The organism is Gammaproteobacteria bacterium, assembly GCA_016199745.1.
Taxonomy (GTDB): domain Bacteria; phylum Pseudomonadota; class Gammaproteobacteria; order Acidiferrobacterales; family Sulfurifustaceae; genus JACQFZ01.
In genome coordinates this window covers 1-103,277 of record JACQFZ010000068.1, presented here as the reverse complement: position 1 = coordinate 103,277, position 103,277 = coordinate 1, and the positions used below count along the sequence as shown (strand labels likewise).

The 103,277-nt window shown below is 58.9% G+C and carries 77 protein-coding genes; 23 read left to right on the top strand and 54 right to left on the bottom strand.

Going from position 1 to position 103,277, the window contains the following annotated elements:
- Positions 1-323: 323 nt before the first annotated feature.
- Positions 324-1,583: an inner membrane CreD family protein gene (locus HY308_17645; protein MBI3900096.1), complete on the top strand. Its 1,260-nt coding sequence runs from the start codon at positions 324-326 to the stop codon at positions 1,581-1,583.
- A gap of 96 nt (positions 1,584-1,679) precedes the next feature.
- Positions 1,680-6,491 (top strand): alpha-2-macroglobulin family protein, encoded by a 4,812-nt coding sequence (locus tag HY308_17640; GenBank protein ID MBI3900095.1) that lies wholly within the window; start codon positions 1,680-1,682, stop codon positions 6,489-6,491.
- A 187-nt stretch (positions 6,492-6,678) separates the two neighbouring features.
- Here HY308_17640 and HY308_17635 read toward each other — a convergent pair whose 3' ends face one another.
- Positions 6,679-8,262 carry an ABC transporter substrate-binding protein gene (locus tag HY308_17635; protein ID MBI3900094.1) on the bottom strand — a complete coding sequence of 528 codons (1,584 nt, stop codon included), beginning with the start codon at positions 8,260-8,262 and terminating at the stop codon, positions 6,679-6,681.
- Positions 8,263-8,494: 232 nt separating this feature from the next.
- On the opposite strand from HY308_17635, the gene pbpC reads away from it, so the two are divergent.
- Positions 8,495-10,831: a penicillin-binding protein 1C gene (gene pbpC / locus HY308_17630; GenBank protein MBI3900093.1), complete on the top strand. Its 2,337-nt coding sequence runs from the start codon at positions 8,495-8,497 to the stop codon at positions 10,829-10,831.
- On the opposite strand, the gene HY308_17625 is transcribed toward pbpC, so the two are convergent.
- The 9 genes from HY308_17625 to HY308_17585 all read right to left on the bottom strand — a co-directional run bounded on the left by HY308_17625 (position 10,825) and on the right by HY308_17585 (position 23,534).
- Positions 10,825-12,972 carry an EAL domain-containing protein gene (locus HY308_17625; protein ID MBI3900092.1) on the bottom strand — a complete coding sequence of 716 codons (2,148 nt, stop codon included), beginning with the start codon at positions 12,970-12,972 and terminating at the stop codon, positions 10,825-10,827. The two genes, pbpC and HY308_17625, sit on opposite strands and share 7 nt — an antisense overlap.
- Positions 12,973-13,537: 565 nt before the next feature.
- Complete coding sequence (locus HY308_17620) at positions 13,538-14,368, bottom strand: OmpA family protein (GenBank protein MBI3900091.1); 831 nt, start codon at positions 14,366-14,368, stop codon at positions 13,538-13,540.
- 123 nt (positions 14,369-14,491) lie between these two features.
- Entirely contained in the window at positions 14,492-15,664 is a 1,173-nt protein-coding gene (locus HY308_17615; protein MBI3900090.1) for an acyltransferase, read from the bottom strand.
- A 51-nt stretch (positions 15,665-15,715) separates the two neighbouring features.
- Positions 15,716-17,566: an alpha/beta fold hydrolase gene (locus HY308_17610; GenBank protein ID MBI3900089.1), complete on the bottom strand. Its 1,851-nt coding sequence runs from the start codon at positions 17,564-17,566 to the stop codon at positions 15,716-15,718.
- Positions 17,563-20,028, bottom strand: coding sequence for a glycoside hydrolase family 2 protein (locus tag HY308_17605; GenBank protein MBI3900088.1), 2,466 nt, complete (start codon positions 20,026-20,028; stop codon positions 17,563-17,565). Before HY308_17605 ends, HY308_17610 begins: the two co-directional genes overlap by 4 nt.
- A 96-nt stretch (positions 20,029-20,124) precedes the next feature.
- Entirely contained in the window at positions 20,125-21,099 is a 975-nt protein-coding gene (locus HY308_17600) for a DUF1839 family protein (GenBank protein ID MBI3900087.1), read from the bottom strand.
- Positions 21,096-22,019 carry an amino acid--[acyl-carrier-protein] ligase gene (locus HY308_17595; GenBank protein MBI3900086.1) on the bottom strand — a complete coding sequence of 308 codons (924 nt, stop codon included), beginning with the start codon at positions 22,017-22,019 and terminating at the stop codon, positions 21,096-21,098. Before HY308_17595 ends, HY308_17600 begins: the two co-directional genes overlap by 4 nt.
- A 7-nt stretch (positions 22,020-22,026) precedes the next feature.
- Positions 22,027-23,220 carry an acyl-CoA/acyl-ACP dehydrogenase gene (locus HY308_17590; protein ID MBI3900085.1) on the bottom strand — a complete coding sequence of 398 codons (1,194 nt, stop codon included), beginning with the start codon at positions 23,218-23,220 and terminating at the stop codon, positions 22,027-22,029.
- 71 nt (positions 23,221-23,291) lie between these two features.
- The gene (locus tag HY308_17585) at positions 23,292-23,534 is read right to left on the bottom strand and encodes an acyl carrier protein (protein ID MBI3900084.1); all 243 of its coding nucleotides are present in this window, start codon (positions 23,532-23,534) and stop codon (positions 23,292-23,294) included.
- Positions 23,535-23,981: 447 nt separating this feature from the next.
- Here HY308_17585 and HY308_17580 point away from each other — a divergent pair, with 447 nt between their 5' ends.
- Positions 23,982-25,223, top strand: coding sequence for a hypothetical protein (locus HY308_17580; protein ID MBI3900083.1), 1,242 nt, complete (start codon positions 23,982-23,984; stop codon positions 25,221-25,223).
- Positions 25,224-25,277: 54 nt separating this feature from the next.
- On the opposite strand, the gene HY308_17575 is transcribed toward HY308_17580, so the two are convergent.
- From HY308_17575 to HY308_17425, 31 genes are all read right to left on the bottom strand, one after another.
- On the bottom strand, positions 25,278-25,520 hold the full coding sequence (locus tag HY308_17575) for a hypothetical protein (protein ID MBI3900082.1): 243 nt from the start codon (positions 25,518-25,520) through the stop codon (positions 25,278-25,280).
- Between the two features lie 177 nt (positions 25,521-25,697).
- Positions 25,698-27,353: a hypothetical protein gene (locus tag HY308_17570; GenBank protein MBI3900081.1), complete on the bottom strand. Its 1,656-nt coding sequence runs from the start codon at positions 27,351-27,353 to the stop codon at positions 25,698-25,700.
- A 5-nt stretch (positions 27,354-27,358) separates the two neighbouring features.
- Positions 27,359-29,767 carry a hypothetical protein gene (locus tag HY308_17565; protein ID MBI3900080.1) on the bottom strand — a complete coding sequence of 803 codons (2,409 nt, stop codon included), beginning with the start codon at positions 29,765-29,767 and terminating at the stop codon, positions 27,359-27,361.
- 173 nt (positions 29,768-29,940) lie between these two features.
- Positions 29,941-30,831, bottom strand: a complete 891-nt coding sequence (locus tag HY308_17560; GenBank protein MBI3900079.1) for a hypothetical protein — start codon at positions 30,829-30,831, stop codon at positions 29,941-29,943.
- Positions 30,832-30,922: 91 nt separating this feature from the next.
- Positions 30,923-32,695 (bottom strand): hypothetical protein, encoded by a 1,773-nt coding sequence (locus tag HY308_17555; protein ID MBI3900078.1) that lies wholly within the window; start codon positions 32,693-32,695, stop codon positions 30,923-30,925.
- Between the two features lie 9 nt (positions 32,696-32,704).
- On the bottom strand, positions 32,705-34,894 hold the full coding sequence (locus tag HY308_17550) for a hypothetical protein (GenBank protein ID MBI3900077.1): 2,190 nt from the start codon (positions 34,892-34,894) through the stop codon (positions 32,705-32,707).
- A gap of 57 nt (positions 34,895-34,951) precedes the next feature.
- The gene (locus HY308_17545) at positions 34,952-38,599 is read right to left on the bottom strand and encodes a putative baseplate assembly protein (GenBank protein ID MBI3900076.1); all 3,648 of its coding nucleotides are present in this window, start codon (positions 38,597-38,599) and stop codon (positions 34,952-34,954) included.
- On the bottom strand, positions 38,596-41,442 hold the full coding sequence (locus HY308_17540) for a putative baseplate assembly protein (protein MBI3900075.1): 2,847 nt from the start codon (positions 41,440-41,442) through the stop codon (positions 38,596-38,598). The genes HY308_17545 and HY308_17540 overlap by 4 nt, the downstream gene beginning before the upstream one ends.
- Before the next feature lie 131 nt (positions 41,443-41,573).
- Entirely contained in the window at positions 41,574-41,933 is a 360-nt protein-coding gene (locus HY308_17535) for a GPW/gp25 family protein (protein MBI3900074.1), read from the bottom strand.
- Positions 41,934-41,949: 16 nt separating this feature from the next.
- Positions 41,950-42,273, bottom strand: coding sequence for a hypothetical protein (locus HY308_17530; protein MBI3900073.1), 324 nt, complete (start codon positions 42,271-42,273; stop codon positions 41,950-41,952).
- Positions 42,274-42,504: 231 nt separating this feature from the next.
- A complete protein-coding gene (locus HY308_17525; protein ID MBI3900072.1) occupies positions 42,505-43,023 on the bottom strand; it encodes a baseplate assembly protein in 519 nt (172 codons plus the stop codon).
- The gene (locus tag HY308_17520; GenBank protein ID MBI3900071.1) at positions 43,020-44,147 is read right to left on the bottom strand and encodes a hypothetical protein; all 1,128 of its coding nucleotides are present in this window, start codon (positions 44,145-44,147) and stop codon (positions 43,020-43,022) included. The genes HY308_17525 and HY308_17520 overlap by 4 nt, the downstream gene beginning before the upstream one ends.
- Positions 44,144-44,518 carry a LysM peptidoglycan-binding domain-containing protein gene (locus HY308_17515; protein MBI3900070.1) on the bottom strand — a complete coding sequence of 125 codons (375 nt, stop codon included), beginning with the start codon at positions 44,516-44,518 and terminating at the stop codon, positions 44,144-44,146. The genes HY308_17520 and HY308_17515 overlap by 4 nt, the downstream gene beginning before the upstream one ends.
- A gap of 184 nt (positions 44,519-44,702) precedes the next feature.
- A complete protein-coding gene (locus tag HY308_17510) occupies positions 44,703-45,365 on the bottom strand; it encodes a hypothetical protein (GenBank protein MBI3900069.1) in 663 nt (220 codons plus the stop codon).
- On the bottom strand, positions 45,362-46,753 hold the full coding sequence (locus tag HY308_17505) for a DUF4157 domain-containing protein (GenBank protein MBI3900068.1): 1,392 nt from the start codon (positions 46,751-46,753) through the stop codon (positions 45,362-45,364). The genes HY308_17510 and HY308_17505 overlap by 4 nt, the downstream gene beginning before the upstream one ends.
- Before the next feature lie 4 nt (positions 46,754-46,757).
- A complete protein-coding gene (locus HY308_17500; GenBank protein ID MBI3900067.1) occupies positions 46,758-48,251 on the bottom strand; it encodes a DUF4157 domain-containing protein in 1,494 nt (497 codons plus the stop codon).
- Positions 48,252-48,502: 251 nt separating this feature from the next.
- The gene (locus tag HY308_17495) at positions 48,503-50,725 is read right to left on the bottom strand and encodes a DUF4157 domain-containing protein (protein ID MBI3900066.1); all 2,223 of its coding nucleotides are present in this window, start codon (positions 50,723-50,725) and stop codon (positions 48,503-48,505) included.
- A gap of 191 nt (positions 50,726-50,916) precedes the next feature.
- Positions 50,917-52,419 (bottom strand): DUF4157 domain-containing protein, encoded by a 1,503-nt coding sequence (locus HY308_17490; GenBank protein ID MBI3900065.1) that lies wholly within the window; start codon positions 52,417-52,419, stop codon positions 50,917-50,919.
- 164 nt (positions 52,420-52,583) lie between these two features.
- Entirely contained in the window at positions 52,584-52,847 is a 264-nt protein-coding gene (locus HY308_17485; protein MBI3900064.1) for a hypothetical protein, read from the bottom strand.
- Positions 52,844-54,997, bottom strand: a complete 2,154-nt coding sequence (locus HY308_17480; GenBank protein MBI3900063.1) for an ATP-binding protein — start codon at positions 54,995-54,997, stop codon at positions 52,844-52,846. The genes HY308_17485 and HY308_17480 overlap by 4 nt, the downstream gene beginning before the upstream one ends.
- Complete coding sequence (locus HY308_17475; protein ID MBI3900062.1) at positions 54,994-56,244, bottom strand: DUF4255 domain-containing protein; 1,251 nt, start codon at positions 56,242-56,244, stop codon at positions 54,994-54,996. The genes HY308_17480 and HY308_17475 overlap by 4 nt, the downstream gene beginning before the upstream one ends.
- Positions 56,241-57,062 (bottom strand): hypothetical protein, encoded by an 822-nt coding sequence (locus tag HY308_17470; GenBank protein MBI3900061.1) that lies wholly within the window; start codon positions 57,060-57,062, stop codon positions 56,241-56,243. The genes HY308_17475 and HY308_17470 overlap by 4 nt, the downstream gene beginning before the upstream one ends.
- A complete protein-coding gene (locus tag HY308_17465) occupies positions 57,059-57,796 on the bottom strand; it encodes a phage baseplate protein (protein ID MBI3900060.1) in 738 nt (245 codons plus the stop codon). The genes HY308_17470 and HY308_17465 overlap by 4 nt, the downstream gene beginning before the upstream one ends.
- A gap of 34 nt (positions 57,797-57,830) precedes the next feature.
- A complete protein-coding gene (locus HY308_17460) occupies positions 57,831-58,358 on the bottom strand; it encodes a phage tail protein (GenBank protein MBI3900059.1) in 528 nt (175 codons plus the stop codon).
- Between the two features lie 62 nt (positions 58,359-58,420).
- Positions 58,421-59,995 (bottom strand): phage tail sheath family protein, encoded by a 1,575-nt coding sequence (locus tag HY308_17455; protein ID MBI3900058.1) that lies wholly within the window; start codon positions 59,993-59,995, stop codon positions 58,421-58,423.
- Positions 59,996-60,240: 245 nt separating this feature from the next.
- Positions 60,241-60,498, bottom strand: a complete 258-nt coding sequence (locus HY308_17450; GenBank protein MBI3900057.1) for a hypothetical protein — start codon at positions 60,496-60,498, stop codon at positions 60,241-60,243.
- A 242-nt stretch (positions 60,499-60,740) separates the two neighbouring features.
- A complete protein-coding gene (locus HY308_17445; GenBank protein ID MBI3900056.1) occupies positions 60,741-61,706 on the bottom strand; it encodes a sigma-54-dependent Fis family transcriptional regulator in 966 nt (321 codons plus the stop codon).
- Between the two features lie 393 nt (positions 61,707-62,099).
- A complete protein-coding gene (locus HY308_17440; protein ID MBI3900055.1) occupies positions 62,100-62,663 on the bottom strand; it encodes a hypothetical protein in 564 nt (187 codons plus the stop codon).
- Entirely contained in the window at positions 62,656-65,607 is a 2,952-nt protein-coding gene (locus HY308_17435; protein MBI3900054.1) for a sarcosine oxidase subunit alpha family protein, read from the bottom strand. Before HY308_17435 ends, HY308_17440 begins: the two co-directional genes overlap by 8 nt.
- Complete coding sequence (locus HY308_17430) at positions 65,604-65,879, bottom strand: sarcosine oxidase subunit delta (protein MBI3900053.1); 276 nt, start codon at positions 65,877-65,879, stop codon at positions 65,604-65,606. Before HY308_17430 ends, HY308_17435 begins: the two co-directional genes overlap by 4 nt.
- An 8-nt stretch (positions 65,880-65,887) precedes the next feature.
- Complete coding sequence (locus HY308_17425) at positions 65,888-67,141, bottom strand: sarcosine oxidase subunit beta family protein (protein ID MBI3900052.1); 1,254 nt, start codon at positions 67,139-67,141, stop codon at positions 65,888-65,890.
- A gap of 294 nt (positions 67,142-67,435) precedes the next feature.
- Between HY308_17425 and HY308_17420 the strand changes: the two genes are divergently transcribed.
- The 4 genes from HY308_17420 to HY308_17405 all read left to right on the top strand — a co-directional run bounded on the left by HY308_17420 (position 67,436) and on the right by HY308_17405 (position 73,083).
- The gene (locus HY308_17420) at positions 67,436-69,079 is read left to right on the top strand and encodes an ABC transporter substrate-binding protein (protein MBI3900051.1); all 1,644 of its coding nucleotides are present in this window, start codon (positions 67,436-67,438) and stop codon (positions 69,077-69,079) included.
- 121 nt (positions 69,080-69,200) lie between these two features.
- A complete protein-coding gene (locus HY308_17415; GenBank protein MBI3900050.1) occupies positions 69,201-70,160 on the top strand; it encodes an ABC transporter permease in 960 nt (319 codons plus the stop codon).
- A complete protein-coding gene (locus tag HY308_17410; GenBank protein MBI3900049.1) occupies positions 70,157-71,026 on the top strand; it encodes an ABC transporter permease in 870 nt (289 codons plus the stop codon). The genes HY308_17415 and HY308_17410 overlap by 4 nt, the downstream gene beginning before the upstream one ends.
- Complete coding sequence (locus tag HY308_17405) at positions 71,023-73,083, top strand: ABC transporter ATP-binding protein (protein MBI3900048.1); 2,061 nt, start codon at positions 71,023-71,025, stop codon at positions 73,081-73,083. Before HY308_17410 ends, HY308_17405 begins: the two co-directional genes overlap by 4 nt.
- Before the next feature lie 61 nt (positions 73,084-73,144).
- Here HY308_17405 and HY308_17400 read toward each other — a convergent pair whose 3' ends face one another.
- A complete protein-coding gene (locus HY308_17400; GenBank protein ID MBI3900047.1) occupies positions 73,145-73,303 on the bottom strand; it encodes a hypothetical protein in 159 nt (52 codons plus the stop codon).
- Between the two features lie 58 nt (positions 73,304-73,361).
- Here HY308_17400 and HY308_17395 point away from each other — a divergent pair, with 58 nt between their 5' ends.
- From HY308_17395 to tdh, 6 genes are all read left to right on the top strand, one after another.
- Positions 73,362-74,921 (top strand): trimethylamine methyltransferase family protein, encoded by a 1,560-nt coding sequence (locus HY308_17395; GenBank protein MBI3900046.1) that lies wholly within the window; start codon positions 73,362-73,364, stop codon positions 74,919-74,921.
- Between the two features lie 112 nt (positions 74,922-75,033).
- A complete protein-coding gene (locus HY308_17390; GenBank protein ID MBI3900045.1) occupies positions 75,034-77,466 on the top strand; it encodes a GcvT family protein in 2,433 nt (810 codons plus the stop codon).
- A 34-nt stretch (positions 77,467-77,500) separates the two neighbouring features.
- Positions 77,501-77,905, top strand: coding sequence for a cupin domain-containing protein (locus tag HY308_17385; GenBank protein ID MBI3900044.1), 405 nt, complete (start codon positions 77,501-77,503; stop codon positions 77,903-77,905).
- A gap of 151 nt (positions 77,906-78,056) precedes the next feature.
- Entirely contained in the window at positions 78,057-79,490 is a 1,434-nt protein-coding gene (locus HY308_17380) for a threonine synthase (protein MBI3900043.1), read from the top strand.
- A complete protein-coding gene (locus tag HY308_17375) occupies positions 79,483-80,682 on the top strand; it encodes a glycine C-acetyltransferase (GenBank protein MBI3900042.1) in 1,200 nt (399 codons plus the stop codon). The genes HY308_17380 and HY308_17375 overlap by 8 nt, the downstream gene beginning before the upstream one ends.
- Positions 80,683-80,723: 41 nt before the next feature.
- The gene (gene tdh, locus HY308_17370; GenBank protein ID MBI3900041.1) at positions 80,724-81,752 is read left to right on the top strand and encodes an L-threonine 3-dehydrogenase; all 1,029 of its coding nucleotides are present in this window, start codon (positions 80,724-80,726) and stop codon (positions 81,750-81,752) included.
- 88 nt (positions 81,753-81,840) lie between these two features.
- Here tdh and HY308_17365 read toward each other — a convergent pair whose 3' ends face one another.
- A complete protein-coding gene (locus HY308_17365) occupies positions 81,841-82,917 on the bottom strand; it encodes a porin (protein MBI3900040.1) in 1,077 nt (358 codons plus the stop codon).
- A 322-nt stretch (positions 82,918-83,239) separates the two neighbouring features.
- Between HY308_17365 and HY308_17360 the strand changes: the two genes are divergently transcribed.
- Genes HY308_17360 through HY308_17345 form a run of 4 tightly spaced genes read left to right on the top strand, consistent with a single transcriptional unit; the run spans position 83,240 to position 87,967 of the window.
- Positions 83,240-84,406 (top strand): iron-containing alcohol dehydrogenase, encoded by a 1,167-nt coding sequence (locus HY308_17360; GenBank protein ID MBI3900039.1) that lies wholly within the window; start codon positions 83,240-83,242, stop codon positions 84,404-84,406.
- Positions 84,407-84,409: 3 nt separating this feature from the next.
- Positions 84,410-85,912, top strand: coding sequence for an aldehyde dehydrogenase (locus tag HY308_17355; protein ID MBI3900038.1), 1,503 nt, complete (start codon positions 84,410-84,412; stop codon positions 85,910-85,912).
- 17 nt (positions 85,913-85,929) lie between these two features.
- A complete protein-coding gene (locus tag HY308_17350) occupies positions 85,930-87,042 on the top strand; it encodes a mandelate racemase/muconate lactonizing enzyme family protein (protein MBI3900037.1) in 1,113 nt (370 codons plus the stop codon).
- Between the two features lie 13 nt (positions 87,043-87,055).
- Positions 87,056-87,967, top strand: a complete 912-nt coding sequence (locus tag HY308_17345; protein ID MBI3900036.1) for a LysR family transcriptional regulator — start codon at positions 87,056-87,058, stop codon at positions 87,965-87,967.
- Between the two features lie 158 nt (positions 87,968-88,125).
- Here HY308_17345 and HY308_17340 read toward each other — a convergent pair whose 3' ends face one another.
- The 6 genes from HY308_17340 to HY308_17315 form a co-directional block, all read right to left on the bottom strand.
- A complete protein-coding gene (locus tag HY308_17340; protein ID MBI3900035.1) occupies positions 88,126-89,223 on the bottom strand; it encodes a branched-chain amino acid ABC transporter substrate-binding protein in 1,098 nt (365 codons plus the stop codon).
- Positions 89,224-89,312: 89 nt separating this feature from the next.
- Positions 89,313-90,056 (bottom strand): ABC transporter ATP-binding protein, encoded by a 744-nt coding sequence (locus HY308_17335; GenBank protein ID MBI3900034.1) that lies wholly within the window; start codon positions 90,054-90,056, stop codon positions 89,313-89,315.
- Positions 90,053-90,895 (bottom strand): ABC transporter ATP-binding protein, encoded by an 843-nt coding sequence (locus tag HY308_17330; protein ID MBI3900033.1) that lies wholly within the window; start codon positions 90,893-90,895, stop codon positions 90,053-90,055. Before HY308_17330 ends, HY308_17335 begins: the two co-directional genes overlap by 4 nt.
- The gene (gene livM, locus HY308_17325) at positions 90,892-92,181 is read right to left on the bottom strand and encodes a high-affinity branched-chain amino acid ABC transporter permease LivM (protein ID MBI3900032.1); all 1,290 of its coding nucleotides are present in this window, start codon (positions 92,179-92,181) and stop codon (positions 90,892-90,894) included. Before livM ends, HY308_17330 begins: the two co-directional genes overlap by 4 nt.
- A complete protein-coding gene (locus HY308_17320; GenBank protein MBI3900031.1) occupies positions 92,181-93,095 on the bottom strand; it encodes a branched-chain amino acid ABC transporter permease LivH in 915 nt (304 codons plus the stop codon). The genes livM and HY308_17320 overlap by 1 nt, the downstream gene beginning before the upstream one ends.
- Positions 93,096-93,306: 211 nt before the next feature.
- The gene (locus HY308_17315; protein ID MBI3900030.1) at positions 93,307-93,546 is read right to left on the bottom strand and encodes a hypothetical protein; all 240 of its coding nucleotides are present in this window, start codon (positions 93,544-93,546) and stop codon (positions 93,307-93,309) included.
- 128 nt (positions 93,547-93,674) lie between these two features.
- On the opposite strand from HY308_17315, the gene HY308_17310 reads away from it, so the two are divergent.
- The gene (locus HY308_17310; GenBank protein MBI3900029.1) at positions 93,675-93,851 is read left to right on the top strand and encodes a helix-turn-helix domain-containing protein; all 177 of its coding nucleotides are present in this window, start codon (positions 93,675-93,677) and stop codon (positions 93,849-93,851) included.
- A 157-nt stretch (positions 93,852-94,008) separates the two neighbouring features.
- Here the strand turns inward: HY308_17310 and HY308_17305 are convergent, their stop codons facing one another.
- From HY308_17305 to HY308_17295, 3 genes are read right to left on the bottom strand one after another with little or no spacing between them, the layout of a single operon-like run.
- Positions 94,009-94,869, bottom strand: a complete 861-nt coding sequence (locus HY308_17305; GenBank protein MBI3900028.1) for an enoyl-CoA hydratase/isomerase family protein — start codon at positions 94,867-94,869, stop codon at positions 94,009-94,011.
- Between the two features lie 46 nt (positions 94,870-94,915).
- On the bottom strand, positions 94,916-96,208 hold the full coding sequence (locus HY308_17300; protein MBI3900027.1) for a beta-ketoacyl-[acyl-carrier-protein] synthase family protein: 1,293 nt from the start codon (positions 96,206-96,208) through the stop codon (positions 94,916-94,918).
- Between the two features lie 14 nt (positions 96,209-96,222).
- Positions 96,223-96,474: an acyl carrier protein gene (locus HY308_17295; protein ID MBI3900026.1), complete on the bottom strand. Its 252-nt coding sequence runs from the start codon at positions 96,472-96,474 to the stop codon at positions 96,223-96,225.
- 469 nt (positions 96,475-96,943) lie between these two features.
- On the opposite strand from HY308_17295, the gene HY308_17290 reads away from it, so the two are divergent.
- Both HY308_17290 and HY308_17285 read left to right on the top strand, forming a co-directional pair.
- Positions 96,944-97,417: a hypothetical protein gene (locus HY308_17290; protein ID MBI3900025.1), complete on the top strand. Its 474-nt coding sequence runs from the start codon at positions 96,944-96,946 to the stop codon at positions 97,415-97,417.
- A gap of 5 nt (positions 97,418-97,422) precedes the next feature.
- Positions 97,423-99,225 carry a hypothetical protein gene (locus HY308_17285; GenBank protein ID MBI3900024.1) on the top strand — a complete coding sequence of 601 codons (1,803 nt, stop codon included), beginning with the start codon at positions 97,423-97,425 and terminating at the stop codon, positions 99,223-99,225.
- 108 nt (positions 99,226-99,333) lie between these two features.
- Here the strand turns inward: HY308_17285 and HY308_17280 are convergent, their stop codons facing one another.
- On the bottom strand, positions 99,334-99,747 hold the full coding sequence (locus tag HY308_17280; protein ID MBI3900023.1) for a hypothetical protein: 414 nt from the start codon (positions 99,745-99,747) through the stop codon (positions 99,334-99,336).
- Between HY308_17280 and HY308_17275 the strand changes: the two genes are divergently transcribed.
- Positions 99,731-101,746, top strand: coding sequence for a hypothetical protein (locus HY308_17275; GenBank protein MBI3900022.1), 2,016 nt, complete (start codon positions 99,731-99,733; stop codon positions 101,744-101,746). The two genes, HY308_17280 and HY308_17275, sit on opposite strands and share 17 nt — an antisense overlap.
- A 175-nt stretch (positions 101,747-101,921) precedes the next feature.
- Positions 101,922-102,140: a hypothetical protein gene (locus tag HY308_17270; GenBank protein MBI3900021.1), complete on the top strand. Its 219-nt coding sequence runs from the start codon at positions 101,922-101,924 to the stop codon at positions 102,138-102,140.
- Between the two features lie 74 nt (positions 102,141-102,214).
- On the opposite strand, the gene HY308_17265 is transcribed toward HY308_17270, so the two are convergent.
- Positions 102,215-103,123 carry a sterol desaturase family protein gene (locus HY308_17265; GenBank protein ID MBI3900020.1) on the bottom strand — a complete coding sequence of 303 codons (909 nt, stop codon included), beginning with the start codon at positions 103,121-103,123 and terminating at the stop codon, positions 102,215-102,217.
- Positions 103,124-103,277: the final 154 nt, after the last annotated feature.

Genomic DNA, 103,277 nt, shown 5'->3' with positions numbered 1-103,277 from the left:
GTCTGGCTCAGCCCAGGGAGGGGCTGTGCCAGACATAGTTGGTCGCCAAAAGTGAGAAGCGGAGGATGTCTTTGCGCCACCCCGGGGGGTGCTTCTCTTTGGTTACTTTCTCTTGCACCAGCAAGAGAAAGTAACCCTGGGCTGCGGGGCGGAGCATCCCGCTGATTATATTTATTACACTCGACCAGCATCGCCCCAACGGGGCGATTCCACCCCCCTGCACAACTTCTGCACCAACATTCCCCCACTCCTGCACAGTTCCATCACCACCCCTGCACACCACCCCACCATGCTTACCCCATCGCCATATCCAAGGGGGACCCGTGATCAAACGACTGATTGCCATCGGCTTCATCTTCGCCTGCACCGCCATCGCCTGGGGAATCCTCGGCGGAACCATTTTTACCCGCACCTACAGCTCCGACTCCGACCTAAAATCCCGCGTCGAACGCATCTGGGGCACACCGCAGGCGCAGCACGTACCGACCGCAAGCTACACCGTCGAACGCACCGAGAAAGAAGAATCGCTGGTCGACGGCAAAAAAGTCGTAACGACCAAAAAAGTGTACGACGCCTATTCCCTGCCGCTCATGGGTAGCGACGTGCTGGTAAAACTAGGACTCGACTACCGGCAAAAGGGATTGCTCTGGTATTCCACCTACATCACCGACTTCGCCGCCAGTTATCGCTTCCGTAACGACACTAACGAGCACCGAGCCACACACATCAGTTTCCCGTTCCCGGCGCAAGGCGCCAACTATGACGACTTCAAGTTTTCCCTCAGAGATGGCAGCTGGACCAATCGACCGGAAGCCCGCGACGGTGCTATCGACGGCATTATCACGCTCGATGCCGGACAAGAAGTGGTCATCGACGTCACCTACAAAAGCCAAGGACTGGACCAGTGGCGCTACCTCTTCGGCGACAACGCGCCCGACAATACCGCTAACAACAGCGTGACCGCCGTGCGCGATTTTCGCTTGGTCATGGAAACTGATTTCAACGATATCGACTTCCCGGACGATTCGATCGCACCGACCTTCAAAGAGCGCACCGAGGACGGCGGCTGGCGCCTCGTCTGGCAATACGAAAATCTCATCGCCGGCGTCAACATCGGCATGCTCATGCCGCAAAAGCTGCAACCGGGGCCACTCGCCGGCCAGATCAGCTTGTTCGCGCCGGTGTCGCTATTCTTCTTTATCGTCGTCATGTTGGTGTTGAGCATCATGCAGCGCATCGACCTCCACCCGATGCACTTCTTCTTCCTATCGGCGGCATTCTTCGCTTTCCATCTGCTACTGGCGTATCTCGTCGATCATTTGCCGATCCACGCCGCCTTCGCACTGGCGTCGGTCGTGTCGTTAGCGTTGGTCGCAAGCTACTTGCACGCTGTGATTAGCGCGCGCTTCGCCTTATTAGCCGCCGCCGCGCAATGGGTGTACTTGGTGTTGTTCTCGTATGCGTTCTTTTTTAAAGGATTCACCGGCATCGCCGTCACCGTTGGCGCCGTCCTTACGTTGTTCGTCATGATGCAACTGACCGCGCGGACCAACTGGACCGAGGTGTTCGGTAAAAATTCTTAGTATGATGAGGAACAACAACAATTTTTTTAGGGCGGAACCTTCGCCCTGTTTTTTTAATCCGTCCCAGTCCAACAATAGCTATATATGAGGGAGTTCATGCCTTACCGCGTCCGGATCACCTTGCTGACCGCTGTTCTCTTATTAGTAAGCATCGCCTTCCCACTGCTCGCACAGGCACAGTCGTTCGAGGTGCTCGATGTCTCCGAGCGCACGCTCGACGATGCGCCGGCGCTGGGAATTCTATTCGGCGGCGTGCTGGATGGGCGCAAGCGGTATGACAGTTATCTCACCGTAACCGATGACGCCGGCGCGGCCGTCAACGGCGCTTGGGTGCTGAGCAGCGACAAACGCATGCTCTACTTCCCGCACATCGAACCCTCGAAAAGCTACACCGTACTCATCCGTCGCGGACTTCCATCCGCCACCGGCAATGTCGTGACCGACGCGGTCGAGCGCAACGTCAAAACGCGGCCAATGCCGCCGTCCTACGGCTTTGCCAGCCGCGGCTCGGTATTGCCGGCACGACTAACCGACGGTCTGCCGGTAATGATCGTTAACGTGCCGGAAGTCGACGTCCAGTTCTTGCGCGTCAAAGACGGCAAGCTGCCGCAGTTCATCAATCGATTCGTGCGCGACTCGAACATCTCGCGCTGGACACTGCAAGAACTATCACCGCTCACCGAGAGCGTATACATCACGCGCTTTACCACCGGCGCCAAGCGCAATACCCGTTCGATCACGAATATTCCGGTCGAAGACATCAAAGAGCTGAAAAAGCCAGGCGTTTACATTGCCATCATGTCGCGCCCGGGTGAATTCAACTACGACGAGCGCATCACTCACTTCTTCGTCAGCGACATCGGCCTGCACGCACGCGCTTATGTCGACGGCACCGATGTCTATACCAACTCACTCGCCAGCAGTCGCGCGCTCACCAACGTCGAGCTCGAGCTGTTCGACAACAACGGTAAATCCATTGAGAAAGCACGTACTGACAATCGCGGCATAGCACACTTGGTCGGTCGGCCGCAGAACAATCAAGTATTAGTCGCACGCGCCGGCACTCATTTCTCGGTCATCGCCTTCCGCGAGCCGGCGCTCGATTTGTCCGAGTTCGACGTCAGTGGCAAGGCGGCAACACCACTAGCCGCCTTCATCTACGCTGATCGCGATCTTTATCGCCCCGGCGAAACGGCGTTCGTTTCGGTATTGCTGCGCAATGACGACGGCCGTGCCGTGCCGGCGCAGCCGCTGCAAGCCGTGCTGCGCCGCGCTGATGGTAAAGAGATGGGTACCTTTATCTGGCAACCGCAAACGCACGGCTACTATCAGCAGAACCTGCCGATCCCGGCGGACGCAGAAACCGGCCTGTGGACGCTCGAAGTCCGTGCCGACCCAGCGGCGAAAGTGCCGAGCGGCACGTTTTCGTTCCACGTCGAAGAATTCTTGCCTGAGCGCATGAAGCTCGACCTCGCCAGCGCGCAGGCGCAACCGAAATACGACGACGATCTAAAAATCGATATCAACGGCGCCTACCTGTACGGTGCACCCGCCACCGGCAATCGCTTTACCGCCGTGCTGAATACGCGGCGCGAGAAGAGCCCAGTGACCAACCTCGCCGGTTTCGTCTTCGGTGATGTCGACGATGACACGTCGATCCGGCGTGAAGACCTGCCGGAGCTGATGCTCGACGACGCCGGCCACGGCAATTTTAGCGTGCGGCCGTTCAGCGGCCGGCCGAAATCGCCAATGCTGGTACGCGTCACCGGCTCGTTGTACGAAAGCGGCGGTCGACCGGTAGTGCGCTCGTTCCAGCGCATCATCTGGCCGGCGCCGGCCATGATCGGCATTCGGCCGCTGTGGACCGGCGACTATGCGCCGTACAACAGCACAGCGCGTTTCGAGGTCGTGCGCGCCAACGCCGATGGTCAATTGTTAGCGGCGAAAAACCTCGACGTGAAAGTCATTCGCGAAGATCGCAACTATTACTGGAGCTACGACGAGCAACAAGGCTGGCACTACGACTACAGCGAGGCGCAATACCCGATCCATCGGCAAAGCCTGGACACCGCCGCCGGCAAACGCAGCGAACTCGCGTTTCCGGTGGAATGGGGCTCCTATCGTATTGAAATTCTCGATCCAGAATCCGGTCTGACCGCACGCTATCGCTTCCAAGCCGGCTGGGACTGGAAAGATCCGAGCCAAAAAAGCGCACGCCCCGACCGCGTCGTCATCAAGCTGGACAAAGCCGCCTACCGTGCCGGCGACGTCGCCAAAGTCACGCTCGTGCCGCCGCACGCCGGCGAAGCGATCGTCCTGGTCGAGAGCGATCATGTGATGTGGAGCACGCGCGTCTCAGTCCAGACCGCCGGCAATACCATTAACGTGCCGATCGGCAAAGATTGGGCGCGGCACGATCTCTATCTCAGCGCCATCGTACTGCGTCCGGCCGAGGCCAAGGAGCGCATTACGCCGAATCGAGCGATGGGCATCGTCCATTTGCCACTCGATCGCAGCGACCGCAAGCTGACGGTGAACGTCGATGCGCCGAAGAAGCTGCGGCCGGAGCTACCGCTCAAGATCAAGCTCAAGTTGCCTGAAGTCAAAAACCAAGCGGCGATGGTTACGATTGCCGCCGTCGACGTTGGCATTCTCAACATTACCGACTTCAAAACGCCGGACGCATTCGGCTATTTCTTCGGCAAGCGCGGCTACGGCGCCGAGGCGTACGATCTTTACGGCAAGGTGATCGAAAACCTGAAAGGCGCACGTGCCAAACTCAAGTTCGGCGGCGACGCCGATACGTCCTCACTCCGCAAAGACAAACGCGCGCAGGCCGAAGTAAAAACCGTCGCCCTCTTCAGTGGACCAGTGACGGTCAATGCCAACGGTGAAGCCGAAGTGAGCCTCGCCCTGCCCGACTTCAACGGCACGCTGCGCATCATGGCGGTCGCATTTACCGACGATCGCTTCGGTGCCGGCGAATCCGAGGTCGTGGTCGCAGCACCGGTAGTCGCCGAAATTGCGACACCGCGCTTCCTCGCACCCGGCGATCGATCGAGTCTGACGCTCGATGTGCAGAACATGAGTGGTCAAAAACAAAACTTGCACGTGAAGCTGACGGCGTCATCGCCGCTAGTGTTAGCACCGGCGGATACGACGCTCACGCTCGACAATCAGCAAAAGAAAACATTGCGCTTCGATCTCAGCGCCGACCAGGCGTACGGCGTCGGCGTGATCGAGCTGGCGCTTGAAGGCCAAGGGATATCGACCAAACGTCGCTGGGATCTCGGCGTACGGCCGGCCTGGCCTGGCGAGCGGCGGTTGTTGCACAAGGCGCTCAAGCCCGGCGAAACGTTGTCGTTGACCGATACGTTGGCGGCCGACCTAATGGACAAAACCGTCGAAGCCCAGTTGCTGCTGTCAAACGTGCCACCGATCAACATTCGCGGCGCCGTACGTGGCCTGCTGCAATATCCGTACGGTTGTCTTGAACAAACGACCAGCAGCGCCTACCCGCATGTGTTCATCGATGAAGCCAAAGCAACCGAACTCGGATTGAAGCCGCTGTCGTTGCGCGAACGCGCCGAACGACTGGATCATGCGATCCAGCGATTGTCGACCATGCAGCTGGCCAGCGGCGGCTTCAGCCTCTGGGACAGCAGTGGCCCGGAAGAAACTTGGCTGACGCCGTACGTAACGAGCTTCCTGCTCGACGCGCGCGAGCAAGGCTTCAGTGTGCCGGAGCCGATGTTGAAGCGTGCGCTCGATCAATTGCACAAGCGCCTGCTCGCCGGGGCGCCGTTGTCGCACACCGATCATTACAGCGATTCGCCGGCACATCTGGCGTTCGCCGGCAACGCTTACAGCGCCTATGTGTTGGCACGCGTGCAGCGCGCGCCCCTCGGAACGCTGCGCACGCTGTACGATCATCACCGTACGCAGGCCGAATCCGGTTTGCCGTTGGTGCATCTCGGCATTGCCTTGAAGCTCATGGGCGATGAAACGCGCGGCTTAAGCGCAATCCGTGAAGGCATCGCCAAGGCACGACATGAACAGTGGTACCTCGGCGATTACGGCAGCGAGGTGCGCGACATGGCGTTGATGTACGCCCTGCTCGAACGGCACCAGATAACCGTGAACGGCAAAGACAAGCTGTTGTTCACACTCGCCGGTGAACTGCACAACCGACAGTACTTCAGCACGCAAGAGCAATTTGCCATCTTCCTCGCCGGTCACTCACTGCTCAAAGATGCCGGCGGCACCTGGAGCGCCGGCCTGACAGTCGCCGGCAAAGACCAGCCGTTGACCAGCAAGGGTCGCTGGTTACGGGTGATCAGCGGCAGCGAACTGCGTAAAGGCGTTAGCGTGACCGCGAAGGACGGCGGAACGTTGTATGCCGAGCTGGAAGTTACCGGCTATCCGAAAGAGGCGCCGAAGCCGAAGCAAGATGACATCGGCATCGTTCGCAACTTGTACACGCCCGATGGCCAACCGCTGGGCGATCGTTCGCTCAAGGTCGGCGAAATGCTGCTGGCGCATTTGAGCGTGCAGAGCGCGCGCGCGTTCGAGGACGGATTGGTCGTCGATCTACTGCCGGCCGGGCTCGAGGTGGAAAATCTCAATATCTCGAAAGGCGAAACGCTGCAGGATATTACTATCAGCGGCGTGCACCCGCTCGAAGCGATGCAAGCGAACGTCATCAAGCATCAGGAATATCGCGACGACCGATTTGTAGCGGCGATCCGCATTCCGTATGAAGGAACGGTAAATCTATTTTATCTCGTGCGCGTGGTTTCGCCCGGCAGTTACGTGGTGCCGCCGCCGTATGTCGAGGACATGTATCGGCCGGAACATCGTGGAATCGGTACGTCGACGGTATTGCAGGTTGAGAATGCGGCGCACTGATAAAAACAGTTCTACCCTATTCCTCCCCCGCTATCTCGGGGGAGGAAATAGTAACGGGTGGCGCAACCCAGGTACCGGCCATCCACATATCGTCGTCGATCCGATGATGGCTGACTCAGACGATCGAGTCGGCTATATCCGTCCTCGTGCGCGCGGACGAACTAAGCGGGGTACAACTTGCAAACCATTACGACAGCCAAACCCGCTCCGCCGCCCGGAAACCGCTCATCTCGTACGTCGGCAGCGCGACAAATCCCTTTATCTTGCTCGACACGGCATCGATCGTATTGTTGAACATCGGAATGATCTCGCCGCCGTCGTCACGCACCATCTGTTGCAGGTCGTAGTACATCGCCACGTCGAGCTCGGCACGTGCCGTCTCCAACAATCGATCGAAATCGGGCCGCCGCCAATAGGTTTCGTTCCAAACAGCGTCGGATTTATAAACCACCGACAGCATCAGATCGGCGGTGTTGCGCCCGGACCAATAGGACGCGCAGAACGGCCTCTTCATCCAGATGCTGCTCCAATAGCTGTCCGCCGACGCGCGATCGATCTGCAAATCGATGCCGGCGCGCTTAGCGCTTTCTTGGAACACCTGCGCCGCTTCGATCGCACCGGTAAACGCGCCGTCCGACACACTGAGCATGATCGGGCCGGTGTGGCGCGACTTTTTGAAGTGATACCGCGCCTTATCCGGATCGAAACGACGCTGCGGCAGGCTGGCATAAAACATATCGTTCGGCCCGATCGGTTGATCGTTGCCGATTTGCCCGTGACCGACCAACACTTTGTCGACAATCGCTTGCCGATCGATCGCGTACTTCATCGCCAACCGCAGATCCTTATTGTTAAACGGCGCTTGGTCGCAACGCATGGGAAAGCAATAGTGCGAACCACCGGACGTTTCGAAAATTCGAACGTCCTTGCTCCGCGCCAGCGACTGCAAAGCTTTCGGGTCGACTTGATTGATCATATGCACCGCGCCGCTGACGAGCGCCTTAAGACGCGCCGCCGGATCGTTAATCACGAGCGTTTCGACCGAATCGACGAAACCGCGATCGGAGCGGAAATAGCCGGCGTTGGATCGGGTGAGCGCGCGTACGCCGGGCGTGAAATCTTCCAAAATGAAGGCGCCGGTACCGATACCGTCGTCGAAGCGCGTGCCTGCCGGACCGATGGCCAGATGATAGTCGGCGAGCACGTACGGCAAATCGGAATTGCCGCTGTTGAGCGTGATGACGACTTCGTTCGGATGGGTTGCCTTGATATCGACGATCGACGCGAACATCGACTTGGCCGCCGAACGCGAATCCGGCGTGCGATGATGATTGAGCGAATAAACGACGTCGGTGGCCGTGAGCGTCTTACCGTTGTGAAACGTGACGCCGCGGCGGATTTTGAACACCCATCCCTTAGCGCCCGGCTTCGCTTCCCAGCTTTCCGCCAACGCCGGTCGCGCCGTCGGTTTGCCGCGGCCGTCGTTGTCGGCATCGATGTCCACCAATGTGTTATAGAGCTGCGCACTGACCACTTGCATGTGCGCCGCGACGATGTCGGCGGGATCCAAACTGTCGCTGCTACCGCCGCCGTTGACACCGATAAGGAGATTGCCGCCCTTCTTCGGTTGTTCGTCGGCGCGAACGGCGCCGGACACAATGTTACCGGCCAATGCGGTGGAGATACCGAGCGCCGCCGATCGTTTTATAAAGTCGCGTCGACTAATACGCCCAACTGCCCACATTGCCTTGAGAGCTTCCCAATCGTACATGGCAATTCCTCCTTGTCCATTTGCGGTGAGGTGTAAACGTTATGCTCGGGAACTACGTTCTTACGCCACCTTATTTTTCTGGTGCTGATTGCTTGAGATCCCTGGAGATAATACTTGCAGCGCGCAAATCATATCCCTCGCTTTGCCGCATCGCCAGAACGCCGAACATTAAAAATTGGAACAATTTATTGATGGGAATTAAATGCGTAGCATTTTCGTCGTAATGAAACGAATGATTCAACGACCGCGCTTAATAATTACCGTTGTCATTGTCGCCATTCTTGCAATAGGGTTAATTCTCGATCGACTTTACCCACTCCCCCCACTCGATCGGCACTACAGCACGTTAGTTGCGGCGGCCGACGGTACGCCGCTACGCGCATTTGCCGACGACGACGGCGTATGGCGCTATCCGATTACGCTCGACGAAGTGTCGCCGCTTTATCTCGATGCACTGCTCGGCTATGAAGACCGTTGGTTTTATCATCACCCCGGTGTCAATCCGATCGCACTGCTGCGTGCCAGTTGGCAATGGCTATGCACCGGCGAAATCGTTTCCGGCGGCTCGACGCTCACTATGCAGGTCGCGCGCTTACTCGATCCGCACGGACGCACGCTCGGCGGCAAGCTGAAGCAAATTCTGCGAGCGTTACAACTCGAATGGCACTTGAGCAAATCCGAAATTCTCACGCTTTATCTCAATCTCGCGCCGTACGGCGGCCCGATCGAAGGCGTGCAGGCGGCAAGCTTTGCTTACCTCGGTAAACCGGCGAAGACGCTGACGCATGCCGAAGCGGCGTTGCTGGCGGTGCTACCGCAATCGCCGTCGCGCCTGCGGCCGGATCGCAATCCGCAAGCGGCACTGGCCGCGCGCGACAAAGTGCTGACGCGCCTCGCAACTCTCGGCGATTGGCCAACCGCTACCGTTGATGATGCCAAAGCCGAACCGGTGGAGGCACGCTCGCTGACACAACCGATGCTGGCGCCGCTGCTGGCCGAACGTCTGCGCGCAGCGGCGCCCACAACCATGCGTATTCAAACGACCATCGACTACGACATGCAGTGGGCGCTCGAACAGATGATGCGCGATCGTCTCGAACGTTTGCCGGAATACGCCTCGTTGGCGGTGCTGGTGGTCGACAATCGCGATCTCAAGGTACGTGCCTATCTCGGCTCCGGCGACGTGCTAAACGATGCCCGCTACGGCCACGTCGACATGGTGCGCGCCATACGCTCGCCCGGTTCGACACTCAAGCCATTTATCTATGGCGCCGCGCTCGACGACGGTTTGATTCATTCGGAAAGTTTATTGGCCGACGTGCCGACCTCGTTCGCCGGTTATCAACCCAGCAACTTTCAAGGCGGCTTCTACGGGCCGGTGAGCGTACGCGAGGCATTGCAACGCTCGCTCAACGTGCCGGCGGTCGACGTGCTCGATCGACTCGGCCCCGAACGGTTCGCCGGCATCTTGCGTAACGGTGGGCTCAAACTTGAGTTACCGAACGGCGACAAACCTAACCTATCGGTGATTCTCGGCGGCGCCGGTACCTCGCTGCAATCGCTGGTCGGCGCCTACACCGCGCTCGCGCGCGGCGGCATGAGCGGACAACCGCGTCTCACCGAGCAAGAACCGCTGGTCGAGCAGCGCATGATGAGCGACGGTGCCGCCTACATCGTCCGCTGGATGCTGGCGGCTAACCCACGCCCGGGCATGTCGAACGACGTCGATATGTCGGTCGAGCGCCGCGTTGCCTGGAAGACCGGCACGAGCTATGGCTTCCGCGACTCGTGGGCCGTCGGCGTCACCGACCGCTATACCATCGGCGTTTGGGTCGGCCGCCCGGACGGCACGCCCCTGCCGGGTCATTACGGTGCCGTCACCGCCGCGCCGATTTTGTTCGATATCGTCGATAGTCTGCCGGCACCGACGCTGTGGACGCGCGGCTTCACGCCGCCGAGCTCGGTTGCGCAAGTGCAAATCTGTTGGCCGTTGGGAACGGTGCCCGAGGTCGGCAAAGAACATTTGTGTCACGAACGCCGCACCGCCTGGATCTTGAATGACGCGATTCCGCCAACGTTACCCGATCGTATTCAGTCGAGTTCGGCCAGCGATCTTGCGCGTTACTGGGTGAATACCAAAACCGGACACCGCGTCGACGCTGGCTGCACCGCGATCCATCGCGAGTTGCGCGAAACCGCGCGCTGGCCGTCGCTGCTCGAACCTTGGCTGTCGCCGGAACGGCGTGCGCGCTCGCGTTTACCGCGTATCGATGGTTCGTGCCCGCGCACGACGCTGGCAACGGAACGCAGCGGTCTCAAAATCATCGGCGTACGACCGTATGCCGTTCTGCGCCGCGCCAGTGAAGCCGAAAAGGCACCGATGCTGACACTGTCCGCCGTCGGTGGTGATAGCGTCTCGCATTTCTGGTTGATCAACGGCCGCCTGATCCGCGAAACCGCCGCGCAGCAAAATTTTCAATACAGCTTCGCCATGCCCGGGACTTACGACATCACTGCGCTCGATCCTTCCGGCAATTACGACAGTCTGTCGGTAAAAGTCATTCAATAGCCGTCGGAACGCGCGTCGTGATATCCCGACATCGTCACCATCGGTTGTTTTCCGAGCAACGCGGTAAAGCGCTCCGCCGACACCGGTTCACCGTAGTAATAGCCTTGCGCGGCCGGACAGCCGTGCTCTCTCAGGAAGCCCGCTTGTTGGGACGTCTCGACGCCTTCGGCGACGATCTTCAAGTGCAGACTCTGCGCCATGGCAATAATGGCGACGACGATAGCCGCATCGTTGGAATCCTCGCAGATGCCACTAACAAATGAACGGTCAATCTTGAGTGCGTCGACCGGGAATCGTCGTAAGTAAGCCAGGCTGGAATAGCCCATGCCGAAGTCGTCGATCGACAATTGGATGCCCATATCGCGCAACCGCTTCAGTGTCGCCAAGTTTTCCTCGGCCGGCTTCAGCAACATGCTTTCGGTAATCTCCAGCTCCAGCGCCGTTGCGCTGAGCCGATTCTTAGTCAGGAGGTCGGAGATCTGATCTTGAAAGTCCGGTTGATGGAGTTGGCGCGCCGACAAGTTAACGGCCATTCGCAGGTGCGGATAACCGGCGCTGCGCCAATAACTGAGCTGGTAACAAGCTTGCTGCAACACCCATTCACCGATCGGTAAAATCAAACCGGTTTCTTCGGCGGTCTCGATAAATTCGCTGCAATGCAGTAACCGAGTGCTCGATCGTTGCCAACGCAGCAACGCCTCGGCCGAAAAGATACAGCCGGTCGCCAAATCCACCTGCGGTTGAAAATACAAAACCAGCTCGTTGTGCGCGAGCGCCTCGCGCAATTCGTTCGCCAGCATTAGCCGACGTTGTGCCGTTTCGTTCAACGCCGACGTGAAAAACTGAAAATTATCGCGGCCCTTCGTCTTGGCGTGGTACATCGCCGTATCAGCGGCTTGTAACAAGGTTTCGGCATCGGTTCCGTCGGCCGGATAAAAACTGATGCCGATACTGCCGCTGACATGCAATTCTCGGCCATCGACAACGAAGCCCTGCTGTAACGCGGTTAACGCCTTTTTTGCCGCCTTCGCGGCGTCGAAAGTTTCCGCCACTGCCGACAACGTAATCACGAACTCGTCGCCACCTAAGCGAGCGACACTGTCGTCTTTACGCAGACATTGCTGCAATCGGATCGCCACCATCTGCAAAAGCCGATCGCCGACTTGATGCCCGAGCGAATCGTTGATGCGCTTGAAGTCGTCGAGATCGATAAACAGCACCGCGACCAGCTGTCGATTGCGCTGCGCATGGGCAATGGCATGGTTGACCCGATCTTCCAGCAACGCCCGATTGGGCAAACCGGTAAGAATGTCGTGGTGGGCAATATGCTGAATCCGCGCTTCGGCCGTCCGTCGCTCCCGTATTTCCCTAAGCAAGTCTTGGTTCCGGTCCCAAAGTTCGGCGTTTAACTCTCGCAATTTAACGTTGAGCGATTTCAGTTGGCGACCGATGAAAACCGCTACCGCAATGGCGAGGACGATCGTAAAAATAATGGTGATGCCGTGCGATTGCCAAATCGTTATATCGGGCGAAATGACTTGTTTCATCGCCTCAAAGGCGGTCATCAACGCTGCCGTGAACCAAGCCGTTATCAGCGTACGGGCAATGAGCGATCCATCGGGGATCGCATTTGTCAAAGGTACGTTCGCGGGTTTCGAATCTGTGTCGGACAATTCCGCATGGGCGGCTGTAGGCGTCAGTGTGCGCGCTCGGTCGATCGATCCAAGACGAAGCCGGTCCACCTCTCGTCGATGCAGGTCGATTTCAGCCGCGCGGAATCGAACTTCCGCCGATAGCTGGCCGACAATAAACGCGATGGCCAGTAACGCAATAGCCGACGACAGCCACAACGCCCATGCGCCTATTTGGTCGAATTCAACCGTAAAAAAAGACTGCAGACAGAAGAAAGCAAAAATTACGCTGATCAACGACGCGGCAAGTGCCGCCGGCCAAGTGCCCCACTGTGCAGCCAGCAGCGTTACTACGATAACGCCGGACATGGCATAACTTCCCGGGGTATCGCGGATCAAGCTGTACATGGAAATAAAAATAGTTGTAACGATGCCGACCGCTGCAATGGCGACGACATAAGGGAAGGTGATTTTAGCGAGTACGAGGAGACGTGCTCGGAATAGAAGCATCGAGGCTCGGATCTCGCGAGTCCTCACAAGCACAGCCTCCTATCGTTAGGTGCTGTCGAGCGCGGCAGTTTGCGCACGTCTTACTATCGGAAGTACTAAGCGTTAACGCGTAGACTCTCCAACGAGGCAGTAGTTCTGACGACTACCTCTCCTTTCTATTATGTATGCGAATCGAGCTTTTCAAAAGCGGATTCGATCGGTGCCAAAAGTAAGTATTTAAGGTGATTGTTGGCAAAATGGCAGGATCAACGCCACATTAACTGGATCGCGTCAGTGTCGCTACCTTGATCGCAGCGTACAACGACGACATCAAACCAGTTTCGGAGGACCGCCTGGGTTAAGTTCCGTCAATACCGTCAGCGGCGAGTACAGCGCCGCATCGGCAATGGGAATGATCTCGGCATATCCCGCAACGGCATACCATTGCCGGACCGGCACCGACAAACGCGGCGCAAACACCTGCGCTGTTTGGCAAAACCAGCAGAAACCGAGCTTACAGTGAGGTGCATGGTCGCCGGTGGCGGCGGAATCGGCGACAACGTGGTAAGCGTGATGCGCCGCCTGCTCAATGGGCGATAGGGGCTGTGCCTTCTTGCACTAATGCCTGATCGATCAACGTAATCTCAATGCGGCGGTTTTGCTTGTGGCCGGCGGCGGCACCGATAGCATCAACCGGCGCATACTCCGCGCGACCGGAGGCAATCAATCGTTCCGGGGGAACACCGACCTTTTCTTGCAAGTACCGGACGACCGTCGTCGCTCGCGCGGTCGATAATTCCCAACTGGACGGAAATACTTTTTTAGTCTTGGCGATCGACGCGTCGTCGGTGTGACCGACGACGCGAATCACCTTGCCGTCGTACGCTTTTAACGTGTCGCCGACCTTCTTCAGCACCTTCTTGCCGGAGGCTTTCAGACTCGCCTGCCCCGCATCGAAAAATAGCTGCTCCGGTACGTCGACGGTCAACATGTTCTTGTATTGTTTAACCTCGAGCTGACCTTGCTTCACTTCCTCGGCCAAATCGTGCAATAGCGCGTCGTACTGCACTTGCGTATCTTCGCTCGACGTTTGCAACTGTGCCTTTTGCTGTTGCAGCGACTCGATCTGCTTTTGCAAATCCGACTGCTGCTGCTCGAGCGATTTGTGCTGCTGACCCAGCAAGCCCACTTCCGTCTGCAATTCCACCTGCTCCCGTTCCAGCGACGTCTTCTGCAACTGCAACTCGGTGCGCTCCGACTCGAGCTGGGCGATCTGCTTTTCAAGCTCCGACCGCTCGGTTTGTAACTGCGCGATCTCCTGATTCTTTTCCGTTTCCAGCTTCTCGTAGGTACCCTTCGTGACACAGCTACTCATCATGACGACTGCAACAAGAACGGCACCACCTTGCCTGAACATCGTTATCCCCTTTCGATCGACTTAGTTAGGTTGTAGAAACTCGCCAGGAATCGAAGAGTACCGCAGGTTGCGGCTTCGAGGGACACTGTAATCCATCGTTATCCGGTCGATCGCACCACGGCCTTAGTTGGCGGCGGCAAAATAGCGCTTCAGGCGGAGGAAGTGCCTTTCGAAAGCATGGTACGAAAGCGCAGCGACACAATAAGACACGACGGTGCCGGCGACGATATAGATCAACGTCCCCCACAAACTGGAATGATTCTCCCAGCCATACGCGCGCGCCAGCGGCCGAGCAATGATTTCTTGTAGTGGGATATGCAACACATACATCGCATAACTATAAAGTGCCAATCGGCGCAATAAAGTGTTGCGCAACAACCTCGACCACCAGCCAGCGGCACCACTCAGGTCGGCGCAGGCGGCGGTCAGCACCAGCAAGCATGAACCGATGGCGATGAACGTGTAGCCGATAGACTGCGGCAAAAAGCCAAATTGTTGGTAGAGGTGACTAAGCGGCGCCCCGAGCGCCAGCACGGCGATGCAGACCCAAAGCAGTTGCTGTTGCCGCCCCACCAGCCGTTCACGCCATACCGGCAAGCGTAACGCCGCGGCGGCGGCGGCGCCGAGCGCGAGCGCGTCCATGCGACACACGGAAAACTGATACAGCGCATCGTGCGAGAACCCGGCGTACAGCAAAACGAGCCGGATAACGAGCGCCAGCGCGGCAACAATCAGACTTAGCTTCAATACCTGACGGGTCCCTAACCGATACACCACGAACGGCCATAGCAAATAGAACTGTTCCTCGACCGCCAGCGACCAAAAATGCGGCAACGAGAATTCGCGCGGGTGAAACGGCTGTACCCAATTCGACAAGTACACTACCGACCAGAGCTCGCTCGGCGAGATGCGATGCCAAAGATTAAATATCGGCAATACCACGAACATGACAAACAACGTTGCGTAATAAAGCGGGAAAATTCGTAGCGCGCGCCGTGCGAAGAACGACTTGAAATAATTCGGTGCCGCACGCGTATCGAGCAAAATGCCGGTAATGAGAAAACCGCTGAGCGCAAAGAACAACGGTACGCCAATCCAGCCATGGTCCAGCCACACCGCGAGCAGATACGACACGGCGCCATGCGGCTGCGACAACGGACTCAAGTTGTGCATGACCACCATTAAAATAGCGAGACCGCGTAGACCGTCGAGCGCCGGCAGGCGTTGCGACAACGTGGCCGGTTCTATGGCCGAGACGGCGGAATTCGCTTGCGCGACCGCAGATGTGTTAGGCACCGATGGAAATACTGACATGTTATTTTTGACCGAAACCCGCTTCCCGCCACTTCAACGTTTGCGTAAATAGTGCCCTACCAAGTGATCTCGTAGTAACTCTACCACCTGACGTCGTGGAGCACGGGTATTAAACGTATGATTAGTTTTATCGATGCGCCACAACTTGATGAACCCACGCCGACGAAAGCGCTTAACGGCGCCGGCGGCGCCGAACATTAATAAGTCGTATCCTGGATCGAAGCGCGAAAACACGAACGTCAGCTTGCGGCCCGCTTTAATTAACTTGCCGATATCCGCCTTGAGATCGTCGGTCGCAACGGCACTGTTCGTGTCGTTGCTAGATTTTCGCGATTTTATTTTGCTGCCGATAACCGCGAGCATTCGCCGGAAGACGGTCATGAATATACCGGCGAAATCGGTATCTTTGCGCAGCAATTTCACCCAACTGCGCGGGTTGCGCAGCGCGCGCATGTAGCGCTGCCAAGTTTCGTACTGCTGCAACGCCGGCGCTTCGAGCGACATGCCCGGCTTGTAATAAAAGGTCAGTGGATTGATTAGCACGCATTCCACGATCGGCCGCTCAGCCAACTCTAAGCCGGCATGAAACGCTGCATGCGCACCGGAGCACAGGCCCATGATAACAAACGACGCCGCGCCGGCGCGTGGCGCGACGGTTTGCATTGCCATATCGATGACATCGCTGGCATCGGCAACATACGGGTTATTTTCCGCGTCGACGTTATCGATAACGCTATCGCCCAATCCAGGAAAATCGAAACGCAGGCAACGAAAGCCGGCTCGTGTCAACGTTCGCGCCAGAATGACATAGAGATTGTTAGAGCCAACGTGATGCGTCGATCCGGCATTGGGCAATAAAATCGTTGGCGCAGCGCTATTACCTGTCAGCGGTTCGCTCAGTATTCCGAAAAGCGTGCTCGCCGGGCCGAAGCGCACGATCGATTCACGAATCTCGCCGACGACGAGCTGGCGCGCACCGCCAGCGAGCGCACGCGGCTCCGCCCGGTGGCCGGTCGACGCCTCGGTGTTGCTATCTGCAGCAGCCACCAACCATTCGACGATCTCGGCAATTGCTGTCTGCGGCACGATCGTATCGTGCGGCGATGCGAACATCCGAAGATAACCCGGCAACACGCGTTGCTCGATAGACAATCCGGTCGCCGACCATTTATCGCGCACGCGCGTGTCTGCGGCCATATCATCGCGCGCGACGAGCAACACTCGCCGTGCCGTCGGCGGCGTCTCTTCAAGATTAATCGGTGCAATATCGCGTTGGGTTTCCGCGGTCGTGACAAAGCCGCCGGCCTCGAGGTCCGCTGACTCGAGCAACACCATGCCCGGCGTATCGCCGGCGACATGCAACGCCTTAAGCTCACGGATATAGGTGCGTCCGCGCACACATGGCGCCCACAATACTAAGCACGATAAGGCGATTTGCTGCGAGGCGATGGCGGCCAGCGTTGCTCCCATGCGCAGGCCGATTAAACCAATATGCGCGCAACCAGAGGCGGCGCGCAACGTCTGCACCGCTTCTTGAATGCTGTCGAGCCAGGCAGCGACGCGACCCGGATCCTCGGAGCTGCCCATGGAGTCGCCGGTACCGTGATAATCGAAACGAAGCGCCGGTATACCGGCAGTCGCGAGTCGATCGGCCAAGTGCCGTAGCGATCGATGCGAGCTCATATATTCATTGCCGAGCGGTGGGCATATAACGATCGCCAGCTTGCGTGGCGCAACGCCTGCCGGGGCGTGGTACCAACCGAACAGTGAGCGCTCCGCTGGGCCGAAATAAAGCGGTGCACGGGTCAGCGCCGACGCCGACGCGGCACCGAGCGCACTGTTACCGGCAGTCTGACCGTTGGTATCGAACGGAACTAGGCTCATGCATCTTTGACGACGATACGCACGGCTTCTTCGAGATTCAGCGCCTCGACATAGCCCCGAAGCTTCGCTGTATCGCCGGCAACGCTTTGCAATTTGACCACCTTCTTCCGATCAGGCGGCAGATGAAAATAATTGTCGTCGGCGACGAACCCTTTGCTGTCGAAGTGCACGGCGTACAAAAACCGATCGCTGGTCAGCATTACTTCGTAAGCGTTGTCACCGACGCGGCGCGCTTCGGCCGAGACGGTAGCGCCGCGCCGCTCAGGCTCGCTCGCTCCCGGAAAGTGAAACGCCTCGGCGATAACACCGCCCTGCTCGTCCAGCAAGGTGGCAATCACGACATCATGCTTCGGCGGCCCAAAGCGGTACACGTACGAGGTGTCGTAAAAGCCGTCGAACAAGGCATCCGCCGCGAATGCCGCTTTCGAACGCGGCGCGATATGACACGCGGTTTTAGCGCGTGCTGTTACGACCCGCTCATCTCGCAGTAGCATCAATTCTAGGGTTCCGGTCAGCACACGATCGCTCTCGTTGATGACATGTGCATGCACACCGTCCAGGAGTTCGTCGGTTAACAGCACCGTCTGCGGTTGCCACGCGCGTCGCAAATAGTAGAAACAGGCTTTAGGTATTCCGCAACTGTCCAAAATGCCCCAGCCGGCGCCTGGCCATAAATCCTTTAGGAACCAGACGAGCGCACCATGGCATGAGTTATAAGCGCTACGCCATTCGGAAAACACCTGCGACATCATCTCGCCGGTGGTAACGCGTGCGAGCGCCAAATAACGGTCCGGGTCGAAACAACGCAAACGCACTGGATCGGTCGCAAACAGTTGCGCCAAATAATGGTCACGCACATCTTCGAAGTCCCAGCCGGCGCCGGTATCGCGCGGCGTGCGCCGTTTCCAGCGCGGATCGTGCGTTACCGGGGTGGCGCCGTCCATTAGCAAATCAATGGTTTGTTTCTCCGGGACATTGGCGAAACCAAGACATTCCGGTGTAAACCGAACCTTGGCGCGCCGCACTTCCGATACCGGTCGTAGATAAGCGCCGACACCGTAGTAATGCGTGATGCCGGTGCCGACGTGGAACGGCAGTGTGCCGCCACTCGGCGTCGATGCGACATATGGCGTGCCTGGATGCCAGCGCTCGCACAACTCCGGCAGAATCTGCGAGAACAACGGACTGCGCCAAGCATCGCGCGCAATTCCGAGCATCGCCGCCTGTTGCTCGACTTCGCTGTTACCGCAATAGACTGCAACACAGGTATGCCGGCGTAAGCGCTGCAATTGTTGCGTGACTTCCGTGCGCACTGAGGTCTGAAATGCAGCATCGTCCACCGGGTAGTCCATGTTGGCGAACATAAAATCTTGCCAAACCAGAATGCCCAGTTGATCACACAGACGATAAAAGCTCGAATCTTCGTACAGCATGGTGCCGCCGATACGCAACATATTGGCACCGGCCCACTGCATTAACCGTAAGCTGTGCGACAGCGTCGCCGCCGTGCCGGCCAGCGAGACAATATCGCTCACGGTCCAGCAAGCGCCGCGACAAAAAATCGGCACGCCGTTCACGCGCAGCTCGAAGTCGCCATTGTCGTTCCGCACGTCGATCCGCCGGAAGCCGACAGAACCACAATCGATCGCCACGGCAGTTCCATTGACGACGATACGAGCACTGCAAGGATGCAACTGCGGAATGCCATGGGTATGCGGCCACCACAACGAGGGATTCGCGACTCGTACGCTGCCGACGATGCGATATCCCGACGCGTCACGCTCGACGTGCAACGGACCGGAAGCGTCGCCTACCGTTAATTCGGCGGTCACCGATATTTCCGCCGATAACGCCAAATGGCAACTGAACTCGACGACGCCGGTGCTATCGTCGAGATACGACCGCACATCGATAGCGGTCGGCGTTTCCGGCCGCCGATGCTCTATCGTAACGCCGCGCCACGGACCTACCGGTGCAACCGGTGGCGACCAGCCGGGAATCCGACCCAACAACGTCGTGCGGAACCAGCGCAGCTGCTGCTGAACGACTAATTTAGTTTTCCAGCGCGGACGTGCCCGTGGTCGCGCCAACGCCGGCGACAACGCGCGGAAAACGACGACTAACTCGTTGTTGTCACGCAGCAGCGCGCTAACATCGATGACGTGGCGCTGAAACATGTTGTCCGACGTGAGAATCGATTGACCGTTGAGCCATACCTCGGCCAAGGTCGCCAGCCCTTCGAAGCTGAGCCAACGGTGCACGCTCGCATCGACCGCACGACCGGCAAATGTGCAGCGGTACCACCAATCGTGCGCATCGAAGTCGAAGTACTGGTCGAGATGCCACTGCCCGGCGAGTTGCAACGCCTGCGCTGCCGTACCCGGCACCGGCGCCGCGATCCAAGACGACGCCTCCGTAGGAAGCTCAGACGGGGCGGCGATGGCGTCGGCGGCGGTCGACAATAGTCGCCAGTCGTTGGAAACCGGTATTGCACCGGTTATAGCGGTCTCGATCTGGGAACCCGATGTGCCCATTAAATTGGCGGCGCGCGACGCTATCTATAGGTATCGTGCCCGTAGCGCGGTGCTGCCTCGTTCCCAGCGCTCGGCCATGACATCGAGCGGCAAGAAATCGAGCGGCTTTTTACGAGCCATCGTGCGTGCGAGCTGGAATTGAAAAGTCTTGGCACCTTCCGACAAATCCAAAAACGCGCGCGTCACCTCATCCAATCCACGCTCGCCGTTGGCTATCAACCATTGCAGATAGGTCGCCGATAGTTCGAAACACGCGCCATATTGCCGCAGCGTGGCGAACGAATATTGATGAAACACTTCCAAGTCGGCTTGCAGCAGCCAGGGAAGATCCTGTTCGAAACGTACCTTGAAGCTGCCGAACGGATTTGCCGTCGGCAATAAGCCAAGGTGTTTGCTCAAAATCTTAAGCGAGGTGCGCCGCAATACTTCCCGATCGAGCGTCGCGGTCCGACGACGCTTCACGAACTCCACGTACGGCGGTAACGCCGTCGGATCTTGCGGTTCGCGCATCCGCAGCACATCGACGAAATCGTCGCCGCTCAGATGATAAAAACCTTGGCCGTGGAAATAACCCAAGTGCTTTTGCTCGACGTCGATCTCGGTGATCGCAACCGTCGACTTTACGTGTGCCAGCTTGTAGGCGGTGCCGGCGGTATCGGGCAGATGAAACGAATCGAGCTCGACCAGCACCGGACGGCCGCGCGCCACCTGCTCGTCGATATGAGTCACCAGCGGCCGCCAAATGGCGAGCTCTTGCACATCCAAGCCGTAGAGCTCGGTCAGATCCAGCAGCGGGAATTTGAAAAACGTCCACTGATCGCCTTCGAAATCGGCGGCGAAGGTAAACGGCAGCGCCGCGATCGGCTCGTGCCCAAGCGAATGCAGCAACTCGATCCAGATATCGGAGTAGCAATTGGTCTCGGCCCAGCCGCGCGACTCGCCATGGATGAGATGGCGTTTATACGTCTTCGGATCGAGCGCGAGAATCCGCCGCATCATAAACCCAACACCCCACACACCTCCGTCGGCCACTTGGCGGTATCGAAGCCATGCTTCTTGAATAGCGCAAGCGCGATGCGCTCGAGGCCGAAGCCGATACACGCGGTATGTGCGCTTTCGCCGTTCGGCGTCTTGATATCGAAGGTAGCGCCAAAATGGTCTTGGTGATAATTGCACGACACGACCGCCGTCAGCTTCTCGGTAGACGCCACCGGCACGACCAGCTCGTACTTCAACGTTTGTTCACGCTGGGTCGCCGCCATGACACGGCCGCCGCGGCCAAAGAACGGATCGTTTGCGACTACCGGCTCGGCATCTAAACCGACGGCGCGCAGCATCTCTTCGCCGCGCTTCAACCAATACTCGCGATGCTCGAACGCTTGCTCCGGTGTGCCCAAGCGCACGTATTCGCGCTGGCGGAAAATCTGCATGCGTGCCGGATCGATCGACGGCTCGTGCCGAAACACGAACGCGCGCAAATCGACCGTGCGACCGGCTGGCGGCAACGTACCGCGCGCCGTCGGATACAGCGGATAACACGCCGCCGGCACCATCATCACGTTTGTCGGTGCCAGATCCGCGCTCCAAGTTTCGCCGGCGGTTTTCTTGCGCATCAACTCTAGATGATTTTTTTCGTTACCGGTGAAGCTGTGCACCGACCCCATCAGATTCGGAAACGTCTCGATGTGGTCCATCTGCTCATATGTGTGGCGACTCAACACCGGCGGAAAGCGCATCACTTCCGGTTTTAGGTGCGCTCCCATGCGCGTCACGTAGGCCTCGAAGCGTTCGATAATGTCCTCGAATACGCCGCTGAGTCCGTACACGCCCTGCACGCCGGACGAAATGAGCAGCCCGGCATCCAGCAACTCGGTCAAATAAGTTTGGTAAGAAACTTCCAGAGAATCTTTTGTACACATACGGCGGCTAGGCCTCTTTATGCACCAACGACATGGTTGCGTTGTGATTCATGATGCGATCGTTGTTCACCATCAACGCCGCGCCATAGGCATCACGCAAGTGCCGGCACAAACTGAACTTGGAATCGTTTCGATAAGACGATATCCCACAGATCAACATGGCACGACCGACGATATCGATGATGAGCTGCGAGCTCGCGAGCTTTAGGTTGTTAGTGCGGATGGCAAAACCGAAATTCTTGAACGCCTCGACGTTGCCCTCTTGCAGCATCCGCTGGTAGTCGACGACCGCGGTATTGACGTTGCTGCGCATGAGTTGCAAGACGGTGTCGGTCTCGGCCAAACGGATGGCGGCAATCGGCGTCGGTCCGCCCGGATTTTTCCGCGCCTCGGCGCGCACGAACGAACGCGCGTAGTTGACGGCGTCGGCGGCGATACCGGACCACAGCGATGCCCAAACGATGTGCGAAAACGGATGCATCGTCTGGCTTAAGATGTCGGCAAACGGCACCGGCAATACCTGCTCGCTGGCACCGGTGGCGGTTAAAACGAACCCGCAGCTGCAAGTGCCACGGAATCCCAAGGTGTCCCAGCCGGAAATCGGATCGAGTTGATAATCTTCTTTGCGGACGAGCACCTGTACTTGGTCGCTGGCGGCGGCATCGGCGGCGCGGCGGCAGGTAACTAAGATGTCGTCGGCGGCAGCGCCATAAGAAATGACCGGTGCTTTTTTCGTCAACTGGAATCGACCGCCATCGATCTCGACCGCGCAAATGCTCGAGCGCAAATCGCCGCCAATACCGATTTCCGTGGTCGCCGAGGCGATGAGTCGCTGCTGCGGGACCAGATCCTTAAGATAACGCCGGAAGTAATTCGATGTTTGCCCGTGGTGGACGATGCAACCCACCTGGATCTGATGCATCGCAAACACCATTGCCGTCGAGCCGCAGTACTGCCCCAACACTTCGCAGATCTTAGCAATCTGAATGATGTCTAAACCCATGCCGCCGAACTCGACCGGCACGTAGGCACTGAGCAACTTTAATTCCCGTAACGCGTTGATCGCCTCGGTCGGAAACCGCGCGGCGCTGTCGACGTCGCGTGCTGCCGGTTGAACAACGTCACGCCCGACCGCATGAACCTGAGTAATCACGCGGTCGAAATCGACCGCTGCCGCACTCGGCGCGCGCAATGATTCCATCGTCAAGATACCTCCCACCGCATTAGCAGCCGGGCCGATATAGCCAAGCTGATGTAGACACGACGACCCGCTTATTTACCCGACAACGCTTCCACCGCCGCCGCCAGCGAGTCGATGCTGCCGAACGTTTTGCGACTGAGCATGGAATCGGAAAACTCGATTTCGAACCCCTCTTCCAAAGCAAGCATCAGCCCTACCGTCGCCAGCGAAGTCAGCCCGGCGTTATAGAGATCACTTTCATCGGTCAGGGTATCGATCGGAACGGACAGACGACCATGTTGCGACAAGATCGCTCGTACTTTTTCTCTGTACATCTACTCTCTCTTCAATAGGAAACTAAGGGACTTACATAGGATAGTTGATAGTTGTAATTAGTAATCGCGCTTCTTATATAAAGGTCTATAGGCCGCGTGCAACGAAACCAATTACCTACTTGAGACGCGGGAAAATACCCTTAATCGGACCGAAAAACCAGCGTAGTCCACAAGTATTCCCACTTTAACCGGGTCTGATTTCAAGCGATTGGGGAGAAACCCTAATAAGCACCTTGAACTGCTTAGGAATTTTATGGGATCGATGAATCCTCTGGGCACAAAAGCTCGGTTAGGGGCATTCCTTATGATAGGAGTAGGATGCGCCTGCCTAGATTCGCTAGCCAAACGTTTAGTCGCCTCTCCCGAAATTTTCAAAACACCCGTTCTCCCTCCGTAGCAGCACTATCCGACGTGCAAAATGACAGGGTTAACGGATTGGCCGGAATTATGAGTAAACAGAATAACAAACGTCGGATTTCTCCAGCGTTACCGTACGTACAACTTATCGTTGGGATGGCCCTGGGCATGGTATTCCTCGTTGGCTGGACCACCGCCACTGCCGGTGTCCACTCCCTCCCCAAAGTACGGACCGAACACCACCGCCGTCATAGGCAGAGCTGGGTCGTGGTATTCCAAGAAACGTTCGAAAATCTAATATTGCCCAACCCAGTGTGGGAAACCGACACCTACCCTGACAACGGATTTTCCGACGATGGTGCCTTTTTCCAAAACCGTGGTGTCATACCGCCGCCCGCATTTCGTGCGAGCGCACCGTTCGGCAAGAAAAATTGGCTAACGGTCGAGTCATACTCACGCTCGCCGACAACGGTGTTGCGCGATCTGTTCTCGATAACCTCGGATCCGGCGGGCGGATGCAATAAAGTGTTGCGCATCGCTTCACCGGCTCATACCGATGCCACGCTGGTGCGATCCACCCGTGCCCTGCCCAAGCGCTATCGCATCTCGCTCAAGGTGGGTTACGCCAACTTCGGCAACGGTCTGCCGGGCAACAACGGCTATACGGGTGGTGAGCTGGCCGAACCCTGGCTAGCGGACAAAGCCGCTAGCGAAGAAAACGGGTTCTACTGGTTGACCATTCTCGATACGGTGCCACGACCGCACAACAACGTGTATCTCCATCACCATCGCAAAGTCGTGCTCGATTCGGACAACAACGTGCCGCCGTGGATGGAAATCTACAACGGGCAACGCTTTATGGAGAGCGGTGAAACGCCGCTGATGATGATCGGCATCGACGGCAAAGGCACGACCAACGAGCTCAACGGCAAGCCGTTCTATTCCTATGCCGCCGGCGTCTGGCAACCCTCGGGCAAAATTCGCGCGGTCGACGCCTACAAATCGATGACCTGGTATCGCGCCAGCATTGAGCGCAACGGCGACCGATTCACGCTCAAGGTCACGGGCAACTTCAAATTCGGCGGTAGGAAAACTTATAAGACAACTATCAACGCCGCTGACAAATGCGTGTGGCACTACAACCGCAAGCCGCTTGCCGCCGACAGTCCGTGCATCGACAACAGTCACTACCCCTCCTTACCCAATGAGCCGGCACTTTGGTCGGCTAACATCGCTTGGCCGGACTTCTTTATGTTCGGAGAACCGCACAACAACTTCTACGAGGGCGAGGTCTTTTATGACGACATACGCCTCGAAATTTGGCGAGGTTGATTGAATCGGACAACAGAATTCGACAGGTGAAATCCAATCGTGCGGCGGGTGCCGTCAGCGAAGCAGGGTTTCGGCCGAAAAAACCCGGCCGTTGCGCAGGTCCACTTGCGGCTGGCAATACACCATGAGTTCTTCTTCGTTCTGAAGATGGACAACTTGCGCCGGTCGCGGCTGATCGAATTGAACTAGCCTGAGTGACACCGGCATTTGATCGACAAGTCGCCAGGCACGACATATCCACCAGGTACTCGCCGTATAAAGCCAGTCCGTTAAATCGAATCCTAATACGAATGGCACTTAACTTAACCGAACGATGACTACATTCACCCACCCCGACCTTATTAGCAGGTCCCTTCCCCTTCAGGGGGGAGGGAGTGGCGGCTGATACGTTTCGGTTTTTGCTTTAAGTAAGTACCATTCCCTCCTGAACCGTAAAATGGCACCTATGTGCCGTCATCGGGAGTCATTACCGACTCATGGCCCGCCGGCGCTGTTCTTATAGAAATAAACGTTCGAACTGGCGCTATTAACCAAAATAAAAACGTTGTATCGCTCCAGATAACGCCAACGTCCATAGACGCCGTTCTTGGTCTTTGTCGCCGGCGCGCCGGTCGGATTTTTTGTGGTCCAGGTTTTGCTATTCAAGTCGAGTGCGTACGGCTGCGACGGGATCGTGATCGGCAAGCCATCGCTTCCCGTTACCGGCTTGCCGTCGTTCCCGATCACCGTGCCACCGCCGATCCAACCGACCATTTGATCGGCCTTGCTGTCGTAATCGAAGCCCGGTCCATAGGCATTGAGAATGTCACCGCCACCGGAATTGAAGACTTGATTCTTGCTCGGATCGGTATCGGCGTAATTTTTCGTGCGCGGGTAATTGGTGTAAGTGCCGCCGCCGGTAGTGGCCCAATCATTGGTCACCAATTTTTTATTGGGAATGTCCCAAACCAAGCAATCGTTGCTACCGACTGTCCAAAAGAGATGACGCTTGGTATCCACGGCACCACGCAACGGACCGTAGACATCGTAGCGCGGCCACAGCGGCGCGGAGCCGAAACCTGACAGCGACGTCCAGGTATTGGTGTTGACGTTGTAGCTCAACAATGCGCCGTGCGAACGCATGAACACGAGCCCACTCGCCGGATCATAACCACTCGCCGCGTTGTAACTGCCCTGCCCTAACAGTTTGCCCGCTTCGGTACCACCGGGTTTCACCATATTAGAGTCGAGCTTGTCGGTCCATTTGTGCTGGTCGACGTCGAACAACCACGTGACCGAGCTACCACCGCCGTTGGGCGCCGTCGCTCCTCCTTGGCTAAGGAAGCGATTCACATGCGTGATGTAAGCCAGCTGATCGTAGGTGTGGCGTGATACCGGGTTGCCGTCGGGCAACGGATCGGTGCCGGCGCTGGCGACAATTGCGCCGGTAACCGGATCCTTGACCGGCGAAGGATCGGTGAGACGCTCCCACTTGCCGGTGCGCAGATCGAAGCTGTAAACCTCGTTGCCGAGGTAATCGGCGTGACCACCGCCGAAGATCAGCATCTTGCGATGAATCGGATCGAACGCGCCGCCGCCCCAGGCGTCGGTGACGTAAATACAATTGCCCCACAAAGCCGGCGACACGCAGACGTCGGTCATTTTGCTATTGGGCACTTCGTACCAGGTATTGGGCGGCAAATTAACCAGCGAACGCTCGAAGTCGCTCAACGTGTTATCCGGCGGGCCATCGAAACTCGCGTTGACGGTTTGCGCCGCCGTCATCGTTACCGTGCACGGCCCGACACCGGAACACCCGCCGCCGCTCCAACCGCTGAATATATGCCCGGCCGTGGGCGCCGCGGTCAGCACAACGCGCGTTCCGCTGGCGAAGCTTGCGCTGCAGCTGACGCTGCAATCAACAATGCCGGCAGGATCGCTTTTGACGGTACCGCTGCCGGCGATGGTTACCAACAATGAATAGGACGACGGCGCGGGATCGGTTGGTGTCGGCGTTGGTGCCGGCGTCGGCTCGGGCGTCGGCGCCGGCGTAGAGTCGGACGAGTCGCCGGCATTACCGCCGCCGCAACCGGTGACGAGTAACGTAGCGCAGAATACGCCGGACAATACGGTCAGCAGAGAGTGTTTCATTGTTATTACCTCGGTACGATCGCGAACTGCGGCTCGGACGAATAGTTTTGTTTAATGGGGCGCTTGGCGAACAAGCTCCAGGCATCGTTGGCGCGGTCGACTTTGGCGTCGACCGCGGCTGCGAGCGCCGCCTGCAGGGTGGCGGTATACGACTCCGGATCGGTGGCGTTGCCGACGATCTCGCCGGCCTTGTAGGACGTCGTGTTCCCGGCCTCGCGGTAGTGTTGGTTCAACCAATCGGCCATCTGCTGGGTCGCGCACGGCTGATTGACGAAGCGGCTGCCGTCGGCGTTCTGGCCATAGGTTGCGTCGGCGACCTCGCCGAAGTTCTGGAACAGCGCGCCGGTGGTGCTGGGACGCACAGCGAGCGCATAAGCGCCGGAGGTAATCCAACACATATCGAGCATGCGCTTCACCGGCGAGCTGGCTTTGAACGCCAGCAGCGTCGCGGCGTTATCGAAGCCCATGGCGTGCACTTCATTCACCGCCGAGGTGAAGAAGTCGTCCTGCCACGGTGCGTATCCTCGGCCACCGAGATATTCGAGACCGCTGTTGATGATCCCGAGATTGTTGCCGCCCGCTTGATTCAGCGGGAACCAGTCGAGGTTGTTGGCGAGCATCGTCGCGAAATAATTCTTGAACGAATCGCTGTCCGGCGCGATGAACGATACCTGCCCGAGCGTGCGCAAGTTCCACGCCTTGCCGCGCACCTCGTCGTGATCGAGGATGCCGAGCGCATAGTGGCGATAGGCCGGGTTGTAGGCAAAGATGTTCCAGTCGGCCCAAAACTCGAGCTCTTCGAGATAAAAATGATCGCCGGTAATGAGATACGGCAAGTACGCCATCGACGGTTGATGCGGCGTGTCGGGCTGGAGTGCCGGCGTAGGATTCGTGCAATCGCCGCTACAGGCCGGGAATGGATGCTTGGTATCGCCGGAATTTCCGTAGATCGTCAAATCCGGGTAGGTCGTCAGCGATATCGGCCGATCGGTATTCTTGTCGCGGAAATGGATCGGGAAACTACTCGCCGATGTTCCCACCGCCAGCACCGCTTGGCGCGCACGCGGATCCATGCTGATGACGTAAGCGGCGCTCCATGCCGGCAGGATGCCGAGGTCTTCGCGGCCACCGACTCCCGGCATCGACGCATAAATCATCCCGTTTTTCATCGGCTCGACGACCTGCGCTCGCGTGCCCCAGCGCGCGAGCGCGGTCTCGCTAACGACTACCGTGGGATCGTAATTCGGAACCGCGCCGGTCTTCTTGAGGTAGGCGACATCGTAACGCGGCGCCAGATCGGTGAATGACGAGAACACTTTGCGCCAGCGCGCCTGGCGATAGTGCACTAGTCCGGTCTGCGTATAGACCGATGTGCCGCGGATCGAGATATCGACATCATAAGTAACGTTGCTGGTAGTAAAGACGCGCGGCGACTCGATCACGGTCGAGTCGTTTTCAATCACGACATCGACCCGCTCACCGGCGACGCCGGCGTAGCTACGGACGTTGAAGCGTACCGCTAAATGCGGATCGTTGCCGATGGCACCGCCGGTCTCCCATTCGGTAGCGATCGGACCGTCGAGCCAGCGCGTCACTTTGTTCTGAAACAACGTGCGCGCCGACGCCGTTAGCGTACGACCGTCCGACGTCTTCAACGTAACCACGGCGTCAAAGCCGCTGCTCAAGAGCTCGGCGACATCGCGCGGCGTGTGCGTACCCAGCGGCGCGGTCGCCACCAGTTCGAATGCGCCACCGGCATTGGCCGGCAGAATCGCACTTAAAATTCCGTAACGCAGCGTATTGTCGCTGGTCGCTTTGTTGTCGATCTGCACCGGAATCAACTGCCCGGCCGGCGTGCGCAGCGCCAATCCGGCATCGGCGGCGACGTCGCCCTTGGCGAACGCGTGCCCGAACGTCACCGGTGTGGTTGCCGCGGCCGCGTCGACGTTGAGCTTGATCGACAACGGCGTGCTCGCGCCGAACAACGCGATGACATTGCGCGCCGCGCTCATCGTCACGGTGCACGAGAGGTTGGTACCGGCACAGTCGCCGCTCCAACCGCTAAAAACGGAACCGGTCGCGGCGACCGCGGTTAGCGTGATCGCGGTGTTGCCGGCATAGGACTCATTGCAATCACCGCCACAGGCGACGCCGGCAGGATCGGACGTGACCGTTCCTGATCCAGACGTTGTAACGTTGAGTATGTAATGGGTAGATGAATTGGACGGCGACGGATCGGGCTCGGCGTTCTCGCCGCCACCGCCGCATGCGCTTAATGGCAATACGACACCGACGATAGCGAGCCGACAAAGTATCGAACCGAGATTACCCTGGCCAACCGCCGACGATGGATTGATGCACTTTACACAAAAGGCACGGCGCATTGCCGATCGAAAATTCGCGAGCGCGATCATGGCGCCTCCCCTATCTTGTTATCGTTGGCCGCATAGTTGACGAATCAATAGCTAATGTCTTGCGCTAACCGATCATCGTCATTGAGCTGCAGATATGCGGCATCGCGAATTTTTTATGAATTTTTGTCGTAATACGTCAAATCATCTTGAAATAAGACATTACCAATCAGGCATTAAGAACAGGCGAGGCAACGCTCGTAGTAATCCGGCCAATCTTCAGCAACGCGTGTTTCTAAGTACTTGGCGATATCGACATCTTGTTTGGCGTTCGCGATCAAATGGGTGTAGCCCAATTGCACAGCTTTGTCAGAATAGAAAGCATCGTCCATCGACGAAAAAAGATAATCGATGTCGACGTCACGGTACGGCGAATCGGCGCGATTGCGGTGATAGTCGATGCAAGCCGATAGCAAGTATTGTTCGAGCACGACGGTGTGATGCGGTTTGCGATCGAGCGCGCGCCAGGCGCGTCGATTCGCGCGATGCTCGATCAGTTGTAACGCTAACGCGGCGTAGTGTTGAATAAAATCGACGTGCTGTCCGCCGAAGACGCCGCAATTTTCGCCGCGCTGTTGGCGACCGCTTGCGCGATACCAGCGCCACTCCGGCGGCAGCCAGCCGCCGCCGTTAATTGCCAACGCCGCTTCCAGTGTTTCGGGCTCGTAATAGGACGCGCCCGACATAAAAAATTCTGGGTTCTGCGCCAACAACGGCGCACGTTCCAACGACTCGGGCAATCGCCGCCATAGATAAACATCGCTATCGACGTGGACGAAGGGTTCCTGCTGGGCGCGATAAGTGTAAAGCTTACCCGTCGCCCACCAGCCGGCATCGTACTTGGCCAATGCGTTTAACGATGTGTATACCTGATCGAACTCGAGTCCAAGCTCATCCACTAGCAAGCGCGCGCCGGCATCATCCGTGTAGAGCACCGTCGGTCGATAATGCCGCGATGCCGTTTTGAGCGACACCACCCACGACAACAAATGATGCGCCTCGCTTAACCAGGTGCGATGACGCGTCGCCTGGAACGGTTTACTCCAAAATGACCAGACGGCTTTCATGTTTCAACTTCAAATAATGTAGGGCGGACTTGTCCGCCGTTCCTTCTTTCGTTGTCGATCGGCGGACAAGTCCGCCCTACCTTTATGATATTCAACGCGGCGTTGATTTTTTCGTGCGCCCCGCCGGCGCTGCAATTTCATCGCGCAACGTAAGATTGGCGGTGCCAATGCCGGCGCTGACGAACGCATAATCGTACGGCGGACGAGTCGCCATCGGACTGAACTGCTTGCGGCACGACAAAATACTAAGGGTGCCGTAGTTGTTGACGTTGATGACGCCGAGCGGCGCATAGTGGTGTTCGATGCCTTTCGGCGGTAACGCAATCGGCATCACGACACCGCTGACGCTGTCGATCACCGTCGGCCACTCGACGTCACCGGTGGCGACACGCGCCGGGATTAGCCAATAGTCGCCGGTTTGGTAAACGTAGGGATTGTTGCCGGTGCGCAGCTGAAATTGCACTTTGACGCCGTCTTCCAATTCCAACCATTGATCGTCGCCGCTTTCTAAAATAAACGCGGCGCCATCGTTCGCCAGTTGCAGCCCACCTTCAGTCGGATCGCCCTGCCTCTGGTCCCAGCGGCGTAACAGCGGACGCTTGGCGACGTCCTGCGCAAAATTCGCGTCAGCCATACCGCTTAATGTCACCGTCATAGCGGCGCGATCGATCGCTTGCACTTGCAACAGCGGCTTAGCGCCATCCAGCAAAACCAGATCATCATTGACCAGTTCGACCCAATCGCTTTCGACCAAACCGAAACGGTCGTCCCGCCCCAAGCTCTCCAACGTGACTGTGGTCGTTTTGGCGCTACTATCGGTTGCCACACGGCGAATGGCATAGATCACCGAGCCGTTTTCACGCGACCACTTGAAAGTCGCGGCGCCGCTTGCGGGCGCTTCGCCGTCACCGTCCCAGGCGCTACCGCCGCTGTGGATCTCGACGCGATACAGTTGATTCTCGACGCCGCGATACTGCGAATGCGGCGGCGTGATGCATGGATCGGTCGATTGTGCATCTTGTTTGGCCTTGGCTTTCAGCTGACCGCGATTGGCAAGACTCAGTGTCGAAAAAAAATGCGTATCCTTCGGCAAAAAATTGTCGCACGGGCTGCCGTAGGTAGCGCCGGCCGAGCCTTCGGCGATTTTCACCTGCCACACGAGCTGCGTGCGCGTTGCCGTATCCGGGCCGCCCAACGCCACCTCGCGGATCGAATCGTCTTCGATGTACGTCACTAGCCGCTCCCACACGTCGAGATAGACCATGTAATTTTTATTCAGTGCGAACGGCTGCTCGGCGGCGATCAAGTAATCCGGCTGCGTGCGATAAGTAACCACACGGCGCAGGCGCGACGCTGGACCCTTCAATACTGCCGACACATCTTTGCTGAGCGTGAGCTTGCGCTGTTCCAAATCGACATCGGTGATCTGCACAACCAGCGGCGACGTCGTGTTGCTCAAGAGCTCGACATACGGCTGCGGTTGCCCCGTCTGCGGTTTACGAAAGCTGATGCCATCCAGCACCAATGTCGGCACATTGATTTCGTTCGGCGCGAAGTCGGCCGGCTGCGTTACCGGCAGCGCCGTCGTCTCCAACTCGCACAACAAACCGTTGACGTAGTAACGCCCGGGGCCGATGCGAAAATCGTTGGCGATGCCGCTGGCGACACTGAGCCCAAAGCCACAATGATTCACCGGCCCGCCGGCATCGCCGATCAGGTCGGTCGCCAATGTGCGCAGATAGCGCAACAGAATCGACGCCTGCTCGTTCCAATCGGCATCGACCTGCACCCGCCCCTGCTGCATGAGCACACGCGTGAAGTGCTTTAACGGATCGAAAGTATCGCGTGTTAAATCGGCTTTCATGATAGTCCCCTAGGTAGCGTAGATGAGGCCGACGTTCATCCCTGCCGGCGTGTATTCGTCTAAGCGCGTGCGCAAATTGGCGGCGCGCTGCGGTTGATACAAATCGTGAAAGGCGCCCATTTCCGATTCATCGTCGGCGCCGCGGCTGATTTCGACGGCAATGGTGGTCGTCAGCTGGCAATACGTCGGCGTACCATAACGCACGCTGTTGAACTCCGGCGCGACGCGCGACGATTCGCTTTGCTTCAGCGCTTCTCGTTCCGCGGCGCTGATGTCGCCCTTCTTGTAAAGATCATCGACCGCCCGCACGACCAAATCCGGTTGGCATTCATAGCGCCGCGGTGTGCGCGAGTCCGGCATGATGTAACAGAAGCGAACGCAACCGAATTGCCGGCGGCACACGCGCATACTGCCGAGGAAAATGCTGTTTTCCGCCAACTCGAGCGAACGCGTTTGGATTTGACCGAACACCGTGCTGCGCGCGACCGTCAGCTGCACATGCGCGCATAAGCGGCCCGGCGCGCCGACGGCGACGCCTTCGGGGCTGATGGCGTCGACAATGCTGTCGCTGATACGAAGCCGCATCGGCTCTTCGCGTACTTCATCGCGATCGACTTGGATACCGCCGACGATGCTGTGCTCGATGGTGACGCAGTCCGGCGCATTGATGAGATCGAGGCTCGGATCCGGCGGCCGCGTCGGCTCGCAATCGCATTGCAAACCCCAACCGGGGACGAGCGTCGAGTGACGAATGGTGACGCCGGCGACATCGCCATCGACCTGCACGCCGCGACCGGTGACGATAATGCCATCCAAAATAAACCACGACTCGGCGGCGCCGGAGACTGCTAAACCGTCCGGCAATGACGTCTCCCAATTGAGCAATCGCAACACCGGCCGCTTACGATTGGCGGCGCGCAACTGCAACGATTGTTTGGCGGCGAGCGTGATGACGACCGGCTCGACGTACACACCGCTGTCGCAGATTTCGATGACGGCGTGTTGCGGCGCGTCACTGTTCCACTGCAATAGCGCTTCGTTGATGCGCGTGTAAGTCTGGCCCTCGCCAACGCGATAGATCGTCGCCGCCGTCGGCTCGCTCAACGGCCGGTCGTATTCGCCGCCGCCCATATCGGCGCTAAATCCGTAGACATACGATACGCGCACGTTCTGCTTGCGCGCTTGACCGGGCGGAAACACGATGCGGCCGAGCGCAGGATCGACCGCAATTTGTCCCGGCAGTGGCCGGTAGGTCCAATCGGTCAAATCGGTGGGAATGATTTGTTCGACCGGCACCGGCTGCGGCGGCATGCCGATCCATAGTTGAAAGCTCCTGCCGGCGCCGTAATAGAACGGCACACCGGAGACGACCTTGCCGGACGTTTCTTCCAGCTCCTGCTGCTCCAACGAACGGCGGCGAATCGGTGCGGGCACGTTCAATTCACCAGGCAACTGACCCGACGCCGGCGTTGGCTGCGTAAACAGCGGCGTATCGTTGCCGAGCGCGCTGAACAGATAGCAATTCGGTGATTGCTCTTCGTAGCAATACGCCGGCGCGCGCGTAACGGTGTACGGCCTCAGCCGCCAAATGAAAACGCCGACGTCGCTGATGTTGCCGCGCCCCGGGAAATGCTTGGAATTTACTCGCCGAATATCGACGGTGTGCGCCGATTCATCGAACGGTCCATCGAGATTTTCCAACGCGTCGCCGTCGCGCAGATCGATCGTGCGGCCGCGGTTCAGGTGCAAGTAATTAATGTTCTGCGTCACGCCGAGCAATCGATAAAATTCGACCGCACGCGCCGGCCACTCGGCAACGGCGGCGGCGAGCTCTTCGAGCATCCGCACCGTGCCTTTGCGGCGGCGATAGCGGATGGTCTTCGCCACCTCGCGTCGTGGCAATAGCAGGCGATTACGCGCTTGCCGGCGCGCATCGAGCGCGTTCGCCGGTTCGCCGATGTCGAGACTCGGTTGATAGCCGATGAGGCTGCCGATGTATGGCACTACCCAGTCCTGGCAGGTCTCGATGAACCAGTTTTCATAAAGCTGCGCGATGTCGTCTTCGAGCACGTTGACCTGCTCGGCGATCACTTGCAGAAACGCGCGCAACGGATAGCCCTGCTCGGCGTCGCGCATGCGGTAGACGGCGGGCATCAGCTCGTAGAGTCGGTCGATTCTATTTTCGGTCGCTGCGTTCATCGTATGTGTTCCTAGTTCCTGTAGGGCGCGCCCTGCGCACCCTACATGTAAAGGCTTCTAAATCAGTTTCAAGTTCAGCGTCTCGGGTACATCCGGCGTCATGTAAACTAACTCCGCCGGCAAAATGCGTTCACAAGTATCGGCAGTCGTCGACAGGTCCATCGTCGCATTCACTTTCGCCAACTCCGCCGGTACAAATTTGTTCAACGCCAACGTATCTGCCAGCGCCGCCAGCTCGGCAGCAGTGACGTCCTCGGCCACCGAATCGAAGCGCTCGACATTGACATACGACACGCCTTCGATGTTTTGCATAACTTCGATGGCTTCACTCAAGAACGCCGCCTGACCCAACTCGCGGCTGTCAAAGCTGAACCGACCGAGCACCGCCGCACGCACGACCGGCTCGACCGCTTCCCAGTGATAGTCCGGCAGCAACTGGATCGACGCCGCAATCACCAGCACCTTGGTGCGACGAATGCAGACGGCGACTGGCAGCTGTGGATCGCCGTATAGCTCGAGCGAAGCCACGAGATTGCGGTATAGATCGGAATTGCGATCGATCGGGATATCGTCCTTGCCGGCAACTGTCAGATGCACGAATTGCCGGCGGCCGTCAGTCAACCGATTCGCGCTGGCCTTGCCGATGCCGGCATAATTGCCGGCGAAGTCTTCGTAATCACGCAGCGACAACAGGCGGTCGAGCGCTATCACCGCCAGCGGCGCGTTGCGTCGTGCTTGATCGCGAGTATCACGATCGGCACCGCCGGTTGCCGCCAGCGGATTGATCACGCCTTGTACGCCGAGCGGATGAGTCGCGAGCTGGCTGATCTGCCATGCCCGCACGTTGCCGCCTTTGCCGATGCCGTAGCGGTACGTGGCTTTGATATTGCCCTTGCCGGTCGGCAGGCGCGCGCCGTGTTGGCCGTTACCGAAAATGGTGGTGACGACGTCGGCGTCGTCGGTATCGGTGACGAAGGCGCGATCACGTGATCCGACGGCGGCAATGTTATCGGCCTCGTGCCAATCGATTTCGTTGACGCGCACATTAAGCGTGCTGGCGGTACCCGCCGGCGTCGGCGCAGAAACATAGGTGAGCGGCGATTGCCGTAATGGGAATTTCTGAAACGCCTGGCTGGTATCGCCGTCGCCCAACACTTCGCCGATGGTTTGGCCGTGCGTGGCCTTGACGACGTTGCCGTAGATTTTGATGGTGCGCGTGTCGTACTTGTACGCCAGCGCATTCGCCAACGTCAGCACCGTGTGCAACGGTTGCGAGGCAATGCGCCAAGCGAACAGGCCGTTATCGAATATCTCATCGGCAATGTTGCCATTGCTGAATGGAACGCCGGTAACGGGATCGACCAACAAACCGGCGAAGTCGCTGAATGACCCAAAGCGCTCGCGCTCGGTCGGAACGTAGGCGTTGGCGTAAACACCGGGCGCAAGCTGCACTTGATCGCGATACTGTTGATTCTGCACCGTCGGCAACGGCAACAGCGGCGACTTATGCAACGACTTAAACCCGGTTTCCACGTCCGCGCCGAGTATCGAGATGTCCGACAGCTTGCCGACCACCAGTCGATCACCGAAGGCGTTGGCATTGGTCGTGTAGTACACCGTCGAGAACGGCGTGCCGGCCAGCGGATAGTCGACCGACAACGGTGCCCGCGCCCCTTGGGCGACACCGGCGAGCATTACCAGCTCGCTGGCGCTGACAGCGCTGACGTTCGGAATATCGGTGCGGTCGCCGGACACGATAATCCAACGTCCGGCATCGAGTCCGTCGTACACGCGATCCAGCTCGATGGTGTCGCCTTCGACGTCGGTATCGAGCGGCTCTTCCGTTAGCGGCAAGGGTTCGGTCTGCGCGTAAACGATCGTGCCGCGCAAACCGGGCGTGGCATTGACGAACGCTTGGCGATTGCTGGTCGACATCTCACCGAGCCACGACGGATCGAGCGTGAGCAATGTCGTTTTGGCGGTGAACCCGGAATTGGCACCGGCGTCCATGGTCGCCGTCTTTAGCGCTATCACCCGATGATAAGTCCGCACGCTCAATCCACCGGCTGCGCTTATCGTATCCGGACGGTCGATCACCACCCAGCTTCCCGGTTTGATTTGGTCATAGGTCGCATCGAGCGCAACAAACGGCGGCGACGTTTTACCGTCAGTGGCAACGCCCCAGGCGCTGCTGATCGTCGGCGCCGCGAACGTGGTCGACCCGTTGGTGACGGTCGGTTTACCGGCAAAGTTATGCGCGAACAGTGCCGCCTTCGTTCGCACCGCTTGCACGTCGACGCGGTTCGTCGGTGTTTCGACTTTGGTCCAGGCGCGATACAGCGTCGTTGCTGCTTGCGGTTTGAGGGCAGCGAGCAGACGCGGTGCGGTGTCGGACTGCGGCGAGAAACTTTGTGCGATCGGCCGCAACAACCGCTGTGCATTCGCCGGTTGCACCGACGCCGACAACGCCAGCGGCGCGATGATCGACGCCAAATTCCCGAGCGGCGATGGCGCCAGCGACGATTGCACCAACTTAATAATGGTGCCGCCCGGCCCCTCGCCATCGCCGTCGTTGGCCTCGGTCAACGATCCGTTCGCAGCGACCCGTACCAATTGCTCCAATGTCCACAGCAAGTGATCCAGCCACGCCGACACCCGCGTGAACTCGCGGCCGACGGCGATATCGCGCCGCTCGCGTACCTGAGCGATGGCGCCGCGTATGAAGTTGGCGGCGTCGCTGCCGCCGACGGTAGGATCGACATCGTTGGCTTCGACATTATTAATAAGTGTCTTCAGGATGCCGGCGACCTCTTGCGCCAAATCGCTGGCGGGAAAAAGGTACGCCGCCTTAGCAATAAAAGACCGCAAGCTGCCGCTCAGACTGACGGAGTTGACGAGCGATAGCGGCACTGGCGACAGCATGACTTCGGTGCGCTTGTCGTCGCCTTGCGGATTGACCGACTCGACCTGGCGTAAAAACTGCTGATCGTCGTCGCCACTGAAAACGAATAGCAGCGCATCACCCGCTTTGAGCTGGGTGGCGGTACCGCCGAAGTAGACGGTGTCGAGCATATCGGCGCCGGTCACGATCGGCTCCGAGACGTTAAAAAACGAGGTCGGCGGCGTGATGAGCTGCGGCCGCCGCACGCGCGGTGCGAGCAGATTCCAGGTATCGCGCGCCGGCAAATTGTCCGAGGTCTCGAAATACTGCGCGCTCTCGCCGGTGCTGGGAATACTTTGCGCACGCGTGCCTTGCGGGATGACGCCGTTAAAATCGAGCGCGGCGTTGAACGCCAGGCTTACGCTCGCCGACACACCCGGGCGTAGCCGATAACCGATGAGCTTGGCCAGTTCGACGATCGAACGGCGCTCTACCGCCGTCGGCAAATAGCCTTCATTGGCAATGCGCTCTTGGTAGAACGTCAACACGTCTGCGACGATCGCCCACGCATCGAGCAACGCGATCGACGGATCGCTCGGCTCGCGTGTGGTCAGTGCCGCCAGTGGCCGCACGCGCGTTAGCGTTGCGCTGCCGGGCGTCATCGGCACGTCGAGCGCAAGCGTCGACAACCGCGCGATCATGGTTTCGAGAAATGTCGCGTAGGTCCCGGCGCGATAGACGATCGCACTTAAGCCAGGACGATTCGCCTCCGGTTCCGGCGTCAGCGGCTCGACGCCGGCGCAACAGCCGCATGCTTCATTCATCGTCCACCTCGCAACATCAACAGCAAGCGTCCGTTCTCGGGAAAGCTTGGATCGTTATCCAGACGCGCAATCTCGAACGGGCCGAGCGCGAGCTTGCCGTCGGCCGGCAGCTCGTCGTTCATGTCCGGCACCGGTTCGCCGGGATCGAATCGTTCCAGTTGGCTCACGTGCACTTCGAGTACGCCCGCTACTGCTTGGGCGGCGGCGACGATGCGGCTGATGTAAATGTCTACGCCGAACGACAGGCTGTCCGGATGAAAAAATCCGAGACGACCGTCGGCCAATACACGATTACTAAAGACATCGAGCAATGCCGATTCGACGTGGCCCCGCTGATACGACGGTTTTACGCATACCGATAACACCAGATCGATCGGCACATACTCGGCGCGACGAACATCGAGGTCGTGACCGATGCGCCGATACGGTTGGAGATAACCGTCTATTTCGTTGAGCAGCTCATCGTCGATCTCGTCGCCGCCGCTGCGGCCGACGGGATCGACGGCTACCAACGCTTCATACCAACTGCCGTTCCAACGCAACGTGCCGCGTGCCCCTTGCAGTGGTTGGAACGGAATCAAACAAGCGTCGGTATCGAGACCACCCGCTTCGCCCGGCTCTTCCTCGATGGCAGCGCGCGGATCGTGGGGCTGGTCATGCGGTGCCAGTGTGGTCAACGGCAGCGCATTCGCCGCCGCGAGCAACGCCGGGCGCTCGCTCAAGCGCCGGGCGTTGTCGGCGACCAGCGCCGCATAGTCGGCGGCGGTAATGGCGCGTTCGAGCACGTTGCGAAACGCGAACGGCGCAAACATTTTTACGTCTTCAACCGATTCGCGCACCGTGCCGCCGCGCGCTGGCAACGGATTGCGCGGTTGTAAGTTGCCGATGCCATCAGTCATTTGCCGGAAGACAATGCAGCGAATCGCATCGGCACCGACATTGCCCGCGGCACCGTTGCCGAGTCGGTACGACGCTTGAAACGCCGTACCGGCGTTGGGCCGCGCGCCGAGATTGCCGTCGCCGAAACGCAGATGCGCGTAGCCGTCGTCGTCCATTTCGACCACGAAGTGCGGATCGGTACCGCCGCTGCTCAGCAAGTCCTGCTTGGCGGTCCATGACGTAACAACCGCGCCTTGCGCACTCGGTTGCGTGCCGATGAGCCAGATGCGAGGCAACGCCAACCGCGGGTCTTGTCGTCCGAAAGTCACGGCGCAACCACAATCCGGCAGCGGTTGCGCGAAGGTCAACGGTCGCTGCGCTAAGATCGGTTGGAACTTCGCCGGCGTGTTCAATGAGTCCGGCGGTTCACAGGCGGTGGCGCAGCGATCGGTGCGCGACGCCGCCGGCACCTCGCCCAAGGATTCGCCGATCGTGAAGCCGCTATCCACCAGGATCACGTTGCCGCGAGCGACGCTGAGATTCGCCCGGCAATCGCAATCGGGCGCCGGCAGGGTCGCCGAGATGCACAGCGGAAATGTCAGCGCGTCTTCCGAGCACCATTCGATGTCGACCAGCGGTTGGCCGTAGTCTTCGCGGTACGGGTGATAAAGCGGGTCGACCGTGCGCGTAACTTTCGTCAAGCGCACGGCTTGGCGATGACGCGGATCGGCGTCGGCCGGATTGCCGGTGGTGGGGCCGACGATTTCTTCGAAAATCAAAACGTCGCCGACTTGCAGATTGAGGGCGCGCTTTGTGCCCGGCGGTGCATTTTCATCACCGACAGCAACTGCCTCCCTCACCCCTACCCCTCTCCCAACGGGAGAGGGGTTTGTTCTCCCTTCTCCCCCCGGGAGCAGGGTTGGGGATGAGGGAACAGGATTGACCGACACCCATTGATCAATCAACGCCGCCGACGTCGCGCCAACCGGCAGGCAGCACGCACAATCGCCCCAGGTATAAAAATGAATCTCGCTATGTGCGGCGTACAACTGAATCGGCGACGTTGCATCCTTTACTAACGACTCAAACAACTCGTACTGACCGGGCGCTAGCTGCGCGAACTGATCCGCCTGCAACAGGCGCATATCAGGCGACGGCAACCCGGCGACAAAGAAAATATTGCGCGCGTCGAGCACCGCATCGATATCGGTTGCGATCGTCACCCACGCGCGCGCGTTACAACCTTCGTGCATAAAATAATCCACCAACCGCGCATGTCGGCGTACCGAAATACGTTGGCGCGCTGTGCCGAGGTATGCCTCGGTGGCGACCGCATCCTGGTAGTAACTCAGGTAATCACCGGCGTATGCCAACACCTCGACCAGCGCGACGCCAATATCGGGCGCGTGCGTCTCACGCCAGTCCGGCATCGTCAGCGCCAGGCGATCGAGGATGAGCTGGCGAAAGCTGTCGAAGTCCTTGGCAAGATAATTAATGTCCGGCTGCTCGCGCTGCGGCGGTGGACAGGTGGCCGGCGTTTTACAATCGAGATCGGTCGGGCAGCCGGCGCGGAACGTGAAATCGACTTCGGCATAACGTGGGTCGAAATCGTCCATCGGATCATCGGTCGGATGACCGTCAGCGTCGAGCTTCACCAAGCGCAGCGTGTAGGTCGAGGCATCGCCAGCGGGCGTCACAACGACTTCGAGATAATCGTCGAGCGTTGGATCTTCTTGACGATGCACGTGGATTTCTTTCACCCACAGGTCGCGGAGGCGGCGGCCGCCGGTTATACGGACATTGGCGAGCTGAATTTGCGGCGGTGCTTTGCCGAGGAAGAAAATCTCCAGCGTGGCATGGTCGGCACTGAGATCGACTTCGACGAAATCGAGACCGAACAGCGGCGCTTGGCGCACGTCGTGGCGGCGGCGATCGTTGCGGCAGGTCAATTCGGTACTGTTCATTCGCATTGCCTCAAATCTCATTCTGCTCCGCAGTTCCCTGTCCCTCCGGGAGAGGGCCAGCGCGAGGGAAACTTGTTGCCACTGCTTCCCTCACCCCCACCTCTCTCCCGAAGGGAGAGGGGTAATAATTTTCACGGCGCGCTCCGTACGAACGTTTCGGTTCTACCCTGCTGCGTTGTACGCACGACATATTTCACGGTCACGCTCAACGTCGCGTCTTCGGCGCGCACGTCAAGCTGTTGCAAATCGATCACGTCGCCCAGGTAACGCTGCAACGCCGCTTGCGTCGTGAATTGCAACGCCGACGCCAGCTCAACGCTGTTGGGCGCGAACACCATCTGCAACAGGCCGCTGCCGAAGTCGGGACGATTGACGCGTTCGCCGGGGCTGGTGAAGAGCAACTGCTCGATCATGTCGCGGATGTGATCGTTGTCGTCCGTGGTCGCGGTGCGGCCGCGGTTGTTGAAGTGGAACGGGAAGTCGATGTTCATCGTTCGTCTCGTCCTGTCACATAGCGGTGGCGCGCGTCTGCGTCACGGCGATTATTAACGGCGTGCCGGTCGGCGCGCAGATCGCTTGACTGTCGAGCAGCAACAACGGCTGGCCGTTCGAGGTCACACGCGTCGCTGCCGTGATCCATTGCGCGGTGACGCACGGCCCGTTGCCGGCCGCCGGCGGCGGCATCGCGCAGCCGGCGATGACGTATGGGGCTGCTATCGTCACCGTGGGTTGACCCATGACTGTCACGCGTGGATTGGGCACGGTCGGTTGCGCTTGGCCGCCGTGGGCGCACATCACGGTGGCGCCGACGTGTAATAAGAATCCGGGCATGTCGTTTCCTTTTCGCTCAACCTAGATTTTCCGTATCGCTCTTTCTGCAAAATTCTTCACGCACCACCTCCGCCAGTTAACGCGTCCCCTCTCCCCTTGCGGGAGAGGGACAGGGAGAGGGGTGCCATATGCCACCCCTCTCCCCAACCCCTCTCCCGCAAGGGGAGAGGGGCTTTACCGAAACGTCGAGCAACATCTGCAAAAGATTTGACGGAGCGCGACAGCAACGCACTACACCACCACCAACGCCCCGTTATTCACCGTCACCGTCGGCCCGACCATCACGATGCTAGCGCCCTTGCCGTTCTGAATATAAATGCCGGTGTCGTTGACGATGATCGTCGCCCCGGTCGTGCTCTTCAGCATGATGCCGCCGGTAGGACCGGGCAGATCGCTGATGACCAGCGAGTTCTGCAACGTCGTCTGCATGACGATGTTCGGATCGCCCGGCACACCGGCGAGCGCGAGCGCCGGTACTTCAGCGGCGTTGCCCCACCAACCGCCGGTCCACACCGGTCGATCGCAATCGCCGGCTTCGAATTGGATCCACACGCCGGAACCGATCTGCGGCACCATGAACGCGCCCGATTGTTTGCCGGTGAACGGCATGCTCGGCATCGCCCAGGTCGACGGCGTGATCCCGCCGACATCGGGCACGATCGCCATGATGCGACCGGTCTGTAACGGATCGATGTTGTTTACCACCGTGCCGCGATAAATGCCGTAGTACTTTTGGCCAGCCGTTGTCATACGCTCACCGTCGTTACCGAAGAACCAATGCCACCGCGCGCGAGTGTGAAGCTCTGTTTGTATTCGCCGCGCTTGATGTTGTGGGTGACGCTCTTCACGTAATACTTACCGTCGAAATAACTACCGCCGCCGCGCACCGCCGCCAGTTGCCGCGCCTTGAATACGTGACCGTAACGCAGCACGTCCAGCTGACCGCTGGCGGTGATTGCATCCGGCGCTTCGAACATTTTCGCCAACCCCGCCAACGCCGCGCCCACCGGATTTTCGCTGGCGGTCGGACGCAGCTGACGCACTTTAAATATCGGCGGAATATGCGCGCCCATACCCGACTTCAGGATGTCGAGATTCGGCACTGGAATCGGGATCGGGACCTTCGTGTTCGGCTCGATAATTGTTACTAAATATTGCGTCGACAATGTGCCGTCGAACGAAAAGTTGAGCGAGTCGACGTTGCTGGTGGCGTCGAAATTAATGCTGAGTGCCGGCTGCATACCGCCGAACATCTTGGTGAGATCGGGTCCCCAATACGCCATGCTCTTCCCCGGCGTCGGCCCCGGATCGAGATAGAACACGGCGCCGGTGCTGCTCGCGAGCGTCGTCACGTAGGCGTAGTCGCTGCCCTCCTGCTTGATGAAACGCTCGAGCGGATTCTCGAACTTCGGGATGCTCGCCGGCAACGCGACCGGCACGATGCCGAGCACCAGGTACTTGGCGAGAATCGCTTCGACGATGACGAACTCCGGCAACGCCGGGTACGGAATGCCGGTGAAGTCGATGAAGTCCATCAACGCCGTGAGGTCGAGGCCGGTCACCGAGAACGTGGTCTTGCCGGCGGCGTTGCTCGGCGTCCAATCCTGTTTGGTGATAACGCCGTCCATTAACACTTCGGTGCTGCCGTTCACGGTCACGGCGATGATCACGCGCTGGCGCGGATCGAAGAATCCCGAGGCGTGCATGCGCGCCAGCTCGGAATTTTTTCCCATGGTGAACTTCAATTGAAAACCGCCCTGACTGCCGACCGTCGACGTCACCTGCACATCGGTGAGCGCGTCGATCACCGCACGCGGCACCGGGCTCGCGTTGAACGAGCCCATCATGAGCGTTAAATAAAAGCCGCGATTCATAAGGCGTTACCGACGATTCCTTCGGGCAAAGTGATGCGCAAACGGCGGCCCGGCGTTTCCGTCAACGCTTCCGGACGCAAAGCATTGTTGGCGTCGCACAACCGCCAGAACAATGTCGGGTCACCGAGGTACTGGCCGGCGATGTTGTCCAGTCGCTCGCCCTGTACGACGGTGTGTTCCTGCAACAGTTGAAAGCGCGACGGCGACGGCACGAATCGGCGCGGTATATAAGCCACGATCGTGCCGTGCCGCGTGATCGTCAACGGTTCGAGGCCGTAGTAACGGCTGTTGGCGCTGAACAACGAATTCTTTAGCGCGGTCTGGCTGAGCAGTGCTTGCACCGGATCGAAATTGGGAAACGATAGGTTCATCTGAACGTCCTCACGTTTAATTCATAGCGGCGCCGCGTTTCCCTCATCCCCACCTGCTGCACAGGGATGTGCGAATGTCGCGCGCGCAGGATGCGCAAGAGCGGCCTTCTCCCGGTGGGAGAAGGGTTTAAAACCCCTCTCCTTCCGGGAGAGGGGTTGGGGTGAGGGAGACGGTGCATCAGACTCACGGAATCCCCCGAATACCGAGCGCACTGAACGCACCCGACGGACTCAGCTGCGCCAGCGTTTCTTTCTGCCGCTGATACGCCATATAAAGACTGCCGCCTTTCTCGTTGAAGTTGAGATCGTCGATGCTGAGCACGCGCATACCGAGACTGACCTTGGCGCGCAGCGGATTGAGCGACGGATCGAACGCTTCTTCGGTGACGCTAAGATCGGTCAAACGCACCGGCACGATGCGGGCGGCGCTCCATACAAACAGACTCATCGGCGCCAACACCGGCATGATTTCGAGCGTGCCTTGTTGCGCCAAACTGAAATTGTTCTGCAGCGTCGCGCTCGCCGGATACACCAGTGTTTCCAGCGCCGCCAACGACGGCGCGATGCCGTACTTCACGGTGTTGCTGTTCTGATCCGGAAACTCGAGCTGGTCAGTGGCGTCGATCTCGGCGTCGAGCTTGATGGTCTCCACCGGCGGGCCGGTCAGCCGCAACGCCTCGGAACGATCGCCGCCCTCGTCCGCGCCTTTGATCTTGAGCGTGCGGCTCAACGTGTCCGGGTTGTATTGCAGCACGATGATGCCGTTCGGCAAGACGCTGAATGTATCGGGATCGAGCAACACGATGCCGCCTTTGATAACGCGCGGTGAATTGGGAAACGCGGTCATGGTTGTGTCGTTCCTGTGCCTTTGCCCTTCTCTTGAATCGCCGCTGCCGCCGCCTTCTCGATCGCATCCAGTCCTTCCGGGTCCTTCAAGCCCGCCGCTTCGGCAGCGGCGCGCGCGGCCTTGGCGATACCGGTTTTCACACCGGCATGCGCCGCCTCTTTCACCTTGTCGCGGACGCTCTTCGGCAACGGTTTGGTGACGGCGTCGACCACCGGGTCGACGATCTTTTCATTAATGATATCGAGCGCCGACTTAGGTCCGGTCCCGGGAATCGGCGGCGGCAACGGCTTGAAAATGTCCGGCGGTAGTTTGGTCGGATCGGGCGGTTCGATCTTCGGGTGATATGTCAGATCCGGCGGCAGGCCGAACGATCCCGGGACCGGTGCCGGTTGTTTGTTGAAGTCGGGCGGCGTGAGCTTCGGCGTCATAATGCCGCCGAAACCCTCCTTCGGATGGAACCGCACTTCGGCGCGGCGATTACTCGCGTTCGGAACCTCGTTGCCGGTCTTCACCGCTTGCGGCCCACCTTCGCCTTTGCTCTCGGTGCTGATGATCGACTCGGAAATTCCTTGATCGACCAACGCCTGCTTGACCGCCAGCGCCCGCGCATCGCCCAACGTGAGGTTGTCGGCTTCGCTGCCGACGGTATCGGCGAAACCGGTAACCGATATCGTCGACAACGTGTATTTGCGCAGCAGCACGGTAATGTTATGCGCGGTTTTGACGATTTCCTTTTGATGCGCCTCGCTAAGGTCGGCTTTGCCGGTGACAAAGCCATCCAACGTGGTCGAGCCGATCGCCGCCGCCAGCAACGGTGAGGCGTTCTCGATCAAGCTGTCGCTAGTCGGCAGCGGCGTGGTTCCCGGCAATGGTTGCCGCTGAATGCCGACGGCGGTTGTCATCGGCAACGACGCCGGTTGATTCGTCATCACCGCGGCTGCCGCTTGATCGGCCTGATTCTCACTCGCCGCCGATTCGGCAACCGCCGACCCAGTCGGCGCCGATCGCTGTTGCACGGTGTGCGCGAGCTCATGCGCCAACAAACGCTTGCCGACATCGGTCGTCGGCGAATATTCGCCGGCGCCGAACACGACATCGCGGCCGACCGTATATGCACGTGCATTCAACGCTCGTGCCGACGCGGCAGCTTTGGCATCGTTGTGAATGCGCACGGCACTGAAGTCATGGCCGAAACGCGGCTCCATAAATGACCGCGCCGAATCGTCGATCGGCCGTCCGGACGATTGCGCGACGTCGTGCACGATCGGCGGAACGCCGGTGTCCGGCTCGGCGCTCGCGGCCTTGCGTTGCAACGGCAGGCTCCCCTTCGGTTTCAGCACCGACGGCAACCAGTCCTTCATGCGCTGCGAGAAGAATCTTCCGCTCATATCGTTACGGTCCCTGTTGACGACAAATGGCGGCGGTCAACCCAAACGGACTCAGTTCTTCTTCCTTCGCCGGCGTACCGGGGCAATCGGTTTTCTTGACGGAGTACGCCGTCGCGCGCTGGTTGTAGCTGGTGATGTCGTCTTGGAACTGTTGTTCGGCTTTATGAAAATCTTCGACCGACATACCGACCTTGCCGCCGAACACCGGCGCCGGATTTTGCGCGAGAAAGTCGAACCAATCCTGGCCGTGACGGCTCTCGTGGAAACGTACGGAGGTCTTGCCCTCACCTTTATCTTCGGCGGTCGTGCCGCGACCGTAACCCGACGCACCGCTGGGTTCGGTGCCTGGACCAAAAAGGGTTTTAACTGTCGCCAACAAATGTGGCGGCGTGAATGAAACGATGGTGTTGGTCGCCGAATCGCTAAAAATATCGCTCACCGGTTTGTCTTGGTTGAGTCCGAACTGCGTTACCGCGCGATTGCGCAGATTCTCGTCGTTGCTGGTGGCATCCGGCTCGGCGGTCACATCAACGCCGTTGACCTGGAATGATGCGACACCCTGCGGGCTGACCGCCGCCGTCGACGGCACCGGCGCGGTGATTTTTTGCAGCTGGGCGGCACGCTGCGCCGCCGCCTTCACATCCGGATCGAGTGCATTGCTTACATAATCCTGGAGATTGTCTTCCGACATAGTCCGCAGGCGATCGACCAACGCCGCACCCTTGGCATCGGCCGCCGTCAACGTGATCGCTTCGATGACGCGACGGTTTTTACCGCTGAAGTTTTTCCACAGATAATCGCGACCGACGGTGCTGACGATCTGATCACGCTCCGCTGCTGTCGCTGTGCGCCGCAGCAATGCGATGATGGAACCCTCGTCGCCGCCGCTGGTGTAGCCGCCCAGCATCTCTCGCACCAACAACACTTTGATCTTTACATCGTACGGACCGAGTTCGCTCTCGCGCTTGACGCAGGCACGGGCTTTGTTGTCGCTGTCGTAGTTGTTTTCGACATTGCCGCGGTCCTTCAGACCCGTCAGATACTTTTGTAAGGTTTCCTTGTAGTAATACTCGCCGCCGAACAGCCGATAGAGCGCCACGAACGGCGCCGCCAGCACGCTGCCGATATCGCCCAACACCGAACGTTGCAGTCGCGGGCCGGCGGCTATCGACGTCATCGGCGCCGGTGTCGGCTGTTGCGATGAGATAACGATTGCCGAAGCGATGTCGGCTTCGCGCTCATGCGCATCGTTGACCACACCAAGCTCGATCGCATCGGTCGACGACGTGGCGATACCGCGCTGTTGCACCACGTGCGTCAGCTCGTGCGCAAGGAGCCGCCGTCCGCCGCCGACGCCCGGCGAATATTCACCAGCATTGAAAACGACGTCGCGCCCCACCGTATACGCGCGCGCGTTCAATGCCCGCGCCGATTCGGCGGCGCGGGCATCGGTATGAATGCGGACACGGCTGAAGTCATGATCGAAACGCGGCTCCATAAAAGCACGGGTCGCGCCATCGAGCGGTAAACCCGGCGAGCGCAACACCTCGTGCACGCTGTCCGGAATCGCGCCGGTGAAACGGCCGTTCGCCTTGCGCCGCAGGGTCTTCTTTTTACCGGCGCATGTCTGGCACTCGCCGCTGCCGTAGCTCGGACTGCCGCAGGCGCACTGGCGTTGCAACGTCGGCGCCGATAGTTGCCCGACAGCAGGCGATGCCGCTTTGGCGCTGCTCGTGCCGATGGGCGCGTTCACGGCGGCTTGCCTCCGATCAACTTGAGGTCGCCGTAAAAATAAGCGGCGTACAAATTACGAATGCCGACGGCGCCGGCCAGCTTGATGGCATTGCGATACGTGTCGTAGCGACCCGAAGGCGGTACTTCCGGCAGCAGACTTGCGTCGTATGGCTCGCCGGCCTTCACCGCTTCCGGTTCCACCGCTTCGCGAATCTCCGGTTGCGCGGCGCGCGGCTTGGCGCTAGTCCACACGGTCTCGGCGAGCAATGAATCGACGCCTTCGAGCAGCGTGCCGCCTTCGGTGGTGTGCTCGCCGCCGAGCTTTTCGGCGTAGTCGTTGTATTTGCCGTCCTTCAGCGTATGCAGATATTCATGGATCATCACGTAGAACGATTTCCACATGAACCGACGGTCCTCGCGCGCGTCGGGATTTTTAAACACCTGCACCGACACCTGCCCGCCGCCGGAAAACGCGGTCCAAGCGCGGCCGATGTCGAACAGTCGCTTGGCGTTGTCGTCGGTATTGATGAAGCGGCTACCGACATCATGCACCGCCTTAGCTTCGTCGTTCTGCGGTGTACCGACTTGGTCGAATTTCGGCGTGGCGTTGTGTTTGAAATTGATGCGCCTGGCCTGATCGTCGTTCTGTATTAGGTAAAACATCCAGAACCATGCCGACTGATTCTTGTAGTTAGGATCGTTCTTGAGCTTCGCCTGCTCGCCCTGCCAGACGTCGTGGATGTTGCCTTTGCTGACGACCGCGCCTTTATTGTCGAATTTGTCGGCCTTGAATTCCGGGCCGGTCTTGAAGTTGCGGTACACGCGATCGGTTTCTTTCTGACTCGCCTTGCCGACGCGCTCCAGCTCGGAAAGCTTGTGGACCTTAGACGCGTCGTCGTGCTCGGCCTCGGTATGCGTTCCCACCTTCTGGCGATAACTCTCGTCGACAATCGCCGGCGTGCGCGCCTCGATCTTTTGACCGTAGGTTTCTTTTTCGCCAGGCAGCTGATCGACGAAGTTGCCTTTGGCGCGCTGGACCGGCAATAGCGCCTCGTGCGCCGCCTTCTCTTGATCGGCGGTGAGCGGCGTCGTTTCCTTGCTGAACGCCTTCGCGCCCTTCGGCGCGGCTAGCGCAATGTCGCGATACAGCGGTTCGAGCACGAAATCGATCAACAGGACGGCGGCGTTGGTGATCGCCTTGTCCCACTTCAATTCCTTGGTTTCGTTTTCGAGCAGTTTGAATTCGACGTCGCTCAAGTGCGCGCCACGGCGCACGCGCTCACCGGCCAAATCGCGCATCGCCTGGGTGTGCTCGTCGGGCGTCAATGCCCGCAACTCCTGATAAACCTCGGCGGCATCGGCGCGCGCCATGTTTCTCCCGGTCGCTTCGCGCTCCTTCTCCGAAATGCCGCGTAAGCTGGTCTCGATCCGCGTCGTGCGCTGGCCGAGCATGGCCTGCAGCTTGGGCCAGGAGTAGCCACCGCGAATCGCCAGCATGACCTCCGGTTTCAGTTTTCGCGAACCTTTGAGCACCGCCTCATGCCCACCTTCGAATTGCAGATCGTAAAATCCGCGCAACTCATTTTCCTCGTCGCCCTGAAAATCGGAATCGAGATCTTTCGGGTCGACACCGCCGGCACCGAAAATGATTTCAAGCTCCGCGTGCGTGCTGCCGTGCAACAGCTTGAGAATGGCACGTTCGTCGTCATCGCCAGTAAAGCCCGACTGCATTTCCTTAATCAGCAAGATCTTCAACTTCGGCGTGAGCACGAAATCGGTATCGCCGTCGCTCCAACGCTTGACGATCGCGCGCGCTTTGTTGTCGCTGTCGGTGTGGTCCTCGACGCCGTTCTTTTCGATGAAATCGAGATAGGTGTGTAACGTTTTTGGATCGAAGTCTTCGCCGGCAAATAGACCGCCGATCTCATCGATGATGTTCCAACGCTGAACCCGCGCGCCCGACGAACCTTGCTGCGCGACATGCGCGAGCTCGTGCGCCAATAGTTGGCGGCCGGCGGTGGTTTGCGGGGCGAATTGTCCGTCGCCGAAGACGACGTGTGCGCCGACGGTATAAGCGCGGGCGTTAACGACGCGCGCGGATTCAGCGGCATGGACATCGGTATGGACGCGTACGTGACTGAAGTCGCGACCAGGCAACAATGCTATTACGGGCGATCGCATTACGCGGTCGGCGGCATCGTCCGCCTCTCGCTCGAATTGATCTTGTGCCGGACCCATCGTCAATGCCGGCGCCAGCTGCGCCGGCGTCTGCGTAAAATCGTAGGCGAAACGTGATTCCATAAAAGCGCGCGTCGGCAGATCTAACGGTTGCCCCGCCGATTGCAACACATCGCGCACGATTGCCGGGACATTCGCGCCCCGCCCGGTAGGCCGCGCCGACATCTTCGGTGCCTGGGCTCGTCGCGTCGTCATGGCTGCGGCTGCACAACCATGGCCGACGATTTGCTGCCGTGCGTGCCGGTACCGGATTGGAACTCGTGGAACGACTGCTGCTTCGCGGCCGGTCCGTACATGAAAAAAATCCAATCGGTCGGGTCCCAACCGGCGGCGTTTTCGAGCGTGATGTAGTCGTGACCGCTTTCGAGCACGGTCGCGGCATAATGGAAGTTCCAGGTGAAGCCGCTCGACGAAAAGCCCGGCATGTCCTTCTCGGTGCTTTCGGTGATGCCTTGGCCCACGTGCGGCACGGCGTACTTGTTGATGCCGTACTTGCGATCGAACGCATCCTTGTCGGCCGACGACAGCGCTGCGTAGCGCGCATAGGCTTCTTGGCGCGTGAGATTCGCGCCGAATTCTTTTTTGAATAATTCTTCCGACCATTGCTCGGGCGTGGTCGGATCGCCGCCGTGGTAGGTGCGCGGCGTGAGGTACTCGTCGGCGCCGCCTTGGCCTTTGATGACGCCGACGTCTCTTTTGCCGGCCATGCCGCTGCCGGTCACTTGCCGGCAGGCGGTGCCGCAATCGGAAGCGAGTTCGAGATCGAACGACGGCGTGCGCTTAACCTGTTTTCCGATCGCCGAGCCGGCATACGCACCGCCGATAGCACCGCCGACGGCGCCCAACACACCACCGATGATGGCGCCGGCAATGAGGCCGCCCTTGCTGTTGCTGCTGCTGGCGAGGCTCTCGCCGATCTTAGCGCCGGCATAACCCAACCCCACACCGGCGCCGATGCCGCCGGTAATACCGCCGACCACGCCGCCGGCCGTGCGGTAATCGCTGTCGCCCGGCGCGGCATTGCGCTTCATCGGTTCCACTTCTTGCAGGGTTGTCGTTTGACCGGTGTCCGGTGATTTACCGGAAATATCCTGACCGCCGGATTTCAAACGCAACTGCGCGATCGATCCTTGATCGGCTAGTGTTTTGTTCGATGCCGGTAGTTTGGCCGGCACGGTCCAGGCGCGCTTCGACAAGCCGGCGCCCCACCCTCTATTTTCGGCCGCGAGTTGGCCGTCGTCGGCGATGCGCAGCTTGGCGCTGTTCGGATGTTTCCAACCGTCCGATTGGCTGGTTGTTTGTTCATGCACGCTGAATTCGGTAAAGCAACGCACGGTCGCATCGCCGGTTCGGCTTTGCTGCGCGACATGCGCCAGCTCGTGCAACAACATGCGCTGTCCCGACGACGACGCCGGCGCGTATTGCCCCGACGCGAAGACGATATGATTGCCGAGCGTATATGCACGGGCACCGAGCACTTGCGCCGACTGCGCCGCGAGCGGATCGGTGTGTACGCGTACGGCGGAAAGATCGGCGACCGACTTCTCCGTCGTCGAAGCGGCGAACGACGACGCATTCGCCACCCGATCGGCGTCGCGCTCTTGCGCATCGCGCGGCGATCCCAACGCCCGCGCGCTCGGCGTCGACGCATGCACGCGCACGCCGGAAAAATCGGCACCGATCCGTGGCTCCATCTGGGCGCGCGTGGACGAATCTAGCGGTCGACCGGCTGATGCACGCAATGCCTGATCGACCGTCGCTAACGGTTCATGACGATGCTCGTTGGTATGCCGGCGCGGCAATGCGCCGGCCGGTGTCGCCGTCGTCGGCGCCTGTGTTCGCGCTAGGCTTTGTCGATTCACGATGACGCCTTCGGGCTCAATTCGCCATAAAGAGTTTGCGCAACGCCCTCACCCACCTCCACCGCTCCGGCATCGGCGTTTAACCTTATCGGCGCCGCTCGCAGGCTCGCCACATTGAAGCTCTGCGGCAACGACAAGGCACCGGCACCGATCAGTCGCACCAATTCGTGCTGCAGCGCGGCGTTGACAACGTCGCCGTCGCGCGCCGAAAGATCCAACCCCTCCAACAGCAATCGCTCGATATGCAGATTGACGTTCACGTTGCCGCCTCGGTCGACTCCGACCAGCGAAACTCGGCCTCGTTGACCGGCTTCTCGAGCTTGCGAAATTCCGTGCGCATGGCATCGAGCAACAACGGCATCGTCACTTTCGTGCCAGCAGCGGCGGCCAAGAACGCCGCGTTGAGGGCGATGTTGTGGATGCTGCCGCCTGTGAGGTTGAACTTGGCGAGACGATCGTAGTCGAGCGCGGCCCGCGGCATTTCGCGCGGGAACGCCTTCTGCCAAATCGCTTTGCGCTCGGCGACGCCGGGGAAGGCGAAGTTGACGATGAAGCGCAACCGCCGCAGAAACGCACCGTCGAGCGCCGCTTTCATATTGGTGGCGAGGATCGCCAGGCCGCGATACGCCTCCATGCGCTGCAGCAGATAATTGATCTCGATGTTGGCGTAGCGGTCGTGGCTGTCTTTGACCTCGCTGCGCTTGCCGAACAATGCGTCGGCTTCGTCGAAAAATAAAATTGCGCCGCCGTCTTCGGCGGCGTCGAACAGCTTGCGCAAATTCTTTTCGGTCTCGCCGATGTACTTGCTGACGACCGCCGACAGATCGATGCGATACAGCATCAATCCCAATTCATTGGCGATGATTTCCGCCGCCATAGTCTTGCCGGTGCCGGACTCGCCGGCGAATAGCACGCTGATACCGAAGCCGCGGTTCATGCGCTGACGAAATCCCCAGTTGTCGTAGACCGCGCTGCGGGTGCCGACTTGCTGGGCGATTTGATACAGCAGATTTTTTTCTGCGGGCGCGAGCTCGATGTCGTCCCAGGTTGCTTTGGTTTCCAGCGCCTGCGCCAATTGATCGAGCGTCGGCCGTGTGCGGCGCAGGCATTCTTGCCAGAGCGCATCGGCCACTGGCTGGCGGCCGCTCTGGCGTGCATCGGCGGCGATTGCGCGAATCGTCGGCAGGTTGAAATTGAATTGCGCGGCTAAGCGTCCGGCGTGCTCGGCGGCGGTGTCGCCCAATACTTCGACCCACGCCGCGCGCTGCTCCGCCGGCGTCGGTTTGGCAACGTCGAGTAGCACACTGTCCTTGGCGACATCCGACCACGGCTCGCGCGTGTCGAGGAACACGAGACCGAGTCCGCTCGCGAACAGGCGTTGGATCGCCGGCACCTGCGTATTGCCGGCACGGTCGACGTGCGCGGCATCGATCATCAACGCCAACGGCAACAAGTTGCTCTCGCGCTGCCATAAGCGCACGAAGGTTTCGTAGTCCGTTGTCGCGGCCGGCAATGCATCGGCCGGCAAGCGATACAACATCAGCCCGAGACGCGCCGCGGCGCGCTGCGCCACCATTAATTTGCTTTGACTATCGGCGCCGAGTAACTGGAACACCGGCAAGCGCACGCTCTCCTCCAACTTGCGGAGGCCGTCGACGATGCCGTCGGCGAGCGCCGCTTGCGACGGCGGCAACACCGCCTCTTCTATCACCACCGGCTTCATCAACGACGTCAAGCGATCGTCAAGATAGTTGAGGCCCTTCACGTAATTGACGATGCGCTCGTCGGCCTTTAGCACGCTACCAATCAACGGCTGCGCACCGGTCTGATTGATTTCGAGCAAACGCCAATAGCGCAACGGCCGCTCCGGCGATAACGCCTCCCATGCCGGTTGATCGAACAACGCTAATGCCAGGGCGAATGTCGGATACGGCCGCGCCGACTCCTGCTGTGCGCGGGCGCACAAACCGCCGATGCGAGTATCGAGCTCCATGGCGATGCACAACAGCATGACGTGGCGTTCGAATTCGCTGAGCCCCAAGCGCCGCGCCAGCAAAATCAATGCTGGTGGCCGCGCCGTCGCTTCGGCTTCGATCATCTCCGATGGCAACGGAATCGTATTACTCCCCTCTCCCTCCGGGAGAGGGGCCGGGGGTGAGGGAACGAGGACGCGCTTATCTTTCCGGAAAAAAAACGAACCGAAAGACGGCGTGTTGTCTGTCGTCAGCGCTTTTCCCTCACCCCTTCCCCTCTCCCGAAGGGAGAGGGGTGTAACAGTAGTAGTAGGTTTTCCGCGGGTTCCGGCATCCGCCAACTGCGTAAGGCGCGCGCGCAGCCAGGCCAAGCCGGTCGCGAGATAGCGGTCGTTGTCGGCGAACCACGTTTCCATTTCGCCGGTCGTCTCGCTCATGGCACCGTCACCTTTTGCGCCGGATCGAAATCGGCCAGCGGCGGCGTGCCGCTGTACACCACGGGAATACTGTCGACACCATCGACACGCAGGCGGGTGACATAAGTGCCGCTGCTCAACCCCGACAGCTTGAACAAGATCGTCGTCGGTTGGCTAGTATCCGCCGGCGTCGTGATCGACGTCGGCTCCGCTTGGCGATCGCCGAACAACAACAGCACGCGCTGCCCCACCGCCAGCCGTGGCTCGCTCGTGATCGTTACATCGACCGCGCCGGCGCCGGTGTTGGCCGAGGTCACGGTAATTCGCGGCGCCAACGCAAACGGAATTTCGTTGCTGATGATCGGCGGCACGCCGGTCTTCTTTACCGCCAGCGCCAACGTGTAGAAACCCGGCAGCCAACGTGACAGGGCGTTGACGTCGTCGACGGTGTCCGGAACATGAAACGAAATTTCGCCGGTGTTGCCGCCAGCCGTCGGTGGCAGCTCAACGACCTGCGGCAAGCGCAGGCTGCTGAATCGCAACGTAGCATCGGCAATCGTCAATTGATCGCCGGTAATGATGGCATCCTCACCGAGTCGTATCGCCGGTTGTGACCGTGGCAGACGCAGCGCAGTCAGCATCGGCGCCGCACCGGGCGAGGTGATGACGCCGCGATCGGTCTCGCCGCGTTTCAATACCGGCAGCGGCGCACTGCCGGGCGTGCGGCTGTCGATCAGAATTACCGTCACCTCGTACGCCATCGAAATGCGATATTGCGTTTGAAATACCATCCACAGCCGCGAAATCTCTTCGACGCCGAGCGATAGCGGCGTGATCCGCACGCGCTCGAACTGTTGCGACAGATCGTTGTTCGCCAGGGCGATACTGATTTCGCTGCGACTCAACAAGGCATGATCGTGCAACACGCTCATGGCGCCACCGAGCACGCGATGGCTAACGGCGTCGTTGTCATTGTCGCCGCGGCCATAAGCGGTAATGAGGTAATGCAAGTTGATCGCCAGCGGCGGCAGACCGGTCTCGCCGGGACGCACCTGCCGCGGCATGTCCATGTTGCGCCAGGCGGCGTTGACCGCGGTTTGATACAAAAACAAATTGACCTGCGATTTGCTGATGCCCTTACGAGCGACGTCGAGCGGTTGTGCGGTAACTTCGAGATCGGACAGATCGCTGTCGAGCGTCGGCACTTGCGCCAACAACAAATTACGCAAGGTGGCGGTAGTCGCGGCAATCGCGAGCGAGTTGCTCATCGCCCTCTCCCGCGTTGTTGTAGGTACTCGGCGAGGCTCATCGGCTGCGCGCCGGCGGCGCGTTCCGTTCCGGCGCGTTTCGGTGCGACGCTATCTTTGGTCGCGCGGATTTCCAAACGGCCGATGGTGACGTTGATCACCGGCGTCGATTCGGGCGCGGTCGACGCTACCGATTCGCGCCAGGCACGAGCTTGATCGAAAATCGCTGACGGCTCGGCGACAACGCGTTCGTGCGGCAAGCGCGGCAACGGTGCAGGCTCAATAGCTTTGGTAGATGACGCCGTGCCGGTGCGTCGCCGTTCGTGATCGAGCGAGGACGGATCGAACGACGCGGGCGAAGTTGCTTTTACTCGCGAAGGTTCGACTGGCAAAACAAACGTGGCGTCGGCACGTGTACCTCGTAACGACGGCATGGACACCGGCGCTATCGGATCCAGCACGATGCGGTGTAGGGTTTCGATAGTGCTGGTCGTCGACGTCACTGGGTTCGGTCTATCGCTCGGCGCATCCATGGTTCGCGTGGGCCGGGTCGATTCGGGTGCATCCACGTTGGCGCTCCGTTGGCGCGGCGGTTCTTCCAACTGCGCATTCGTCGACCGTTGGATGCTAGCGGTAACACGTGGCCGCGCTTCGGTTTCCGTATCGCCGATAGACGCTACGTCGTCGTCAGCGACTATGCCATTTTTTGCCGCCGTCCACGGCACCGGCTCGAACAACGACGGCAGACGCGGTTGCGGCGCGCTGCCGACGTCGGCGGTGCGCTCGATGAGACGCCCGAGAAAATCTGGGCGCTCGTTGGCAGACGTGGATGATGTCATTGGCGACACAGCTCCAAATATATTTGTCGCCGCGTCGGCGACAGCGCCAGCGTTTCCGACTCGGACCAGCCGTAGGCGCGCGCCAAGCGCGCGACGTCGCGCAACGTGCGCGTCGCCCACGCTTGGATCTCTTTCCATAGGAAGTTGGCGATGTCCAACGCCGTGCTCCAACGGTGCTGGCACGCGGGACACGTCATCTCAAGTTGGATATCCGCTTGCAAATCGAGCATGGCCATTTGTTCGGCGATCGACGTATTGGCACTAGTCGATAAGCTACCGGCATCGACCCCATCACCATTGGCATCGCGCACATCGGCGATGCACTGCCTTAACAAAGCGGCACGCGCCGACGGCAATGTGGCGTCATTGGCAACGGCAACGAGATCGCGGCTCGTGGGTAAATGGAACGTGACGCGATGACTTTCGACGGTGCAAACTTGCAGCGTTTCCGCCGTCTCGCTCGGCGCGCGCTGCAAATCTTCTATCTGCATCGACGATTCCAATTGTCCGGCGCAAACCGGGCAGGCAATAACGATCGCAAGTTCAGATCCGAACAATCGCCGCCGCAGTTCCAGCAAGCGCGCATCGCGCTGGCCGATGGACAGCGTCCACAGATCGTCGTCGGTCAACTCTGGACAGGCGCACGCCAGTAACGACAACGCCCGCAGGATCGGCGGTTGCTGCAAGCCGACTTCCCACGCGTTCAACAATTCAGCGGCAGTCAATGCACGCATGCGTTAGACGATCTCGCTCACGAGCAGCGGTTGCTCAACCGACCGTTTGACCCAGACTTTCTTCGCTCGGTTCGGGCGTACTGACATCGCGCAACCAGCCTTCGTTCTCGAGCTTGATGTGCTGGATGGCGACGGCGTTGGCATTGGCATCGAGGTCGGGCAAGGCTTGATACTCCGACACCCAACAGCGGAACACCTGATAGCTCAGTGCCAGCTGGCCGGATTCGTTGTAGACCTCGATGATGACGTCCTTGCGGAAGTCTTTGAGTGACACTTCTTTGCCGAGGCCAGCACCGAAATTCCAAACCTTATTCGCCCACGCCTCGAACTCAGGATCGTGGGTTACGCCGCGCTCAAGCGTGATGGCTTCGTACTCCGTACGACCCGGCGATTTGCGGCTCGAACTCGGGTCGCCGCCCTCGCGATGCTTGACGACTTCGGTGGTGCGCTTGAGGCCACCGACTTTGCTGACGCCGGCAACATAGCGGCCGTCCCACTTCACGCGAAATTTGAAATTCTTATACGGATCGAAACGCTGCGCGTTTACGCTGAACTGAGCCATGATGTTCTCCTTAAATCGGTTCTTTGCCTCCCCTCTCCCACTGGGAGAGGGGTTGTATTTCTTTACGTCTCGATCTGCCCCGCCATCTGTTGGATCTTGATGACGACGAATTCCGCGGGCTTGAGCGGCGCGAAACCGACGACGATATTGACGATGCCAAGATTGATATCGTTCTGCGTGGTCGTGTCCTTATCGCATTTGACGAAATACGCGTCTTGCGGCGACTTGCCCTGGAACGCGCCGAGACGAAACATGTTGTGCATGAACGCGCCGATGTTTAGACGAATCTGCGCCCACAACGGCTCGTCGTTCGGTTCGAACACGATCCATTGGGTGCCGCGATAAAGACTCTCTTCCAAAAACAGCGCGAGTCGGCGCACCGGCACATATTTCCAATCGGAGCTCAGCATGTCGGCGCCGGCGAGCGTGCGCGCGCCCCAAACGACATTGCCGAACGTCGGGAATGAACGATTGCAATTGAGACCCAACGGATTGAGCCGGCCGTTGGCGGCGTCGTTCAATTTAAACGCGAGCTCGGGCACCCCAGAGAACGACGCCTCCAGTCCCGCCGGCGCCTTCCACACGCCGCGTTGCGCGTCGGTGCGCGCCATGATGCCGGCGACGGCGCCGCACGGGACGAATGTGTCCAAACGGTTTTCCTGCATCGGGTCGGGCATGCGCAGGCGTGGAAAATACACGGCGACGTTGGTCGCGAGCGCCGTGCCGATATCGGTGCGTAACGTGTTGATGCCGGTCTCGGCGGAGGTCGTGTCGACCCAACTCGCCGGCGAATCGACCACCAACATCGCCCGGCGGTATGCGCAGTAAGCGGCCGCCTTGGCCAGTGTGTTGCTCGAACTAACATCGGTGTCGAACGTCAACGGCGGTATGCAGAGTAGATTGAACAAATCGGCAGCCTCAAGCGCATACATGCCTTTACGCCCGACTTTCAAGCTGTCGGCGGCGATTTGGTTATCGGTAACGTCGGCGCCGTCGGTGCCGGCGGTATTAGCGGCGACGTACTTGGTCGAGTCGGTCGGATCGTCGGCGTTGGTGATGGTGGCGGTCGGCCGCGCGCTCGGCGCGCTGCCCTTCACATTGACCAGCGCCGATCCTTCGGCCAATACCGTGGTGACGAAACGGGCGTTGTTCGGATCGCTCGACAAGTTGAGAAACACTTCGCTACGCACCACATTCTTCGAAGCCGGCGCGTCTAGCTCTTGAATCGTCAGCGTATAAAGACTTGCCGGGTCTTTGGTCGCTTCGTAATTGACCGAGACCCGCAGCGCGTTGCCCCATTTGCCGGGGCTGGCGGCCGAAAGAATCAGCGCGGTCCCGCTCGTTGGCAAATTAATCTCGGCGGTGCCGGCCGCGTTGTGCACGCGAATGATGTAGGCGTCGCTGCCACCGTGTTGGAAATAATGCTGCACCGCATAGCTCATGGTGCTGAGCGACGACAAGCCACCGAAAGCGCGATCGTAGTCGGCGAAGCTTTGGATACGCGTGGCGACATCGGTCGGCCCGCGCGGCGCGCGGCCGATGAACGCCGTAATGGACGTGGCGACACCGGTAATGGTACGCACACCGCTTGGAATCTCTTCGATATAAACGCCTGGGTACGTCAGTGTTGCCGGCATGTCGCGCTCCTTGTCAGCGTGAGTTCGATCGAAATTTTTCGCTCGTGAGTCAGTCCGCGGTGTGCATATAGCAATCGCCGGGCCAACACGCTGATCCACTAAATTTGCAGGGTTTACCGCGCGAAATATTTCCGATGACAGACGAGACGGGTGTGTTTAGACCCAGCGGCCAAGACGATGGAAACCGGCAAAATGCGATTTCGATTCGGTAAAGCGGGTGCGCGCGCCGTTTGCGCGCTGATGGGTTACATCTGACCCGGATTATTTCCGGCGATGGAAAAATAAAGCACGGTACCGTCGCGCTGTACCCGACAAGCGATACGCTGTTGTTTTATCAACTCATTGAGCGCCGCTTGAATCAACCACGGGTCGATCGCTACCGCGGGATTGCCTAACCACCAGCGGGCAATGCCATTGACGCTGTCTACCGCCAGTGGATGATCGCTGAGATAACGCGATATCTTGTCGCATAACACGGAGATCGCGGTTTCGTTGTCGCTCACACTCGCCCTCTCGATCGCTGATCGAGGCAACACAGCAATCGGTGGGCCAACTTCATCAAAGCGAAAATGCGCGGTGAAACTTCATGCCGCGAAAGAAAACCGGGCGAATAGAAACCCACCCGCCCGCGGCCGAACCCGCGGAATGTCGGCCGATCGAAACAACGGGACGAACTAATTGGGCAAAGCACGCGATGACCCACTACTGGGTCGTCGGTGCCCCAAGGACTTAATATCGGCAGGCGCTATTCGGCGTAGCTCAATCGATCGATCCCATATTTCTTCAATAATTTTCCAAAAGCGCGCCGCTCTTTGCCGACCATGCTAGCAGCGCGCGTTACGTTGCCCTCTGTCACCAGCAGCACCGCCTCGAGATAGCGACGCTCGAATTCGGCGATCGCTTTATTTTTCGCTTGATGAAAGCTGTCGGTTTCGAAACTCAATCGTCGCCGATCCGATCGCACGCGGCGCTCGCCATTCAGCAGCGCCGGCGGCTGAATACAGATGTTGTTGCCGTCGGCGAGCAAGTATTCACGACAAATGAGATTTTCTAACTCGCGAACGTTACCCGGCCAAGAATAGCGCTCGAACCATTGCAGCGTTTCCGGATTGATGATCTTCTCGGGACCGAAGCGAGCGACACAGGCGTGCAGAAAGTGATTGGCTAACAACGCCGCGTCGCCCGATCGTTGGCGTAGCGGCGGCAGCTTTAATGCCATGAGCCGGATGCGGAACAATAGATCCGATCGAAAGTTGCCGCGCTCGACCAACACATCGATATCGGCGTTGCTGGCAGCGACGATGCGCACACTCGCATGGCGCACATCGGCCCCACCTAACGGCCGGTATTGTTGGTCTTGCAGGAAACGCAGCAGCGTGACTTGTGCTTTCGGCGTCAACGCGTCGATTTCATCGAGGAACAACGTACCGTTTTGCGCGTTACCAACTAAGCCTTCGTGATCGCGCCGCGCATCGGTGTACGCGCCTTGCTTGTGCCCGAAGAGCTCGTTCTCGATCAATGCATCCGGAATGGCGCCGCAATTCACCGGGATAAACGGACCTTCGCGGCGAGCGCTGCCGTAGTGAATGGCACGTGCCGCCAATTCCTTACCGGTACCGGTTTCACCTTCGATCAACACCGGCGCATCGCAACGGCCGATCTTGCTTATTAATGCCAGCGTGTCGAGAAAAACGGTGGACTGTCCAATCATTCCAGCTCCCTCGTTTCATCTTCCCTTTCAGCGCTATTAGCGGTTCTTTTTAGAATTTTTTAAATAGTACCAAAGTCTCCCCTTGCTATTGTGCGCGGCCTGCCCTAATCGCAGGGTCCTTAATGATCTGTTGTGAAAAAAGCGTGAAAAGATCCTCAACGACGACGAGATGCAGGTAATACCACAGAGGCAAAGGCTTATTCTAGTAACGATCCCGTGGGGATCTCTTCGATCTTCTCCTTCAACCTTATCCGCCAGGTGGCCTATCGGCACCAGCGGGGCGCATTACCTGAACAGATAGGCAAAAGCATTCACGACGGATGGATTTTCTTCCCCATTTCCCGCGGCTAAAAATACCCCGACTTATTCCAGTCCATGCATGATTAGCGCTAACTAAACTCCGCCGGCTGACATAACCAGCCAATGCCAGAACGCGCACGCATATCCAGACGGCACAATCAAATCATACGAAGGCGCGTCGTCAACGCGATGGATCAGCGTGGATACTTCGGCAATAGAAGTTTGTGCGCAAGAATCCGTAGCGAATATTTCGCCGTCCAAATCTAGGCGGCAACCTTTACTCAACACAGTCCGCGCTTTCGGACCGGACAATCGCAACACCACTCGCGCATGACTTTGATCGCTGACGTAGGCGAGCCCGTCTACGCGTGTATTGATCTCGTGCATCAGACTTTTGCCGTTACTCGTGAGTAACATCCAATAACCCGGCGCGAGCGGCAACGCGGTAAAACGATAATCGAGTGTCACGCGTCCCGGCGTCGCCGATATTCCCAACGCGTTGGCGACGGCATCGCTCTGGTAACGGCGCGCTAACACTTGCCAGGTTTCGATATCGCAACGCTCCGCGATCGTTACGCCCGACGATGCCGGCCTGTTTCCGGGGCCGGCGGACTCATCGATACCGTGCAACGGATAGGTGCGCGTTAACTCACGCATGCAAACGCCTCCCGTCCTGATCGATAAAGCAAGGCTCGACGATTTCTACCGGTGTTGCTTCATGGTGAAGCGGAGAGCTTGCATACAAGTGTTCACCGATGCGTGCCCTGCTATCGGCAACCAGCGCTAGACCAATCCACCGCTTCAACGTGGGACTAAATGCAACTGATGTTACGTGGCCCAACGAGGGTTGCGTCGACAACGCGGCGCTCGCCGTCGTAGGCAATGTGATCTGCGCGCCCGATCGCAAACGCACGGTCGCATCGACCGCTTTAATACCGACCAGCGCGGGTCGTATTGGGTCGACCAGCCCAGGGCGTTTCGCCAGCATACGGCCGATGAAGTCTTTCCTGTCGTTCATCATCCGCGCAAAACCGAGATCGGCAGCGGTCGTGCGGCCGTCGATCTCGGCGCCGGTCACATGGCCCTTCTCGATGCGCAACACATTGAGCGCTTCCAGGCCATAGGGAACGAGTCCGAGATCGGCGCCGGTCGCCATCAACCGCTCCCACACGGCTTGACCGAAACCCCAGGGTGTATTGATCTCATAAGCCAACTCACCGGAAAAACTGATTCGGAAAACTCGTACCGGCACATTATCGATCATGGTTTTGACGACGCCCATGAATGGCAACGCTTCATTAGAAACATCAGTACTGACCACACGTGCCAAGACACGGCGTGCCCGTGGCCCGGCCAATGACATTGCCGCCCATTGCTCGGTCACGGAGCAGAACGCGACGTCGAGATCCGGCCACACGCATTGGTGGCAATACTCCATGTGCGCCAACACCGCGCCGGCGTTGGCCGTCGTTGTGGTGATAAAAAAGTGTTCATCGCCCAACCGTGTTACGGTGCCGTCGTCGAACACAAAGCCATCTTCGCGCAACATTAATCCGTAACGCGCTTTGTTAACGGCGAGTGTGGACCAACCGTTAACGTACAAGCGGTTTAAAAATTCAACAGCGTCCGGCCCGAACAACTCGATCTTGCCGAGCGTCGACACATCGCACAGCCCGGCGGTCGTGCGTACCGCCGTCGTTTCGCGATCGATCGTTTGTTGCGGTGTCTCACCGGGCCGCGGGTAGTAACCGGCGCGCAACCAATGCCCTACTTGTATGAATACGGCACCGGCGCGCTCGTGCCATTGCTGCATCGCGGTGCGCCGGATCGGCAAGAAGTCGTGACCACGTCGGTGACCGGCGAAGCTGCCAATCGCAACCGGCGTATACGGCGGTCGATACGTTACCGGGCCCATTGCCGAGATCGCTTTGCCCTGCACTTGCGCGAGAATGCCGAGCGCATTGATGTTGGAGGTCTTACCTTGATCGGTCGCCATGCCGAGCGTGGTGTAACGCTTCGCATGCTCGGGCGATACATAGCCTTCGCGCGCGGCCAATTCGAGGTCGGCGAGCGTGACGTCGTTTTGAAAATCGACGAATGCTTTGCCGTTCGCCGCCACCGACCACAACGGTTGCGGCGGTTGCGCGTCGCCGTAACCGGCCAACGGCCGCGCTGCCGACACATAGCCGCTGCCAGCACCTTCGCCATCGAGCAAACAATCCGCCAATGCATACACGCCGCGCGCGGCACCCACGACATGCACTTGCGGCAGATCGGCGCTGGGAACGTAGCCGACCGCCGGTTCCGACCAAGTAGGTTTCGCACCTTGCTGACTCGCCAGATGTACGACCGGATTGAAACCGCCCGACATCGCCAGGCAATCGCAGGCAACACGCCCGGCCGGCTGACCGGCCGACGTCATCAGCTCCAACGCCCGCACGCGTCGACCACCGACGGCGCGTTTTGGCAAGGTCGAGGTACGCACGTCTATGCCAGCGGCGCGGGCAACATCGGCAATCATTCCAGATCGCTGGCGCGTATCGACGATCAGCGGCGTGGCGATACCGGCAACCGTTAAGTCGATGGCGGTTTGATAGGCATCATCATTATTAGTCACGACGACAACACGACGCCCGACGGCAACGGCGAAACGATTGGCATAAGCACGTACCGCCGAGGCCAACATCACGCCCGGTAAATCGTTACCCGGGAACACCAACGGTCGCTCATGCGCGCCAGTCGCAATCACGGTGCGCTGCGCTCGTATTGTCCAGCGCCGTTGACGCGGTTGTCCGGGCAGCGGCTGCGACACGTGATCGGCAACGCGTTCGACCGCACCGTAAACGTTGTGATCGTAGGCACCGAAGACTGTCGTCCGCCGGAGTACGCACAAGTTCGGAAAGCGACTGAACGCCTGTACCTTATGTGCCAACCAATCAACGGCAGGTTTTCCATCGACGAGATCACGTTCGTACAGCAGGCGCCCGCCCAGTGACGCATTTTCATCACACAGCAGCACACGCACACCCTGGCGTGCAGCATTCAGCGCCGCCGCGATTCCAGCCGGTCCGGCACCGACAACGAGCACATCGCAATGACGATGGCAGGATTCGTAGCTATCGGCATCGGCTTCACGAGCTGCCCGACCGAGGCCGGCAGCACGGCGAATCAATCGTTCGTAGACCGGTTCCCAGAATGACGCCGGCCACATGAACGTTTTGTAATAGAAACCGGCGACCAGCAACGGCGCTGCCAATACGTTCAGCGACAACAGATCAAACCGCAAGCTCGGCCAACGATTTTGACTGCTCGCGTCGAGACCGTGATAAAGCTCGATCGTCGTCGCGCGTGTATTCGGTTCACGGCGGGCGTTGCGCCGCAGCTCCACGAGCGCATTCGGCTCTTCCGAACCGCAGGTGAGTACGCCGCGGGCGCAGTGATACTTGAAACTACGACCCACGAGATGAATGCCGTTGGCGAGCAGTGCCGATGCCAATGTGTCGCCGCGGTAACCGGTATAGCGACGACCGTCGAACTGAAACGAAACCGGATGGTCGCGCTGAATCGCACCGCCGGTTGACAAACGAAAGGGTTGTGTCATGCGGACGGGGTTTCCAACGCATCACTGGGCCAACCGGTCGCCGCAATCGCGTGCGTCAGCGTGTGCCGCACGACCTTGACCATGCGCCGGCAACCCGACAAATGATGCCAATACTCTTGTTGCCAACCTTTAGGGTTAGTGCGCGTATACACGTACTCGTAGAACATATCCGCGGATGCGTCCGCCGGCGGGCGCTTGATCGTGGCATCGCCGCGGTACTGAAACTCGGTCTCATCGCGGACACCACACCACGGACAACGAATCTGAAGCATGCCGACTCCTAATGCGCCCAGGGATACGGGCCGGCACCCTTTTCGTTCAACAACCGGCCATCGCGAAAACGTTCCATCGTGAACGGCGCATTGAGTGGATGCGGTTCGTCCTTGGCGATCGTGTGCGCAAAGCACCAACCGGAACCTGGGATCGCTTTGAAACCGCCGTAACACCAACCGCCGTTTAAATAGAGGCCGCCAACCGGCGTCTTACAAATAAGCGGACTACCGTCCATGGTCATGTCCATGACACCGCCCCACTGGCGTAACACGCGCAAGCGGCCAAGACATGGGATCAGCGACATCGCGCTCGACAGCGTCTCTTCGAAGAAGCTGCCAAGACTGCCGCGTTGCGAATAACTGTTGTAGCCGTCGAGGTCGCCGCCGAATACGAGCCCGCCCTTGTCGGATTGACTGATGTAAAAATGCGCCGCACCGAAAGTAACAACGGTGTCGATCAATGGCTTGATGCCTTCGGTGACGAACGCCTGCAACAAATGACTTTCGATCGGCAACGATAATCCGGCCATCTGCGCCACTGCCGATGTGTGACCGGCAACCGCAATGGCGATTTTGCGAGCCTTAATTCGTCCGCGTGTCGTTTGCACCGCTACCGCGCGACCGCCGCTGTGCTCGATATTCGTGACTTCGCAGTTTTGAAGGATGTCGACACCGCGCTGATCGGCGGCTCGCGCATAGCCCCAAACGACGGCATCGTGACGCGCGGTACCGCCACGACGCTGCAGCAACCCCCCCAAAATTGGAAACCGTCCGTGGTCGAAATCGAGTATCGGCACCATCTGCTGTACCTGCCGCTGCTCGAGCAATTCGGCGTCGACACCGGCAAGGCGCAATGCATTACCGCGGCGGACGGCGGCATCGCGCTGGCCGTCGGTATGAAACAAATTGAGCACCCCGCGTTGACTCAGCATCACGTTGAAATTGAGCTCCTGCGACAACGATTCCCAACGTTTCAACGAATGCTCATAAAACCGAATGTTTTCCGGCAGCAAGTAATTCGAGCGCACCAGCGTCGTATTACGACCGACGTTGCCGCCGCCGATCCAGCCTTTTTCCAGGACGGCGACGTTCCGTATGCCATGCTCCTTGGCAAGATAATAAGCAGTCGCCAGGCCGTGCCCGCCGCCGCCGATAATGACGACGTCGTATTCGGACTTCGGTTCGGGGTCGCGCCAGGCGCGCGGCCAACACCGGTGTCCATAAAATGCCGACTTGGCTAGGGACAGCAGGGAGTATTTCAACGGAGATGAGCGCCGGTGCCTTCAATCACGCGAGCTTAATAACGGCACTCGTGCCCGACCAACTCAAATTTCAGATCATTCCATCTAAAAAAGACATGCAGATAATCACCCCTGCGAGAATCACTATATTAGATAGCGCTATCGAATAATTGTGTTATGAGATTTCGAGATATTCGCTCAGCATTTTGTCCAGGGGTCGGCGCGGCGTAGATTTGTGTCTGCCGGAATGACCGATCGGAAGGGTTCGTCGTCAAGTCATAACTAACGTACTAACCAAGCATTAGGAGGCAATCCGTGCATAAGAAAGACCCGATCCTGGAACAGCTCCGCCATCAAAGCAACGACATCGAAAACAGCTTGATCGATGACTATCTCGCCGGCCACCTTACGCGGCGCCAGTTGTTGCGCCACGCAAGTGTTCTCGGCATGACCTCGCTCGTCGGTGGTATCGGCGTCGCCCTGAGTCCGACTGCTGCTCGCGCCGCTACCAGTAGCACCTTGCGCGTTGCCTCGACAGCGCCGACCGCCACGATCGATCCGATCAAAGTATCAGACACCGGGGGTTTGGTGTTGCTGTGCCAGACCGGCGAGTTCTTGGTGAACTCGGGAGGCGACTTGTTACTGACGCCGGTGCTTGCGACCAGCTGGAAGCCCAGCACCGACGGCAAGGTGTGGACCTTCAAGCTCCGCAAAGGCGTTAAGTTTCACAACGGCAAGGCCATGACCGCCAATGATGTCGTTGCCACTTTCGATCGCTTGACCGATCCGGCGAACGCCTCCAGCGCTCTGTCCGTTTTCAAAGACGTGCTCAGCAAAGGCAGCGTGCGCAAAGTTGACGATTTCACCGTTGAGTTCCAGCTCGACGCCGCTAACGGTAACTTCCCCTACCTAGTCTCGTCCGACAACTATAACTCCATCATTTTGCCGGCCGACTATGCCGGCGACTTCGAGAAAAATTTCATCGGTACCGGCCCGTTCAAGCTCGAAAAATATACGCCGAAAGTCGGTGTATCGTTTGTACGTAATCCTGATTATTGGGGCATGAAGGCGCTTGTCGAACGCGTCGAATTTAGTTTTTTCGACAACGCGCAAGCGCAGATCCTCGCGTTTCAAGGGCGGCGAGTCGACGTCATCCAGCAGATCTCGGTGTTAAAGGCACGTGGTCTCCTGAAGGATCCCGACGTCAATCTCATTCGCCTGAAGTCGAGCGCACATTCGCAAGTCCACATGCGCACCGACATGGCACCATTCACCGATAAGCGCGTGCGTCAGGCACTGGCGCTTTGCTTGAATCGCCCAAAAATAATTCAAGGGCTGTTCCAGAACCTGGCGAGCCTCGGCAACGACAGCCCATTTGCACCAGCATTCCCATCGACCGATACTTCCGTACCGCAACGCGCGGAAAACATTCAGAAGGCTAAACAGCTGATGGCGGCAGCAGGCGCAAAAGATGGATTCAATGTAACGCTGACCACCGAAAAGTATCTAGAGATTCCCGAATACGCGGTACTGATCCAAAACGCCGCCAAGAAAATTGGTATCAACATCACGCTCAACGTTAAAGATCAGAGCGCTTACTACGGTAAGGCCGTTTACGGCGAATCCGACTGGCTCGATTCGGTTTTAGGAATTACCGACTACGGACATCGTGGTGTTCCCAACGTTGTTTTGGGCGCGCCGCTCAAAAGCGACGGCACCTGGAACTCGGCGCACTTCAAGAACAAGGAATACGATCGGCTGGTCACCAATTACGTCGCTGCGCTCGATACATCGTCACAACGCACCGCCGCAGGTGAAATTCAGCGGCTATTATTGGACGAGACGCCGGCCATCTTCGGTTACTTCTACGATTTCCTCGCGGTAACGGCGAAGAATGTGGTCGGGGTAAAACCGACGGCGATGTCGCATTTATTCCTGGGGCAAGCGAGGTTTACCTAACGCGTTTCGTTAACGCTAATCAAATCACGTGGGGCAGACTCATCCGCTGCTTCTTCGATTCGTCAGGGAAGACGGGTAAGTATGTCCCACGTCTACTGGATTCATTCGCGAGTCGAACACTGTGATCAACTTTCGCCCCCTGCTAAAGCGCTTGTCGCTGTCGGCTGTGTCGCTGTGGTTGTTGAGCATTCTTATCTTCGTCGGCGGTCAACTGCTTCCGGGCGATGTCGCCCGTACTATTCTCGGCCCGCTGGCCGATGCGCGCGCCGTCGAAGCGCTTAATCATGAGCTCGGTACCGATCGACCACTGCTCGTGCAGTATGTGGAGTGGACCCGTCACTTCATCATCGGCGACCTGGGCACATCCCTTACCTTCCGCGCACCGGTGGCACCGTTTATTACTGCGGCGCTCTTCAACTCGCTAAAACTGGCAGCGCTTGCCTTCATGATTGTCGTACCGCTGGGTGTCGGCGGCGGCGTATGGGCGGCGTTGCACGTCGGCCGCCTGCTCGACCGAATCATTAGCATTGCCGGACTGGCCGCTACCGTCATTCCCGAATTCGTCTCTGGCATCGTCTTCATTTTGATCTTTGGCGTGTGGCTCGATTGGTTTCCGGTCAGCGCCACCGCACCGCCGGATGCCGGAACGCTCGAAGTGATCTACTACCTGATTCTGCCGTCGCTGCCACTCGTACTGGTACTGTTCGGCTACATCGCCCGCATGGCGCGTGCCGGCACCGTCGAGGCGTTAGACGCCGACTACACTCGCACGGCAGTGCTCAAAGGCTTGCCGTGGCGGCTAGTGATCTATCGGCACGTGCTACGCAACGCGCTGTTACCGACCATCACCGTAATCGCCACGCAGATTGGCTATCTCATCGGCGGTCTCATGATCGTCGAGGTGCTGTTTCACTACCAAGGAATCGGCGGTCTGATCTACACCGCCGCGCGCGGCAAGGACTTCCCCATGCTGGAGGCAGGCATCCTGACCATCGGCATCATCTATACATTCGCAACGTTGGTGGCCGACATGCTCTACTCATTGCTCAATCCACGCATCCGCTTTGGAGCAATCGATTGAGCGCGCCGCTTGATCGCTTGCCGGTGACCCGCCCCGTTAGCGTTCGCCGCGACCGCCTGCGCCTGCTGCTGCGTTCAGGTACGTTTCTGTCGGGCTTCGTTATCGTCAGCTTTTGGGTCGTGTGTGCGCTCTTTGGCCAAGCATTGGCACCGATCGACCCATACGCCGACGACCTATTAAACGCGCTCACCGCGCCGTCGTCGGAACATTGGTTCGGTACCGATTCCCTCGGACGTGACGTGTTTTCGCGCGTCATTGTCGGCGCCCGCGACATTCTCACAGTCGCGCTGCTGGCGACGGCGTTGGGCACCGCGCTGGGAACAACACTCGGCCTCGTGGCCGGCTACTTCCGCGGCATCATCGACGACGTACTCGGCCGTGTCATCGAGGCACTAATGGCGTTGCCGCTGGCTATCACGGCGATGCTCGGGCTGGTGGCGATGGGAACGTCTATCACGACGCTGATTGTCGTCATCGGCGTTGTCTTCGCACCGATCATCGCCCGCACCGTACGCGCTGCCGTCCTGTCGGAACGAACGCTCGATTACGTCGCGATAGCGCAGCTGCGCGGCGAGCGCGCGATTTACATCATGTTCGCGGAAATCTTGCCAAACATCATCGCACCGCTGCTGGTCGAATTTACCGTTCGCCTGGGCTACGCCATCTTCACCCTTGCCGTCTTGAGTTTTCTTTACTTTGGTATTCAACCGCCGTCGCCGGATTGGGGTCTCGCCATCGCCGACAACTACGGGCTAATCGGCAGTGGTTTTTGGTGGACCGTGCTGTTCAACGCGCTCGCGATCGGTTCGCTGGTGATCGGCATCAATCTGCTGGCCGACGGTATTCAACAGGCGTACGAAGCATGAATAGCGCTGCCATTCCATTAACCGCGACCGTTAAAACGGACGCGCTCGTCGTCGAAAACCTCGATCTGGCGTATCGCGTGCGTGGGCGCGAGCGCCAAGTATTGCGCGATGTGAGCTTTCGCATCGGCCGCGGCGAGTCCTTCGGGCTAGTCGGCGAGTCAGGTTGCGGCAAGTCGACCGTCGCGTTTGCGGCGGTGCGCTATCTCCCGCGCAATGGTCGGGTACGCGGTGGCCGCATCCTCATCGACGGCCGCGATATCTTGTCGTTCGGCGATACCGAGTTGCGCAAGTTACGGACGTCGTCGGTGGCGATGGTCTACCAAGATTCGGCGCGCGCGCTTAATCCGTCGATCCGCATCGGTCGTCAAGTCGCCGAGGTGTTCGAAATCGCCGGCGCGTCACGCGCACAGGCGCTGGAGCGCACTACGGCAATTTTGGCCAAAGTCCGGATTGTCGACCCTGCGCGAGTGATGGAACGCTATCCGCATCAACTCTCCGGCGGCATGCAACAACGCGTGGCGATCGCCATGGCCATCGCCAACAAACCGAAGCTGCTCATTCTCGACGAGCCGACGACGGGTCTCGACGCCACTGTCGAAGCGGAAATCCTCGAGCTCATCGCCGAGCTGCGGCTCGAGTTCGGCACATCGACGCTGTTCATTAGTCACAACCTCGCGCTCATCACGCAGATGTGCGATCGCGTCGGTGTGCTCTATGCCGGCAAGCTGGTCGAGGAAGGAACGACGCGCGATGTTTTTCATAATCCGCGCCACCCCTACACCGCCGGCCTGTTGCGCTGCCTGCCGCAAGGCGGGCGCCGCAAGAACCGCGGCCGACTAGATGTCATCCCTGGCTTCTTACCGACGCTCGGCGCCGTGATCCACGGCTGCGTGTTCGCCGATCGCTGCCCACTGGCGACCGAGCAATGCCGCAGCATCGAACCGCCGCTTTATGCACTGGCCAACGACCATACTAGTCGTTGCCATTATCACGAGATGGCATCGTCGACGCCGCCCGCCATCGCCGAGCAGACTTTGCGCCACACCGTCATCGACCGGCGGCAATCGCCGATTCTCGTCGCCCAACAAATCAACAAGACCTTCACCCTTGGCGAACACAAGGTTCGCGCGTTGCACGACGTCTCGCTCTCGCTCTGGCCGGGCGAGACGCTGGGTCTGGTCGGCGAATCGGGCAGCGGCAAAACGACGTTAGCCAGGGTCCTGCTCGGACTGACGTCGCCGGATGACGGCAGCGTACTCACACTCGACGGCGCATCATTACCGGCGCGCGCGGTAAAACGCGCGCAAGCCCAACTAAAAGCGATTCAAATCGTTTTCCAAAACCCAGACTCGGCACTCAATCGTTCGCATACCGTCAGTCGCCTCATCGGCCGCGCGCTCAAAAAACTCGCCGGCCTGTCAGGCCAAGCGCGCCGCGAGCGATTACTCGAGCTAACTCGTGCGGTGCGCCTGACCGAACTGCATTTGTCCACGCGCCCTAAACAACTGTCGGGCGGCCTCAAGCAACGCGTAGCCATCGCCCGCGCATTCGCCGGCGATCCGCGGCTGGTCGTCTGTGATGAGCCGACGTCGGCACTCGATGTGTCGGTGCAGGCAGCGATTCTCAATTTGCTAGCCGACCTGCAAGCCGAGCGACGCGTCAGCTATGTGTTCATCTCGCACGACCTCGGTGTCGTGCGTTATCTCGCCGACCGTATCGCCGTGCTTTATCTCGGTCGACTGATGGAGCTAGGACCGGCGGAACGCGTCATGGACGGGCCGCATCACCCCTATACCGAGGCGCTGTTGTCGGCCGTGCCGTCTATACGCGACGGCGTACAGCAGCGCATTCGCTTGCAGGGCGAAATCCCGAGCGCGATCAACCCACCGTCCGGATGCGTGTTTCACACACGCTGCCCGCGCAAACTCGGCGCGGTGTGCGAGCAACAGGAACCACCGATGACGCGCGATGACGAGGATCACGAGATCCGTTGCCATATTCCCGTGGCCGAATTGGCGAGGCTGCAAAAAAAATCGAGAGCGGCTAAGCACGGCTAGAACGCCGAACCGTCTCGACTCAACAACCACCGGCTAAAGCCGGTGGGTTTAAGCTTACGAACTAAAAGTCCGGACACGCGTCGACTGAACGACGCGTTTCGTTTTGCTCCTCCCCCTTCAGGGGGGAGGAGCAATGCGCGCCAGCATTTTTCTCACGAATCGCAATATCCGATAACGCCATCGAATAATTCTGTTGGGCGATCCCGCCTTCTTCGCTCATGCTTTCTTCGATAGGCGCTCAGCTGTACTCACGGAGCGCCGTTATCGAGAGCAACGCCATGCCAACTGAAGAATCCGCCGCGGCCGACATCGGCAATCGCCGCGGCCGCACCGGACGTAAAACACGCAGCGCGGCGGTCCAGCAAAAGCCGTTTCGCCAACCTTGTCGCCGCATGGCGCCGATCCCGTTGGTATCGGCCGATGAGATCGAAGCGATTCACGACACGTCGCTGACGATCCTCGAAGAAATCGGTATCGACTTTCTGAATGACGAAGCTCGCGCGACTCTCAAGCACGCCGGTGCTGAGGTCACTACCGGATCAAACCGCGTGCGTCTCGATCGCAATTTAATTCTCGAGGCGATCCGTACTTGCCCGCCCGAATTCACACTGCATGCGCGCAACCCGGCCCACAATCTGCGCATCGGCGGCAACTGGGTGACGTTCCCGACGGTGGCGAGCGCACCGAATTGTCAGGATCTCGACAACGGCCGGCGTCCGGGAAATCAGCAGGACTTCCGCAACTTTGTCCGGTTAGCGCAAATTTTCAATATCGTGCATTTGAGCGGCGGCTACCCGGTCGAGCCGGTCGACTTGCATGCGTCGATACGTCATCTCGATTGCTTAGCGGATTTTGTGAAACTGACGGACAAGGCGTTTCACGCCTATTCGCTCGGCCGCGATCGTAATCTCGACGGCATTGAAATTGCGCGCATCGGTCGTGGCATCTCGAACGAGCAGCTGGAACGTGAACCGTCGCTGTTCACCATCATTAATTCGAGCTCACCCTTGCGACTCGATGATCCCATGTTGCAGGGCATCATCGAAATGTCGAGTCGCAACCAAATCGTCGTACTCACACCGTTTACGCTCGCCGGCGCCATGGCGCCGGTCACGATCGCCGGCGCGCTGGCACAACAAAATGCCGAGGCACTCGCCGGCATCGCCTTCACGCAACTCGTACGGCCCGGGGCGCCGGTGGTATACGGCGGATTCACGTCGAACGTTGACATGAAATCGGGCGCACCCGCCTTCGGCACGCCCGAGTACATGAAGGCGGCGGTGGTCGGCGGTCAGCTTGCGCGTCGCTACCACCTGCCCTATCGGACGTCAAACGTCTGCGCGGCCAATACCGTCGACGCGCAAGCGGCGTACGAGTCGGTGTTTTCGTTGTGGGGCGCGATTATGGGCGGCGGCAATCTCATTATGCACAGCGCCGGCTGGCTCGAAGGCGGTCTATCGGCGTCGTTCGAAAAAATGATCCTCGATGTCGATCTCCTACAAATGGTCGCGGAGTTTCTCGACCCGTTGGTAATCGATAACGACAGTCTCGCCTTAGACGCCGTCCGCGAAGTCGGCCCGGGCGGACACTATTTCGGCGCCGCGCACACGCGATCGCGCTATCGCGATGCGTTCTATGCACCGCTGCTTTCCGATTGGCGCAACTACGAATCGTGGCGCGAGGCCGGTAGTCCGACGGCGATGCAAAAGGCCAATCGTGTATGGAAAGAAGCGCTCGCCACCTACGAAAAACCGGCGATCGATCCAGCGGTCAGCGACGAGCTCGACGCGTTTGTCGCAAGACGCAAACAGGAAGGCGGTGTCAAAACGGACTTTTAGTAGCCGATGATGAGTCAAGCGCCCCTTTGCCTCACCGCTACGCGTCGATCGTCCTAGACGAGCGGCGTAGGTAGCGGTGAGGTTCTTTTTAAAAATCTCCAGGAAAACGTTCGTGAAGACAAATGCACAAGTAGTCATCATCGGCGGCGGTGTCGTCGGTTGCAGCGTGTTGTATCACCTGACCAAGCTTGGCTGGCGCGACGTCGTGTTACTCGAACGTGCCGAGCTGACCTCGGGCTCTACCTGGCATGCGGCCGGCGGCTTTCACACCCTCAACGGGGATCCCAATGTCGCCAAGCTGCAGAGCTACACCGTCGACCTCTACAAAGAGATCGAAAAAATTTCCGGCCAATCGTGCGGACTGCATTTGACCGGCGGTCTCATGCTTGCCGGTACGCCGGAACGCATGGACTTCCTGCGCATGGCACACGCCAAGGGCCGCTACCTCGGCATGGATACCGAGCTCGTCAGTCCAAGTGAGGCCAGAAAATTAATGCCGCTGCTCGACGAAAAGCATTTCGTCGGCGCCATGTACGACCCGAATGAAGGTCACCTCGATCCATCGGGCACGACCCACGCCTATGCCAAAGCGGCCCGCCTCCAGGGTGCCGAGATCTATCGCTTCACCCGCGTCACGAATTTGACACAACGACCCGATGGCAGCTGGAACGTCATCACCGACAAAGGCGAGATTCACGCCGAACATGTCGTCAACGCCGGCGGCCTGTGGGCGCGCGAAGTCGGACGCATGGTCGGGCTCGAACTGCCGATCTTGGCGATGGAACACATGTACCTCGTCACCGACGACATGCCCGAGGTCGCCGCCGCCAATAAAGAAACCGGCAAAGAGATCCTGCACACCATCGACTTCGAAGGCGAAATTTATTTGCGCCAAGAGCGTGGCGGCATGCTCATGGGCACGTATGAGAAAGCCGGCAAGCCGTGGTCGGAGCGGAGTACGCCGTGGGATTTTGGGCAGGACCTGTTGCCACCGGATCTCGATCGCATCGCGCCATCGCTCGAAATCGGCTTCCGGCACTTCCCGGCGTTTCAAACGGCCGGCATCAAGAAAATCGTCAACGGCCCGTTCACGTTCTGCCCCGACGGCAATCCCGTGGTCGGTCCGGTACGCGGCCTGCGTAACTACTGGGTCGCCGCCGGCGTCATGGCCGGTTTCAGCCAAGGCGGTGGCGTTGGACTATCGCTCGCCAACTGGATGGTGCATGGCGATCCTGAGTTCGACATCTGGGGCATGGACGTGGCCCGCTTCGGCGACTACGCGACGCTCGCTTATACCAATAGCAAGGTGCGCGAGAACTACGGCCGCCGCTTTCGCATCAGTTTTCCGAACGAAGAGCTGCCCGCCGCCCGGCCACAACGCACGTCGCCGATCTACGACCGACTCAAAGCAGGCAACGCCGTGTTCGGCACCTCTTATGGACTGGAACATGCGCTTTGGTTCGCGCCCGCAGGAACCGCGCCGCAGGAGCAAGTCACGTTCCGCCGCTCGAACGCGTTTCCGGCGGTAGCCGCCGAAGTCGCAGCCGTACGCAACAGCGTCGGCCTGCTCGAAACGACGAACTTCGCTAAATACGAAGTTCGTGGCGCCCGCGCCGAGAGTTGGCTGTCGCATCTCCTGACCGCACGCCTGCCGGCGATCGGCCGCATGACGCTGGCACCGATGCTGAACGAACGCGGCATGCTGATCGGCGACTTCACGGTCGCGCGACTGGCGCAGGATCATTTTTATATTTTTGGCTCGGGTCTCGCCGAGAACTATCACATGCGCTGGTTCCAGGCGCACTTACCCGACAACGGCGTCAGTATTCGTCCGCTCGCCATGGAACTCACCGGCCTCTCCCTCGCCGGACCGCGCGCACGTGATGTGTTGGCGGCGCTGACTGCCGATGACATCTCGAACGAGGCCTTCCGTTTCCTATCGTTCCGCCGGCTCGACGTCGATCGTCTACCGGCGCTGGTCGGCCGCATTAGTTTTACCGGCGAGCTTGGTTACGAGATCTGGGTGAAACCGGATTACCAACGTTTGCTGTTCGATCTATTGCTCGACGTCGGTCAGGCGCACGGCCTGCGCTTGTTCGGCGGCCGCGCGCTCGACAGCTTGCGGTTCGAAAAGAACTTCGGGGTCTGGGCCCGTGAGTACCGTCCGATCTATAACCCGTTCGAAGCCGGGCTCGATCGCTTCGTGCACCTCGACAAAGGCAAATTTATCGGCGGCGACGCCGCCCGCGCCGCTCAAGAAAAAGGCAGCGCGCGCAAATTGGTTACGTTCACCGTCGATGCGCAAGACGCCGACGCCTTCGCCGACGAAGCTATCTGGCACGACGGGCGTGTGGTCGGGTGGGTCACCTCCGGCGCCTATGCACATCACTCGCGCTGCTCGATGGCGCTCGGTTACGTACCGACAGAGCTCGCGTCGATCACTGATCGCGGCGCTTTCGAGATCGAGATCATCGGCAAGCGGCAGGCGGCGACGATTCAGGTCACACCGATATTCGACGCCAGTGGATCGAGAATGCGGAGTTAGACACATTCTGCCAACGAACACATAGGACAAACACATGATGAACGAAAACGGTCGGCATCGAGCTTACGTAGGCAGGAAAAGCGAATGGGCGGCGCGCGTTGCCAACAACGCGCCGTCGGAGTGGTTGGTCGCATTGCACAGCAACGACTGCCTCGTCGAATACTGGGAACCGCGATCGGTCGACAACCAGATGCCGCACGATCGCGATGAGATATACGTGATTGTCGCCGGCGACGGCGTGCTCGAACTGCACGGCGATATACGCCCGGTCGCGGCCGGCGACTTGATATTCGTTCCGGCATCGATGCCGCATTGTTTCGTCCGACACAGTCCGGACCTGGCGATGTGGATTGTCTTTTTTGGTCCACGCAAAACAACGGCGGCGATATCACTAGAACCTATCTCACGAGTAACTTCCGATGTATTCCCCCCAACCTAACCCTCCCCCGCAAAAACGCAGGGGAGGGAATAGAGATGGCTTTGCGCTGTTGAAAACGTCACGAGCACGCCCCCTCCCCCTTTGAGGGATAGGGGAAAGTTGAGGCGAGGTTTCAACAGAGCAAGATGGCTTCTAACAAGGTGACAATCCCATGAAGTACATCAGCACGCGCGGCGGCAGCCCGATAAAGACTTTCACCGATATCCTGCTCGAAGGTCTCGCACCGGATGGCGGCCTCTACCTGCCGATGACCTATCCCCGCGTAACGCCGGATGAGCTTTCGGCGTGGCGCCACGTGAGCTACGCCGATCTCGCGTTTGCCGTCATCGGCAAGTTCATCGACGATATCCCGCCGCGCGATCTCCAAACCTTAATCGCTGCAACTTATAGTACCGAGTGTTTCGCCAGTCACGAGATCACGCCGGTAACAACGCTCGAACCCGGTCTGCATCTGCTGCACCTGTCGAACGGCCCGACGCTCGCGTTCAAAGACATCGCGATGCAGCTGCTCGGCAACCTGTTCACCTACGCGCTCGCCAAGACCGGTGATGAAATCAATATCCTCGGTGCAACTTCCGGCGATACCGGTTCCGCCGCCGAGTACGCCATGCGCGGCAAGGCCGGCGTGCGAGTGTTCATGTTGTCGCCGCAAGAGCGCATGAGCCCGTTCCAGCGGGCGCAGATGTACAGCCTGACTGATCGCAATATTTTCAACATCGCCATCGACGGCACCTTCGACGACTGCCAGGACCTCGTGAAAGCGGTGTCGCACGACGACGATTTCAAACAAACACACCGCATCGGCACGATCAACTCGATCAATTGGGCGCGCTTGCTGGCGCAAGTGGTGTATTACTTCCGAGGCTATCTCGCGCTTACCCGCCACAACGACGAGCAAGTATCATTTGCCGTTCCCAGCGGCAACTTCGGCAACATCTGCGCCGGTCATATCGCCCGCTGCATGGGCTTACCGATCAAACGTCTTGTCGTTGCCACCAACGAAAACGATGTGCTCCATGAATTTTTTCGTCACGGCGTCTACCGGCCGCGCCGGAGTGCCGAAACTTACACTACCTCCAGCCCATCCATGGATATCTCGCGCGCATCCAACTTCGAGCGGTTCGTGTTCGATTTAACCGAACGCGAGCCGACGATAGTACGGCAGCTGTGGTCGAGCTTAGAGAACGGCGGCGCCTTCGATCTTTCCGGTACGCACCACTTCCAGCGCGTCGAGCAGTTCGGTTTCGTTTCCGGCAAGAGCACGCACACTAACCGGCTCGATACCATTCGCCACGCGTGGAACCGTTACAGCATCGAGATAGATCCGCACACCGCCGACGGGCTCAAGGTCGCGCTCGACTATCGCGAGATTGATGTGCGGATGATCTGTCTGGAAACGGCGCAACCGGCAAAGTTCGAGGCAACCATCGAGCAGGCACTAGGGCGCAAGCCGGTTCGTCCCAAAGGTTTCGCCGGGATCGAAAATCAGCCGCAACGGTTCACCGTCATGCCGGCGGACGTCGCCCACGTTAAATCATTCATCAACGCCCATATTGCTCACGCATCAGGATCGGTTCATGCATAACGCCTACCTCTCGCATCTGCGCGATAGCCTCGCGCAGATCAAAGCCGATGGCTTCTATAAAGTTGAACACACGATTCGAAGTCCGCAATCCGCGCGAATCGCCCTCGCCCACACGGCACCCGTTCTCAATTTCTGCGCCAACAATTATCTCGGTTTGGCAAACGATTCGCGCCTTATCGCCGCCGCTAAAGAAAGTCTCGATCAAAATGGTTTCGGGATGGCGTCGGTGCGCTTCATCTGCGGCACGCAGCCCGTGCACCAACAGCTTGAAGCGGCGCTTGCCGAATTCTTACGCGTCGACAGTTGCATTCTGTACTCGAGTTGTTTCGACGCTAACGGCGGTCTGTTCGAGACCCTGCTCGGCGAGGACGATGCCGTCATCAGTGACGAGCTCAATCATGCAAGCATCATCGACGGCGTGCGGCTATGCAAAGCGAAGCGCTTTCGCTACCGCAATAACGACATGGCCGACCTCGAAACCAGACTCAAGGACGCCGACGCCGCCGGTGCGCGCTTCAAGCTCATCGCCACCGACGGTGTTTTTTCTATGGACGGCATCATCGCCGACTTAAAATCGATCTGCGATTTAGCCGATCGCTACCACGCGCTCGTCATGGTCGACGACTCGCATGCCGTCGGCTTCATCGGCGAACACGGCCATGGCACGCCGGAACTATGCGGCGTTGAAGGTCGCATCGATATCATTACCGGTACACTCGGCAAGGCGCTCGGCGGTGCCTCCGGCGGTTACGTCGCTGGCCGCGGCGAGATCGTCGAGCTGTTGCGCCAACGTTCGCGCCCCTATCTGTTCTCGAACACACTCGCGCCAAGCGTCGCCGCCGCATCGCTCACGGCACTACAACTCCTCGCCGCCGATGAAGGCGCCGTGTTACGTCGGCGCCTGCACGAGAACAGCGAAATCTTTCGTCGAGAGATGACGCACCTCGGCTTTCAACTGGTGCCTGGCCGCCATCCCATCATTCCGGTAATGCTCGGTGATGCGTCGTTGGCAACCGACATGGCCGATCGCCTGTTGCAAGAAGGCATCTACGTCATCGGTTTTTCCTACCCGGTCGTGCCGAAAGGAAAAGCGCGCATTCGTGTGCAAATGAGCGCGGCCCATCAGCCGGAACATATCGAACATGCCGTCACCACCTTCGCCAACGTCGGCCGCACGCTCGGCGTGATTTAACGCAACTTTTTTTCGCCGCCGATGCGGTAAAGAGACTCCCCATGAAAGCACTCGCCAAGCTCGCACATGGCCCCGGGCTTACACTCACCCAGGTCGCCTACCCGGAAGTCGGCCACAACGACGTACTCATCAAAATCAAGAAAACGGCGATCTGCGGTACCGATATTCATATCTGGAAATGGGACGACTGGGCGCAGAAAACCATTCCCGTGCCGATGCACGTCGGCCATGAATATGTCGGTGAAATCGCCGAAGTCGGCCAGGAAGTGCGCGGCCTCAAAGTTGGCGATCGAGTATCGGGCGAAGGCCACATCACTTGCGGCTACTGCCGCAACTGTCGCGCCGGTCGCCGGCACTTGTGTCGCAACACCGTCGGGGTCGGCGTCAATCGTGCCGGCGCCTTCGCCGAATATTTAGCGATACCGGCATTCAATGCCTTCAAGTTGCCAGACGATATTCCCGACGACCTCGCGGCGATCTTCGATCCGTTCGGCAACGCCACTCACACCGCGCTTTCGTTCAATCTCGTCGGTGAAGACGTGTTGATCACCGGCGCCGGCCCGATCGGCATCATGGCCGTCGCCATCGCCCGCCACGTCGGCGCGCGTCATGTCGTTATCACCGATGTCAACGACTATCGCCTGGATCTCGCGCAGCGCATGGGCGCCACCCGCGCCGTCAACGTCACACGCGACAATCTGCCCAACGTCATGCAAGAGCTTCACATCACCGAAGGATTTGATGTCGGCCTAGAGATGTCCGGCGTACCGAGCGCGTTTACGACGATGCTGGAACACATGAATCACGGCGGCAAAGTGGCGCTGCTCGGCATTCCACCGGCGAACACCGCCATTGATTGGAATCAGGTGATCTTCAAAGGCCTCGAAATCAAAGGCATCTACGGTCGCGAGATGTTTGAGACCTGGTACAAGATGGTGGCGATGTTACAAAGCGGGCTCGATCTATCGCCGATCATCACCCACCATTTTCCGGTGGGTCAGTATCAAACGGCGTTTGCGACTATGCTTTCGGGGAACAGCGGCAAGGTTGTGTTGGATTGGAACGCGTAAACCACGACGTTATTCCATTCCCTCCCTCGCAAAAGTGCGAGGGAGGGATAAAAAAAGCAAGCTAACCGACGCTACACAAGCGTCACTCTTAGAACACTAAATACATACCGGCGGTAACGATATTCAGGTCATCAAACGTCATCGTCGGATGATTATCGACTTTAAATATCTTGTAACTGACGTAGGTCTTGATCCCTTTATCGAGGTCGTAGACGTAACCCACGCCGTTCTCTTTGCCCCTAGTTCCTTTGACTGCCGCCGCCTCACCGAGCTGGTCTTCGCCTTCGGACATATCCACGGCGATGTGATGCTTGCCGGCGTCATAACCGAGTTTCACATACTGCCAACTGGCATCGTAGCTATTGTCATCGTATTTCAACGTCGACGCGGCGACCGTCAGGCTGACACCAACGGGTGTCAAATAGGACACCGAGCCAAACGTATTTTTGGAATTACCTGCCGCGGTCTCGAGATCGACGATGGCATGACCGAGGTAGGCTTGCAGTTTATGGCCGCCAAATTCGAATTTTGCATTGGCACCGATATCGGTATATGGACTGTTGCCGCTGTTGCCCCGAGAAATCGACAGGTTCACCGGGCCAAGTGCCGGCGCGTCGTACTTGATCCGATCGGTGCGATAAACGCCGCCCAACTCCCACACGACACCATACGGCGTAACGCTGGACAACGCGCCGGTGCTGTCGCGGAATTTCAGGCTGCCGCCGAAATCGGTCGCCGACGAATAGATCGCCAACCAGCTATCGGTGAAATCGTACTCGGTGAAATAGGCCGAAGCGCTGTCGCCGTGACCCAGGCTGACCTTACCGAACGCGCCCTTCAGGTACGTATCGGCATAACGCGTCTTAGCGACGTCGGCGGTGGATCGACTGCCCTGCGACACACCGTCCGATTCGTTTTGAAACAAGCCCAAGTTATATTTCAATCCAACCGTAAGCGCCGGTGAGACTTCATGGCTAGCCGAGAGGTCGACGAAACTGTGATACGTAGTGCTATCAACAAAAAAGCTGTTGGACTGCGTGCCGTCATCCGCCCACATCATTGCTCGGTTGAGCTGCCCCGACAGCTTCGCCTCCATAGCGCCAGCCACCGGTGCCGTCGCTACGAGTGCCGCGCCAACGGCGGCCGCTACTAGCTTCTTTTGCATTACTCTTCTCCTCGCTATTGGTTAAGTTTTACGAGCTTGTTGCAAGAGCCTGTTACTTCTGTTCGGATGTTTTACCAACGCGGGGAATGTTGGGAGACGACAGGTGGTTGATCCAGCATAATTATTAGATGGCGTCATCCAATAATTTGATTCGATCGCCAATGCCTTTATTAGATCGCTCAATCTGAATATTGAGTTTGTTGCCCGGCGATAGCGCCTCTACCATCGAATACGCTTTAATGATCCTTACGACATCGTGGCGGAACGCACCATTGACTGGCACCGCGCACCGTACAAATTTCACTAACCGATATTCCGTTGGATGCACACAGATACAAGCACTGAGTTTTCGCTCGATCGCCTTCCCAACATCACTCTCGCGCCAGGCGCACTGAGTCGCGTAGGTACTGTGGCCGCGGCACTCACCAGCGCCGGCGCGCATGTGTTGCTGGTTGCCGATCCCGGACTGCGAGCCGCCGGCACTATCGCAATCGCCGAGCATTCGCTACGTCATGCCGGCCTCACCGTTTCGGTGTTCGACCAACTTCAAAGCGATCCTAAAGTGCGGACCGTCGATACCGCCGCCGACGTCATTCGCTCGACCGATGCAACCGTAGTCGTTGCGCTCGGCGGTGGTTCGGCGCTCGATGTCGGCAAAGCCGCCGCGGCGATTGCGCCGGCAAAAGAGTCGGCTGCCCACTACGCGCTTTGCGCGCATCCATTCCCAACAACGCCGCTCAAAACCATCTGCGTCCCTTCGACCTCAGGAACCGGCGCCGAAATTACGCGGACGGCCGTGTTCAGCAATGCCGACGGCCGCAAGCTCTGGTTCTGGGGCGCCGAGTTGAAGCCGACGCAAGTATTGCTCGATCCAACCATCACATTTGGACTGCCAGCGCCGCTCACCGCCGCGACCGGCATCGACGCCTTAGTGCATGCGATCGAGGCCAGTACCAACGCCAATGCCAATGCCGCCAACACCGTTTACTGCCGGGAGGCTATTCGGTTGGTTACACGGCATTTGCAAACCGCGGTGCAACAGCCGAACGATTTAACTGCACGCGCCGGTCTGCAGCTGGCGGCGACACTTGCCGGCATCGGCATCGACAACTGCGGTACGGCGATCGCACACACGATCGGACATGCGTTAGCGTCGCTCCGACCGATCCATCATGGTCGTGCCGTCGGTTTAGGATTGTTGGCAACGTTGCGCTGGAACGTTGCCGACGACGATGGTGCCTTCGCTGCCGTTGCTGACGCCATGGGCGTCGCTAGCAGTGTCGAGCTACCTGCCGCGTTTGAGCGTCTGTTGCGTGGCGTAGGCATCAAGGTAGCGCTCGCCGGCGAAGGTTACGACTTGATTACTGCCGAGATGCTGGCTGAGCGAATGACGCAGCCGGAAAATATATTTGGAATCAAATCTAATCGCCGTCCGGTGCAAGAAGGCGACCTACTGACTTTCGCCAAAACAATGTTAACTCAGGCATAAAAAATGATCGACCGTGCGAAATACACGCGTGCGTTTTGGGAACAGACGCGCGCGCAATTACGTCCTGAAGGGCGCGCCTTCATCAATGGTGCTTACGTTCCCGCGCGTAGCGGTCGTACTTTCAACAAAGCGACGCCGATCGATGGCCAGAAAATTGCCGATATCGCCGACTGCGATCGCGATGACATCGATGCCGCCGTTGCCGCCGCCCGCGCGGCCTTCAACGACGGACGCTGGCGTAAGCTCGATCCGAGTAAGCGCAAGAAAATTCTGCTCGATTTCGCCGCACGAGTTCGCGACCACGCCGAAGAGCTGGCGCTCCTGGAAACGCTCGACGTCGGCAAGGCCGCGCTCAATTCGCTCGACGTCGACGTGCGCTTGGCCGCTGATTGTCTGAGCTATTACGCTGAGTTCGCCGATAAGCTATTCGACGAAGTCGCACCGACCGGTCCAAACGATGTGGCGCTGATCAAACGCGAACCGCTCGGTGTCATCGGCGCTATCGTCCCGTGGAACTATCCGCTCATCATCACCGCCTGGAAGATCGGACCGGCGTTGGTCGCCGGTAACTCAGTGGTACTGAAACCGGCGGAGCAATCGCCGTTATCGGCGATCCGCCTCGGCAAACTGGCGAAAGACGCCGGACTTCCCGACGGCATATTGAACATTGTCCCCGGCTTCGGCGACCGCGCCGGTGAGCCGCTGGCACGGCATGCCGACGTCGACATGATCAGTTTCACCGGCTCGACCGAGGTCGGAAAATTGATGCTGCGCTATGCCGGCGAATCGAACCTAAAGCGTGTCGCTCTCGAATGCGGCGGCAAGAGTCCACATATCGTCATGGCCGACGCAGACCTCAAAGCCGCTGCTGAAGGTATCGCCTGGGGTATTTATTACAACCAAGGCGAAACCTGTCACGCCGGCACGCGTGTGATTGCCCATGCGGCGATCCGTGCCGCCCTGGTCGAGGAAATAAAACGTGTCACCGCCGGTATCACGCTCGGTCATCCGTTCGAATCGACAACATGGATCGGCGCACTAATCGACGAGAAGCACATGCAACGTGTGCTGCGCTACATCGACATCGGTCGCGAGGAAGGTGCGCACGTCGCACTGGGCGGCGCCCGCGCACTGCAGGAAACCGGCGGCTACTACGTCGAGGCGACCATTCTTGAGAATGTAAAAAATTCGATGCGCGTGGCGCAAGAAGAAATTTTTGGACCGGTGTTGTGCGTGATCGACTTCAACACCGAAGACGAAGCACTAACGATGGCAAATGACAGTCCCTATGGATTGGCGGCCGCTGTCTGGACCCGCGACATGAATGTTGCGCACCGCACCGCCAACGCCCTCCACGCTGGAACGGTCTGGATCAATACCTACGACAAAGGCTCGTTTGCCACACCGTTCGGCGGTTTCAAGCAGTCGGGATTCGGCCGCGATCGGTCACCGCACGCGATCGAAAAGTATACCGATCTCAAAACCATTTGGACCGCGTACCGCTAGTCGCCTCGGAGATTGTCGTGCCCGTCATCACGAAAATTGAAATTAGCCAACATCGCGTAAACTTCGATACGCCGTTCCATGCGAGTTGGGACTCCAAGCCGCGTCTGCATTTCGACGCGACCATTGTGCAGGTGCGCGCCGACAACGGCATGGTCGGCATCGGCTCAGGCGATCTCATGCTCGGTTTTGCTGGCCACGAGCACTTGTTCGTCGGCCAGGACGTGATGGACATCGAACACCACTATCGCGTGCTCTCGCATATCAACTTCCACTATGGCCGCTGTTGGCCGCTCGATTTGGCGTTGTGGGATTTAGCCGGAAAAATTACCGAGCAACCGTGCTACAAGTTACTGGGCGGTCTGTCGAACCGAGTACGCGCTTACGCGTCGTCGGGTACGTTGCGTGATCCGATACAGATGGCAGATGTCGCTGAGTCTTACTTAGAAAAGAGATTTCCGGCGATGAAAATACGCTTTCATCGTGGTGACTGGCGCGACGACATCAAGGCACTCGAAGCGGTTCGCCGTCGCGTCGGCAACGCGATCGAGCTGATGGTGGATTGCAATCAGGGCTGGCGCATGCCATGGGATACCGAAGCGCCTTGGTGCTACAAAGATGCGCTCGTCGTCGCGCGCGAGCTCGAACGCCTCGACGTTTACTGGATGGAAGAACCGCTGCACCGTTCGGATCGTACCGGCATGCGTCGGCTATGCGACGCCACCGGTATTCGTATCGCCGGCGGCGAAATGACGCGCGAGCTCTATGAATTTCGCGACCTCATCGCCGATGGTTGTCTCGATGTGGTGCAACCAGACGCCGCGCTCGTTGGTGGCATTACCGGGCTACGTCGGATCGCACTGATGGCGCAAGAACATCAACTGGTGTTCACACCCCATACTTGGACCAATGGCATGGGGGTAATGGCCAATGCCCACCTTACCGCCGGCGTCGCCGATGCGCCTTGGTTAGAATTTCCCTACGATCCTCCCGAATGGGGCCTCAACCGACGCGACTTCATGATGGCGTCTCCACTCAACGTGTCCGTCGACGGCTATATAGAACTGCCGTCTTCGCCTGGTATGGGCTACGAATTGAATCTAGACTTATTAAAACGCACTCGCATCGGATAAAACAAAAACCCCCATGGCAAGACGATGGCTCCCCCTCAATGCGCTGCGCGCCTTCGAGGCCGTCGGTAAACATCTTAGCGTCACCGCTGCCGCCAACAGTTTGTGCGTATCGCAAAGCGCCGTCAGCCGACATCTGTTATCGCTCGAACAAATTCTTGGCACCAAGTTGTTCGAACGCAAACATCAACGACTTGAATTGACCGAGGCCGGCAAGACGCTGTTACCCAACGTCAATAAGTCGTTCGACCGCCTCGAACAGGCGTTCAACGAAATTATGAAAGACGGTACCGCCGCGCGGCGCGCGCTGCGCCTGCAGATGCCACCGTCGTTCGCGCATCATCTTGCCATCCCGATCCTGCGCGACTTTCGCAACGCCTTTCCGGAAGTATTGCTCGACGTCACCACGGTTTATGCGGTTGGCATGCCGACCACCGACGTCGACGTCGCCATCGTATATTCCAAACCGGAGGCAAACGATTTAATTGCCGACTTGCTGTGGAACGTACGACTGACCCCGCTGTGTCATCCTAATCTGTTGCAAAACTTTACAACCGGCGATTTGGCGGAGTTCATCGCCAAGAACGAATTGATCCATGTCAAATTCGAGGATCAATCGCGCTACCGATTGTGGGAACGCTTTATGCGGCAAGCAGAGTTAAACGGAACCACGGTCGACCGCGGCTCGGTCTTCGACACCGCGATCCTCGCCGCCAAGTATGCCGTCAGCGGCGAAGGCGTGGCGTTGCTCGATCCCAAGCTATTCGAGGAAGAGTTGGCGAGCGGCGTATTAGTCCAGCCGTTCAATACGTGGTTGGACGATGGTTATGGTTACTATCTACTGACACATTCAGACGACCTGGTCGACGAGGCCATCGCCCTCTTTCGTTCCTGGATCATTCGTCGCTTTTCCATATCAGCCAAGTAGCGGCGAACCGCTTAAAAGAATTATTTTACCCCCGAGCAGTGATCAAGATAGCGACTTAGCGCATTATCCAGCGACGGCAGCAAATGGATTGTTCGCTGATGCAACCAAACCCCCTAATCACTCCCCCCTTTACAGGGGAGTGAATGGGCAAACTGCTGTTACTTCTTCGCGTAGTCGTACTTACCGTTTTTCCACTCGTACACGACGTAACCCGGCGCGGTAACGTCACCCTTGGAATCGAAACCGATCGACCCGATCACGGTGTCGAATTTTTTGCCGCTCTTCAGCACCCGCGCGACGTCGGCAGCCTTCGTGCTCTTGGCCGCTTCGACCGCCTGCGCCCACGCTTGGATCGTGCCGTAAGAATAGAGCGTGAAGCCCGCTGGCTTGTAACCTTGCTTCAAAAATTTCTCGGCCACTGGTTTGGCATTTGCATTGCGCGACAAGTCGGGGCTGAACGTCATCAGCGTTCCTTCACCGGCGGGACCGGTGATCGACCAGTACTCGTCGGTCATGAGCCCATCGCCCGACATGAGAGTGGCTTTGAGCCCTTGTTCACGCGCTTGCCGCACGATCAGGCCGGCTTCAGTGTGATAACCACCGAGATAGATGAGATCGATTTTGGCCGCCTTGAGCTTGCTCACCAGTGCCGAGTAATCCTTCTCGCCGGCGGTGATCGCCTCGTACAGCGTCTCTTGCTTGCCGAGCTTGTTCAGCGCCTTCTTGGTTTCATCGGCAAGTCCTTTGCCATAAGCGCTCTTATCGTTCAGGATTGCGACCCTCGCGTTCTTGAAATGCTTAGCGATGTACTCGCCCGCGATCGCGCCCTGCTGATCGTCGCGACCACACGCGCGAAATACGTACTTGAGACCGCGATCGGTGAACATCGGGTTGGTCGCCGACGGCGATATCTGCAAAATGCCTTCTTCGTTATAGACGTCCGACGCCGGGATCGACGCACCGGAACAGAGATGGCCGTCGACGAACACGACTCTTTTATTTGCCATTTGATTGGCCACCGCCACCGCTTGCTTGGGATCGCAAGCATCGTCGGCTTTCTCTATCACGACCTTCTGCCCAAGCACGCCGCCTTTAGCGTTCAGATCGGCCACCGCCATTTCCGCACCACGAAAGAATTGCTCGCCCAGCGGCGCCGCTGGTCCGGTCATAGCGCCGGCGACACCGATATGAATGTCCGCCTGAGCGGCGGCGGATAGCAGTAGGCCCACCATCAATGGAACCAGACGTGTTTTCATGACGAAAGCTCCTTTTTCGAGTTAACGGATTTCGAACTATTATCCCTCTCCATGCGGGAGAGGGAACTAGTCAGTGGATATCGCCGAGATCATCGCCCCACCTGCCTAGCTTCGCGCCGTCCACCTTCGAGATAAGCGGCGCGAACGTCGGGGTTGGCCATGAGCTCGGTACCGCTGCCCTGGAGCGCGACACCGCCGGCGGCCAATACGTAGCCGCGGTGCGCGAGCTTGAGCGCGTGATACGCATTTTGCTCGACCAGCAATACCGTCGTGCCTTGGGCATTGATTGCGCTGATCACGCGGAAGATCTGTTGAATCAATAACGGCGCCAATCCGAGCGACGGCTCATCGAGCAGCAACAATCGCGGACGCGCCATGAGTGCGCGCGCGATCGCCAACATCTGTTGCTCACCGCCCGACAGCGTGCCGCCGCGCTGGTCACGACGCTGCGCGAGCACCGGAAATAGCTCGAATACTCGCGCGAGATCTTCGGAAAAATGCGTTGCCGCGACCGTGGTCGCGCCGATCTGCAGATTTTCGAGCACCGTCAAACGCGGGAAGATACGCCTGCCCTCGGGCGCGAGGGCAATGCCCATACGCACGATCTCGAACGTTGGCCGATGCGTGATGTCGTCGCCGTCGAACACGATACGACCGCTCGATGCACGTGGCCGCCCGCAGAGAGTCATGAGTAGCGTCGACTTGCCGGCGCCGTTGGCGCCGATCAGCGTTACGATCTCGCCGCGACGCACGTCGATATCGACACCCTTGAGTGCGGCAATATGACCATAGTGCGCTTCGACGTTGGTCAACTGCAGCAGTATCTCGCTCATGCGCGCCGGTCCTCAGTGAGGTCGCGTGCCACATCCGGCGGCAATGCCGCCGCTTCGGCTTCGCCGAGATACGCCTTGATGACGGCGGGATCGCTGCGGATCGCGGCGGCATCGCCTTGCGCGATCTTGCGCCCGTAATCGAGCACGATGATGTGATCGGAGATCTCCATCACTACGCGCATGTCGTGCTCGATCAGCAAAATGCCAACGCGATCGCAATCGCGAATCTCGCCGAGCAGACGCGCGAGCTCGGCCGACTCGTGCGGATTCAGACCGGCGGCCGGCTCATCCAAACACAACAACCGCGGACGCGTGCACATGGCGCGGGCGATTTCGAGCCGGCGTTGATCGCCGTAGGGAAGCTTGCCGGCGTCTTCGTCGGCGCGGTCGATGAGGCCGACGCGCTCCAACCAGTGGCGCGCGAGCTCGATCGCCGCGCGCTCAGCCTCGCGATAACGGCCGACGCCGAGCAAGGCGCCGATCGTATAGATCGAGGCACTCATGAGTGCGTTGTGCTGAGCGACGATTAGATTTTCCAACAACGACATCGCCGGAAATAAGCGAACGTTCTGGAACGTGCGCGCTACCCCGGCGCGGGCGATGCGATAGTCGCGCATTTGATCGAGCCGCAACGGCGTACCGACGTTCAGCGTCAATTGTCCCGACGTTGGCCGGTAGAAGCCGGTAAGGCAATTGAACACGGTGGTTTTGCCGGCGCCGTTCGGGCCGATGATGGCGGTGATCGCGGTCGACGGCGCCGCGACCGACACATCATTGACCGCGGTCAGCCCGCCGAAACGCTTGCTGAGATGCTCGACCATGAGCAACGGCGCCGTCACGGTCGCTCCGCTGCGCGCGCCAGCCGCAGCGTCGGCGCACGCCACGCCAGCAGCCCGCGCGGACGCCATGCCATGATCAACACCATTGCCGCACCGAATAGCAGCATGCGGAATTGCGCGAACTCGCGTCCGATCTCGGGCACCAGGACCAGGAACAGCGCCGCAATCACGACGCCGATCTGGCTGCCCATGCCACCGAGCACGACGATCGCCAGGATCGTCGCCGACTCGATGAAGGTAAAACTTTCCGGACTGATAAATCCTTGGCGCGTGGCGAAAAACGCGCCGGCAAAACCGCCGAACATCGCGCCGACGGCGAACGCTGTGAGCTTGGTGTTGCGCGGGCTGATGCCGAGTGCGCGACAGGCGATCTCGTCTTCGCGCAGTGCCTCCCAGGCACGACCGACCGGCAACTTGCGAATACGCAGCGTAAAGACATTGGTCAGCAGCGCCAACGCCAGGATCAGGAAATAGAGAAACACCACGCGCTGCGATGCGGCGTACTCAATGCCGAAGAGTTGATGAAACGCTGTCACCCCTGCCGGCGGCTCCGCCGTGAACGGCGCACCGAAAAACGACGGACGCGGTACACCGGCAAGCCCACTCGGACCACCGGTCAACGTCTGCCAATTGACCAGCGCGATGTGCACCATCTCGCCGAAACCGAGCGTGACTATCGCCAAATAATCGCCGCGCAGGCGCAGCACCGGAAAGCCGAGCACTACGCCGGCGGCGGCGGCGAACAACCCGGCCAGCGGCAGGCACCACCAGAATGACAACCCGAAATGTAACGCCAGCAACGCGTAACTGTAGCTGCCGACGGCATAGAACGCGACGTAACCGAGATCGAGCAGACCGGCCAGACCGACGACGATGTTGAGACCCCAACCGAGCATCACGTAGATCAGCACGGTAGTGGCGACGTCGATGGTATAGCGACTGGCAAATGGCAAGAACGGCAGCGCAACGGCGAAACTTAAAGCCGCCCCAACAAAAAATTTGCGGTACGGCTTAAGGCGCGCTCCCATCCGCGCGAGCATGTTGATCGGTTGCGGACGTGCACCCACGCCGACGAACGTACTTATCACTAAGCGCCCGATGAACACGGCGATGACACCGATTGCGACCCACGCGAAACGCGTTTCGGTACGCAGGCCCACTACGTCGTCGACGATACGAAAGCCGACCAGCGGAAACGCCAACAAAAACGCGATCGTCGCCGCGGCCGCGGCGTCCTTCAGGCGACGCGGCCAGTTGGAATACGCGGGCGCTTGTGCGGCCGGCACTACACTTTCTCCACATCTGGTCGCCCGAGGAGACCGGTCGGACGAAAGATCAACACGAGCACGAGGATTGAGAACGCCGCCATATCTTTGTACTCGATCGAAAAGTACGCCGACCAAAACGACTCGACCAGGCCCAGTATGAGCCCGCCCAAAATTGCGCCGGGGATCGAACCGATGCCACCGAGCACGGCAGCGGTGAACGCCTTGATACCGGCAAGGAAGCCGATAAAGAAATCGACCACGCCGTAATAGAGCATCACCATCACACCGGCCACCGCGGCCAGCGCGGCACCGATCACGAACGTCAACGAGATGATGCGATTGACGTCGATGCCGACAAGCTCGGCCATCACCCGGTCTTGCTCGACACACCGCTGTTCGCGCCCAAGCGCCGTGCGCGCAATCACGAATGCGAATGCGGTCATGAGCAAGAGCGTCAGTACCCAGATAAGAATCTGCACATAACTCACCCCAACCTCGAAACCACCGCTCTCATAGACGGTAAATCCACCGCGGATCACCGGCGGCACCGGTTTGGCGTGCGCGCCTTGCATGAGCTGCACGTAATTTTGCAAAAAGATCGACATGCCGATGGCGGAGATCAGCGGCGCCAGCCGCGGTGCGCCGCGTAGCGGCCGGTAGGCGATGCGCTCCAGCGTCCAGCCATAAATGGCGGTAAACGCCATCGCCACCATCAACACAATTAATAGCGCCAACGGAACATAAGTGATGCCAACCAGCCCCAACACGGTGAGGGCGATGACAGCGATGAAGGCACCGATCATATAAATCTCGCCGTGCGCGAAGTTGATCATGCCGAGGATGCCATACACCATCGTGTAACCAATGGCGATTAAGCCGTAGATCATGCCGAGCGTGACGCCATTAATGAGCTGTTGAAGAAAATAAGCCATTAGGGTTGAGCGGCGTGATTGGGCGCTTAATCTTAATTAAGTCGACGGAAATCGTCGCGATGAGCTTTCATAACCTCAATAGTCGCGCAGCGGCGTTAGTAGACCTACTCTTGCGATTTCCTTGAAGCCGTTGAGGGAAAGGCACTGCTACCGGATAGACGCCCGCACGAGCACGACATCGTGCTATGCCAAACCGAATCAACTGCAAGCGTCAACGGCGTCCTAACTGCTGGCACAGGCGCTCGTGCTCGCGGCGACCGAGGGGATAGGTGAGCAGCAGCGGCACCGCCAATAGCAACAACACCGCCGGAAGCGGATCCATTAACCAACGGATACCGAGCAATGCAGTGGGCGTCTGCTCGGCATTGGCGACATAACCGACGGCGTACACCGGGCGCTGAACCCCTCGCTGCAGACGTTCGAAACCTGGCTCGCTCAGAACAAGACTCACATCCCACTTGCGTAGAGTCCGGTGCGCGATTTTCTATGATCGGAGAGGAAATGTTTCACCAATACCGCCGCTAACGCCAGCTCGCCAACGCCGGCACATCGTTCGCCAAGCTCGTCGCGGCCATACGTATGCCGCGTATCGCCGACGAAATCTTACGCGGGCGACAAACGCCGACATGGATCGCCCATGAGTACGGCTTCACCAACGCGGCACATCTGTCGCACGTGTTCCGCGAGGCGGCGGGGATGTCGCCGGCGGCGTTTCGACAAATTGTTTTGGGTAGTAAATCGACCGGCGCTAACTAAAACGTCCGAGACTGGTTGGGAAGAATGAACACCGACACGGTCGAAATCGCCGAAATGGAAACGAGCGATGTCCGCCATAGAGTATCGACGAGCACAAGCTGCCTGCAAAAAATCCTACTTTCGATCCTTGTTTACTAAACTCGCCGACATGCTGTCGTTATCGGCAAGAGATACCTGCGTGGTTCACCGCCGCGCGTTGCAGCTTGATCAACATTTCCATGGCACGCAGACTTTCCGCGTTCAATCCGATCGCCGCCGTGACCCAATCGTCGACGACCTTCAACATTTCGGCGTAGTCCAATGGCGCCATGCGGTGACGCGCGCGCTGCAGCATGAGGCGTGCGGAATGACACGCGGCATGAGCGGCGATGAATTTACGCACACCGCGGACGCCCTCGCCACGCGCGCAAATGTCGTCGACCAATTTCAAGCGCTCGAGATCAGCAACGGTATAAACGCACGGATCGGCGAGCATTCGCTGCGCTTGCCGAATACTGACGCGCTGTGCCAGCAAGCTCATGCCGCCGCTGCAAGGGAATAAACCGAACAGAATTTCCGGAAAGGCGAATACGCTATGTTCTTCGGCGATCAGAAAATCGGCCGCCAACCCCAGCTCGAACGCTCCGCCCAGCATACGACCTTGCACGAGCGCGATCGTAGTCGTGCCACGAACGGACATTGTTGCCCATTCGTATATCAGATCGAGCGCCAGTCGCGAGTAACGGTACAACGCATCGCGGTCGCGCCGGCGAATGCAATCGATAAAATAGTTGAGGTCGCCGCCGAGACCGAAGTAATGCGGATGTGTCGATCGAAGAACCAGGTAATGGATCGGTACGAGTTCGGTATCGCCCTGCCAACAACCGCGGTTCCGGGCAATCGTCCGCAACAAATCGCCGAATTCGCACATGATCGACCACGAAAAAGTTGGCGATGTCGCGCCAGCGACGTGTGTCAACGATACCCACAAAATATTGAACCGGCCGGTCTCGAATTCGACGACGATACGCGGCGTCATGCGTGACTCGGATGGCAACGAACCAGTCATTTCTAACGATCTCGGTTCACGACGTCGTAAACGATCCAGCAGCGCACCGCGATGGCAGATCGCGTGGCTTCGAGATGACCAGCGCCGCGTTGGTGCCGCCGAAACCACATGAGAACGACATGGCGTGATCGATCGAATGATCGATGATAGGCACGTTGGCAATGTGATTGAGCGCGCACGCCGGATCGATTTGATCCAGATTGGCGGTCGCGGGCAGGAACGATTTCGTTAGCGCCAGAATCGTGATGACGAGCTCCAACGCGCCGGCGGCGCCGATCAAATGACCGTGAACCGACTTTGTCGAGCTTACCGGCAACGTATCGGCAGCGGCACCGAAGGCTAGGCGAATCGCTCTCGCCTCGACCTCGTCACCGCCCCGCGTCGCGGTCCCATGTGCGTTCAAATAGTGAATATCCGCCGGCTGCAATCCGGCATCGGCAAGCGCCGCCTGGATCGCAGCGGTTTGGCCGTCGGCCTTCGGCGCGCCAATATGATAACCATCCGAGGCAACACCATAGCCGGATAATACGGCGTAAATGGAAGCGCCGCGGGCGATCGCCCGCTCCAACGACTCGAGCACGACGAACGCCGCGCCCTCGCCGAGCACCAATCCGGTCCGGTTCTTGGCAAAAGGTTTGCAACTACGACCAACGTTCACTGGATCCGGCATTGCCAGCGCGCGCGTACCTTCGAACATGCCGAGATTGAACGCCGTCAGCGGCGCCTCGGCACCGCCGGCAACGGCCACGTCCAAATAACCGTCGCGAATAGCGCGTAGCGCCTCGCCGATCGCCATGGTCGATGCCGCGCAGGCACTAGCGTGGGTCATCACCGGACCCAAAATCTGATGGCGTATCGAGATATGAGCGGCGCCGGCATTATGCATCAGCGCCATTGCCGTGAACGGCCGTGACATCTGCTTGTGGTCGACGAACAGTTGCTCGTACCACCCCTGCTCCGCCGTCGCCCCGCCTCTGACATTGCCATAGAAGACACCGGCGCGTTGGCCGTCGTCCGCGAAATTTTCCAACCCGGCATCGCTGATCGCCTGGCGGGCGCCGACGATGGCCATCTGTTGGCAGCGGTCCAAATACGGCAGCTCGAGTTTGCTGAATTGATCATCGAACATCGCCGGAACGATGCCGGCGGCATGCACCTTCGTTAATGCATGGACCTGACACAACCGAATCCCAGATCGTCCACCGACCAACGACGCCACTACCTCGTCGGCATTGACACCGATGGGCGATATCACACCGATACCGGTGACAACGACGTCCCGACGCCTCGACATCTCGGCAAGTTTCATTGAAACGATCCGATCTACGGTGCGATCGCTGCGCTGTTACAGACCAAGTCGCGAATCTCGCCGAGCGACGGATTCGTCGACAGCGAAAGCTCATCGAGCTTGATATCGAACAGTGTTTCCATGTCGAGCAGGATGTGCAACACATGAAGCGAGTCGACACCGACGTCCTGCAGACGCGAATCTTCGTTCAGCCCGGATGGATCGACGCCAAAACGCTCGTTGAGGATTTTCTTGAGTGCAGCCACTACTTCGATGGAATCTAGCATGGTCGAACCTCAGTCAAGCAAAACGACGCTGGCGGCATTACCGATTATTGGTAATCTGCTTATATTCGCCATCCGCTGGACACGAGGATCTCCGATCGATCGTTAACCAAAATTCTCAATATATCGACTCGACCGGTATACCCCTTTCGGTGAGCGCGACTGAACGACATGCGAAATCACGTCGCGCAAAACACTCGCGTTCCTCGCGTGAATAGCTTTATCCGATCGTGAATGCGAACAGCGCCCGAGCCGTGACGCTATGGCTCGTTACCGTCCGTGTAAGGATTTTCCTGCCCTGCGGAGAGACTTCCGTGACACTAAAGTAGGTCGCGGCGATGTTTCTGATTCGTATGCGCGCGACGCCGATGACACGCGTTACTTCACTAGAGTGGCGAGAACTTGCTTGATGCACCACGACATCTTTCTGATATATATGTCGCGTTGTACTTTTGTGTAAATGTGTAAATTTGTGCGTTTTCGAAATAATTTCCTGCTGGCGCGTCGCTTTTTGTCGTCTTCATTTTCATTTGGGTTTCTTGCTGGCCCATCGTTACCAACTGTCAGTAAGTGGATCGCGGTAGTCGGTTATGGCGCGACATCGGTGGTTGGTTTGCGAGAAATTGAGAGTAACAACCATAAAGGTATAAAGGGAGGCAACATGATCGCCATTACAAAAACTTTGTTTGCAGCGCTCCACGTCTTTTGTGCGAAATGGATCAACCTGCCGTCAGTCGCTATTCCATCGGTTCGCTCGGGTTCACCGCTTTGGCAACTCGCCGCTGTCAGTACAGCGCTGCTCTTAGGCGGCGGTCAAACTTCTGATGCAGCTAACTCAGAGTTGACCAACCCACCGTCAGTCAACCCATCAGTAACTTACGCATTCGACGTTACAGCCTCTGATTCGGGAATGGCGACATCCGATCCGTCGGGAGTTGCTTGGTGAGCATCATGAAAACTTTCGCGCCCAAATCGACGGTAATCTTATTTAGTACATCGCTGTGGCTCGCCGGATGCGGTGGCGGCAGCAGCGGCGAGTCGGGTGCGCCTACGCCCGATCCGAAGCCGGATCCGACACCGACATATACGCTCACGCTCACCAAGTCCGGCTCCGGTGGCGTCACCTCGGCGCCTGCCGGCATCGACTGCGGCAGCGATTGCAGCGAATCTTATGCCAGCGGCGCTGTTGTTACATTGACTGCCGCGCCGGCGGCCGATTCCATCTTCAGCGGTTGGGGCGGCGATTGCAGCGGATCGAATCTCACGTGCACCGTGACCCTGAGCGCCGCGCGTAACGTGAGCGCCAGTTTCACGCCGCGGCCGGAGTCCACGTTTACGCTGACAGTGACTATTGCCGGCGGCGGCACGGTCAGCAGTAATCCCGCCGGCATTACCGATTGCAGCGTGAATTGCAGCGCCAGCTTTTCCAGCGGAACGCGCGTCACGCTGACAGCAACACCTGTGCTGGTCGCCGGACACACCTTCAGCGGCTGGAGTGGTGCCGGCTGCTCGGGTGTAACGCCTTGCGTCATCGACATGACGGCCGTGCGCAACGTAATCGCAAGCTTCGCCGGACCGCCCGATAACACCTTGAGCGATTTCGAGCGTCACTTGGTCGAGCTGCCTCCCGATACCTGGTACGAAGCGCCGGCCACGCACATGATGGATGTGTGTGCACCGGCTTCCTTTGGCGTGCATGCCACTGTCGGCTGTCCTGCGATCGTCGATGCCTGGGGCGGCGGCGCATTCGATCCGGTCCATCGCAAGATGCTGATCTGGGGCGGCGGCCATGCCGACTATTACGGCAACGAGGTCTACAGTTTCGATCTTCGTACCGGCAAATGGGAACGTCTTACCGATCCAACCCTGGGCAGTTATGTGACTTGCAGCGATACCTCGCTGACCGGCTGTGTACGTAATATGGATCCACTGCTCGACGGCAACCCGAATTCGCGTCACACCTATGGCGGGTTGCAATATATGACGCACCTGAATCGTTTCTTCAGCCAAGGCGGTGCGCTTGCCCCCAGCGGTGTACGCGCTCAAGTCACTTGGCTGTTCAACGTCGAGAGCCGTACCTGGAACCATCCGGCCCCCACCGCCGCGAATCCCAGCGTCATTCCGCAGTGGTATGGCATGGCGAGCGGTTATGATCCGACAAGCGGTTTGGTGTTGATGGCGTCGGAGAACGGGCTTTCGGCTTTCGATGCCAGCGCCAACACCTGGACCGGGTTGGCGAGCTTCAACTATACGCCGTTCTGGCCGCGTTATGCCGTGAGCGGCAACAAGCACGGTGCCGTCGACACGAAGCGCCATTTGTTCTGGGTCGTGGGTGTCAACGACATCATGGTGTGGGACATCCCGCACGCCAAGATGGTAACCAACGATTGGGGCACGAGCGGCGGCGGCGCTTACACGAACTACCCGCGCACCAAAAATTACGTCGATCCAGATCCAGCGAAGAATCAGGTTTTCACATCGGGCGGTGGCGACATTTACGACGCCAATGCCCCGGGCTTCGACTACGACTCCAAGGCCGATCAGTTCGTCGCTTGGAAGGGTGGGACGCCATACGTGCTCGATCTTGCGACTAAAACCTGGACGATTAAAAGCGCTACCGGGGCGCCTGTGTCGCAGGTCACCAACGGCACGTACGGACGTTGGCGTTATCTCGAGCGTTACAACGTGTTCATCTTGGTCAACAGCGTGACCGGCAACATTTATTTCTATAAGAACACCGCCGGTGGACCATGAGCGTAGATAAAACGGAGTCAGGGAGTCTCGGTGTCAGTACGAGCTGCACGCTGATTCGGTGACTGGTGGCGTCCGGGATCCGTTACACGGATTGCTCCGGTGCCTTGCTCACGACGCAAAAGAAACACAACCGCAGGTACGCTTTTCGATTAGGGGGAGGATCATGAATTTTTTTCGTTGTTTTGTTGGCATTGCCGCTTTCTGTCCGGTGCTGTTCACGGCGGGTTGCGGGGGTGGCGGGTCGTCCGATACGCCATCCGACCCAACACCGCCCCCCGCGGAGACGTACCTGTTGACGCTAACCAAATCAGGTTCCGGGTCCGGCACCGTAAGCTCGGCGCCGGCTGGCATCGACTGCGGTACCGCGTGCAGTGCGTCATATGCAAACAACACCGCGGTTACGTTAACAGCAACGGCCGCTTCGGGCTCAGTGTTCAACGGCTGGAGCGGCGCTTGCGCCGGCTCAAGCTTGACGTGCACCGTCACCCTGAACGCCGAGCGCCGCGTGATCGCAAGCTTCAACTCCAGCACCTCCGCGGCGATCAAAGTTCAAATCGATCCGGTAACGGCCGCGAACGGCGTCACCTTCGGCCACGTCTTCGTCAAAGGCGATGTGCCCGCGACCTCGGGCCTGTCATTACGCACACCCGCGGGACAACTCATCCCGGTGCAAATCGACAACAAAGCGACCAGCAGTGGTTCGCTGCGTTACGCAGTGTTGAGCACGATGGTGCCGGCGAACACCGGCGGATCGTTCGAGCTCATCCCGTCGGCCCCGCTCGGTACCAGCACGCCACGCAACGTGAGCGAGCTATTGAACAGCGGCTTCGATGCCATCGTCACTATCAAAACCTCCGACAACCGCACGCTGACGGCATCGGCGCGCACGCTGTTTCAAAACAAAGTCAGCCGTTGGCTCGACGGCCCGATCGTCACCGAATGGGAAACCAGCGGTCCGATCGGCGACGATCCGCACCTGGCGGTGCGCTTCAACGTACGCAGTTATGCCGGTGTCGCCGGCGAGCGCGTCGATGTCGTGATCGAGAACAACTGGACCGTCATCGAGAACCCGCGCGTGTTTACCACCTCGAACGTCACATACGACGTCGACATTTCGGTGCGAGGTGCGTCGGTCTACGCCAAAACCGGATTGACGCATTATCGCCAAGCGCGTTGGCGCAAAGTGTTTAGCACGTTGACCGAAATTGCGCCACGCTACGATTCGGCGTACTTGAAGAAGACCGGTGCGGTGCCGAATTACGATCCGGCACTGCGGATCAACGAGGCGTCGCTCGCCGCCTGGAGCACGCGTTCGCAGACGCTCGAGCCGATGTCGAACGGCATGATTCAACCCTACATGCCCACGACCGGCGGTCGCCCCGATATCGGCGTTCTGCCGGCATGGACCGCGGGCTATGTGATCAGCATGGATCCGCGTACGCGCCAAGCGGTGCTCGCGATGAGTAACGCCGCGGCGAGTTTTTCGATTCATTACCGCGACAAGAACAGCGATCGACCGATATCGCTCATAACGTATCCCGACATCACAATCCTCGGCAATTCGGTCGACACCCGACATCCGTTCCCGCTCTGTAGCGGCGATTGCACCAACTCCACGCTGGTTCACGATTCAGCGCATCAGCCGTCGATGGCGTATATGCCGTATCTCATCACCGGCGATCACTTCCATCTTGAAGAGTTGCAGTTCTGGGCGAACTACAACGTAGTTCAGTACAACCCCGGTTACCGTTTGAACGAGCTCGGGATCGTCAAGAGCGACCAAGTGCGGGGCCAAGCGTGGACCCTGCGCACCCTCGGGCACGCGGCGCTGCTCAGCCCCGACAGCGATTCCTTCAAAGGGTATTTCACCCAGATACTCGAGAACAACTTCACCTGGTATCAAAACAATCTGGTCACCGGTCCCAGTAGCAATAATCTGGGCGTGGATAACTATGGCGCCGTCGTGTATCTCGGCAACAAGGGCTACGCTCCCTGGCAAGACGACTTCTTCACCTCCGCAATTAGCGAAGTCGTGGCCATGGGTTTCGACAACGGCAAGTCGTTGCTTGCGTTCAAGGCGGCGTCGCCAGTCGAGCGCATGCTCGACATGTGCTGGATCGCGGCCGCGTCCTATCAGCTCGCCGTGCGCCCTGCCTCCACGGGCGTGCTGTATCAAAACTTCGGCGAAGTCGCGCGGGGAACGTTCGATTCCACGACCTATTCGAGTTGGAAGAACAGCGTCGGCAACTTCATCGACTTGCCGTGCGGCGACCAGCAAATGGCCGATTTCTTAACCGAGCAGAGCCGCATCGCTGGCGCGTCTCACCGCTACGTAGTCGGCGAGATGATCGGCTATGCGAGCGGCGCCGAAGGTTATCCGTCCAACATGCAACCGGCGCTCGCCGCATCGGTCGATGCCAAGCTCGACCGCGCCAACGATGCGTGGAGCTTGTTCATTAACCGCACCGTCAAACCGAACGATTACGGGTCCGAGCCGCAGTTTGCCATCGTGCCGAGGTGACCATGAAAAGCCCCCGGCCAATTCTCAAGCTAGTCGTATTTAGTGCAACACTGGCGTTAATCGGATGTGGTGGCGGCGGCAACACCGATGAAACGCCGTTGCCCGATCCGACACCGACGTATACGCTACGCTTACCAAGTCCGGCTCCGGCAGCGTCACCTCGGCGCCAGCGGGCATCAACTGCGGCAGCGATTGCAGCGAGTCGTATGCCAACAATACCGCGGTGACGTTGACCGCGGCGCCGGCATCCGCCGATTTCGTTTTCGACGGCTGGGGCGGTGATTGCAGCGGTACGAATCTCACCTGCACCGTGACCATGAGCGCCGCGCACAACGCCGGGAACGAAGCTCGGCATGCTGTAACAGTTGCCATGCCAGTCGCACACCTTCCTTAAGTGGCGCGATGTCGTTCGGATCACCCAAGCAGGGGATAAATTGTCGCGCGCGCACGATGTCGAAGCGCCAAAAATTATGGTTTAGGCGGTGCTGTGTCATATGAAGATCGACGTAACGGCTCCAGCAATAACGTTACGATTTGCGTGTCGCGAGGATAAAGATCTGGATTTGCTACGCCGAGCGCTTCCGGCATCTCACCTGGCCGATACGCAAAAGTTCCAAAAAGCTGATCCCAAATCGGGACTACCGCAGCAAAGTTTTTTGCTTCCCCTGCCGCTGCGCTGTGGTGGTAACGGTGCACTTCGGTGCCCACGAGTAAATAATTCAACCAACCCACTCGAATATCCACATTGAAATGGGATATCACCCCCTGAAAACCCGTAAGGACACTCGTGGCAAAAGCTACTTCAGGTGAAAAACCCAAGAAGTAAGTAGGAACCGTAAGGATCGCGCGCACAAACACCACATTGATGGGATGTAAAACAGCATGCATCAGCACATATAACTGGGTCGGGAGATGATGGACCACATGCACTCGCCATAAAAATCGTCCCAATGGCCCCCGGGCCTCATGACACCAGCGATGTAACCAATACCAGAGCAGGTCCGTCACAAGAATGCAAAGGATCACACCCGGTACTATCGGCAATTGGGCAAAGAAACCTCCTCGTTCAATAGCATGTGCTGTTACCACTTGCGTTGCAAAAAAATTCGCTACAGCCGCTGTCGCGCCACCCAGGATCAGAAAAGGCAAATCGCGTCGGAAGAATGTGTTACGGGTCATTCGCCACTGCGGACTCAAGGCATAACGTGCTTCGACAAATACCATTAAGAGAAATGTAAATGCTAAGTAAATGCCGTAGTGACTGCCAATTTGTGCCACCGGACCGCCTAATTCATAGATCAAGTAAATCAGTGTAAGTAGAGCCAGCACGGGGTAAAAACCGTACCGTATCAAAATCGTTACTCCAGAATTACTCATCGTATACATCCTCAATCACTGCTGTCCGGACGTTGAACACGCCAAACACGGTAATTGCTTGATCTGAAATAGATAGCGCATGATTTTTTCTGGTCTCGATTTGAAACACGTGGCATCGATTTGCGACCCTGCGAGGAACTCATTCGCCGGGGGC

Coding starts and splice junctions, on each gene's coding strand:
- HY308_17640 (MBI3900095.1), top strand. CDS start 1,680: ATGCCTTACCGCGTCCGGATCACCTTGCTGACCGCTGTTCTCTTATTA.
- HY308_17635 (MBI3900094.1), bottom strand. CDS start 8,262: ATGTACGATTGGGAAGCTCTCAAGGCAATGTGGGCAGTTGGGCGTATT.
- pbpC (MBI3900093.1), top strand. CDS start 8,495: ATGATTCAACGACCGCGCTTAATAATTACCGTTGTCATTGTCGCCATT.
- HY308_17625 (MBI3900092.1), bottom strand. CDS start 12,972: ATGCTTCTATTCCGAGCACGTCTCCTCGTACTCGCTAAAATCACCTTC.
- HY308_17620 (MBI3900091.1), bottom strand. CDS start 14,368: ATGTTCAGGCAAGGTGGTGCCGTTCTTGTTGCAGTCGTCATGATGAGT.
- HY308_17610 (MBI3900089.1), bottom strand. CDS start 17,566: ATGAGCCTAGTTCCGTTCGATACCAACGGTCAGACTGCCGGTAACAGT.
- HY308_17600 (MBI3900087.1), bottom strand. CDS start 21,099: ATGATGCGGCGGATTCTCGCGCTCGATCCGAAGACGTATAAACGCCAT.
- HY308_17595 (MBI3900086.1), bottom strand. CDS start 22,019: ATGTGTACAAAAGATTCTCTGGAAGTTTCTTACCAAACTTATTTGACC.
- HY308_17590 (MBI3900085.1), bottom strand. CDS start 23,220: ATGGAATCATTGCGCGCGCCGAGTGCGGCAGCGGTCGATTTCGACCGC.
- HY308_17585 (MBI3900084.1), bottom strand. CDS start 23,534: ATGTACAGAGAAAAAGTACGAGCGATCTTGTCGCAACATGGTCGTCTG.
- HY308_17580 (MBI3900083.1), top strand. CDS start 23,982: ATGAGTAAACAGAATAACAAACGTCGGATTTCTCCAGCGTTACCGTAC.
- HY308_17570 (MBI3900081.1), bottom strand. CDS start 27,353: ATGAAACACTCTCTGCTGACCGTATTGTCCGGCGTATTCTGCGCTACG.
- HY308_17565 (MBI3900080.1), bottom strand. CDS start 29,767: ATGATCGCGCTCGCGAATTTTCGATCGGCAATGCGCCGTGCCTTTTGT.
- HY308_17560 (MBI3900079.1), bottom strand. CDS start 30,831: ATGAAAGCCGTCTGGTCATTTTGGAGTAAACCGTTCCAGGCGACGCGT.
- HY308_17555 (MBI3900078.1), bottom strand. CDS start 32,695: ATGAAAGCCGATTTAACACGCGATACTTTCGATCCGTTAAAGCACTTC.
- HY308_17550 (MBI3900077.1), bottom strand. CDS start 34,894: ATGAACGCAGCGACCGAAAATAGAATCGACCGACTCTACGAGCTGATG.
- HY308_17545 (MBI3900076.1), bottom strand. CDS start 38,599: ATGAATGAAGCATGCGGCTGTTGCGCCGGCGTCGAGCCGCTGACGCCG.
- HY308_17540 (MBI3900075.1), bottom strand. CDS start 41,442: ATGAACAGTACCGAATTGACCTGCCGCAACGATCGCCGCCGCCACGAC.
- HY308_17535 (MBI3900074.1), bottom strand. CDS start 41,933: ATGAACATCGACTTCCCGTTCCACTTCAACAACCGCGGCCGCACCGCG.
- HY308_17530 (MBI3900073.1), bottom strand. CDS start 42,273: ATGCCCGGATTCTTATTACACGTCGGCGCCACCGTGATGTGCGCCCAC.
- HY308_17525 (MBI3900072.1), bottom strand. CDS start 43,023: ATGACAACGGCTGGCCAAAAGTACTACGGCATTTATCGCGGCACGGTG.
- HY308_17520 (MBI3900071.1), bottom strand. CDS start 44,147: ATGAATCGCGGCTTTTATTTAACGCTCATGATGGGCTCGTTCAACGCG.
- HY308_17515 (MBI3900070.1), bottom strand. CDS start 44,518: ATGAACCTATCGTTTCCCAATTTCGATCCGGTGCAAGCACTGCTCAGC.
- HY308_17510 (MBI3900069.1), bottom strand. CDS start 45,365: ATGACCGCGTTTCCCAATTCACCGCGCGTTATCAAAGGCGGCATCGTG.
- HY308_17505 (MBI3900068.1), bottom strand. CDS start 46,753: ATGAGCGGAAGATTCTTCTCGCAGCGCATGAAGGACTGGTTGCCGTCG.
- HY308_17500 (MBI3900067.1), bottom strand. CDS start 48,251: ATGGAGCCGCGTTTCGATCATGACTTCAGCCGTGTCCGCATTCATACC.
- HY308_17495 (MBI3900066.1), bottom strand. CDS start 50,725: ATGGGTCCGGCACAAGATCAATTCGAGCGAGAGGCGGACGATGCCGCC.
- HY308_17490 (MBI3900065.1), bottom strand. CDS start 52,419: ATGGAGCCACGGATCGGTGCCGATTTTTCCGGCGTGCGCGTGCATGCG.
- HY308_17480 (MBI3900063.1), bottom strand. CDS start 54,997: ATGAGCGAGACGACCGGCGAAATGGAAACGTGGTTCGCCGACAACGAC.
- HY308_17475 (MBI3900062.1), bottom strand. CDS start 56,244: ATGAGCAACTCGCTCGCGATTGCCGCGACTACCGCCACCTTGCGTAAT.
- HY308_17470 (MBI3900061.1), bottom strand. CDS start 57,062: ATGACATCATCCACGTCTGCCAACGAGCGCCCAGATTTTCTCGGGCGT.
- HY308_17465 (MBI3900060.1), bottom strand. CDS start 57,796: ATGCGTGCATTGACTGCCGCTGAATTGTTGAACGCGTGGGAAGTCGGC.
- HY308_17460 (MBI3900059.1), bottom strand. CDS start 58,358: ATGGCTCAGTTCAGCGTAAACGCGCAGCGTTTCGATCCGTATAAGAAT.
- HY308_17455 (MBI3900058.1), bottom strand. CDS start 59,995: ATGCCGGCAACACTGACGTACCCAGGCGTTTATATCGAAGAGATTCCA.
- HY308_17445 (MBI3900056.1), bottom strand. CDS start 61,706: ATGATTGGACAGTCCACCGTTTTTCTCGACACGCTGGCATTAATAAGC.
- HY308_17440 (MBI3900055.1), bottom strand. CDS start 62,663: ATGCGTGAGTTAACGCGCACCTATCCGTTGCACGGTATCGATGAGTCC.
- HY308_17435 (MBI3900054.1), bottom strand. CDS start 65,607: ATGACACAACCCTTTCGTTTGTCAACCGGCGGTGCGATTCAGCGCGAC.
- HY308_17430 (MBI3900053.1), bottom strand. CDS start 65,879: ATGCTTCAGATTCGTTGTCCGTGGTGTGGTGTCCGCGATGAGACCGAG.
- HY308_17405 (MBI3900048.1), top strand. CDS start 71,023: ATGAATAGCGCTGCCATTCCATTAACCGCGACCGTTAAAACGGACGCG.
- HY308_17400 (MBI3900047.1), bottom strand. CDS start 73,303: ATGAGCGAAGAAGGCGGGATCGCCCAACAGAATTATTCGATGGCGTTA.
- HY308_17395 (MBI3900046.1), top strand. CDS start 73,362: ATGCCAACTGAAGAATCCGCCGCGGCCGACATCGGCAATCGCCGCGGC.
- HY308_17385 (MBI3900044.1), top strand. CDS start 77,501: ATGATGAACGAAAACGGTCGGCATCGAGCTTACGTAGGCAGGAAAAGC.
- HY308_17380 (MBI3900043.1), top strand. CDS start 78,057: ATGAAGTACATCAGCACGCGCGGCGGCAGCCCGATAAAGACTTTCACC.
- HY308_17375 (MBI3900042.1), top strand. CDS start 79,483: ATGCATAACGCCTACCTCTCGCATCTGCGCGATAGCCTCGCGCAGATC.
- tdh (MBI3900041.1), top strand. CDS start 80,724: ATGAAAGCACTCGCCAAGCTCGCACATGGCCCCGGGCTTACACTCACC.
- HY308_17365 (MBI3900040.1), bottom strand. CDS start 82,917: ATGCAAAAGAAGCTAGTAGCGGCCGCCGTTGGCGCGGCACTCGTAGCG.
- HY308_17360 (MBI3900039.1), top strand. CDS start 83,240: ATGCACACAGATACAAGCACTGAGTTTTCGCTCGATCGCCTTCCCAAC.
- HY308_17355 (MBI3900038.1), top strand. CDS start 84,410: ATGATCGACCGTGCGAAATACACGCGTGCGTTTTGGGAACAGACGCGC.
- HY308_17345 (MBI3900036.1), top strand. CDS start 87,056: ATGGCAAGACGATGGCTCCCCCTCAATGCGCTGCGCGCCTTCGAGGCC.
- HY308_17340 (MBI3900035.1), bottom strand. CDS start 89,223: ATGAAAACACGTCTGGTTCCATTGATGGTGGGCCTACTGCTATCCGCC.
- HY308_17335 (MBI3900034.1), bottom strand. CDS start 90,056: ATGAGCGAGATACTGCTGCAGTTGACCAACGTCGAAGCGCACTATGGT.
- HY308_17320 (MBI3900031.1), bottom strand. CDS start 93,095: ATGGCTTATTTTCTTCAACAGCTCATTAATGGCGTCACGCTCGGCATG.
- HY308_17310 (MBI3900029.1), top strand. CDS start 93,675: ATGCCGCGTATCGCCGACGAAATCTTACGCGGGCGACAAACGCCGACA.
- HY308_17305 (MBI3900028.1), bottom strand. CDS start 94,869: ATGACGCCGCGTATCGTCGTCGAATTCGAGACCGGCCGGTTCAATATT.
- HY308_17300 (MBI3900027.1), bottom strand. CDS start 96,208: ATGAAACTTGCCGAGATGTCGAGGCGTCGGGACGTCGTTGTCACCGGT.
- HY308_17295 (MBI3900026.1), bottom strand. CDS start 96,474: ATGCTAGATTCCATCGAAGTAGTGGCTGCACTCAAGAAAATCCTCAAC.
- HY308_17285 (MBI3900024.1), top strand. CDS start 97,423: ATGAAAACTTTCGCGCCCAAATCGACGGTAATCTTATTTAGTACATCG.
- HY308_17265 (MBI3900020.1), bottom strand. CDS start 103,123: ATGAGTAATTCTGGAGTAACGATTTTGATACGGTACGGTTTTTACCCC.